Annotated in this window: 113 protein-coding genes and 1 tRNA gene (1 of these 114 only partly in view); 68 read left to right on the top strand and 46 right to left on the bottom strand. The window is 65.9% G+C overall.

The window, feature by feature from the left end; all coding sequences use genetic code 11:
* Positions 1–804, top strand: partial view of a transcription termination factor Rho gene (rho, locus tag ABC969_RS15065; protein ID WP_261293924.1) — the 3' portion only. It extends 453 nt beyond the left edge of the window; only the last 804 of its 1,257 coding nucleotides appear in the window; its start codon lies beyond the left edge, outside the window; its stop codon occupies positions 802–804.
* 190 nt (positions 805–994) lie between these two features.
* Entirely contained in the window at positions 995–1,678 is a 684-nt protein-coding gene (locus tag ABC969_RS15060; RefSeq protein ID WP_345866086.1) for a YjbE family putative metal transport protein, read from the top strand.
* Positions 1,679–1,729: 51 nt separating this feature from the next.
* Here the strand turns inward: ABC969_RS15060 and ABC969_RS15055 are convergent, their stop codons facing one another.
* Positions 1,730–2,419 carry a dienelactone hydrolase family protein gene (locus ABC969_RS15055; protein WP_345866085.1) on the bottom strand — a complete coding sequence of 230 codons (690 nt, stop codon included), beginning with the start codon at positions 2,417–2,419 and terminating at the stop codon, positions 1,730–1,732.
* Between the two features lie 117 nt (positions 2,420–2,536).
* Here ABC969_RS15055 and ABC969_RS15050 point away from each other — a divergent pair, with 117 nt between their 5' ends.
* From ABC969_RS15050 to ABC969_RS15025, 6 genes are read left to right on the top strand one after another with little or no spacing between them, the layout of a single operon-like run.
* Positions 2,537–2,779 carry a DUF6489 family protein gene (locus ABC969_RS15050; RefSeq protein WP_345865975.1) on the top strand — a complete coding sequence of 81 codons (243 nt, stop codon included), beginning with the start codon at positions 2,537–2,539 and terminating at the stop codon, positions 2,777–2,779.
* Positions 2,780–2,783: 4 nt separating this feature from the next.
* Complete coding sequence (gene mnmE / locus ABC969_RS15045) at positions 2,784–4,064, top strand: tRNA uridine-5-carboxymethylaminomethyl(34) synthesis GTPase MnmE (RefSeq protein WP_345865974.1); 1,281 nt, start codon at positions 2,784–2,786, stop codon at positions 4,062–4,064.
* A gap of 54 nt (positions 4,065–4,118) precedes the next feature.
* Complete coding sequence (mnmG, locus tag ABC969_RS15040; RefSeq protein ID WP_345865973.1) at positions 4,119–5,954, top strand: tRNA uridine-5-carboxymethylaminomethyl(34) synthesis enzyme MnmG; 1,836 nt, start codon at positions 4,119–4,121, stop codon at positions 5,952–5,954.
* Positions 5,951–6,562 carry a 16S rRNA (guanine(527)-N(7))-methyltransferase RsmG gene (gene rsmG / locus ABC969_RS15035; protein ID WP_345865972.1) on the top strand — a complete coding sequence of 204 codons (612 nt, stop codon included), beginning with the start codon at positions 5,951–5,953 and terminating at the stop codon, positions 6,560–6,562. The genes mnmG and rsmG overlap by 4 nt, the downstream gene beginning before the upstream one ends.
* Complete coding sequence (locus ABC969_RS15030) at positions 6,559–7,353, top strand: ParA family protein (protein WP_345865971.1); 795 nt, start codon at positions 6,559–6,561, stop codon at positions 7,351–7,353. Before rsmG ends, ABC969_RS15030 begins: the two co-directional genes overlap by 4 nt.
* A complete protein-coding gene (locus tag ABC969_RS15025) occupies positions 7,350–8,264 on the top strand; it encodes a ParB/RepB/Spo0J family partition protein (protein ID WP_380807613.1) in 915 nt (304 codons plus the stop codon). Before ABC969_RS15030 ends, ABC969_RS15025 begins: the two co-directional genes overlap by 4 nt.
* Here ABC969_RS15025 and ABC969_RS15020 read toward each other — a convergent pair.
* Positions 8,261–9,319, bottom strand: coding sequence for a glycosyltransferase family 2 protein (locus tag ABC969_RS15020; RefSeq protein WP_345865970.1), 1,059 nt, complete (start codon positions 9,317–9,319; stop codon positions 8,261–8,263). The two genes, ABC969_RS15025 and ABC969_RS15020, sit on opposite strands and share 4 nt — an antisense overlap.
* Positions 9,320–9,409: 90 nt before the next feature.
* Between ABC969_RS15020 and ABC969_RS15015 the strand changes: the two genes are divergently transcribed.
* The gene (locus tag ABC969_RS15015) at positions 9,410–9,652 is read left to right on the top strand and encodes a type II toxin-antitoxin system Phd/YefM family antitoxin (RefSeq protein ID WP_345865969.1); all 243 of its coding nucleotides are present in this window, start codon (positions 9,410–9,412) and stop codon (positions 9,650–9,652) included.
* Positions 9,649–10,035 carry a type II toxin-antitoxin system VapC family toxin gene (locus ABC969_RS15010; protein WP_345865968.1) on the top strand — a complete coding sequence of 129 codons (387 nt, stop codon included), beginning with the start codon at positions 9,649–9,651 and terminating at the stop codon, positions 10,033–10,035. The genes ABC969_RS15015 and ABC969_RS15010 overlap by 4 nt, the downstream gene beginning before the upstream one ends.
* 3 nt (positions 10,036–10,038) lie before the next feature.
* On the opposite strand, the gene ABC969_RS15005 is transcribed toward ABC969_RS15010, so the two are convergent.
* From ABC969_RS15005 to ABC969_RS14995, 3 genes are all read right to left on the bottom strand, one after another.
* Positions 10,039–11,850 (bottom strand): DUF885 domain-containing protein, encoded by a 1,812-nt coding sequence (locus ABC969_RS15005; protein ID WP_345865967.1) that lies wholly within the window; start codon positions 11,848–11,850, stop codon positions 10,039–10,041.
* Positions 11,851–11,912: 62 nt separating this feature from the next.
* Positions 11,913–14,006: a RelA/SpoT family protein gene (locus ABC969_RS15000; RefSeq protein WP_345865966.1), complete on the bottom strand. Its 2,094-nt coding sequence runs from the start codon at positions 14,004–14,006 to the stop codon at positions 11,913–11,915.
* A gap of 49 nt (positions 14,007–14,055) precedes the next feature.
* Entirely contained in the window at positions 14,056–14,355 is a 300-nt protein-coding gene (locus ABC969_RS14995) for a CC_3452 family protein (protein WP_345865965.1), read from the bottom strand.
* A 127-nt stretch (positions 14,356–14,482) separates the two neighbouring features.
* On the opposite strand from ABC969_RS14995, the gene ABC969_RS14990 reads away from it, so the two are divergent.
* The gene (locus tag ABC969_RS14990; protein WP_345865964.1) at positions 14,483–14,953 is read left to right on the top strand and encodes a winged helix-turn-helix transcriptional regulator; all 471 of its coding nucleotides are present in this window, start codon (positions 14,483–14,485) and stop codon (positions 14,951–14,953) included.
* A gap of 266 nt (positions 14,954–15,219) precedes the next feature.
* Positions 15,220–16,791, top strand: coding sequence for an alpha-N-arabinofuranosidase (locus ABC969_RS14985; protein ID WP_380807610.1), 1,572 nt, complete (start codon positions 15,220–15,222; stop codon positions 16,789–16,791).
* A 13-nt stretch (positions 16,792–16,804) separates the two neighbouring features.
* Here the strand turns inward: ABC969_RS14985 and ABC969_RS14980 are convergent, their stop codons facing one another.
* Positions 16,805–17,557, bottom strand: coding sequence for a FadR/GntR family transcriptional regulator (locus ABC969_RS14980; RefSeq protein WP_345866082.1), 753 nt, complete (start codon positions 17,555–17,557; stop codon positions 16,805–16,807).
* 78 nt (positions 17,558–17,635) lie between these two features.
* Positions 17,636–17,710, bottom strand: a tRNA-Thr gene (locus ABC969_RS14975).
* A gap of 75 nt (positions 17,711–17,785) precedes the next feature.
* On the opposite strand from ABC969_RS14975, the gene ABC969_RS14970 reads away from it, so the two are divergent.
* Positions 17,786–17,944, top strand: a complete 159-nt coding sequence (locus ABC969_RS14970) for a hypothetical protein (protein ID WP_345865963.1) — start codon at positions 17,786–17,788, stop codon at positions 17,942–17,944.
* On the opposite strand, the gene ABC969_RS14965 is transcribed toward ABC969_RS14970, so the two are convergent.
* Complete coding sequence (locus ABC969_RS14965) at positions 17,934–19,730, bottom strand: aminopeptidase P family protein (protein WP_345865962.1); 1,797 nt, start codon at positions 19,728–19,730, stop codon at positions 17,934–17,936. The two genes, ABC969_RS14970 and ABC969_RS14965, sit on opposite strands and share 11 nt — an antisense overlap.
* Positions 19,731–20,057: 327 nt before the next feature.
* On the opposite strand from ABC969_RS14965, the gene ABC969_RS14960 reads away from it, so the two are divergent.
* Positions 20,058–22,154 carry a S9 family peptidase gene (locus ABC969_RS14960; RefSeq protein WP_345865961.1) on the top strand — a complete coding sequence of 699 codons (2,097 nt, stop codon included), beginning with the start codon at positions 20,058–20,060 and terminating at the stop codon, positions 22,152–22,154.
* 121 nt (positions 22,155–22,275) lie between these two features.
* Positions 22,276–22,671, top strand: a complete 396-nt coding sequence (locus tag ABC969_RS14955; RefSeq protein ID WP_345865960.1) for an acyl-CoA thioesterase — start codon at positions 22,276–22,278, stop codon at positions 22,669–22,671.
* 150 nt (positions 22,672–22,821) lie between these two features.
* Here the strand turns inward: ABC969_RS14955 and ppc are convergent, their stop codons facing one another.
* The 3 genes from ppc to ABC969_RS14940 form a co-directional block, all read right to left on the bottom strand.
* On the bottom strand, positions 22,822–25,518 hold the full coding sequence (gene ppc / locus ABC969_RS14950) for a phosphoenolpyruvate carboxylase (RefSeq protein WP_345865959.1): 2,697 nt from the start codon (positions 25,516–25,518) through the stop codon (positions 22,822–22,824).
* Positions 25,519–25,565: 47 nt separating this feature from the next.
* Positions 25,566–25,964, bottom strand: coding sequence for an EF-hand domain-containing protein (locus tag ABC969_RS14945; RefSeq protein ID WP_345865958.1), 399 nt, complete (start codon positions 25,962–25,964; stop codon positions 25,566–25,568).
* Between the two features lie 74 nt (positions 25,965–26,038).
* Complete coding sequence (locus tag ABC969_RS14940; RefSeq protein ID WP_345865957.1) at positions 26,039–26,605, bottom strand: HNH endonuclease; 567 nt, start codon at positions 26,603–26,605, stop codon at positions 26,039–26,041.
* A gap of 77 nt (positions 26,606–26,682) precedes the next feature.
* Here ABC969_RS14940 and gluQRS point away from each other — a divergent pair, with 77 nt between their 5' ends.
* The 6 genes from gluQRS to ABC969_RS14910 are packed head-to-tail and all read left to right on the top strand — an operon-like array spanning position 26,683 to position 31,608.
* Positions 26,683–27,549, top strand: coding sequence for a tRNA glutamyl-Q(34) synthetase GluQRS (gene gluQRS, locus ABC969_RS14935; protein ID WP_345865956.1), 867 nt, complete (start codon positions 26,683–26,685; stop codon positions 27,547–27,549).
* A gap of 9 nt (positions 27,550–27,558) precedes the next feature.
* Entirely contained in the window at positions 27,559–27,798 is a 240-nt protein-coding gene (locus ABC969_RS14930) for a twin transmembrane helix small protein (protein WP_345865955.1), read from the top strand.
* 10 nt (positions 27,799–27,808) lie between these two features.
* Positions 27,809–28,378 carry a cob(I)yrinic acid a,c-diamide adenosyltransferase gene (locus tag ABC969_RS14925; RefSeq protein WP_345865954.1) on the top strand — a complete coding sequence of 190 codons (570 nt, stop codon included), beginning with the start codon at positions 27,809–27,811 and terminating at the stop codon, positions 28,376–28,378.
* A 55-nt stretch (positions 28,379–28,433) separates the two neighbouring features.
* On the top strand, positions 28,434–29,693 hold the full coding sequence (gene egtB, locus ABC969_RS14920; RefSeq protein ID WP_345865953.1) for an ergothioneine biosynthesis protein EgtB: 1,260 nt from the start codon (positions 28,434–28,436) through the stop codon (positions 29,691–29,693).
* A 1-nt stretch (position 29,694) separates the two neighbouring features.
* A complete protein-coding gene (egtD, locus tag ABC969_RS14915; RefSeq protein ID WP_345865952.1) occupies positions 29,695–30,684 on the top strand; it encodes an L-histidine N(alpha)-methyltransferase in 990 nt (329 codons plus the stop codon).
* Positions 30,685–30,738: 54 nt separating this feature from the next.
* Entirely contained in the window at positions 30,739–31,608 is an 870-nt protein-coding gene (locus ABC969_RS14910; protein WP_345865951.1) for a 3-hydroxyacyl-CoA dehydrogenase NAD-binding domain-containing protein, read from the top strand.
* A 40-nt stretch (positions 31,609–31,648) separates the two neighbouring features.
* Here the strand turns inward: ABC969_RS14910 and ABC969_RS14905 are convergent, their stop codons facing one another.
* The gene (locus tag ABC969_RS14905) at positions 31,649–32,866 is read right to left on the bottom strand and encodes a UbiH/UbiF/VisC/COQ6 family ubiquinone biosynthesis hydroxylase (protein WP_345865950.1); all 1,218 of its coding nucleotides are present in this window, start codon (positions 32,864–32,866) and stop codon (positions 31,649–31,651) included.
* A 178-nt stretch (positions 32,867–33,044) separates the two neighbouring features.
* Here ABC969_RS14905 and ABC969_RS14900 point away from each other — a divergent pair, with 178 nt between their 5' ends.
* The 5 genes from ABC969_RS14900 to ABC969_RS14880 all read left to right on the top strand — a co-directional run bounded on the left by ABC969_RS14900 (position 33,045) and on the right by ABC969_RS14880 (position 38,636).
* Positions 33,045–35,342, top strand: coding sequence for a DNA translocase FtsK (locus ABC969_RS14900; protein WP_345865949.1), 2,298 nt, complete (start codon positions 33,045–33,047; stop codon positions 35,340–35,342).
* Positions 35,343–35,409: 67 nt separating this feature from the next.
* Positions 35,410–36,012 carry a LolA family protein gene (locus ABC969_RS14895; RefSeq protein WP_345865948.1) on the top strand — a complete coding sequence of 201 codons (603 nt, stop codon included), beginning with the start codon at positions 35,410–35,412 and terminating at the stop codon, positions 36,010–36,012.
* 238 nt (positions 36,013–36,250) lie between these two features.
* Entirely contained in the window at positions 36,251–37,045 is a 795-nt protein-coding gene (locus ABC969_RS14890; RefSeq protein ID WP_345865947.1) for an exodeoxyribonuclease III, read from the top strand.
* Positions 37,042–38,103, top strand: a complete 1,062-nt coding sequence (gene ribA / locus ABC969_RS14885) for a GTP cyclohydrolase II (protein ID WP_345865946.1) — start codon at positions 37,042–37,044, stop codon at positions 38,101–38,103. Before ABC969_RS14890 ends, ribA begins: the two co-directional genes overlap by 4 nt.
* A gap of 2 nt (positions 38,104–38,105) precedes the next feature.
* Positions 38,106–38,636 (top strand): YdcF family protein, encoded by a 531-nt coding sequence (locus tag ABC969_RS14880; protein WP_345865945.1) that lies wholly within the window; start codon positions 38,106–38,108, stop codon positions 38,634–38,636.
* Here the strand turns inward: ABC969_RS14880 and ABC969_RS14875 are convergent.
* Together ABC969_RS14875 and ABC969_RS14870 are read right to left on the bottom strand one after the other, a co-directional pair.
* Positions 38,633–39,295 carry an HAD family hydrolase gene (locus ABC969_RS14875; protein WP_345865944.1) on the bottom strand — a complete coding sequence of 221 codons (663 nt, stop codon included), beginning with the start codon at positions 39,293–39,295 and terminating at the stop codon, positions 38,633–38,635. The two genes, ABC969_RS14880 and ABC969_RS14875, sit on opposite strands and share 4 nt — an antisense overlap.
* Complete coding sequence (locus ABC969_RS14870; RefSeq protein WP_345865943.1) at positions 39,292–39,960, bottom strand: YggS family pyridoxal phosphate-dependent enzyme; 669 nt, start codon at positions 39,958–39,960, stop codon at positions 39,292–39,294. Before ABC969_RS14870 ends, ABC969_RS14875 begins: the two co-directional genes overlap by 4 nt.
* Between ABC969_RS14870 and ABC969_RS14865 the strand changes: the two genes are divergently transcribed.
* On the top strand, positions 39,953–40,516 hold the full coding sequence (locus ABC969_RS14865) for a thiamine phosphate synthase (RefSeq protein WP_345865942.1): 564 nt from the start codon (positions 39,953–39,955) through the stop codon (positions 40,514–40,516). The two genes, ABC969_RS14870 and ABC969_RS14865, sit on opposite strands and share 8 nt — an antisense overlap.
* Here the strand turns inward: ABC969_RS14865 and ABC969_RS14860 are convergent.
* Positions 40,513–41,178 (bottom strand): hypothetical protein, encoded by a 666-nt coding sequence (locus ABC969_RS14860; RefSeq protein ID WP_427916134.1) that lies wholly within the window; start codon positions 41,176–41,178, stop codon positions 40,513–40,515. The two genes, ABC969_RS14865 and ABC969_RS14860, sit on opposite strands and share 4 nt — an antisense overlap.
* 243 nt (positions 41,179–41,421) lie before the next feature.
* On the opposite strand from ABC969_RS14860, the gene ABC969_RS14855 reads away from it, so the two are divergent.
* The 4 genes from ABC969_RS14855 to holA are packed head-to-tail and all read left to right on the top strand — an operon-like array spanning position 41,422 to position 45,978.
* On the top strand, positions 41,422–41,865 hold the full coding sequence (locus tag ABC969_RS14855; RefSeq protein WP_345865941.1) for a DUF3576 domain-containing protein: 444 nt from the start codon (positions 41,422–41,424) through the stop codon (positions 41,863–41,865).
* A 15-nt stretch (positions 41,866–41,880) separates the two neighbouring features.
* Positions 41,881–44,436, top strand: a complete 2,556-nt coding sequence (gene leuS / locus ABC969_RS14850; RefSeq protein ID WP_345866080.1) for a leucine--tRNA ligase — start codon at positions 41,881–41,883, stop codon at positions 44,434–44,436.
* Entirely contained in the window at positions 44,433–44,957 is a 525-nt protein-coding gene (gene lptE, locus ABC969_RS14845) for an LPS assembly lipoprotein LptE (RefSeq protein ID WP_345865940.1), read from the top strand. Before leuS ends, lptE begins: the two co-directional genes overlap by 4 nt.
* A 7-nt stretch (positions 44,958–44,964) precedes the next feature.
* Positions 44,965–45,978 carry a DNA polymerase III subunit delta gene (gene holA / locus ABC969_RS14840; RefSeq protein WP_345865939.1) on the top strand — a complete coding sequence of 338 codons (1,014 nt, stop codon included), beginning with the start codon at positions 44,965–44,967 and terminating at the stop codon, positions 45,976–45,978.
* A gap of 7 nt (positions 45,979–45,985) precedes the next feature.
* On the opposite strand, the gene ABC969_RS14835 is transcribed toward holA, so the two are convergent.
* Together ABC969_RS14835 and ABC969_RS14830 are read right to left on the bottom strand one after the other, a co-directional pair.
* Positions 45,986–46,717, bottom strand: coding sequence for a class I SAM-dependent methyltransferase (locus tag ABC969_RS14835; RefSeq protein ID WP_345865938.1), 732 nt, complete (start codon positions 46,715–46,717; stop codon positions 45,986–45,988).
* On the bottom strand, positions 46,717–47,115 hold the full coding sequence (locus tag ABC969_RS14830; RefSeq protein WP_345865937.1) for a GtrA family protein: 399 nt from the start codon (positions 47,113–47,115) through the stop codon (positions 46,717–46,719). Before ABC969_RS14830 ends, ABC969_RS14835 begins: the two co-directional genes overlap by 1 nt.
* Positions 47,116–47,204: 89 nt before the next feature.
* On the opposite strand from ABC969_RS14830, the gene ABC969_RS14825 reads away from it, so the two are divergent.
* The gene (locus tag ABC969_RS14825) at positions 47,205–48,992 is read left to right on the top strand and encodes an AcrB/AcrD/AcrF family protein (protein ID WP_345865936.1); all 1,788 of its coding nucleotides are present in this window, start codon (positions 47,205–47,207) and stop codon (positions 48,990–48,992) included.
* Between the two features lie 12 nt (positions 48,993–49,004).
* Here ABC969_RS14825 and ABC969_RS14820 read toward each other — a convergent pair whose 3' ends face one another.
* From ABC969_RS14820 to ABC969_RS14790, 7 genes are all read right to left on the bottom strand, one after another.
* On the bottom strand, positions 49,005–49,625 hold the full coding sequence (locus ABC969_RS14820; RefSeq protein ID WP_345865935.1) for a MarC family protein: 621 nt from the start codon (positions 49,623–49,625) through the stop codon (positions 49,005–49,007).
* Positions 49,622–50,497, bottom strand: coding sequence for a bifunctional methylenetetrahydrofolate dehydrogenase/methenyltetrahydrofolate cyclohydrolase FolD (folD, locus tag ABC969_RS14815; protein ID WP_345865934.1), 876 nt, complete (start codon positions 50,495–50,497; stop codon positions 49,622–49,624). The genes ABC969_RS14820 and folD overlap by 4 nt, the downstream gene beginning before the upstream one ends.
* The gene (locus ABC969_RS14810) at positions 50,494–50,796 is read right to left on the bottom strand and encodes a DUF167 domain-containing protein (RefSeq protein WP_345865933.1); all 303 of its coding nucleotides are present in this window, start codon (positions 50,794–50,796) and stop codon (positions 50,494–50,496) included. Before ABC969_RS14810 ends, folD begins: the two co-directional genes overlap by 4 nt.
* Entirely contained in the window at positions 50,796–51,107 is a 312-nt protein-coding gene (locus ABC969_RS14805) for a YggT family protein (protein WP_345865932.1), read from the bottom strand. Before ABC969_RS14805 ends, ABC969_RS14810 begins: the two co-directional genes overlap by 1 nt.
* Positions 51,108–51,197: 90 nt before the next feature.
* The gene (locus ABC969_RS14800) at positions 51,198–51,557 is read right to left on the bottom strand and encodes an energy transducer TonB family protein (RefSeq protein ID WP_345865931.1); all 360 of its coding nucleotides are present in this window, start codon (positions 51,555–51,557) and stop codon (positions 51,198–51,200) included.
* 122 nt (positions 51,558–51,679) lie between these two features.
* On the bottom strand, positions 51,680–52,579 hold the full coding sequence (gene argB, locus ABC969_RS14795; RefSeq protein WP_345865930.1) for an acetylglutamate kinase: 900 nt from the start codon (positions 52,577–52,579) through the stop codon (positions 51,680–51,682).
* 156 nt (positions 52,580–52,735) lie between these two features.
* A complete protein-coding gene (locus ABC969_RS14790; RefSeq protein ID WP_345866079.1) occupies positions 52,736–53,410 on the bottom strand; it encodes a queuosine precursor transporter in 675 nt (224 codons plus the stop codon).
* 138 nt (positions 53,411–53,548) lie between these two features.
* On the opposite strand from ABC969_RS14790, the gene ABC969_RS14785 reads away from it, so the two are divergent.
* Complete coding sequence (locus tag ABC969_RS14785; protein ID WP_345865929.1) at positions 53,549–54,811, top strand: NupC/NupG family nucleoside CNT transporter; 1,263 nt, start codon at positions 53,549–53,551, stop codon at positions 54,809–54,811.
* Between the two features lie 39 nt (positions 54,812–54,850).
* Here the strand turns inward: ABC969_RS14785 and ABC969_RS14780 are convergent, their stop codons facing one another.
* Both ABC969_RS14780 and ABC969_RS14775 read right to left on the bottom strand, forming a co-directional pair.
* Positions 54,851–57,262 (bottom strand): TonB-dependent receptor, encoded by a 2,412-nt coding sequence (locus ABC969_RS14780; RefSeq protein ID WP_345865928.1) that lies wholly within the window; start codon positions 57,260–57,262, stop codon positions 54,851–54,853.
* Positions 57,263–57,360: 98 nt separating this feature from the next.
* Positions 57,361–58,440: a Gfo/Idh/MocA family protein gene (locus ABC969_RS14775; RefSeq protein ID WP_345865927.1), complete on the bottom strand. Its 1,080-nt coding sequence runs from the start codon at positions 58,438–58,440 to the stop codon at positions 57,361–57,363.
* A 26-nt stretch (positions 58,441–58,466) separates the two neighbouring features.
* Between ABC969_RS14775 and ABC969_RS14770 the strand changes: the two genes are divergently transcribed.
* The 5 genes from ABC969_RS14770 to ABC969_RS14750 all read left to right on the top strand — a co-directional run bounded on the left by ABC969_RS14770 (position 58,467) and on the right by ABC969_RS14750 (position 62,719).
* Positions 58,467–59,375, top strand: coding sequence for an aldo/keto reductase (locus tag ABC969_RS14770; RefSeq protein ID WP_345865926.1), 909 nt, complete (start codon positions 58,467–58,469; stop codon positions 59,373–59,375).
* Positions 59,372–60,442, top strand: coding sequence for an LLM class flavin-dependent oxidoreductase (locus ABC969_RS14765; protein WP_345865925.1), 1,071 nt, complete (start codon positions 59,372–59,374; stop codon positions 60,440–60,442). Before ABC969_RS14770 ends, ABC969_RS14765 begins: the two co-directional genes overlap by 4 nt.
* Positions 60,443–60,532: 90 nt before the next feature.
* Complete coding sequence (locus ABC969_RS14760; protein WP_345865924.1) at positions 60,533–61,123, top strand: NADPH-dependent FMN reductase; 591 nt, start codon at positions 60,533–60,535, stop codon at positions 61,121–61,123.
* Entirely contained in the window at positions 61,116–62,324 is a 1,209-nt protein-coding gene (locus ABC969_RS14755; RefSeq protein ID WP_345865923.1) for a molybdopterin-dependent oxidoreductase, read from the top strand. The genes ABC969_RS14760 and ABC969_RS14755 overlap by 8 nt, the downstream gene beginning before the upstream one ends.
* A complete protein-coding gene (locus tag ABC969_RS14750; RefSeq protein WP_345865922.1) occupies positions 62,321–62,719 on the top strand; it encodes a cytochrome C nitrite reductase in 399 nt (132 codons plus the stop codon). The genes ABC969_RS14755 and ABC969_RS14750 overlap by 4 nt, the downstream gene beginning before the upstream one ends.
* Before the next feature lie 3 nt (positions 62,720–62,722).
* Here the strand turns inward: ABC969_RS14750 and ABC969_RS14745 are convergent, their stop codons facing one another.
* The 9 genes from ABC969_RS14745 to coxB form a co-directional block, all read right to left on the bottom strand.
* On the bottom strand, positions 62,723–63,331 hold the full coding sequence (locus ABC969_RS14745; RefSeq protein ID WP_345865921.1) for an SURF1 family cytochrome oxidase biogenesis protein: 609 nt from the start codon (positions 63,329–63,331) through the stop codon (positions 62,723–62,725).
* A 91-nt stretch (positions 63,332–63,422) separates the two neighbouring features.
* Positions 63,423–64,346: a cytochrome c oxidase subunit 3 gene (locus ABC969_RS14740; RefSeq protein ID WP_345865920.1), complete on the bottom strand. Its 924-nt coding sequence runs from the start codon at positions 64,344–64,346 to the stop codon at positions 63,423–63,425.
* A 33-nt stretch (positions 64,347–64,379) separates the two neighbouring features.
* Positions 64,380–64,937 carry a cytochrome c oxidase assembly protein gene (locus tag ABC969_RS14735; protein WP_345865919.1) on the bottom strand — a complete coding sequence of 186 codons (558 nt, stop codon included), beginning with the start codon at positions 64,935–64,937 and terminating at the stop codon, positions 64,380–64,382.
* On the bottom strand, positions 64,934–65,077 hold the full coding sequence (locus ABC969_RS14730) for a hypothetical protein (RefSeq protein WP_345865918.1): 144 nt from the start codon (positions 65,075–65,077) through the stop codon (positions 64,934–64,936). The genes ABC969_RS14735 and ABC969_RS14730 overlap by 4 nt, the downstream gene beginning before the upstream one ends.
* A 4-nt stretch (positions 65,078–65,081) precedes the next feature.
* Positions 65,082–65,975 carry a heme o synthase gene (locus ABC969_RS14725; protein ID WP_345865917.1) on the bottom strand — a complete coding sequence of 298 codons (894 nt, stop codon included), beginning with the start codon at positions 65,973–65,975 and terminating at the stop codon, positions 65,082–65,084.
* A gap of 168 nt (positions 65,976–66,143) precedes the next feature.
* Positions 66,144–67,451: an amidohydrolase family protein gene (locus ABC969_RS14720; protein WP_345865916.1), complete on the bottom strand. Its 1,308-nt coding sequence runs from the start codon at positions 67,449–67,451 to the stop codon at positions 66,144–66,146.
* Complete coding sequence (locus ABC969_RS14715) at positions 67,448–68,887, bottom strand: amidohydrolase (protein WP_345865915.1); 1,440 nt, start codon at positions 68,885–68,887, stop codon at positions 67,448–67,450. The genes ABC969_RS14720 and ABC969_RS14715 overlap by 4 nt, the downstream gene beginning before the upstream one ends.
* Positions 68,888–69,245: 358 nt before the next feature.
* A complete protein-coding gene (gene ctaD / locus ABC969_RS14710; protein ID WP_345865914.1) occupies positions 69,246–70,907 on the bottom strand; it encodes a cytochrome c oxidase subunit I in 1,662 nt (553 codons plus the stop codon).
* A gap of 3 nt (positions 70,908–70,910) precedes the next feature.
* Entirely contained in the window at positions 70,911–72,017 is a 1,107-nt protein-coding gene (gene coxB, locus ABC969_RS14705) for a cytochrome c oxidase subunit II (RefSeq protein WP_380807587.1), read from the bottom strand.
* Between the two features lie 209 nt (positions 72,018–72,226).
* Here coxB and pyrE point away from each other — a divergent pair, with 209 nt between their 5' ends.
* From pyrE to ABC969_RS14680, 5 genes are read left to right on the top strand one after another with little or no spacing between them, the layout of a single operon-like run.
* Complete coding sequence (pyrE, locus tag ABC969_RS14700) at positions 72,227–72,811, top strand: orotate phosphoribosyltransferase (RefSeq protein ID WP_345865912.1); 585 nt, start codon at positions 72,227–72,229, stop codon at positions 72,809–72,811.
* Entirely contained in the window at positions 72,808–73,536 is a 729-nt protein-coding gene (locus ABC969_RS14695) for a pyridoxine 5'-phosphate synthase (protein WP_345865911.1), read from the top strand. Before pyrE ends, ABC969_RS14695 begins: the two co-directional genes overlap by 4 nt.
* Positions 73,537–73,579: 43 nt before the next feature.
* Positions 73,580–73,993: a holo-ACP synthase gene (acpS, locus tag ABC969_RS14690; RefSeq protein WP_345865910.1), complete on the top strand. Its 414-nt coding sequence runs from the start codon at positions 73,580–73,582 to the stop codon at positions 73,991–73,993.
* Positions 73,990–74,913 (top strand): signal peptidase I, encoded by a 924-nt coding sequence (gene lepB / locus ABC969_RS14685; protein ID WP_345865909.1) that lies wholly within the window; start codon positions 73,990–73,992, stop codon positions 74,911–74,913. The genes acpS and lepB overlap by 4 nt, the downstream gene beginning before the upstream one ends.
* Positions 74,910–76,004 carry an AI-2E family transporter gene (locus tag ABC969_RS14680; RefSeq protein ID WP_345865908.1) on the top strand — a complete coding sequence of 365 codons (1,095 nt, stop codon included), beginning with the start codon at positions 74,910–74,912 and terminating at the stop codon, positions 76,002–76,004. Before lepB ends, ABC969_RS14680 begins: the two co-directional genes overlap by 4 nt.
* A 13-nt stretch (positions 76,005–76,017) precedes the next feature.
* On the opposite strand, the gene ABC969_RS14675 is transcribed toward ABC969_RS14680, so the two are convergent.
* Positions 76,018–77,100 carry a glycosyltransferase gene (locus tag ABC969_RS14675; protein WP_345865907.1) on the bottom strand — a complete coding sequence of 361 codons (1,083 nt, stop codon included), beginning with the start codon at positions 77,098–77,100 and terminating at the stop codon, positions 76,018–76,020.
* 245 nt (positions 77,101–77,345) lie between these two features.
* Here ABC969_RS14675 and ABC969_RS14670 point away from each other — a divergent pair, with 245 nt between their 5' ends.
* The 3 genes from ABC969_RS14670 to ABC969_RS14660 are packed head-to-tail and all read left to right on the top strand — an operon-like array spanning position 77,346 to position 79,973.
* A complete protein-coding gene (locus ABC969_RS14670) occupies positions 77,346–78,263 on the top strand; it encodes a hypothetical protein (RefSeq protein ID WP_345865906.1) in 918 nt (305 codons plus the stop codon).
* Positions 78,260–78,775: a DUF2141 domain-containing protein gene (locus ABC969_RS14665; protein ID WP_345865905.1), complete on the top strand. Its 516-nt coding sequence runs from the start codon at positions 78,260–78,262 to the stop codon at positions 78,773–78,775. Before ABC969_RS14670 ends, ABC969_RS14665 begins: the two co-directional genes overlap by 4 nt.
* 4 nt (positions 78,776–78,779) lie before the next feature.
* Positions 78,780–79,973, top strand: coding sequence for a glycosyltransferase (locus ABC969_RS14660; protein ID WP_345865904.1), 1,194 nt, complete (start codon positions 78,780–78,782; stop codon positions 79,971–79,973).
* On the opposite strand, the gene ABC969_RS14655 is transcribed toward ABC969_RS14660, so the two are convergent.
* Positions 79,970–81,427, bottom strand: a complete 1,458-nt coding sequence (locus tag ABC969_RS14655; RefSeq protein ID WP_345865903.1) for a glycosyltransferase family 39 protein — start codon at positions 81,425–81,427, stop codon at positions 79,970–79,972. The two genes, ABC969_RS14660 and ABC969_RS14655, sit on opposite strands and share 4 nt — an antisense overlap.
* A gap of 128 nt (positions 81,428–81,555) precedes the next feature.
* Here ABC969_RS14655 and ABC969_RS14650 point away from each other — a divergent pair, with 128 nt between their 5' ends.
* A complete protein-coding gene (locus ABC969_RS14650) occupies positions 81,556–83,181 on the top strand; it encodes an alkaline phosphatase D family protein (RefSeq protein WP_345865902.1) in 1,626 nt (541 codons plus the stop codon).
* 32 nt (positions 83,182–83,213) lie between these two features.
* Here ABC969_RS14650 and ubiG read toward each other — a convergent pair whose 3' ends face one another.
* On the bottom strand, positions 83,214–83,987 hold the full coding sequence (ubiG, locus tag ABC969_RS14645; RefSeq protein WP_345865901.1) for a bifunctional 2-polyprenyl-6-hydroxyphenol methylase/3-demethylubiquinol 3-O-methyltransferase UbiG: 774 nt from the start codon (positions 83,985–83,987) through the stop codon (positions 83,214–83,216).
* A 51-nt stretch (positions 83,988–84,038) separates the two neighbouring features.
* Here ubiG and ABC969_RS14640 point away from each other — a divergent pair, with 51 nt between their 5' ends.
* Positions 84,039–85,310: an aspartate kinase gene (locus ABC969_RS14640; RefSeq protein ID WP_345865900.1), complete on the top strand. Its 1,272-nt coding sequence runs from the start codon at positions 84,039–84,041 to the stop codon at positions 85,308–85,310.
* On the opposite strand, the gene ABC969_RS14635 is transcribed toward ABC969_RS14640, so the two are convergent.
* Positions 85,254–85,688, bottom strand: coding sequence for a response regulator (locus ABC969_RS14635; RefSeq protein ID WP_345865899.1), 435 nt, complete (start codon positions 85,686–85,688; stop codon positions 85,254–85,256). The two genes, ABC969_RS14640 and ABC969_RS14635, sit on opposite strands and share 57 nt — an antisense overlap.
* 214 nt (positions 85,689–85,902) lie before the next feature.
* Between ABC969_RS14635 and ABC969_RS14630 the strand changes: the two genes are divergently transcribed.
* The 8 genes from ABC969_RS14630 to ABC969_RS14595 all read left to right on the top strand — a co-directional run bounded on the left by ABC969_RS14630 (position 85,903) and on the right by ABC969_RS14595 (position 92,198).
* Positions 85,903–86,934: an NAD(P)H-dependent flavin oxidoreductase gene (locus tag ABC969_RS14630; protein WP_345865898.1), complete on the top strand. Its 1,032-nt coding sequence runs from the start codon at positions 85,903–85,905 to the stop codon at positions 86,932–86,934.
* Between the two features lie 169 nt (positions 86,935–87,103).
* Positions 87,104–87,568, top strand: coding sequence for a tol-pal system-associated acyl-CoA thioesterase (ybgC, locus tag ABC969_RS14625; RefSeq protein WP_345865897.1), 465 nt, complete (start codon positions 87,104–87,106; stop codon positions 87,566–87,568).
* Positions 87,568–88,266, top strand: coding sequence for a protein TolQ (gene tolQ, locus ABC969_RS14620; protein WP_345865896.1), 699 nt, complete (start codon positions 87,568–87,570; stop codon positions 88,264–88,266). The genes ybgC and tolQ overlap by 1 nt, the downstream gene beginning before the upstream one ends.
* Positions 88,266–88,703 carry a protein TolR gene (tolR, locus tag ABC969_RS14615; protein WP_345865895.1) on the top strand — a complete coding sequence of 146 codons (438 nt, stop codon included), beginning with the start codon at positions 88,266–88,268 and terminating at the stop codon, positions 88,701–88,703. The genes tolQ and tolR overlap by 1 nt, the downstream gene beginning before the upstream one ends.
* Positions 88,704–88,713: 10 nt before the next feature.
* Positions 88,714–89,658, top strand: coding sequence for a cell envelope biogenesis protein TolA (locus ABC969_RS14610; RefSeq protein WP_345865894.1), 945 nt, complete (start codon positions 88,714–88,716; stop codon positions 89,656–89,658).
* Between the two features lie 9 nt (positions 89,659–89,667).
* Positions 89,668–91,059 (top strand): Tol-Pal system beta propeller repeat protein TolB, encoded by a 1,392-nt coding sequence (gene tolB, locus ABC969_RS14605; protein ID WP_345865893.1) that lies wholly within the window; start codon positions 89,668–89,670, stop codon positions 91,057–91,059.
* Between the two features lie 70 nt (positions 91,060–91,129).
* The gene (gene pal, locus ABC969_RS14600; RefSeq protein ID WP_345865892.1) at positions 91,130–91,642 is read left to right on the top strand and encodes a peptidoglycan-associated lipoprotein Pal; all 513 of its coding nucleotides are present in this window, start codon (positions 91,130–91,132) and stop codon (positions 91,640–91,642) included.
* Between the two features lie 283 nt (positions 91,643–91,925).
* The gene (locus ABC969_RS14595) at positions 91,926–92,198 is read left to right on the top strand and encodes a type II toxin-antitoxin system RelE/ParE family toxin (RefSeq protein ID WP_345865891.1); all 273 of its coding nucleotides are present in this window, start codon (positions 91,926–91,928) and stop codon (positions 92,196–92,198) included.
* A 229-nt stretch (positions 92,199–92,427) separates the two neighbouring features.
* On the opposite strand, the gene ABC969_RS14590 is transcribed toward ABC969_RS14595, so the two are convergent.
* The 3 genes from ABC969_RS14590 to ABC969_RS14580 are packed head-to-tail and all read right to left on the bottom strand — an operon-like array spanning position 92,428 to position 95,386.
* Positions 92,428–93,273, bottom strand: a complete 846-nt coding sequence (locus ABC969_RS14590; protein ID WP_345865890.1) for a S1/P1 nuclease — start codon at positions 93,271–93,273, stop codon at positions 92,428–92,430.
* 27 nt (positions 93,274–93,300) lie between these two features.
* The gene (locus ABC969_RS14585; protein WP_345865889.1) at positions 93,301–94,215 is read right to left on the bottom strand and encodes an isoaspartyl peptidase/L-asparaginase family protein; all 915 of its coding nucleotides are present in this window, start codon (positions 94,213–94,215) and stop codon (positions 93,301–93,303) included.
* A 1-nt stretch (position 94,216) separates the two neighbouring features.
* Positions 94,217–95,386 (bottom strand): acyltransferase family protein, encoded by a 1,170-nt coding sequence (locus tag ABC969_RS14580; protein ID WP_345866078.1) that lies wholly within the window; start codon positions 95,384–95,386, stop codon positions 94,217–94,219.
* Between the two features lie 118 nt (positions 95,387–95,504).
* Here ABC969_RS14580 and ispG point away from each other — a divergent pair, with 118 nt between their 5' ends.
* The 5 genes from ispG to ABC969_RS14555 are packed head-to-tail and all read left to right on the top strand — an operon-like array spanning position 95,505 to position 98,683.
* Complete coding sequence (ispG, locus tag ABC969_RS14575) at positions 95,505–96,629, top strand: flavodoxin-dependent (E)-4-hydroxy-3-methylbut-2-enyl-diphosphate synthase (protein WP_345865888.1); 1,125 nt, start codon at positions 95,505–95,507, stop codon at positions 96,627–96,629.
* A 3-nt stretch (positions 96,630–96,632) separates the two neighbouring features.
* Positions 96,633–97,532: a DMT family transporter gene (locus tag ABC969_RS14570; RefSeq protein ID WP_345866077.1), complete on the top strand. Its 900-nt coding sequence runs from the start codon at positions 96,633–96,635 to the stop codon at positions 97,530–97,532.
* Entirely contained in the window at positions 97,529–98,011 is a 483-nt protein-coding gene (locus ABC969_RS14565; RefSeq protein ID WP_345865887.1) for a GNAT family N-acetyltransferase, read from the top strand. Before ABC969_RS14570 ends, ABC969_RS14565 begins: the two co-directional genes overlap by 4 nt.
* Complete coding sequence (locus ABC969_RS14560) at positions 98,011–98,331, top strand: DMT family transporter (RefSeq protein ID WP_345865886.1); 321 nt, start codon at positions 98,011–98,013, stop codon at positions 98,329–98,331. Before ABC969_RS14565 ends, ABC969_RS14560 begins: the two co-directional genes overlap by 1 nt.
* A gap of 1 nt (position 98,332) precedes the next feature.
* Entirely contained in the window at positions 98,333–98,683 is a 351-nt protein-coding gene (locus tag ABC969_RS14555; protein ID WP_345865885.1) for a TfoX/Sxy family protein, read from the top strand.
* 187 nt (positions 98,684–98,870) lie between these two features.
* On the opposite strand, the gene ppa is transcribed toward ABC969_RS14555, so the two are convergent.
* The 3 genes from ppa to ABC969_RS14540 form a co-directional block, all read right to left on the bottom strand.
* On the bottom strand, positions 98,871–99,446 hold the full coding sequence (ppa, locus tag ABC969_RS14550; RefSeq protein ID WP_345865884.1) for an inorganic diphosphatase: 576 nt from the start codon (positions 99,444–99,446) through the stop codon (positions 98,871–98,873).
* 9 nt (positions 99,447–99,455) lie between these two features.
* Positions 99,456–101,363 (bottom strand): M61 family metallopeptidase, encoded by a 1,908-nt coding sequence (locus ABC969_RS14545; RefSeq protein WP_345865883.1) that lies wholly within the window; start codon positions 101,361–101,363, stop codon positions 99,456–99,458.
* Positions 101,364–101,627: 264 nt separating this feature from the next.
* Entirely contained in the window at positions 101,628–102,251 is a 624-nt protein-coding gene (locus ABC969_RS14540; protein ID WP_345865882.1) for a DUF1345 domain-containing protein, read from the bottom strand.
* A gap of 78 nt (positions 102,252–102,329) precedes the next feature.
* On the opposite strand from ABC969_RS14540, the gene hisS reads away from it, so the two are divergent.
* From hisS to ABC969_RS14520, 4 genes are all read left to right on the top strand, one after another.
* A complete protein-coding gene (hisS, locus tag ABC969_RS14535) occupies positions 102,330–103,574 on the top strand; it encodes a histidine--tRNA ligase (protein ID WP_345865881.1) in 1,245 nt (414 codons plus the stop codon).
* Positions 103,575–103,692: 118 nt separating this feature from the next.
* Positions 103,693–104,766 (top strand): peptide chain release factor 1, encoded by a 1,074-nt coding sequence (prfA, locus tag ABC969_RS14530; RefSeq protein ID WP_345865880.1) that lies wholly within the window; start codon positions 103,693–103,695, stop codon positions 104,764–104,766.
* Positions 104,767–104,802: 36 nt separating this feature from the next.
* Positions 104,803–105,618 carry a peptide chain release factor N(5)-glutamine methyltransferase gene (prmC, locus tag ABC969_RS14525; RefSeq protein WP_345865879.1) on the top strand — a complete coding sequence of 272 codons (816 nt, stop codon included), beginning with the start codon at positions 104,803–104,805 and terminating at the stop codon, positions 105,616–105,618.
* A 246-nt stretch (positions 105,619–105,864) separates the two neighbouring features.
* Positions 105,865–106,935 carry a DUF4167 domain-containing protein gene (locus tag ABC969_RS14520; RefSeq protein WP_345865878.1) on the top strand — a complete coding sequence of 357 codons (1,071 nt, stop codon included), beginning with the start codon at positions 105,865–105,867 and terminating at the stop codon, positions 106,933–106,935.
* Positions 106,936–107,088: 153 nt separating this feature from the next.
* Here the strand turns inward: ABC969_RS14520 and ABC969_RS14515 are convergent, their stop codons facing one another.
* Positions 107,089–107,712, bottom strand: a complete 624-nt coding sequence (locus ABC969_RS14515; RefSeq protein WP_345865877.1) for an opacity protein — start codon at positions 107,710–107,712, stop codon at positions 107,089–107,091.
* A 272-nt stretch (positions 107,713–107,984) separates the two neighbouring features.
* Between ABC969_RS14515 and ABC969_RS14510 the strand changes: the two genes are divergently transcribed.
* The 3 genes from ABC969_RS14510 to ABC969_RS14500 all read left to right on the top strand — a co-directional run bounded on the left by ABC969_RS14510 (position 107,985) and on the right by ABC969_RS14500 (position 111,508).
* On the top strand, positions 107,985–109,409 hold the full coding sequence (locus ABC969_RS14510) for a DUF4139 domain-containing protein (protein WP_345865876.1): 1,425 nt from the start codon (positions 107,985–107,987) through the stop codon (positions 109,407–109,409).
* Positions 109,409–110,986 carry a DUF4139 domain-containing protein gene (locus tag ABC969_RS14505; protein ID WP_345865875.1) on the top strand — a complete coding sequence of 526 codons (1,578 nt, stop codon included), beginning with the start codon at positions 109,409–109,411 and terminating at the stop codon, positions 110,984–110,986. Before ABC969_RS14510 ends, ABC969_RS14505 begins: the two co-directional genes overlap by 1 nt.
* 93 nt (positions 110,987–111,079) lie before the next feature.
* A complete protein-coding gene (locus ABC969_RS14500) occupies positions 111,080–111,508 on the top strand; it encodes a CBS domain-containing protein (protein ID WP_345865874.1) in 429 nt (142 codons plus the stop codon).
* The last annotated feature ends 410 nt before the right edge of the window (positions 111,509–111,918 follow it).

Here is a 111,918-nt window from a genome sequence, read left to right as displayed (position 1 = left end):
CCGACGCAGAAGGACAAGTCCGCTCGCGTCATCGATATCGTCAGCCCGCAGGGCAAGGGCCAGCGTACGCTGATCGTCGCGCCACCGCGCGTCGGCAAGACGGTGATGCTGCAGAATATCGCGCGCGCCATTTCCGAAAACCACCCTGAGGTGTTCCTGATCGTTCTGCTGATCGACGAACGCCCCGAAGAAGTCACCGACATGCAGCGCTCGGTCAAGGGCGAGGTGGTCTCCTCGACCTTTGACGAGCCCGCGCAGCGCCACGTGCAGGTCGCGGAAATGGTCATCGAAAAGGCCAAGCGTCTGGTCGAGCACAAAAAGGACGTGGTAATCCTGCTTGATTCGATCACCCGCCTGGGCCGCGCCTACAACACCGTCGTGCCGAGCTCGGGCAAGGTACTGACCGGCGGCGTCGATGCCAATGCCTTGCAGCGGCCGAAGCGCTTCTTCGGCGCCGCGCGTAACATCGAGGAAGGCGGGTCGCTCTCGATCATCGCCACCGCGCTGATCGATACCGGCAGCCGCATGGACGAAGTGATCTTCGAGGAATTCAAGGGCACGGGCAACTCGGAGATCGTGCTCGACCGCAAGGTCGCAGACAAACGTGTCTTCCCGGCGCTCGATGTCGGCAAGTCCGGCACGCGCAAGGACGAATTACTGGTCGACAAGGTCAAGCTCAGCAAGATGTGGGTGCTGCGTCGCATCCTTATGCAGATGGGTACGATCGATGCGATGGAATTCCTGCTCGACAAGATGAAGGATTCCAAGACAAACGAGGACTTTTTCGACAGCATGAATCAATGATCGAACGCGTCCTGATTTAGCAAGGCTTATCAGGGCGCGCGCACCGTCCCTATCGGCGTGGGCTCAGCCCACGCCTTTTTTATGGCAACCACTGCCGATCCCTTACGTTGATCTCGATCATCCCAAATGCGGAGACCTCCTCGTGACCATCTTGGCCCTGCTGGCCGCCGCCCTTCCTGCCGTTGAGCCAATGTCGCTTAGCTGGCTATGGAACCACATCGTCAGCGATTTCGCCAATATTGGCACTGCCTCCGCGATGACCGCGTTCGCCACCGTTGTGCTGCTCGACGTGGCGCTGGCGGGTGACAACGCGATCATCGTCGGCGCGCTTGCGGCTGGCCTGCCGACCGATCAGCGTAAGAAGGTCATTTTGATCGGCATCCTCGCCGCGCTCGTGCTGCGCATCATCTTTGCAGTGGCGGTGCTGTACGGCTTGGAGAGCTTTAAAAGCTACGGCCTGGTGTTGGGTGGCGGTCTGTTGCTGCTGTGGGTGGCGTGGAAGATGTACCGCGAACTGCAGCCGAAAAGCGTGCCTGGCGGTTCGCCCGAGATCGAGGGTGACGAGAATAGCGGGATTCGCCCTGCCAAGAGCTTTCTAGCCGCCGCTTGGGCGGTCGCCGTGGCGGACGTTTCGATGAGCCTTGATAACGTCCTCGCCGTCGCTGGTGCAGCGCGCGAGCATCCCGGCATCATGGTTATCGGGCTGATTCTGTCGGTTGCGTTGATGGGCCTCGCCGCCAACGTTATCGCCAAATATATCGAGCGTTATCGCTGGATTGCCTGGGTCGGGCTGGTCATCATCCTCTATGTCGCTGGCAAGATGATTTTCGAAGGCTTGCACGATGTCCAGCCGATGATCGCAGCGATCGGCTGATCACATCGTCGTCACCCCAGCAGCGCTGGGGTGACGATCATCGAGTGCAGATTACCGCAGATGTTCGGCGAAGAACGCCGCCGTCCGGCGATCCGCCAGTTCCGCTGCGTCAGGCGAGCGTCGGTCGCCAGTTTCCGTGGCGAAGCCATGATCTTCGCCGGGATAATCGTACATCGTCACCTTGGGATGATCGTCCAGCCCGGCATGCATCCGCGCCTGCGCGTTCTTGTCGACGAAATGATCCTCGATCGGCACGTGCAGCAGCACCGGCCGGGCAATGGCGTGTTTTTCGCCCAGCAGCCCATCGATGCCGACGCCATAATACCCAACGCTGGCATCAATATCGGTACGCGCTGCGGTCATGAAGGCAAGCCGCCCCCCCAGGCAATAGCCCACCACGCCCACCTTGCCGCCATCCACGCGCGCCCGCGCGGCACGGATTGTTGCTTCAATATCGGCGATGCCGTGATCCTGATCAAACTGGCCGAACAAGCCGAGCGCCTGTTGCATCTCCTCCGGCACGTCGGGATTAAGCTCGATCCCGGGCTTGATCCGCCAGAATAGATCGGGTGCGATGGCCAGATACCCGGCTTGGGCAAGGGCATCACATTTGGCGCGGATTCCGGCATTCACGCCGAAAATTTCCTGGATGACGATGATGGCAGCGGTGGGCGTCGAGCTCGGCTCGGCGATATACGCTTCGAAGCTGCTGGCATGGTCGAGTGTGTTGATGGTGATCATGGGCAAGAGCGGATCCTTTGCTAAGGTGATGAGCGTTGCGGGGGGAGCGCTGCGGCGCGCATAGCTGCGGTTCAGACTATGCCGCGCACTCAGCCGGCTCAAGCGGAGAAAAGCGTCATGAAATTCAACGTCGAAGTCGATTGCACACCGGAAGAGGCCCGCCGCATGATGGGCTTGCCCGATCTGACGCCGGTGCACGACAAATATATCGCCACGCTGACCGGCGCGATGGACGGCGTGATCGCGCCGGATCTTCTCGAGGGCATGATGCGCAGCTGGGCGCCGATGAATGATGCCGGCATGGGATTCTGGCGCAAGATGTTCGAAGCGTCGAGCGATACGAGCAAGTCGCCGGGCTGATCGCATGAGCACGATCTACGCTGTCTCCAGCGGCGCCCCACCTGCGGCAATCGCCGTGCTGCGCATCAGCGGGCCTGCAGCCTTGTCTGCCGCCGCAACGCTGGCGGGCGACCTGCCCGCGGAACGCCGGGCGACGCTACGCGCGCTGCGCGATCCCGCCGACGGCGGCGTGCTCGATCGCGCGTTGCTGTTGGTGTTTCGCGCGCCCGGCACGGCGACTGGCGAGGATCTCGTCGAACTCCATCTGCATGGCGGCCGGGCGGTCGTGGCGGCAGTGGAACGGGCATTGGCCACGCTGCCGGGGCTGGCGCCAGCGCAACCGGGGGAATTCACGCGGCGCGCGCTGACCAACGGCCGGATCGATCTCACCGAGGCGGAAGGCCTGGGCGACCTGCTCGCGGCGGAAACCGAAAGCCAGCGCCGCGCTGCGATGATGGCGGCGGAGGGCGGGATCCGCCGGCGGGTCGAGCAATGGTCGGCGCGCTTGCTGGCGCTATCGGCGCGGATCGAAGCGGAACTCGATTTCTCCGATGAGGACGATGTCGATGCGGTGCAGCTGGAAAACCTGAAAGCCGAGGCCGGCATATTGGCGTCGGAGATTGCAGCATTGGGCGAGCAACCATCGGTCGAGCGATTGCGCGACGGCGTTCGCGTGGTTTTGGCGGGGCCGCCCAATAGCGGCAAATCAACCTTGCTCAACGCGCTGGTCGACCGTGATGCGGCGATCGTATCGCCCATCGCGGGGACCACGCGTGATCGCATCGATGTTCCGGTGCAGCGTGACGGCATCGCCTATCTGATCACCGATACGGCGGGCCTGGCCAGCGAGAGCGACGATCCGATCGAGCGCATCGGCATCGACCGCGCGCGTGCCGCGATGGCGACGTCGGATATTCTGCTGTGGCTCGGCGCGGAAGCGGCGCCCGCTGGCGCGTTGTGGGTTTACGCGCGGGCCGATCAGCCTGAGCGGCGGGATCCGCCGCGCGGCATTGATCTCGCGGTGTCGGCAACAACGGGGCTTGGCATGAGCGCGCTGTGGCAGGCGATCGGCGAGCGTGCGCGCGCCGCCTTGCCGCGGCTCGATGATATCGCGCTCAACCGGCGGCAGCGCGACCTGGTCGGCGAGGCAGCGGCGGTGTTGCGGACGGTTGGAGACGAAAGTGACCCTTTGCTCGTGGCGGAGCAATTGAGACTCGCGCTGGCGGTGGTGGATCGGATTACCGGGCATAGCGATACGGAAGCGATGTTGGATGCTTTGTTCGGCAAGTTCTGCATCGGGAAATGATGTTCCACGTGGAACGCTTTGACTTGGGCGCGGGCAATGCCTAGCGCAAAGGGCATGTCCACATTCGATGTTATCGTCGTTGGCGGCGGCCATGCCGGTGTCGAGGCGGCGGCGGCGGCAGCGCGCCGCGGCGCCCGCACTGCGCTGGTCAGCTTCGATGCGGCCAAGATTGGCGCGATGTCGTGCAATCCGGCGATCGGCGGGCTCGGCAAAGGCCATCTGGTGCGCGAAGTGGATGCGTTCGACGGGCTGATGGCGCGGGCCACGGACGCCGCCGGCATCCATTATCGCATGCTGAATCGCAGCAAGGGCAGCGCGGTCCAGGGGCCGCGTGTGCAGGCGGATCGGCGCCGCTACGCCGCTGCGATCCAGCGGGCGATTGCCGATCAGGCTGGTTTGACGGTCGTTGCTGGGGAAGCGGCTGAACTGGCGCTTGATGTGCACGGAGCGGTCAAGGGACTGGTTCTCGCGGACGGACAGCAGCTCAAGGCGCCCGCTGTGGTGCTGGCAACGGGCACGTTTCTCGGCGGGCGAATGTTTCGCGGTGAGGAACGGCTAGCGGGCGGACGCATTGGCGAGGCGGCGGCGACCAGGCTGGCGCAGCAATTGCGCGACGCCAGATTGCCGATGACGCGGCTCAAGACGGGCACCCCACCGCGTCTGGATGGACGGACGATCGATTGGGCAGCGCTCGCGGAGCAGCCGAGCGACAGCGATCCCTGGACGATGTCGCCTATGTCGGACGGGCGCCCCCTGCCCCAGACCTTCTGCGCGATCACCCGCACCACGCCGCAGACGCATGATATCATCCGTGCATCGCTCGATCGCTCACCCTTGTTCGGCGGCGCGATCGGCGGGGTCGGCCCGCGCTATTGCCCGTCGATCGAGGACAAGATCCATCGCTTTGGCGACCGTGACGGCCATCAAGTGTTCCTCGAGCCGGAGGGGCTCGACGACAGCACGATCTATCCCAATGGCATATCCACTTCGCTGCCGACCGATGTGCAGGAAGCTATGATCCGCTCGATCCCCGGGCTGGAGCAGACACGGATCGTGATGCCCGGTTATGCCGTGGAATATGATCATATCGATCCTCGCGCGCTGGCGCCGACCCTGGAGGTGCGGGCCATGCCCGGCCTGTTCTGCGCCGGGCAGATCAACGGCACGACCGGCTATGAGGAGGCGTCCGGCCAGGGGCTGATCGCCGGGCTGAACGCCGCAGCCCATGCGCTCGGCGTCTCCCCCGTCGTGCTCGATCGCGCGAGCAGCTATCTCGGCGTGATGATCGACGATCTGGTGCTGCAGGGCGTTACCGAACCATATCGCATGCTGACGGCGCGCGCCGAATATCGGTTGCGCTTGCGCGCCGATAATGCCGAAACCCGCCTCGGCGCGATTGCCGAGCAAGCGGACTGCCTGGGCGCCGAGCGGCGTGCGCGCCTTGCTCGGCGTCGCATCGGGCTCGCGGAAATCGCGCAGCAGCTGGACGCGACCATTGCCGCGAACACCCTGCCCGCTCATATCGCGGGCGCCGACACGCCGCGCACCGGCGCAGAATGGCTGCGCATCGCCGGCTTGACCATAAACGAGATCGCGCCCGATCTGGCGGACCGATACGACGCGGCATTAATTGCCGAGGCCGCCGAGGATGCCCGCTACGCGCCCTATATCGCACGGCAGGACAGCGAGGTGGCGCGGCTGCGCGGCAACGATGCGATCGTGCTCGCGCCCGATCTCGATTTTGCCGGAATCCCCGGTTTGTCCAACGAGATGATCGAACGTCTCTCCACCGCGCGACCCACCACGCTGGGCGCCGCCAGCAGGATCCGGGGAATCACGCCGGCCGCATTGACCGCGATCATGCTCCATGCCCGAAAGCGCGCCGCATGACCGAAGACGATGCCAAGCAATGGATCGCCGATCGCTTTGGCCCCGCCGCAGTTGATACCTTGACCCGATTGGATGCGCTGGTCCGCGAAGAGGCCACGCAACAGAATCTCGTCTCTGCCGCGACGCTGGATCAGATGTGGGCGCGCCATATCGTCGATTCAGCGCAGCTCGTTCCCTTGTCAAAAGGCACACCGGGCACCTGGGCCGATATCGGCAGCGGCGCGGGTTTCCCCGGATTGGTGGTTGCCGCATTGCGCGACGACCCGATGATCCTGATCGAACCCCGCAAAAGGCGCGTGGATTTCCTCCGCCATGCCGCCGAGACGCTGGGGCTGACAAATGTTGTGGTGGAAACCGCCAAATCGCAAAATGTCAGCGCCAAAGCGACGGTTATTTCCGCGCGCGCCGTAGCGTCGGTGACCGCATTGCTCGATGCGGCGCGCGACATTGCCACGCCGGCGACCAAATGGCTGCTGCCCAAGGGGCTCGCGGCACGCGAAGAGGTGGCGCAGGCGCAGCGATCATGGCATGGTACGTTTCACGTGGAACACAGCGTCACTGATCCGAATTCGTTGATCGTGATCGTTCAAGGGGTGTCTCGTCGATGAATGTCATTGCGGTAGCGAACCAAAAGGGCGGTGTCGGCAAGACGACCACGGCAATCAATGTCGGCACTGCGCTTGCCGCTACCGGGCAGCGTGTATTGATCATCGATCTCGATCCGCAGGGCAACGCCTCGACCGGGCTTGGCATCAACCGCGCGGATCGCGAAAAATCGACTTATGATATCCTGCTCGGCGAACTGCCGATCACGGATGCCGCGGTATCGACTTGCGTCCCCAAGCTCGACGTCGTCCCCGCCACGGCGGATCTGTCGGGCGCGGAGATCGAGCTGGTCGAGTATGACGAGCGTACGCACCGCCTGAGCCGCGCGCTTGCCCGCTGCGAGGAGCGCTGGGATGTCGTGCTGATCGATTGTCCGCCCTCGCTCGGGCTGCTGACCCTGAACGCAATGGTCGCGGCGAATTCACTGCTCGTGCCGCTACAATGCGAATTCTTCGCGCTCGAGGGGCTGAGCCAGCTGCTCGGGACGGTCGAGCGCATTCGCGACCGTTTCAATCCCGGGCTCACCATCATCGGCGTGGCGCTAACCATGTATGATCGCCGCAACCGACTGACCGAACAGGTTTCCAACGACGTGCGCGCTGTGCTCGGCCGGGTGGTGTTCGATACGGTGATCCCGCGCAACGTGCGCTTGTCGGAAGCGCCGAGCCACGGTCTGCCCGCCCTGATCTACGATTACCGCTGCTCTGGCTCGGAAGCGTATATCGCGCTGGCGCGTGAGCTGATCGCGCGTCTGCCCAAGCCTGCCGCTCCCAGCTATACGAAGGCCGCATGACCGACACGACGCCAGACGCCGCCGCGTCGCCCACGCCGCGGCCCAAGCCCCGCTCGGGCCTCGGCCGTGGGCTCAACGCCTTGCTCGGCGATATGGCGCGCGAAGAACCGGTGGGCGGTGGCGAAAAGACCACGCCGGGCCTGCGCACGCTGCCGGTCGGCTCGCTCACCCCCCATCCCGGCCAGCCGCGCCGCCATTTCGACGAAGCCGCGCTCGACGAGCTGGCCACGTCGATCGCCGCGCGCGGGCTGATCCAGCCGATCGTCGTGCGCCCGCACGGCAAGGATTATCAGATCGTCGCGGGCGAGCGCCGCTGGCGCGCCGCGCAGCGCGCACGGCTGCACGAAGTCCCGGTGATCATCCGTGACTTCGATGATGCCGAGACGCTGGAAGTGGCGCTGGTGGAGAATATCCAGCGGCAGGATCTCAACGCGATCGAAGAGGCGGAGGCCTATCACCGGCTGATCGACGATTATGGCCATACACAGGAAGCGCTGGGCAAACTGGTCCACAAATCGCGCAGCCATATCGCCAATCTGCTGCGGCTGCTCGATCTGCCGCAGCCGGTGCAGCAGCGCGTCGTCACCGGCGAGCTCAGCATGGGGCATGCGCGCGCGCTGATCGGCGCGCCCGATATCGAGAGCCTGTCGGATCAGATCGTCGCCAAGGGCCTGTCGGTGCGCGAGACCGAGCGCCTCGCGCGCGCCGCCAAGCCCGATGCGCGCGCGCGATCGGGCGGTAATGGCGGGCGTGACGCCGATCTGGCGGCGCTGGAGCATCAATTGGGCGATCTGCTCGGGCTGACAGTGCGCGTGACGCACAGTGCCAAGGGCGGCGCGATGACGCTCAATTACGCCACGCTGGATCAGCTGGACATGATCTGCCAGCGGCTGACCGGCGAACGGATCTAGCGCGGTTCGTGCGCGGCGTGATGCGCTGACGCGGTGACGAGCTGTTCCACCTCACCCGGGGGGACCACCGCCACCGGTGCCGGAGTCTCCGCGCGATAGCCAAGGGTCGCCCTGCCCTGCACCGGTCCGGCAATATCGGCGACGAGATAGAGCGGCCGGCGCTTGGATTCGACATAGAGGCGACCGAGATATTCGCCGATCATGCCCAGTACGAACATCTGTACCGCTCCGAGGAACACGGTGACCAGCATGGTCGAGGTCCAGCCCTGCACCGCGCTGCCCGACAGCCAGCCGATCGCGATATAGACGAACAGCAGCAGTGACACGCCGGTGAGCGCCAGCCCGGCATGGCTGGCGAAACGCAGTGGCGCGGTGGAAAAGCCGGTGACCGCATCGAAGGCCAGCCGGATCATCTTGCCCAAAGGATAATTGGTCTCGCCGGCATGCCGCTCGGCACGATCATAAGCGAAGGGCACCTGGCGGAAGCCGATCCACGCCACCATCCCGCGAATAAACCGTGCCTGTTCGGGCAGGCTCAGAAACGCATCCAGCGCGCGCCGGCTCATCAGGCGAAAATCGCCGGTATCGAGCGGGATCGGCGTGTCGGTCAGCCGATCGAGCATGCGGTAGAAGATCGCGGCGGTGAGCTTCTTGAACACCGTCTCGCCCTCGCGCTTGCGGCGCACGGCATAGACCACATCGGCCTCCTGCGCGGCCATCGTGGCGCGCATCTCGGTGAGCAGTTCGGGCGGATCCTGCAGATCGGCATCGATGATCAGGATCTGCGCGCCGGCGCACAGATCGAGCCCGGCGGTCAGCGCGAGCTGATGCCCGTGATTGCGCGACAGATTGATCGCGACCAGCCGCGGATCGCTTGCCGCCAGCCGCTGCATCGCCGGCCAGCTATCGTCCCTCGAGCCATCATTGATCATGACGATCTCGTAATCATCGCCCACCGCGGCGCGCGCCGCGCCAGTGATGCGCGCGTGCAGCACATCGAGGCACGCCGCCTCGTTATAGCAAGGGACGACGACAGAGAGCGCAGGACGGTTCATGGCACGAGCATAGCGTGGGCATGGCAATGCGTCACCGTGATCTTGCAGTTCGGATGGAGTTAGCTAATATGTCAGCTAAGGAGCAGAGAGATGGCCACGACCGTCAAGATGCATGACGCCAAAACCCACCTCTCTAGCCTGGTCGCGCGGGCCGTGGCTGGTGAGGAAATCATCATCGCACGCGGCGACGCTCCTCAAGTCAAGCTCACGCCGATTGCCCCAGCCACCAAGCCCAACCGTGTGCCCGGCGCATTAAAAGGCAAGATCTCGATCCCGGACGGCTTCTTCGATCCGATGACCGAGGAAGAGCTGGCCTTGTGGGAGGGTAAATGAGATTGCTGCTCGATACCCATGCCTTGGCATGGTGGTTCGAGGATAGCGATCGGCTCGGCGATCAGGCGCGTGCCGCTATCGAGGCGGGGGCCAATGACGTATTGGTCAGCGCCGTTTCGGTGTTCGAGATGTCGCTCAAGCATCGTAGCGGCAAGTGGCCTGAAATGGCATCGTTACTGGACGATTTGAACGGCTATATCCTCAGCGAGCGTTTTGACGTGTTGCCTCTGTCGATGGCCCATGCGCAGCTGGCCGGCAGCCTGCCAATACCGCATCGCGATCCGTTCGATCGCCTGCTGATCGCGCAAGCGCAGATCGAGCAGACGACGCTCGTTTCTAACGAGGCTTTGTTTGATCAGTTCGGCGTCCGCCGTCTCTGGTAGGCGTTACGCCTTCACCGCCGCCCGCGCGCGCTCCTCGACCAACCGCTCCAGAATCGTCAGCGGCACCGCGCCATCGCGCAGCACCTCGTGGAACTGCTTCACGTCATATTTGGCGCCCATGATCTTCTTGGCGTTGTCGCGCGCGCGCAGCCAGCTGATATGGCCGAGCTTATAGCTGCAGGCCTGGCCCGGCATCGTGCAATAGCGCTCGATCTCGCGCTGCGAGCGGCCGCGGGCAAAGCCCACCGTGGCGACGAAATAATCGGTCGCCTGCTCGCGCGTCCAGCGCTTGGTGTGAATGCCGGTATCGACGACCAGCCGCGCGGCGCGGAACAGGAAGCTCTGCAGATAGCCGGCGCGTTCGATCGGCCCGGCATATCCGCCAAGTTCGTCGGCCAGCTGCTCGGCATACAGCGCCCAGCCCTCGACATAGGCGCCGAAGAAGCTGAACTTGCGCAACAAAGGCGTCTTGAGCGACGCGACGAGGCTGAGCTGCAGGTGATGCCCGGGGACGCCTTCGTGATAGGTCAGCGACGGCAAGGTATATTTGGGCCAGTCGCCCACGCTTTTCAGGTTGATCCAGTAGATCGCCGGGCGTGAGCCATCCAGGGCGGCGAGATTGTAATAGCCGTTCGACGCGCCATCCTGAATCTCGGCGGGTACGGCGCGGATTTCGAGCGGTGCGTTGGGCGGATCGATGAATGCCTGCGGCAATTTGGCCTGCATGGCCCTGGCCCCGGCATTGAGCCCGGCGATCAGCTCGGCGCGGCCGGCCGCGCTGTCGGCATAAAGCTGCGCGGGCTGCTTGTTGAGCGCGGTCAGCCGCTCGCCCACCGTGCCTTGTGTCAGGCCCTGGCTTTTGAGGATCGTGTCGAGCTCGGCGGTGAGCTGCGCGACCTGCTCGAGGCCGATCTTGTGCACCTCGTCGGGCGTGAAATCGGTCGTCGTGGCGGCGGCCAATGCGGCGGCATAGATTTCGTCGCCTTTGGGCAGACGCCACAGGCCGGCCTTGTCGCTCGCGGTGGTGCGCAATTGCCGGATCAAGGCGATCTGGCGATCCAGCGCGGGATAGACCTTGGCGGTGACGATCTCGGTCGCGCGCCTCGCCCAGTCGCCGGGGATGCCCGCGGCGGCGGTGCGCGTCGCGACCGAGCGGACCAGACCGCTGTCGGCCGCCGTTGGGGTGCGCAAGGCGGCCATCTGGCCGAGCGCGAGATCGAGCGAGAAATCGGGCGCCAGGATGCCGCGCGCCGCCTCGCTGCGCTGCATCGCGCTATCCTGATCAAGCGCGGTGGCGAACGCGCTCAGGCGCGTGAGATAGGCTTCGGCATCCGCCGCGGTCTTGATCGTGTGCTGCGAATTGAGGAAATCGGGTACGTCGAAATAAGCGCCCTGCTGCTGCGTGATCGTATAGGGGCGCACGGCCGAGCCGAGGCCGAACTTCTCCGGGCCGACTGTCTGGCTGTTGAGCGAATAGAGCACCACTTCGCGGTTGAGCTTGCCGGCGTGCGACAGCGTTTCGGGCCTGATTGCCCCGATCCGCGCGATCGATTTCTTGGTGCGCGCCAGATCGGCGCTGCGTGCTGCGGCGGAACGATCGTCGAGGCGCGATTTGAGCGGCGCCAGTGCGCCCTTGTCGAGCCCCAGACCGGTGGCGGATTCGGGCGCTTCGAGCAGTCCTTCGTCAAAAATCTTGACGAACAGGGCATCCAGCGCGGCATCACCGGCGGTTGCCGTGGCGGCCAGCGCGCGCGCCGGGAGCAAGGAAAGTGCGGTGGCGGCGGTGGTGGAGGCAAGAAAGCTGCGACGATCCAAAGCGATACCTTTCAAATCTGGTGTGAGGTCAGCCTAACACACCGAATCGCGTCGGCAAGCGCTCAAACCCGCTCGACGGCGTTCACCGCATCGGCGGCGCGCAGCGCGGCGATAACGCGCGCGAGATGCTGCACATCATGCACTTCCAGATCGATCGTATTGGTATGGAAGCCGGTATCGCGGTTATCGAGCCGGAGATTGACGATATTGGCTTGTTGCGCGCCGATGATCGTCGCAATCGTGCCCAACGCGCCGGGTTCGTTCTTGACCTCAAGCGAGATCCGCCCCGTAGCGCCCTCGGTCTTGTCGCCCCAGGACAGATCGACCCAATCGGCATCATCGGCGCTGGCCAGCACCGGGCAGTCGATGGTGTGCACTTCGATTCCCGCATCGGGGCGGCGTAGCCCGACGATACGGTCGCCGGGCACCGGGTGGCAGCATTCGGCGAGGTCGAAGGCCACGCCCGGGGTCAGCCCGCGGATCGAGATCGCGCTCGATTGCGGTGGCAAGGCACGCAGGCTGTCGCCCCCGGCCGATCCCGGCATCAACGCCTCCATCACCTGCGCATCGGTCACGCGGCGGCGGGCGATGGCCTCCATCAGCGCGGCGGTGTCGGGCAGTTTGAGCCGCACCAGGGCCGCTTTCTGCGCGTCGCTGGCCATCGTCGCGGGCAGCCGGCTGACGATCTCGTCATAGATCTTGCGCCCCAGCGCCTGCGTCTCATCGCGATCCTTCTGGCGCAGATGACGGCGGATCGCCGCCAGCGCCTTGCCGGTAATGGCGAAATTGAGCCACGCTGGTTGCGGCTCCTGCGCCTTGGAGCGCAGGATCTGCACCTGATCGCCATTTTCGATCGGCGCGCGCAACTGCACCACACGCCCGTTGATCTTGGCGCCCACCGCCTGATCACCCAGATCGGTGTGCACCGCATAAGCGAAATCGATCGGCGTCGCGCCCTTGGGCAGCTGGATCAGCTCGCCCTTGGGGGTGAACGCGAAGATGCGGTCGGCGTACATCGCCATCTTGGTATGTTCGAGCAGTTCTTCGGGCGACTCTGCCGTATCGAGAATCTCCACCAAGTCCCTGATCCAGCTGACTTGTGTCTCCGGTTTCACCTTGTCCTGCTTGTATGCCCAATGCGCCGCGAGACCCATTTCGGCCTCTTCGTGCATACTCTCGGTGCGGATCTGGATCTCCACGCGGCTGTTATCGGCGTGGATCACGGTGGTGTGCAGCGAGCGATAGCCGTTGCGCTTGGGCGTCGAGATATAATCCTTGAACCGCCCCGGCACCATCGGCCAGCGGCGATGGATATGGCCCAAGGCGGCGTAGCAATCCTCCTCGGTCGGCACGATGGCGCGGAACGCCATGATGTCGGACAACTGCTCGAAGCTGATGTGCCGTTCGGCCATCTTCTTCCAGATGCTGTAGGGATGCTTTTCGCGCCCCGAAATGTCGGCATCGACACCGTGGCGGCTGAGCAGCAGCTTCAGCCCCGAGCCGATCTTGGCGATACGGTCCCCGCCCCCGCCGGTCTTGAGCGATTCAAGCCGCCGCGTGATCGATTCATACGCTTCGGGCTCGAGCTGCGCGAAGGCGAGCGTCTGCATCTCCTTCATGAACTCGTACATCCCGATCCGCTCGGCGAGCGGCGCGTAGATATCCATCGTTTCCTTGGCGATGCGGCGACGCTTCTCCGGCTTGGCGATGTGATGCAGCGTGCGCATATTGTGCAGCCGATCGGCCAGTTTCACCAGCAGCACGCGGATATCGCCGGACATGGCGAGCAGGAATTTGCGCAGATTTTCCGCCGCGCGCTCATTCTCGGTCTGCGCCTCGATGCGGCTGAGCTTGGTGACGCCATCAACCAGCCGCGCGACGTTGGCGCCGAACAAGTGCTCGATCTGCTCGATCGTGGCGACGGTATCCTCGACGGTGTCGTGCAGGATGGCGGTGGCGATCGTCTCGTCATCAAGGTGCAACTCGGTCAGGATACCGGCGACCTGGATCGGGTGGCTGAAATAGGGATCGCCCGAGGCGCGCTTCTGCGTGCCATGGGCATTGACCGAAAACACATAGGCACGGTTGAGCAACGCCTCATTGGCGTGGGGATCGTAGCTCAGGACCCGATCGACGAGTTCATATTGTCGCAGCACGCGACCCAGATGGGGCCGCGTGCTGTTGCTTTGCAACAATTTGTTGCGGTTATTTCGCGCGCGTGTTGCACTTCGCCAGCGCCGCCGCGTCAAACGCTGCGCCGTTGGCGGTAAAGGTGCTCACCGCACCCAGGCGCTTGACCACCTGTTCGCAGACGATCGCGTCACGCGAGGTGGATTTTGCGGCGCTGCACACCGCGCCATCGCATTTCCATATCAGATCACCGGCGATCAAATTGGGCTTGGCCGGTGCGGCGACCGGGGTGGCATTGTAATAGCCAGCGCCGGCGGCCGATGCGGTGAGCGCGGCGGCCATAATGGCGGCGGCGACTGAGATCGAACGAATCATGTAAAGTCCTCCCGATGTTGCGCAGCACAATAGGTTGCGATGCGCCACCTACATCCCGGCAATTTAAGTTGCAACTAGAAACTTATAAGACGTTGCTACGCCGTGGGAAAAGGAGTTAGGTGGTGCCATGGCCGGAAAATTACGGGAGCCCCTGCGCGATCTTGCGGAATGCAGCCTCCCTGCAGCGTTGGAGGCGATGGGGGAGCGCTGGTCGTTTTTGATCCTGCGTGCGGCGTTTAACGGGCTGCACCATTTCGAGGAATATCAGTCCGAACTGGGCATTGCGCGCAACATCCTGGCCAACAGACTGTCGCGCCTGGTCAAGCACGGTATCCTCAAGCGTGATGCCCTGCCCGAGGATCGGCGCAAGATCGTGTATCGGCTGACCGAAAAGGGTGAGGCATTGCTGCCCACCATGCTGGCGCTGCGGCAATGGGGCGAGCGCTGGGAGACAGGCATGCCGGCCACCCCGGTGCTGGTCGACAATCGCGACAAACGTGCCATCCGGCCGATCACGGTGACGGCGTGGGATGGCCGCCCCTTGAGCAAAAGCGAACTGCATTGGGCGCTGCCCCAGGATGTCGTGCAGGACGTCTAAGTCGAGGCAATCGACGCGCCGGGCGCCCCCGCGCAACCGTTGACGCGCCGATGATGGCCTTATAGTCCGACAACAGAATGGCGAACGCATGGCCCCACGCAGGGTCTTGCGGCGATATGGGATGGGGAGACGCTGTTTTTGGCTATCCGTTTAAACGTCTTTCCCCGCGGCGCGCGCACGCGCCTGCCGATGGCGTTCGCCCGTTGCAAAAGTCCGTCAATTTCTCGCGCTTTCGCTGCCCCGACCGTCTCTCAAAGGAATGATTCATGATCCAGCGTGCCGGCATCACCTTATCTATCGTGGCGTTTGCCATGACGCCTGTCGCCGCCATGGCGGCGCAGGGCGATGCCCCCGCCCCCCGCGCCAGCGCGACGATCCATGGCGATCGCCCCGGCCCGGTGATGCAGCGGCAGGTGTTCGGGCAATTCGCCGAACATCTCGGGCATGGCATTTATGACGGTATCTGGGTCGGCGAGCGATCGTCCATTCCCAACGATCGCGGCTATCGCCGCGACGTGCTCGAGGCGCTGCGCGCGATCAAGGTGCCGATGGTGCGCTGGCCCGGCGGCTGCTTCGCCGATGAATATCACTGGCGCGATGGCATCGGCCCGCGCGCCAAACGCCCGGTGAAGATCAACACCAATTGGGGCGGGGTGAACGAGGACAATGCGTTCGGCACGGACGAATTCATGGGCTTTGTCGAGCGGCTGGGCGCCGAGGCCTATGTCTCCGCCAATGTCGGCAGCGCGCCGCCCGCGGAGACGGCGCAGTGGCTGGAATATATGACCTCGCCTAATGGCTCGACGCTGGCCAAGGAGCGCGCGGCCAATGGCCATCCGGCACCGTACAAGGTGCAATATGTCGGCATCGGCAACGAATTGTGGGGCTGTGGCGGCAACATGCGCGCCGAATATGCCGCCGATCTGACCAATCGCTATGCGCAGTTCGCGAAATCGGGCGGCGGCAAGATGCTCAAGATCGCCAGCGGCCCGAGCGATGCCAATTACGGATGGACCGAGACGATGATGCGGCTGACGGGCAAGAATATCGACGGCCTGGCGCTGCATTATTACACCCGCCCACGCGACAAGGAGTGGAACGACAAGGGCGCGGCGCTGGGCTTCCCGGTGCGTGAATGGGCCAGCACGATGGCGCATACGCTGCAGATGGAGGAATTCATCACCAAGCATTCGGCGATCATGGACAAATATGATCCGGCCAAGCGCGTGATGCTGGCGGTCGACGAATGGGGCACCTGGTATGATCCCGCGCCGGGCAGCAATCCGGGCTTCCTGGTGCAGCAGAACAGCGTGCGCGATGCGGTGGTCGCCGGGCTCAACCTCAACATCTTCGCGCGGCATGCCGACCGCGTGAAGATGGCGGCGATCGCGCAGATGGTGAACGTGTTGCAGGCGATGCTGCTCACCGATGGCCCTCGTATGGTCAAGACGCCGACCTATTGGGTGTTCGATCTCTACAAGCCGTGGCAGGACGCGACCGTCTTGCCGATCGACGTGCAATCGCCCTGGTATCACCAGGACGAGGTGGCGGTGCCCGCGATCAGCGTGTCGGCGGTGCGCGATCGCGCCGGGCAGGTGCATGTCGCGCTGGTCAATCTCGACCCCAGCCGCGCCATCCCGCTGTCGGTGGCGTTGAACGGGGTCACCGCCAGCACGGTATCGGGCCGGGTGCTGACCGGCGCGACGATGGATGCGCATAACAGCTTCGAGCAGCCCGATGCGGTCAAACCGCAGCCGTTCACCGCGGCTGCGCTTTCGGGCAATACGCTGAGCGCGACGATCCCGCCGATGGCGGTGGTGGTGCTCGAGCTGCGCTGATCGGCGCGCGGGGTTAGCGGCCCATCACGCTTTGCGTATCCGCCAAGGCCAGCGCGACGAGCTGCCGCATCGTCGCGCTGGCGGCCGCCACATCACCGGCGGCGATCGCTTCATAGACAAGGACGTGATCGGGGATGGCATTGCGCGGCAACGCGCGCTGCCGCTGCTTGAACTGCGTTGTCCAGGTAACCGCCGCGCCGATCGATGCGCTGAGCACGACCAGCGCATCATTGCGCGTGGCGCGCAGGATGGCATCGTGAAACTGCCGATCGGCGGCGCGGCCGAGATCGGTGGCGAGCGAATGGCGGCGCATCGCGGCGAGCGCATCCTTCATCGCCTTGAGATCATGCCGATCGCGCGCGGCCGCGGCGATGCCGGCGGCGGCGGGCTCGATGATCAGGCGCAATTCGAACAGGCTGCGCACCAGCTGCGGATCGGGTTCGCCGGCAAAGGCCCAGGCGAGCACATCGGGATCGAGCAGGTTCCAGCGATCCCGCGGCAGCACGCGGGTGCCCGTCTTGGGGCGGCTTTCGACCAGGCCCTTGGCGATCAGCACCTGGATACCCTCACGATAGGCGCTGCGCGACACATCGAGCGATTCGGCGAACACCACTTCGCTCGACAGCGTTTCGCCGGGGGCGAATTCGCCCGACAGGATTGCCACGCCCAATTTGTGCGCGATCGCGCCGCGCAGGCGACGACCCTTGCCGCGGGGCTGGCGCAGGGCCGGTTCGGCATCGGGGGAGGCGCCGGAAACGGGCGCCATTGGCTTGGATATGTCCACCATGACGCTCTAGCAGCCACGCCCCCCGGCGGGGAAGCGTTTGCACGACGATCAGGAAAATGGTGCTGCCGGTGAGGATTGAACTCACGACCTCAGCCTTACCAAGGATGCGCTCTACCACTGAGCTACGGCAGCATTTCGCCAGAGCCTTACGGCCCGGTGCGAAGCGGCCTAAGAGCCGAGGGGGGCGACATTGTCAAGGTAAAGCGCGTGAGCAACGAAAAGAACGACAAGGCGGAGCGGCTGGCGGCGGCGCTGCGCGAGAATCTGAAGCGGCGCAAGGCGCAGAGCCGCAGCGCTGCGGAAACGCCGCCCAAGGACGACGTCCCCGAGGAGGCGCCGCCCCGGGATCGAGCGCCTAGCGAATAGGCGCGCATTTGGCGGCCAGCCAGGCTTGCTCGGCAGGGTCGAGCTGCGGCCCGAGCACCGCCACCACCCTGGCGTGATAGGCATCGAGCCAGGCGGCTTCCGACTCGCTGAGCATCTCGGGCACGATCAGGCTGCGCTCGATCGGGGCGAAGGTGAGCGTTTCGAAGCCGAGCATCCCGGCATCACCGCCCGGCGGCGTGCGCGGCTCGACCAGCACCAGATTCTCGATGCGGATACCGTACTCGCCGGCTTTGTAGTAACCAGGCTCGTTGGAAATGATCATGCCGGCGCGCAAGGGCTCGGACGGGCCGCCGCCGGGATAATTGGGCTGGGCGATGCGCTGCGGCCCTTCATGCACCGAGAGGTAAGCGCCGACGCCGTGCCCGGTGCCGTGCGCGTAATCGAGCCCGGCCTCCCATAATGGTCGGCGGGCAAAGGCATCGATCTGCCCGCCCGTGGTGCCGGGGGGGAAGATCGCGCTGGCGATGGCGATATGGCCCTGCAGCACGCGGGTGAAGCGATCGCGCATTTCCGCGGTGGGCGGACCGACGGGAGCGACGCGTGTCACATCGGTGGTGCCATCGGCATATTGGCCGCCCGAATCGACCAGATAGAGCTGCCCGGCTTCGATCGGGGCGTTCGATTCCTCGGTGACGTGGTAATGCGGCGACGCGCCGTGCGCGCCGGTGGCGGAGATCGTGTCGAACGATGTATCGAGCAGCACGCCGGTCGCCTCGCGCAGTTCCTGCAGCTTGGCGGCGGCGGAGAGCTCGGTCTGGCCACCCCTGGGCAGTTCCGCCTCGCACCAGCGCAGGAAGCGCGTGAGCGCGGCGCCATCGCGCGCCGAGGCGGCGCGGTGGCCGGCAATCTCGGCGGGGTTCTTGAGCGCCTTGGCCAGCACCACAGGATCGCGTGCGGTCATGATCGTTGCGCCGCCGGCGGAGAGCCGATCGAAGATGGCGGCGACGGCGCGGTCGGGATCGGCGGCGATGAGCTTGCCGGCATAGCCGCCGAGCGCCGTGGCGAAGTCGGCACGATCACGCACGCGCACCGCATTGCCGAGATGCTGGCGCACCGCATCGGTCACCTTGTCCGGCGCGACGAACAATTGCGCGGTGCCATCGGCATCGACGATGGCGTAGGCGAGCGCGACGGGCGTGTGCGCGACATCGGCCCCGCGGATGTTGAGCGCCCAGGCGATCGAATCGAGCGCGGTGAGCACGACCGCGTCGGCCGAATGCTCTGCCAGCCAATCGGCGATCGCGCTGCGCTTTTCGGCCGACGAAGCACCGGCGACGGTGTCGTCCTGTACGGTCAGTCTGGCGTCGGACGGCTGCGGGCGATCGGCCCAGATCGCATCGATCGGGTTGTGCGTGACGGCGACGAGCGTGGCGCCCTTCCCCGCCAGCGCGGCACCCGCCTCGCGCACCCAGGCGCTGGTATGCAACCACGGATCATACCCGATGCGGCCCCCGGCGGGCGCATGCTCGGCCAGCCAATCGGCGATGCTGACCGCGGGGACGGGCTGATACGACCAGTCCGCTGCATCGACCTGCTGGCGCACCTGCAGCGTATACCGCCCGTCGGTGAACATCGCCGCCGTCTCCGCCAGCACCGCCGCGGCGCCGGCCGAGCCCTGGAAACCGGTAAGCCAGGCAAGCCGCTGGGCATAGCCGCCGACATATTCGGACATATGCTCGTCGGTGAGCGGCACGACGAAGCCGTCGAGCCCGTCCTGGGCGAGTTGGGCGCGGAGGGCGTGGAGGCGATCGGTATAGGGGGGCATGGGGTCCTGGTCCGAAGGTTAGGCTGAGGTTGGGCCGATGGCGGGGGTTTGCCGTGCAAACGTCACGAAAGCCTCATCCTGACGCACGCGGGGACGCGCGAATGTTGACAATGTTGAGACGCTCGCGCGGTTTTCGTGTGCGCCACGGATAACGGAGAATTGCGGAATCGACATGGCGGGACGGTGGCACGGAATGAGGTTTGTAGGACAGCGGTTCTTTTCAGCGCCGACGTCCGCGCGGCCTGGGCGGGCGGAATCGCTCTCCCGATGGGCGGGATTTAGGGCAAGGGCTTCGACAAGCTCTCCTGCCACGCTAAGACGCTAGGCATGACCGACCTTACCCCGCCCATCGCCGAGACCCGCCCGCACAGCTTCACCGCGCACGGGGTTACGATCGAAGACCCCTATGCCTGGCTCAAGGATCCGAACTATCCTGAGGTCGATGACGCCGACGTGCTGGCGTATCTCGAAGCCGAGAATGCTTATTTCGAGGGGGTGATGGCGCCGCACAAGGCGCTGACCGAGCGGCTGTACGAAGAGATGAAGGCGCGGATCAAGGAGGATGACTCCTCCGTGCCGCAGAAGGATGGCGACTGGCTGTACTGGACCGCGTTCGAGACCGGCGGGCAGTATCGCAAATGGTGGCGCAAGCCGGTCGCCGGCGGGGCGGAGGAACTGATCCTCGACGAGCCGGCGCTGGCCGAGGGCAAGGAATATTTCCGGCTGGGCGCGATCGTGATCAGCGAGGATGGCACGCTGATGGCCTATTCCACCGATGCCGACGGATCGGAGCGCTACACGATCCGCTTCAAGTCGCTGGCCGAAGGCGCGCCGCTGCCTGAGGAAATCAACGGCGTTTCGGGCAAATGGGGCGCGGATTCGATCGAGGGGGCGATCGGCAATATCGTCTTCACCAGCGATGGCAGCGGCGTGCTCTACGGGCTGACCGACGAGCATTGGCGCACGCGGACGATCAAGTTCCACCGTCTCGGCACGCCGGTGACCGACGATGCGGTGATCTATTACGAGGAGGATGCGAGCTTCTCGGTCGGCGTCGACATGACCAGCAACCGGCAGTGGATCGTGCTGGCGACGGGCGGGCATGACACCAGCGAAATCTATCTGCTGCCGGCGAGCAATCCGCTGGCGACGCCATTGCTCGTCTCGCCGCGCAAGACCGGGCGCGAATATGATGTGGATGAGCATGACGGCACATTGTTCATCCACACCAACGACGTGGATCCGAACTTCCGGCTGTGCACCGCGCCGATCACGACGCCGGGCGAATGGAGCGAATTGATCGCGCCATCGGCGCATTTCTACATGACCGGAATCGAGTGCTTCAAAGACTTCTTCATCGTCGATGGGCGCGAGGATGGTTTGGATCAGATCGAGATCCGGCGGTATGACAGCCCGCAAGAGGCGCAGCGCATCGTCTTTCCCGAGGCGAGCTATGACGCCGGCCTTGGCAACAATCCCGAATATGACATGGCAGTCCTGCGCGTCGGCTATGAGTCGATGGTCACGCCAGGGACGGAATATGATTACGATGTGGCGACGGGCACGCTGACCACGCTGAAGGTGCAGGAGATTCCCAGCGGGTACGACGCCGAGAAGTATCGCACCGAGCGGCTCAAGATCGTGGCGCGCGACGGCACCGAAGTGCCGGTATCGATCGTGTACCCGAAGGATTTCCCGCGTGACGGGTCGGCGCCGTTGTCCCTCTATGCGTATGGCGCTTACGGCTACGCCATTCCGCCGGGCTTCTCGACCGGGCGGCTCTCGCTGCTCGATCGCGGTTTCGCTTATGCCATCGCGCATATCCGCGGCGGCGACGATCTCGGGCAGCAATGGTATCTCGACGGCAAGCTCGAGAAACGCGCCAATACATTCAACGATTTCGTCGATGTGGCGAAGGGGTTGATCGCGGATGGCTGGACCAGCGCGGGCAAGATCGCGATCGCCGGGCGATCGGCGGGGGGCGAGCTGATGGGCGCGGTGGTCAATTCCGATCCTGAACTATGGGGCGCGGTGATCGCCGATGTGCCGTTCGTCGATGTGCTGAACACGATGCTGGACGCGGATCTGCCGCTGACGCCGGGCGAATGGCCCGAATGGGGCAATCCGATCGAGGACAAAGCGGCGTTCGAGCTGATCCGGAGCTATTCGCCCTATGACCAGGTGCGCGCGCAGGACTATCCGCCGCTGTTCATCAGCGGCGGGCTCAACGATCCGCGCGTGACCTATTGGGAACCGGCGAAATGGGCGGCGAAGCTGCGCGCCACCAAGACGGACGATAACGTGCTGCTGCTCAAGACCAATATGGGCGCGGGGCATGGCGGGAAGTCGGGACGGTTCGAGAGCCTGCGCGAGGCGGCGGAGGAGCACGCCTTCGTGCTGTGGCAGCTGGGGGTGGAGGGGTGATCGTCATTCCGTCATGCCGGACCTGGTCCGGCATCCAACCCTCCACCCGAGCAACGATAATTGCATTTGCGGCGCGTTGGACCCCGGACCAAGTCCGGGGTGACGGCGATGGTCTTAGGGCGTGACCCGCTTCTCGCAGACGATCACCGCGCAGCCCGAGGACATTGACGAGCTCGGCCATGTCAACAATGCCGTGTGGGTGCGCTGGATCCAGGAGATCGCGGTGGCGCATTGGGCGGCGGTAGCGTCGGCGGTGGATCAGGCGGCCTATGTGTGGGTCGTGACGCGGCACGAGATCGATTATCGCGGCAATGTGCGCGAGGGCGAGACGGTGACGGGGGAGACCTGGGTGCCCGAACCGCCCACGGGCGCGCGGTTCAACCGGCATATCCGGTTTCTCGGCGCCGACGGGAAGGTCAAGGTGCAGGCGGTGACGACCTGGGCGATGCTGGATCGCGCGACGGGGCGGCTGGTGCGCGTGCGGCCGGAGATAGCGGCGCCGTTTCTGGGCGCTTGAAGAAAGTTTGTTCGCGCAGAGGCGCGGAGGACACGGAGAAGAAGAGAGTTAAGGCGATCGAAGATCGCAAGACATCCACTGCCGGGCCCCCGTCGCTGCCGCCGATGCAATCATCTCTGCGTCCTCCGCGGCTCTGCGCGAACCAACCACTTAGCCGCTGTTGCGCAGCGCGGTGGCGATGGCGTTGATCGAGAGGAGGATGCCTTCGCCGATGCGCGCATCTTCGTCGCCGGCGCGGCGGCGCTTGATCAGTTCGATCTGCAGCAGGTTGAGCGGCTCGATATAGGGCAGGCGCAGGCGGATCGAGGCATCGAGCGCGGGATGCTTTTCGAGCAGGCGCGACTGGCCGGTGGCGGCGAGCAGGCCGTCATGCGCCTGATGCCAGCCCGCTTTGATCTGGCCGAAGAGGAGATCGCGGAGCGCCGGATCCTCGACCAGGCCAGCGTAGCGCGCGGCGATGCCCATATCGGATTTGGCGATCACCTGCTCCATATTGGCGAGACTGGCGGCGAAAAACGGCCAGTTTTCGGCCATTTCGCGCAGCAGCGCCTTGTCGGGGAAAGCCGCGAGCGCCTGCCCGACACCGTACCAGCCGGGCAGCATGACGCGCGCCTGCGCCCAGCTGAACACCCAGGGAATGGCGCGCAGATCCTCGATCCGGTCGCTCTTGGTGCGGCTGGCGGGGCGGCTGCCGATGTTGAGCCCGGCGATCTCGGTGAGCGGCGTCATCTGGCGGAAGAAGGTGCGGAAGCCCGCCGCGTGGTCGCCATAGACGAGGCCGCGATAGGCGCGGAACGCGCTGTCGGAGAGCGTGGTCATGGCCGCGCCGAAACGCTTGGTGTCGGCGGGGGAGAGCCGGTCTGGCTCGAGGCTGGCGAGCAGGGTGGCGGACGCCATCGCCTCCAGATTGGTTATCGCGGCATCGCGCGTGCCGTATTTGCCGGCGATCACTTCGCCCTGCTCGGTGATGCGGATGCGGCCCTGCACCGTGCCCGGCGGCTGCGCGCGGATCGCGGCGAAGCTGGAGCCGCCGCCGCGCCCGACCGCGCCGCCGCGGCCGTGGAAGAGCTGCATGCCGATGCCGGCTTCCTCGAACACGGGTTTCAATGCGGTGGAGGCGACGCTCAGCGACCAGGTGGAGGTGAGATAGCCGCCATCCTTGTTGCTGTCGGAATAACCGATCATCACTTCCTGATAGCCGCGTGCCGACGCGATGGCGGCTATTTCGGGTAGCGCGAACCATTCGGCCATGATCGCGGGGGCGGCCTCGAGATCGCCGATCGTTTCGAACAAGGGCACGGCCATGATCGCGGCGCTGGGGCTGTCCCCCTCGGTGGAATGGGGCCGGTAGAGGCCGAATTCCTTGAGCAGCAGGTTGATTTCGAGCAGATCGGAGACCGATTGCGCCATCGAGACGATGTAATTGACGATGCAACCCCGGCCATATTTTGCATGCGCTTCGGCGGCGGCGCGGACGATGGCGAGTTCGCTGGTGGTTTCCTCAGAATAGGTCGCAAAGCTGCTGGTCAGGGGCCGCGCGCTGGACAGTTCGGCGCGGAGCAGACGCACGCGCGCGGGTTCGTCGAGCGCGAGATACGCCGGCTCGACGCCGGCGACCTTGAGCAATTCGGCGACGACGCGTTCGTGCACCGCGCTGTTCTGGCGCAGATCGAGCGTGGCGAGATGGAAGCCGAACGTCTCGACCGCGCGGATCAGCCGGCCGAGCGCGCCGCTCGACGCGAGCGCGCCGCCATCATGGCGCAGCGCGCGCGCGATGATCACGAGATCGTCGCGCAGCGCTTGCGGATCGGGATAGGGCGCGCCTTTAAGCGTCGCGGGGCGCGGCGCGGGCTTGCCGGTGAGCACGACATGCGTGGCGGCGAGGCGGGCATAGACGCCGCTCAGCGCGCGGCGATAGGGCTCGTCGCTGCGGCTGGCGGCGGTGTCGCCGCTCGCTTCGGCCAGCGCGCGGACCTCGGCATCGGCCTCGGCAATATCGGTTGAGATCGACAATTCGGCGCCCAAGGCGTTCACCGCATCGAGATAATAATCGAGCACCGCTTCGCTGGCCTTGGCCAAAGCGGCGCGCAAGGAGTCCGCAGTGACGAAGGGATTGCCATCGCGATCGCCGCCGATCCAGCTGCCGGGCTTGAGGAAGCTTGGCGCGCGCTGCCCCAGCGCGCGATCCCAGCGCTGGTACAATGCGGGTACGGCGGGGAGGAACACGTCGCGCAGATAGCTGAGCGCGGTTTCGACCTCGTCGGCGACGTACAGCCGCTCGCGGCGCAGCACGCGCGTCTGCCACAGCAACGCGATCTGGCGCAGGATCGCTTCGTCGATCTTGTCGCCGTCCGGGGTTTCCTCCAGCCCCTTGTCGCGCAGCGCCATCAGCGCGGCGATATGATTGCGATGATCGATCATCGATTTGCGGCGCACTTCGGTGGGGTGCGCGGTGAGCACCGGGGCGATCAGCGCATGATCGAGCAAGTGCATCACCGCCGCCGTGTCGATGCCTTCGGCGGCGAGCCGTTCGAGCGCGGTTTCCAGCGTCGCGTCATGCTCGACGGCGATGCCCTGGCGATCCTCCGCCAGATTGGCGAGCATCGAGAACAGCATGAAGCCGCGGACGAAATCGAGCGTCTCATCGATATCGAGCCGATCGAGCCCGAGATCGGCGATGCCATTGGCGCCCCCGGTATTGGCGCGGTGGCGATCGACCGAGGCGGCGCGGATATATTCGGTGCGCTCGAACAGTTTGGCGCCGCCATAATCGCGGATCACATCGCCGAGCAATTTGCCCAGGAAGCGGATGTCGGGATTGTTCGTAATCGTGGGAAGATCGGCCATGGCATCATGCTGCGCTGCGGCATGGGGCGGGTCAACCGGCGACATGGTCAGGGACGCGCTTTTCCGCTCTCGGTCGGCGGGGCCAGGGGGCGACCCCAGCCCGCCTTGCGTTCGGCGGTAGTGAGGATCTGATCCTTGTCGGTATCGGCGGCGGCAAAGCGGGCGAGCTCGGCCGCCTCGAATTCCTCGCGCGAGGCGACGCCGTCCTTGTTGGTATCCCAGCGCGCCAGCCGCTCGGGCAGCTTGGGGAAATCGGCAGCGTCCAACGTGCCGCTATGATCGCGATCGATGCGATTGAAGCGCCGGCCGAGCGCCGCGGTATAATCCTTGAGCGATTGCGCGGTGGGAGGGCGGAAATCGAAGTTGCCGGCATCGCCATCCAGCGCGTCCTTTTCCGGTCCCGAACAGGCGGTGAGCGCGAGGGCAAGGATGGGCAACAGACGCATGATGGTTCCTCAGGATACGCGTGACACAACGAAGCGTTGTAGTCGCCCGCCTGCCCGTGCCGCGCAAGCCCTGCTTACGCCTCCAGCTCGACATCCCAATACAGCCAGTCATGCCAGGTATCGTGCAGATAATTGGGCGGGAAGCGCCGGCCGTGTTCGTGCATCTGCCAACTGGTCGGGCGGATCGCGGCGATATGCAGCGGCATGCCGGCCTGTTTGGGGGTGCGCCCGCCCTTCTTGAGATTGCACGGCGCGCAGGCGGTGGCGACGTTTTCCCAGGTGGTGCGGCCGCCCTGCGCGCGGGGAATGATGTGATCGAAGGTCAGATCATGCCCGCTGCCGCAATATTGGCAGCTGAACGTATCGCGCAAAAACACGTTGAAGCGCGTGAAGGCGGGAAAGGCGGAAGGCCGCACATAGGATTTGAGCGCGATCACCGAGGGCAGCTTGATCCGCTGCGTCGGGCTGCGCACCTCGCGCTGATATTCGGCGACGATATCGACACGATCGAGGAACACCGCCTTGATTGCGGTCTGCCACGGCCACACGGACAAGGGGTAATAGCTCAAGGGAGTATAATCGGCGTTCAACACCAGAGCAGGGCAGCCATCGGGATGCCTAATCAGATCGGGATGGTACATAACCCCCTTTCACGCTGCTGTGCTTCCTTGACGGCGCTGTTGCCGATCCGGATGACGCTGTCATGACAGCACGGCAGATGACTCACGGTCAAGGGAAACAGGTGGTGACCCGTTTCGCGCCGAGCCCGACCGGGCGGCTGCACCTGGGCCATGCCTATTCCGCGCTGCAGGCGCAGGATCGCGCGCGCGCCAGCGGCGGCCGGTTTCTGCTGCGCATCGAGGATATCGACGGCACGCGCTCGCGCCCCGAGCATGTCGAAGGAATCGTGGAAGATTTGCGCTGGCTGGGGCTCGATTGGGACGATGACATGCTGATCCAGTCGACCCGGCTCGATGCCTATCAGGCCGCGCTCGATCGGCTGGGCGGGCTGGGGCTGCTCTATCGCTGTTATTGCACGCGCGCGGAAATCGCGCAGAGCCTGTCCGCGCCGCACGGGGCGGTCGCGGTGTATCCCGGGACATGCCGTGGCGCCGCGCCGCGCCCGGATGCGCCGCATGCCTGGCGGATCGACATGGCCAAGGCGGTGGCGCTCGCGGCATTGGACGGGGGGCCGCACGACTGGTGCGACGAGATCGCCGGCGTGCAACGCGCCGATCCGCTCGCGCACGGCGATGTCGTGCTGGCGCGCAAGGATGCGCCGGCAAGCTATCATCTGGCGGTCGTGATCGACGATGCGTTTCAGGGCGTGACGCATATCGTGCGCGGGGAGGATCTGCGCGCGGCGACCGATGTGCATCGGCTGTTGCAGCATCTGCTGGCGTTACCGACGCCGGTGTATCGCCATCATGCGCTGTTGCGGGGCGCGGATGGCGTGCGGCTGGCCAAGCGCAACGACGCGCCGACGCTGGCGTCGCTGCGCGATGCCGGGGTGGACGGAAGGGCGTTGGCCGACGACCTGCGCGCCGGGCGGCTGCCCATTGGCTTTCGCCTGCCGGATGCCTAGATTAGCGGCATGACCACTTTTCTTGCCATCCTGCTTGTCGCCGCGATGATCGCGGTGGTTGTCGTGTTCGTGCGCGGGCTCGTCCTGTTCCTCGCCAATGCGACGGAAGAGGCGAAAAACGGCAGCAGCCTGAGCGGGCCGAGCGCATCGGCGCTCAAATCGAACAAGATGATGCAATATCGCATCTTTTTTCAGGCGATCGCGATCCTGATCGTGGTGCTGATCCTGTTCATGGCCGGCGGCAAATAAGCCGCAGCCGGTGGTCAAGCTTACCAAGATTTACACGCGCACCGGCGATGACGGCACGACCGGGCTGGTCGATGGATCACGCGTGGCAAAGACCGATGCGCGGATGGCGGCGATCGGCGATGTCGACGAGGCCAACAGCGCGATCGGCGTGGCGATCGTCGCGCTGGGCGGCGGTGATCTCGCCGCGGCGCTGACGCGAATCCAGAATGATCTGTTCGATCTGGGCGCCGATCTGGCGACACCGGGCGAGGATTTTGCGCCGTCCGACATGACCTTGCGCGTCGTGCCCCAGCAGGTGGCGCGACTGGAGACGGAAATCGACGCGATGAACGCGCAGATGCCGCCGCTTACCAGCTTCATCCTGCCCGGTGGCACGCCCGGGGCGGCGGCCGTGCATCTGGCGCGCGCGATCGTGCGGCGGGCGGAGCGCGCCGGCGTGGCGGCCGCGGCGGGCGTGGCGGTTAATCCGCTGGCGCTGGCCTATCTCAACCGCCTGTCGGATTATCTGTTCGTTGCCGCGCGATTCGTGAACCAAAAGGCGGGTGGTGACGTTTTGTGGGTGCCCGGCGCGTCCCGCTAAAGGGTACGGACCCGATCGATTGATGCCGCGGCCGTTCTCGATTATGGAGAACATAATGCGAACGATCCCGAACCCCGATCGACCCCAGTCGCCGCTTGCCGAACGTTTCGCGCGGGTGCGCGATTTGAGCGTCGCGCTGGTGGCGCCATTGTCGGATGCCGACGCCACGGTGCAGTCGATGGACGATGCTTCACCGGCCAAATGGCATCTCGCGCACACCACCTGGTTTCTCGAAACGTTTATCCTGCGCGATTTCGTGCATGGTTATGCGTTGCACGACGATCGCTTCCCGTTCCTGTTCAACAGCTATTACGAAGCCGAAGGGCGCCGGCACGCGCGCGGGCGGCGCGGCATGGTCACGCGGCCGACGCTGGACGAGGTGCTGGCCTATCGCCGGCGTGTCGATGCGGCGCTGCTGGCGGCCCTGCCCCGCCTGCCCGAAGCGGCGTTGGACCTGATCACGCTGGGCTGCCATCACGAGGAACAGCATCAGGAATTGCTGATCACTGATATCCTGCATCTGATGTCGGAAAATCCGCTCGAGCCGGCGATCTGGCCGGCGGCGCGCAAGGTGCCGGTGGAGATGCCGGGGCCGATCGGTTGGATCGCGGGCCAGGCGGGGATCGCCGAGATCGGCTTCCAAGGAGAAGGCTTTTCCTTCGATTGCGAGGGGCCGCGGCATCAGACCCTGCTCAGCCCGCATGCCATCGCCGATCGCACGGTGACCAACGGCGAATGGGCCGCGTTTATTGCCGCCGGCGGCTATGCCGAGCCGCGGCACTGGCTGGCGGATGGCTGGGCGTGGGTGCAGACGCAGGGCATTACCGCGCCGCTTTACTGGGAAGAGCGGGACGGCGGCTGGACGCGCTTCGGGCTGGATGGGCGGCGCGCGATCGATCCCGCTGCGCCGGTGACGCATGTCAGCTTCTACGAAGCGGATGCCTATGCCGCCTGGGCGGGCGTACGCTTGCCGACCGAGATGGAATGGGAGGCCGCCGCCGCACCGCATGATGCGGCCGGGGGCAACCAGCTGGACACGGCCGGGCCGATCGAGCCGCGCCCGTCGGCGGGCGGGCCGGCATTTTTCGGCGATGTGTGGGAATGGACCGGCAGCGCCTATCGCCCCTATCCGGGGTTCACCCCGGTGGCCGGCGCGGTGGGCGAATATAACGGCAAGTTCATGTCCGGGCAGTGTGTGCTGCGTGGCGGCTCGTGCGCCACGCCGCGCGGCCATGCCCGGGCGAGCTACCGTAACTTCTTTTATCCGCACCAGCGCTGGCAATTCACCGGCGTGCGCCTGGCGAAAGATCTCTGACATGCTGAAGCAGGAAATCGAAGACGGCGACGCATCGCTGTCCGATCCGGCGTTCCGCGCCGATGTGCTGCGCGGCTTCGGCTTGCGGCCGCGCGCGATCCCGGCGCGGTGGTTCTATGATCGCCGCGGATCGGAACTGTTCGAGGCGATCACCGACCTGCCCGAATATTATCCCACCCGCACCGAGACGGCGATCCTGCGCAGTGCCTGCCCCGAGGTGGCGACACTGGCCGGCGCCGGGCGCGTGGTGGTCGAGTTCGGGTCGGGCTCGTCCACCAAGACGCCGATCCTGCTGAGCGCGGTGGCGCCGGCGGCCTATGTGCCGATCGATATTTCGGGCGATTTCCTGCGCGATTCCTCGGCGCAATTGGCGTCCGCTTTTCCCGGGCTGCCGGTGCTGCCGGTCGAGGCGGATTTCATGCGCCCGATCGCGCTGCCGCCGCAGGTCGCGGATCTGCCCAAGCTGGGTTTCTTCCCCGGCTCGACGATCGGCAACATGATCCCGCATGCGGCGACCGATCTGCTGCGCGCGATGAAGGCGTCGCTGGGCGCCAAAGAATCCGGGGGCGCGATGCTGCTGATCGGGATGGACCGGATCAAGGACGCCGCGGTGCTGACCGCGGCCTATGACGATGCGCAGGGCGTGACCGCGGCGTTCAACCTCAATCTGCTCGAGCGGATCAATCGCGAACTCGACGGGACGATCCCGATCGATAAATTCCGTCATCGTGCGGTGTGGAACGATGATCGCGCGCGGATCGAGATGCATCTCGAAGCGCTGGAGGACGTGTCGTTCACGATCGAGGGGCGCGGCTTTGCCATGGCGGCGGGGGAGACGATCCACACCGAGAACAGCCACAAGTTCGGGCCGCGCGATGCACGCATCCTGCTGCGCGCCGGGGGCTGGACGCCGATCGCCGAATGGACTGACCCGCAAGGTCTGTTCGCGGTGATCCTGGCCGAAGCGCAGGCACCGCGGCTGGCGCCGTAAGCCATGGACTTGCCCGCGCCCGACGCCTTAAGGCGCGCGAATAAGGAGAGTCAGATGCAGAATATTGGGGTGATCGGCGCAGGCCAGATGGGCGCGGGGATCGCGCAGGTATCGGCGCAGGCGGGCTATCATGTGCTGCTCAGCGACGTCTCGCTGGAGCGCGCCGCGGCGGGCAAGGCGGGCATTGCCAAGCAGCTCGATCGGCTGGTGAGCAAGGAGAAGATCACGGCGGACGCGCGCGATGCTGCGCTGGCGGGAATCGAACCGGTCGAAAGCGTCGCGGCGATGGGCGGCTGCGCGCTGGTGATCGAGGCCGCGACCGAGCGCGAGGAGATCAAGCGCAAGATCTTCGCCGATGTCGGGCAGGTGCTGGGCGCGGACGCGGTGCTGGCGTCGAACACCTCGTCGATCCCGATCACGCGCCTCGCCCAGGCGGCGCCCGATGCGGCGCGCTTTGTCGGCGTGCATTTCTTCAATCCGGTGCCGGTGATGGGGCTGATCGAGCTGATCCGCGGGCTGGCGACCTCCGATGCGACGGTGGCGACGGTCGAAGCCTATGCGCAGCAGCTGGGCAAGAAAGTGGTGCGCGCCAACGATGCGCCGGGCTTTATCGTCAATCGCGTGCTGATGCCGATGATCAACGAGGCGTGCTTTGCGCTCGGCGAAGGCGTGGCGACGATGACCGATATCGATCTGGCCTGCCAGCTGGGGCTGAACCACCCGATGGGGCCGCTCACGCTGGCCGATTTCATCGGGCTCGATACGTGCCTGGAGATCACCCGCGTGCTGTTCGAGGGGACGGGCGACCCCAAATTCCGCCCTGCGCCGGTGCTCGTCAAATATGTCGAAGCGGGCTGGTTCGGCCGCAAGAGCGGGCGTGGCTTCTACGATTATTCGGGCGCGGAGCCGGTGCCGACGCGCTAGCGCCGGCGATCCTTGCCCCGGCGCGTGCCGGGGCGGGCGATCACACCGTCATGCCCTGCAGCAGCTTGGGCACCTCGCCGCTTTCGCCGCGCGCCTCGGCCATGAAGCGATCCTTGAGCATCGGCAGCTTCTGCACCGCCGACAGCCCGAAGCGCCGCGCGGCATTGGCCGTCTTGCCGGGAATGCCGAACAGGCGCTGCAGGCCATCGGTGGCGATCGACACCATCAGCGTGTCGAGACTGCGCCAACGCTGGTAGCGCGCGAGCAAGGCCGGATCGCCGAGATCGAGCCCCAGGCGCTTGCCCTCGACCAGCACCTCGACCAGCGTGGCGACATCGCGGAAGCCGGTATTGACACCCTGCCCGGCAATCGGGTGGATGCCATGCGCCGCGTCGCCAACCAGCGCGAGGCGGTTGGAGACGATCTGCGCGGCGTGGTGGAAGCCGAGCGGGTAGCTCGAGCGGCCGCCGAGCGGCCCGAGCTTGCCGAGGAACCCGCCCATCTTCTTTTCCGCTTCGGCCAGGAAACCGCGCTCGGACAGTTTGAGCATGCCCGGTGCCTCGGCGCGGCTGACCGACCAGACGATCGCCGAGCGGTGGCCAGCGGCATCATCGTTGAGCGGCAGGATGGCGAACGGGCCTTGAGGGTAGAAGATCTCGAACGCGATATTCTCATGCGAATGTTCGTGATGCAGCGAGGTGACGATCGCGGCGTGATCATATTGCCAGCGCGCCGTGCGGATGCCGGCGGCGTCGCGCGTCGGCGAATTGCGGCCCTCGGCGGCGATCAGCAACGGCGCGGTGATCGTCGCGCCCGAATCGAGCGTGACGGTGACGCCGTGCTCACCACGCGTGACCGACACGGCGCGGGTCTGCATGCGCAGATCGACGTTGGGCGCGGCCACCGCCGCTTCGTAGAGGGCCCCGCGCAACAGGCGATTCTCGAACATATGGCCGAGTGCGCCGTCATCCGCGCTCGGCTCGAAATCGAGCGCGCCGGGCTCCAGCCCGTCGCTGACGCGGATACCGGCGATCGGGCAGCCCTGCCCGGCCAGCCGATCGACCACGCCGAGCGCGGTCAGCATGCGATAGGGCGCGCTGGCGATGGCCGAGGCGCGACCATCGAATCCCGCCGCCAGGATCACTGCCGGATCGGCGATATCGATGACGATCGCGCTCAGATGATGCGCGTCGAGCGCGACGGCCAGCGCACTGCCGACCAGTCCGCCGCCGATGATGATCACGTCTGCTTTGTCCATGCCGTAACCGTAGCGCCCCGCCCCGCCGCTGCCAATGCGCCGGTCGACAAGAAGATTCGTGCGAGCCCCTCTTCTGGCTTCCGTTAACCGAGCCGCGACGCAGCGACTGCCGATTGCTTGACGCAAGACTCGCGAAGCGCGATTACCAGAACAGACAGCGGACAGACGGGGACGAGACATGGCGAGCCGGGCTCGACCCGCGCTTTGGCGCGAAACGTTGAAGGCCGGGGCGGTGCGCAGCAGCGCGCTGCTCGGCGCGCTCGCCTTGTTCACCGCGACGCTGGCGATGGTCATCGCGCTGGCCAGCTATCATCCGGGCGACCCCTCGCTCAACACCGCCTCGGGCGGGCCGGCGGAGAACTGGCTGGGCACGCCCGGGGCATGGTTCGCCGATCTGGTGTTCGCGGTGTTCGGCCCGGCGGTGATCCTGCTGCTGCCGATCGCGCCGATCCTCGCCACGCGGTTGTGGCGCGATGCACCGGTCGGGCGCTGGGGCCGGATGCTGGTGCTGGCGTGCCTTGGCGCGGTACTGATCGGCACTGCGCTGACCTTTATCTCGGCTTCCTCGGTGCTCGCCTTGCCGGCGGGCTGGGGCGGCGTGCTCGGGCTGGCGCTGGCCGATGGCTTGCGCTGGATCATCGCTTTTATTGGCGACCCCACCGCAGTGACCTGGACCGAGCGCGGTGTCGGCCTCGTGGCGGGCGTTGCCGGCGCGGCGATCTGGGCGCGCGCGCTGCAGATCGGCTTTTCCGCACGCAGTCTGCCGCGGCTGCCGCAATTCCGCGTCGATCGCCCGATTTCCGAGCAGGATGTGCTGGTCGCTGCGCCCGTGCGCAGCAAGGCCGCGCCCGAGCCGCGCGCGGTGGCGCTGCCCGATGCGCGCCCCGGCCCGGTGATCGCCGATCGCTCGCTCGCGCCGTCGCTCGCCAAACCGCGCGTGGCGCAGGAACGGCTCGATCTGCGCGACAATAATTATCAATTGCCCGATCTCGACTTGCTCAAGCCCGCGCCGCCGTCTGCCGGCAATGTCATCGACAAGGCCGCGCTGGAGCGCAACGCGCGGCTGCTCGAATCGGTGCTGGACGATTTTCACGTGAAAGGCTCGATCGTCGAGGTCCGCCCCGGCCCGGTCGTCACGATGTACGAGCTGGAACCGGCCAGCGGCATCAAGGCCAGCCGCGTGATCCAGCTGGCCGACGATATCGCGCGCAACATGAGCGCGATCTCCGCGCGCGTCGCGACCATCCCCGGGCGCACCGTGATCGGCATCGAACTGCCCAACGCGCGGCGCGAGATGGTCGGCCTGCACGAACTGATCGGCTCGCAGAGCTTTGAGGATCAGTCCGCCTCGCTGCCGCTGGTGTTGGGCAAGAACATCGCCGGCGATCCGGTGATCGCCGATCTGGCACCGATGCCGCATCTGCTCGTCGCCGGCACGACCGGCTCGGGCAAATCCGTCGGGCTCAACTGCATGATCCTGTCGCTGCTCTATCGGCTGACGCCGGAGCAGTGCCGCATGATCATGATCGATCCCAAGATGCTCGAACTCAGCATGTACGAAGACATCCCGCATCTGCTCTCCCCCGTCGTCACCGATCCCAACAAGGCGGTGCGCGCGCTCAAATGGGCGGTGGAGCAGATGGAGGACCGCTATCGGCAGATGTCCTCGGTCGGTGTGCGTAGCCTGGCCAGTTTCAACGAGAAGGTGCGCGCGGCCAAGGCCAAGGGCCAGCCGCTCGGGCGCAAGGTGCAGTGCGGCTATTCCGAAACCGGCCAGCCGATCTACGAGGAAGAGCAGCTCGATTATAACCCGCTGCCGCAGATCGTGGTGATCGTCGACGAGCTCGCCGATCTGATGATGACGGCGGGCAAGGAAGTCGAATTCCTCATCCAGCGGCTGGCGCAGAAAGCGCGCGCGGCGGGCATCCACCTGATCATGGCGACGCAGCGCCCGTCGGTCGACGTCATCACCGGCGTGATCAAGGCCAATCTGCCGACGCGGATCAGCTTCCACGTGACCTCCAAGATCGATTCGCGCACCATTCTGGGCGAACAGGGCGCCGAACAGCTGCTCGGCAAGGGCGACATGCTGTACATGCCCGGCGGCCGCGGCGTGGTGCGCGTGCATGGGCCGTTCGTCACCGATGACGAGGTGCGTGCGGTGGCCGATCACTGGCGCGCGCAGGGCCAGCCCGATTACATCCAGTCGGTCACCGAGGAGCCCGAAGAAAGCTTCGCGCTGGATGGCGCGCCGGAAGGCGAGGACACCGCCGAGGACCAGCAATATCGCAGCGCGATTCAGCTGGTGGTGGAAAGCCAGAAGGCGTCCACCTCCTGGCTGCAGCGCCAGCTGCGCGTCGGCTACAATTCCGCCGCGCGGCTGATCGAGCGGATGGAGAAAGACGGCATCGTCGGCAGCCCCGATCATGTCGGCCGCCGCGAGGTGCTGCGCGACCGCGAGGGGAACCCGCTGTAACCCGATCGGTTCACAGCGGGTTCAACGCGCGCACCGCATAGCGCTTGCCAGCTTCCAGGAGAATTTCGTGAACTATCGTTTTCTTACCGCGCTCGCGCTGACTCCGGCGCTGATCGCCGCCGCGCCGGGCGATCTCGGGCTGGTGCAGACACATCTACAGGCGGTGCAGAGCATGACCGCGAATTTCACGCAGACCGATCGCACCGGCAAGGTGCTGACCGGCGTGCTGACACTGAAGAAGCCCGGCAAGATTCGCTTTCAGTATGAAAAGGGCGTGCCGATCCTGATTGTCGGCGACGGCAAGGCGCTGTGGTTCCTCGATTATTCGGTCGGGCAGAAGCAGCGTTGGCCAATCGGCAATTCACCGCTTGGCGTGTTGCTCAATCCCACGCGCGACATCAGCCAGATCGCGCGCGTGATTCCGGGCGGCGATCCGCGGATCATCTCGGTCGAGGCCAATGATCCCAAACATCCCGAATATGGCCGCATCACGCTGATCTTCGCGCGCACCGCCAGCGCGCCGGGCGGGCTGATGCTGCAGGGCTGGGTGGCGCTCGACGCGCAAAACAACCGCACCTCGATCCGGCTCGGCAATCAGCGCTTCAATGCGCCGGTCAGCGACAGTACGTTCCGTTTCAACGATCCACAGCGCAAATCCGCCGCTCGCTGAACATCCATTCATACTGGCGACAGGTTCGTCTCGGTAGAGATGGCCTTGCGGATGTGGGTCGGTCCGGGATTTTTCCCCCTGTTGCTCGGATCGGTTCATTTCCCGCCTGCGTGACGAACGCTAGGTCGGCCCTCGCTCCATGCCCCCGGAGCGGGGGCCTTTTCGTTCTTGCGCCGGTCGGCGCGGGCGGACGGCTGCCGCACTGGCGTTCGCCCGGGTGCGTGGCTACATGCCGGGCATGACGGACACGCTTAAGATCGTTTCGTGGAATATCAATTCGGTGCGCTTTCGGCTCGAGATCGTCGAGCGCTTCCTTCGCGACGCGCAGCCCGATGTGCTCTGCCTGCAGGAAACCAAGGTCGTCGATGGTGACTTCCCCACCGCGGCGTTCCGCGCTTTGGGCTATGATCAGGTCATCCTGCACGGGCAGAAGATGCACCACGGTGTCGCGACCATCTCGCGTATCCCGGTGATCGAGGACGATCGCTACGATTGGCAGGCCAATATGGAAGCGCGGCATGTCGGTGTGCGGCTGCCCAATGGCGTGCGGCTCGACAATGTCTATGTGCCCGCCGGCGGCGACGTGCCCGATCGCGCGGTGAACGCGAAATTCGGCCAGAAGCTCGATTTCGTCGAGCGCATGACGCGCTGGTCGGCCGAGCTTGCCACGCCGACGATCCTGACCGGCGATTTCAACATCGCGCCGCTCGAATCCGACGTGTGGAGCCACAAGCAATTGCTCAATACGGTGAGCCATACCGCAATCGAGATCGAGGCGCTGAACGCGTTGCAGACGTCCAACAGCTGGGTCGATCTGGGGCGGCATTTCCATCCCGCCCCGGCGCGGCTGCATACCTGGTGGAGCTACCGTTCGCCCGATTTCACCGCCAATGATCGCGGGCGCCGGCTTGATCATATGTGGGCCACTGCCGATGTTGCCGCCACCGCCACCGCGCACACCATTTTCGAGGATTGCCGTTCGTGGCTCAAACCCTCCGATCATATCCCGATCATGACCGAGTTCCGGGTGTGAGCGACGCACGCCAGACCGCGCTGGCGATCGATGCGCTGCGCCGCGGCTGGCCGGTGGCGCTGACGGGCGCGGATGGCGCGCTGGCATTGCTGCCGATCGAAACCGCCGATCCGGTGCGGCTCGCCGCATTCGACCCCGCCGGAAGCGCCGCGGTGCTATTATCGGCCGGCCGCGCTTTGACGCTGAAACTGGCCAATCAGCTGGCCGCCGCGGTGCCGGATTCACCCGTGCTGGTCGAGCGCGCGCCGTGGCTCGATTTCGCCGCAGCCACTGCGCTGGCCGATCCGCAGCTCGATCTGCAGACCCCGCTCAAGGGCCCGTTCCGCGCCATCCCGCTTGCCGAAACCGACGCGGGAGCCGCCGCGCTGCGGCTGGCGCGGATCGGCGGCGTGCTGCCCGCTTTCTTCGTCCTTCCTGGTGGCCGCGCCGATCTGACGCTGTCGGTCGGCGATATCGGCGCGCATGAGGATGCCGAGCGGCTGGCCATCGCGACGCGCGCGCGGCTGCCGGTGCACGGCGCCGAGGATGCGGAGATCGTCGCCTTCCGCACGCCGGAAATGCCCGGCGAACATATCGCCTTGCTGATCGGCGCGCCCAACGGCCGGCCGCCTTTGGTCCGGTTGCACAGCGAATGCCTGACCGGCGACGTGCTGGGCAGCCTCAAATGCGATTGCGGGCCGCAGCTGGATGCGGCGATCGCCGCGATCCAGGCGAGCGGCTGGGGCATCCTGCTTTATCTGCGGCAGGAAGGGCGCGGCATCGGGCTGATCAACAAATTGCGCGCTTATGCGCTGCAGGATCAGGGCTTCGATACGGTGGACGCCAATACCAGGCTGGGGTTCGCGGTCGATTCGCGCAATTTCCGCGTTGCTGCGCGGATGCTGATGCTGCTCGCGCAACCCAGGGTGCGGCTGCTGACCAACAATCCCGAAAAGGTCGCGCAGTTGGCGGCGGCGGGGATCGATGTGGTCGAACGCGTGCCGCATTTCCTCCCCGCCAATCCGCATAATGAACGCTATCTCGCCACCAAGCGCGATCGCACCGGGCATCAGCTCTGACCATGGCCGTGCCCAAGCCCAAGCCTGCGCTGCGCCCGCTGATCGTGGTGTTCGGCGCGGCGGTGCGCGCCGACGGCCGGCCCAGCCCCTCGCTGCGTCGCCGGATCGATTATGCCGCCGGCGCCGCGGCGCGTTTTCCCGACGCCGATCTGTTCTGTTCGGGCGCGGCGGGGCGCGAGGGGCCGTCCGAAGCATCGGTGATGGCGGGCATCCTGGCCGAGCATATCGATCCCGCGCGGCTGCATCTCGATGAGGCGAGCACCGACACGCTGACCTCGGTGCGCGCCGCCGCGGCCTATTTTCGCGCGCGGGGCTACGACCAGTGCCTGACCTGCACCGATCGCTATCACCAGGCGCGGATTCGCATGCTGTTCGCCTTTTACGGCATCCATGCCCGACCGATCATGTTCTACCGCGACGAGGTGCGCACCCCATCGTGGTGGCGGATGCGGGTGCGCGAAGGCGCCGCCCTGCCCTATGACTTTGTCGCCGGGCTGGGCGCGCGGGCGCGGGATCTGCTGCGCCGGCGTTAGGCGATCAGCGCGCGGACCTGATCGAAATCGTGCGCGATGGCATCGACGCCGATCGTGCGTAGCCGATCGACATGCGCCGGCGCGCAATGCGTCCCCGCGCACAGCCCGATGACGAACGCGCCCGAGGCGACTGCCCCGGTCGCGCCGACCGCCGAATCCTCCAGGATCACGCAATCGGCAATATCCACGCCGATCGCCTTGGCGGCATGCCAATAGACATCGGGCGCGGGCTTGCCGCGTTCGACATGCTCGTGGCCGCTGAAGATGTGGGGCGCGAAGGCATCGAGCAGCCCGAGATGCGCCAGATGCGTGCGGATCCAGTGCGTCGAGCTCGACGAAGCGATGGCGCGCGGCACATCGGCGGGCAGGTCGCGGACGAACTCGACCGCGCCGATCACGGCATCGATCCCGTCGCGCAGCACGCGGTCATTCTCGATCTGCCGCGCGGCATGGAAATCGTGCGGCAGCGGGCGGCCGATCAAGCGTTCCACCGTCTCGATAAAGGCGCTGCCCGACAGGCCCATGAAATTGGCCATCGATTGTTCCGGCGTGATCGGATGGCCGATTCCGCTGAGATAATCGGCAAGCTGGACATTGCCGACATATTCGCTTTCCAGCAGCACGCCGTCGAAATCGAAGATGATTCCGGCGAACTTCATGCCCGCGCGCCGAACAGGGCGGTGCCGACGCGCACATAAGTCGCGCCGATCGTCACCGCGGTCTCGTAATCGCTCGACATGCCCATGCTGAGCCCGGTCAGATCATGATCGCGCGCCAGCTTGGCGAGCAGCGCGAAATAGGGCGCCGGCTCGGTATCGGCGGGCGGGATCGCCATCAGCCCGGCGACCGGCAGGCCCGCCGCGCGCGCCGCGGCGAGCAATGCGGGCAGATCGGCGATCGCGCAGCCGCCTTTCTGCGGCTCGTTGCCGATATTGACCTGCACGAAGCAGGGCGGGCGCTTGTTCAGCTTGGTCATTGCCGCGCCGAGCGCGGTGACCAGCGAGGGGCGATCGACCACATGGATGACATCGAACAATGCCACCGCATCCTCGGCCTTGTTCGATTGCAGCTGCCCGATCAGATGCAGCACGGTATCGGGATAGGTCTCGCGCAGCGCGGGCCACTTGCCCTGCGCCTCCTGCACGCGATTCTCGCCGAAATGGCGTTGGCCGACCTCCAACAAGGGCAGGATCGCCGCCGGTTCCTGCGTCTTGGAGACGGCGATCAGCGTGACGTCGCCGGGTTCGCGTTGCGCCAGCGTGGCGGCGCGGGCGATCGATTGCTGGACGGCGGCGAGCGGGGTTGCGGCATCGTGTATGGGCATCGGCGCTGCTATAGGCAGCGTCGTGCCGCGCCGCCACCGCAACTTGCCCACGCAGTGGCTGATGACCGACGAGCGGCTCGGCGAGGATCTATGGCGCGCGCTGGACGCGCTGCCGCGCGGGGCCGGGGTGATCTTCCGCCATTATGCGACGCCGCCCGCCGAACGCCGTGCGCTGTTCGCCCAAGTGGCCAAGGTAGCGCGGTGCAACGGGCTGGTGCTGGTGCGCGCGGGGGCGGCGCGGCTGGGGCGAGCCGATGGCGTTCACGGCGCGGGGCGACGGCGCGCAGGCGAGCTACGCACCTGGCCCGCGCATACGCGCCGCGAGACGCTGGCCGGGGTCAAGGCCGGCGCCGATCTGCTGTTCGTGTCACCGCTGTTTGCCACACGCTCGCATCCGGGCGGCAAGACGCTCAGCCGGGCCGCCGCCGCCGCGATGCTGCGCGGACTGCCCGTTCCAGCGATCGCGCTCGGCGGGATGACCGCGCGACGCTTCAGAACCTTACGAGGATTTTACGGCTGGGCGGCAATCGATGCGTGGATCGCGCGCACGGATTAGAAGCGGAACGCCGTGCCCACATAGACGGCCTGGCTATCCAGGCGATCATCCTTGAGCCGCTCGATCCGGTCGCGCTCCGATTTGTAACGCAGCCCGGCAGTGACGTCGAAGTTACGCGTCAGCGAATAGGAGCCGCCAACATCGAGCGCGTAGCTGGGCGCTTCCTCGACCAGCTTGGGCGTGCCGCCCAGCGGACGATCGGCAATCGCCTTCACGCGCGTGCTGAAGCGCTTGCCGGTATAGCTGACCCCGACATCCACCGTCTCGCGGCTGCCCGGCAGGCCGGCAAGATCGACGCGGGCGACATCGCTTGATACGGCAAAGCGCTTCCATCCGACCGCGGCGCCCAGATTATAGGCGATCGGCGCCAGGCTGACCGAAGGTGCGGCGACCAGGCTGCGATCGGCATAGCGCGCGCCTTGAGTCGAGCGCGCGCGCACCGCCACGGTGACGGCGCGATTGCCGCTGCGACGTGATTCGGAGGGCGTGAAACGGAACCCGCTGGTTTCTATCCCGCCGCGTGAGAACAAGGCGGCAAGCCGCGGATCGGCCGAAGCAGGCGTGAAGGAGCCGATGCCGCGAGCGATAAAGCCACGCTTTTCCGCCACATTCGTGGCATCCGGTGCGCCGATCGCGGGCGCGACGAAGATTGCGGCGGCCAACAGCCCCCCCAACCCCAATCCTGCCATCAAGCGACCTGCGATCACGTCCATACCCCTTAGCCGGCACTTTATCGTGCCGACGCCCATAACGCGGCTATAGCGGATATATCCCCACGCTCTACCGCCTGGAATCACTTTATGTCGGAGTGTTGCATCAGACCCACAGGTGGCCAGCCTTGCGGCAGACGCGAGACCATCTATAGATGCGCGTCCATGCATCCCTTCACGCCCAGGAAATCGCCGATGATCCGCCTTCCGGCTCCCAAATTGGCCTTCGCCATGCTGGCGCTCGCGCTGCCGCTCGCCGCTTGCGGTGGGGGCAAGGAACGCCCCAAGGCGGATCTCGCCGCCTCCAAGATCACCACGATCGGCGTGAATTCCTATCTGTGGCGCGCCAGCCTCGATACGCTGAGCTTCATGCCGCTGGTGCAGACCGATTCGAATGGCGGCGTGATCGTCACCGATTGGTATATCAATCCCGCTGCGCCGACCGAGCGTGTCAAGGTGACGGTGATGATCCTCGATCAGGATCTGCGCGCCGATGGCCTGCGCGTCTCGGCGCTGCGTGAAGTCAATCAGGGCGGCCAGTGGGTCGCCGCGCCGGTCAAGGCCGCCACCGTCCAGAAACTCGAAGATGCGATCCTGACCCGTGCGCGCGATCTGCGCCGCGGTTCCGTCGCCGGATAACGAAAGAACACGATGATGGCGTCGCGCTTCAATGCGCTGAAGGCGGACGCAAGCTGGCAGAAGGTGTGGGATGATGCCCGCACGTTCGCCGCGCGCGACGACAGCCCCAAGCCCCGTTCCTATGTGCTCGAGATGTTTCCGTACCCCTCGGGGCGGATCCATATGGGGCACGTGCGCAATTACACGATGGGCGATGTGCTGGCGCGCTATCGCCGCATGATCGGGCACGAAGTGCTCCACCCGATGGGGTGGGATGCGTTCGGCATGCCGGCCGAGAATGCCGCGATGGAAAAAGGCGTCCATCCCGGCGCCTGGACCCGCGCCAACATCGCCACGATGAAGGCGCAGCTCAAGCGGCTGGGCTTCGCGCTCGATTGGACGCGCGAACTGGCGACGTGCGAACCGGACTATTACGGCCACGAACAGGCGCTGTTCCTCGATCTGTTCAAAGCCGGGTTGGTCTATCGCAAGGAATCGGCGGTCAACTGGGATCCGGTCGACATGACCGTGCTGGCCAACGAACAGGTTATCGACGGGCGCGGCTGGCGCTCGGGCGCGCTGGTCGAGCGGCGCAAGCTCAGCCAGTGGTTCCTCAAGATCACCGATTTTGCCGACGAACTGCTCGATGGGCTGGGCGCGCTCGAGCATTGGCCGGACAAGGTCAAGCTGATGCAGGAAAACTGGATCGGCCGCAGCCAGGGGCTGACCTTTTCGTTCAAACTCTCCGATGGCGACAAGGTGGATGTGTTCACCACACGGCCCGACACGATGTTCGGCTCGGCCTTCGTCGCGGTTGCCGCGGATCATCCGATCGCGCGCGCGCTGGCCGAGCGCAACGCCGACGCTGCGGCGTTCATCGACTTGTGCAAGCGCGGCGGCACCACCGCGGCCGAGCTGGAAACGCAGGAGAAGCTCGGCTTCGATACCGGCATCACCGCCACGCATCCGCTCGATCCGGCCTGGCAGCTGCCCGTCTACATCGCCAATTTCGTGCTGATGGAATATGGCACCGGCGCGGTGTTCGGCGTGCCCGCGCACGACCAGCGCGATCTCGATTTCGCACGCAAATATGGCCTGCCGGTCAAGCGCGTCGTGTCGGACGGCGCGATCGAGGACCCGGTGTTCGTCGGCAACGAGGCCTATGGCGGCCCCGGCACGCTGGTCAATTCGCACTTTCTCGACGGCATGGATATCGAGGATGCCAAGCGCACGGTGATCGAACGCGCCGAGGGCGAAGGCTGGGGCACTGGCTCCACCGTGTTCCGGCTGCGCGATTGGGGCGTCAGCCGCCAGCGGTATTGGGGCACGCCGATCCCGATCATCCATTGCGACGCCTGCGGCGTCGTGCCGGTGCCGCGTGAGCAATTGCCGGTCGTGCTGCCCGAGGATGTCAGCTTCGACGTGCCGGGCAACCCGCTCGATCGCCATACCGAATGGAACCAGGTCGCGTGCCCGTCGTGCGGCGGCGCGGCGCGGCGCGAAACCGACACGCTCGACACGTTCGTCAATTCCTCCTGGTATTTCATCCGCTTCGCCAGCCAACCCGAAGACAAGCCGTTCGATCGCGTGGCGGCCGAGCAGTGGCTGCCGGTCGGCCAATATATCGGCGGCGTCGAGCATGCCATTCTGCACTTGCTCTACGCCCGTTTTTGGACGCGGGCGCTGAAGCATATCGGGCAGCTCGACGTGGCCGAGCCGTTCGCCGGGCTGTTCACGCAAGGCATGGTGACGCACGAGACGTACAGCCGGACGATCGAAACGCTCGGCACCGACGGCGTCGATGTGATCCACAAGCCGCTCTGGCTTGGCCCAGACGATATCGAGCGGCGCGGCGGTGGCGTGTTCGAGATCGCCACTGGCGACGCGGTGACGATCGGGCGCGTCGAGAAGATGTCCAAATCCAAGAAGAACACGGTCGATCCCGAACCGATCGTCGATCAATATGGTGCGGACGCGGTGCGCTGGTTCATGCTCTCCGACAGCCCGCCCGAGCGCGATCTGCCGTGGAGCGAGAGCGGCATCGAGGGATCGTGGCGCTTCATCCAGCGCTTGTGGCGCCTGTTCGATGGGGCTTCCGAAGGCGGCGACAGTGACGCGCGCGATACGGCGCTGGACCGCAAGCTGCACCAGACGATCGCCGGCATCGCGCTGGATATCGAGGCGCTCGGCTTCAACAAGGCCGTCGCCAAGCTCTACGCCCTCGTCAACGAGATCGAGCGCGCCAAACCGTCCGCCTCGCGCAGCGCCGCAATCGCCACGCTGATGCGGCTGGTCGCGCCGATGGCGCCGCATATCGCGGAAGAAGCCTGGGCCGCCGCGGGGCATGACGGGCTGATCGCCGACGCGCCCTGGCCCGCGGTCGATCCCGCGCTGCTGGTGGAAGACGAGGTGACGATCGCGCTGCAGGTCAACGGCAAGCTGCGCGATACCGTAACAGTCGCCAAGGGCACGCCCAAGGACGTGATCGAGGCGCTCGCGCTGGCCAACCCCAACGTGCAACGCAGCATTGGCGATACCAGCCCGAAAAAGATCATCGTCGTGCCCGATCGTCTGGTAAACGTCGTCGCATGAAGCCGATCCTCGCCCCTGCCCTCGTCCCCGCCCTCGCCCTTGCCGCTTTTGGTCTGATGCTTGCCGGCTGCGGGCTGCAACCGCTCTATACAGGCGGCGGCGCGGGAGTCGTTGCCACCACGCTGACGCAGGTCGAGGTCGCGCCGATCCAGGGCAAGTCCGGCTGGCTGATGTCGACCGCGCTCAGCGATCGGCTGCAGGCGGGGAAGACCACGCCGCTCTACCGGCTCGAAGTGCGGCTCGATGATCGCATCTCCGGCCTCGGCGTGCGGCGCGACAACAGCGTGGCGCGTGAACGCCGCACGCTGCGCGCGCGTTATCAGCTGATCGATCTCGCCAATGGCACGGTGCTGCTCGATGCGACCGCCGGCTCGGACGCGGGGATCGACGCGGTCGGCTCCGAATATGCCACGATCGCGGCGGAAAATACCGCGCTCGAGCGGCTGTCGGGCATCGTCGCGGATCAGATCGTGTCGCGCGTCGCGCTCTATGTGCGGCGGACCGCGCCCAAGGCGCCATAAAGGCGCGATGAAGGCCAACGCCAATCAGGTCCGCGCGGCGATCGACGCACCGGGCTCTGACATCCGCCTGTTCCTGCTGCACGGCCCCGATGAAGCGGGCGCGCTGGATCTCGCGCTGCGGCTGGCGCGGCGCATGGGCCCGGAGGCTGAGCGCGTCGATCTCGAACCCGCCGCGCTGAAGTCCAATCCCGGCCGGCTGACCGATGAAGCGGCGTCGCTGTCGCTGTTTGGCGGTGCGCGGCATATCCGCATTGCCGGCGCGGGCGAGGAATGCCTGGAGGCGCTGACCCTGCTGCTGAGCATGGAGCGCGCGGGCAACCCTGTGGTGGCGATCGCGCCGTCGCTCAAGGGCACGGCCAAGGTGGTCAAGCTGGCGCAGATGTCGCCCCGCGCGATGGCGCTGGCCTGTTACATGCCTGAGGGCGCGGACGCCGACAAACTCGTCTCGACGATCGCGCGCGAGCACGACATGCGCACCACCGGCGACACCGCGACGCGGCTGGCCGCGGCGACCGGCGGCGATCGTGCGATCATGACCCGCGAGCTGGAAAAGCTCGCTCTATATCTCGATGCCGGCCCCGATCGGCCGCGCGAGATCGACGACGCCGCGCTGGATGCGATCGGCGCGGATATCGGCGATGCCGAAATGAGCCGCGCGATCGATGCAGCGATCGATGGCCGCGCCGATACGCTGGGCATGGAGCTGGCGCGGCTCGATGAAGCGGGCGTCTCGCCGATCCCGGTGCTGCGGCAATTGGCCCGGCGGCTGATGACGCTGGCCGAGCTGCGCGCGCAGGTCGACGCTGGCGCCGGCGTCGCGCAGGTTACCGAAAGCGTCTTCTTTCGCGAGAAGGCCATCACCGCGCGGGCGCTGCGCCATTGGCCGAGCGAGCGGCTCGCCGCGGCGATCGATCGCGTGCGGCAGGCCGAGCGCGCGATGATGGGCGCGGCCACCGCCGGCCCGGTGCTGGCGGCACAGGCGATCGTCGCGGTGGCGCGGATCGCCGCCCGCCAGCGCTGACCCCGCGTTAGCGCTTGGGCGTGGCCAGCGTGATGATCGAGACGCCCGGCGTCATCGGCACGCGGCCGACCATATGCCGCTCCAGCCGGAAGATGCGTTCGAACAAAGCGTTGACCGGCTTGGGCGGCGGCGAATCGTCGCTGTCGTCGCGCCCGGTCATCCGCCCCAGCAGCCGCGCGGCAGCGGCCAGCGGAAAAAGCAGCGAATTGAAATAGCCGAGCTTGTGCGGCTCCAGCCCGGCCTGGCGGAGCGCGGCGGCGAGGCTCTTTTTCGAATATCGCCGGTGATGATGATTGACCACGTCGTGCGCGCTCCACAACCACTGGTGCGCGGGCACGGTGATCAGGATCTTGCCGCCGGGCTTGAGGCACGTTGCCATGGCCTGCAGCGCGGCGATATCGTCCTCGATATGCTCGACCACATCGAGCACGGCGATCAGATCATAGGCCGCGCGCTCTACGCCGGGAAGGATCGGCAACGGCGCATCGCTGACGTCGCGCCCGAGCCGCAGCGCGGCGATATCGCGCGCGGCGGGATCGATCTCGATCGCATCGACGGCACCGAAGCTCGCCAGCATCGGCAGATTGTGCCCGGTGCCGCAGCCGATCTCCAGAATGCGCGCCTCGGCCGGCAGATCGGCCTCGCGCGTCAGATAATCGGCGAGAATATCGCGCCTCGCGCGATACCACCAATGCGTGGAATCATGTGCCGCCATGCGGTCGTAAACGATACGGTCCATTAGCCAAAAACCCATTGCCGGTTGAGCGCGAAAGTGGCGATCGGCGTGATCAGCACGACCGGTATCAGCGGCACCCAATTGGGCTGGTGCAGCAGGCCGGTCAGCACCCAGGTGAAACCCGCGTTGAGAAGCAGCCCGAAGCCCTGCACCGCGATGAATTTGAGATGTTGCCGCCCGCTCGTATCGCGCGTGCCATGCCCCTTGAAGCTCCACGCGCTGTGCAGGAAGAAGCCCGCCGTCACCGCCACCGCAAAGGCGAACGGCACGGCGTAGACGGCGTGGTTGGGCGCAAAGACATGCGCCGACAGCGGCAGATATACCGCCGAATAGATCAGCGTCGAGATCAGCCCGGCAATGCCGAAGCGGATCAGCTGCCCGAGCACGCCGCTTGCCCGCATGCTTTCTATCTGTCTGATGATCGCAGTCACGTGCGCCTTGCCCTTTGTGCGCGCCGCACTAGAGCGCGGGGGCTGGCGAGGGAAGCATTTTGAACGATTTCGCAAAAACCGGGCTGTGGCTGAAAAGCGAACTCGATCGCCACTGGCTGCGCTTCACGCTGATCGCCTGGGCGATCCTGCTGCTGTGGTTCGTATGGGACCGCTGGCACATGATCCAGTGGCTGTCGCTGGGCGATACCGACGATAACATGCGCCTGGCGCAGGTGCGCGCGCTGCTGAGCGGGCAAAGCTGGTACGATCTGCGGCAATATCGCCTGAGCCCGCCCGCCGGATTCGACATTCACTGGAGCCGCATCGTCGATCTGCCGCTCGCCGGCCTCATTCTGCTACTGCGCCCGTTCGTGGGCACCGCCGAGGCGGAGCGGCTGGCCTGCGGCATCGCGCCGCTGCTGCCGCTGTCGATCGCGCTGCTCGGGCTCGCGGCGACCGTGCGGCGGCTGGTCAGCCCGATCGCCTGGCCGCTCGCCATCGTATTGCTGCTGTGCTGCGGCACGACGATCTCGATGTTCATGCCCGATCGGATCGATCATCACGGCTGGCAATTGGCCATGCTCAGCCTGACCGTCGCGGGGCTGGCCGATCCGCAGCAGCGCCGCGGCGGGCTGATCGTCGGCCTGTCGAGCGCGGTATCGCTCAATATCGGGCTCGAATTGCTGCCCTATGCCGCGATGGCCGGTGCGATCATCACCTTGCGCTGGGTGTGGGACCGCGCGGAAGCGGCGCGGCTCTCGGTCTATGGGCTCACGCTTGCCGGCGGCAGCGGGATCGGCTTCGTGCTGTTCGCCTCCAACGCCAATCAGGTGCTGCGCTGTGACGCGCTGACCCCGGTATGGCTCAGCGTCATGGTGGTCGGCGGCGGCTTCCTGTTCCTGCTGGCACGGCTCAATCCTGCCGAGCGCTGGGTGCGGCTGGCGCTGGCGCTCACGGCCGGAGCGATCATCGGCGCCGGCTTCGCCTGGATGTTTCCGCAATGCCTGGGCCGCCCCGAACAGGTTTCGCCCGAACTGGCCAAGAGCTGGCTGAACAACGTGCGCGAGGCGCGACCGATCTACAAACACCCGTTCCGCATGGCCTTTCCGATCGTCGCGCTGCCGGTGGTCGGGCTGATCGGCGCGGGGCTTGCCACCTGGGCCGCGCGCCGGCACCCGAGCATCACCGGCTGGGTGCCGGTGCTGCTATTCTCCGCCTTCGCCGCCTTGATGCTGCTGTGGCAGGCACGCGCCGGGCCGGCGGCGCAGCTACTGGCCGTGCCCGGGATCGTCGCGCTGGCCTGGCTCGGTCTGCCCTGGGTGGTGCGGCATCGCGGCATCGGCGTGAAGATCGCTGGCGGCGTCGTGGCGCTCGCCGCGCTGGCCGCGATCTTCTCCGGCCCGCTGATCCGATATCTGCCGATCGACCGGCCGAGCAAGCGCGTGCAGGTTGTCAACCGTGCCTCCGGCCTGTGCATGACGGTGCCCGCGCTGAAACCGCTCGACCGCTTGCCCAGACAGGTCATCTTCACCTTTGTCGATCTCGGGCCGCGGCTGATCACCGTCACGCATCATGACGCCATCGCCGGCCCCTATCACCGCAACGGCGATGCCATTCTCGATGTGCAGCACGCTTTCTCGCGCTCGCCCGACAATTTCCGCGCCACCGCCAGGAAATATGGCGCGACGTTGCTGCTGGTCTGCCCGAACATGGCGGAATCGACGGTCTATCGCGCGCGCCACCCCGGCGGGTTTTACGACCGGCTGGCGCATAACGAGCTGCCGGCCTGGCTGACCCCGGTGGCGCTGCCCAGGAAATCGCCGTTCCGGTTGTTCCGGATCAGCTGACCGCTCTCCGTCTCAGTGCAGCGCGATGCGGATCCCGTCGATCACGAACTGCACCGCCAGTGCCGCCAGCAGCACGCCCAGCAGTCGCGTGATCACCGCTTCGATCTTGGCGCCCAGCACGCGCATGATCGGCCCGGCGGCGAGCAACGCCAACAGCGTCAGTAGCAGGATCGTCGCCAGCGCGCCCAGCACCACCGCAGAGCGCTCCAGCCCGTCATTGCGCCCCATCAGCAGCATGACGGAGGCGATCGATCCCGGCCCGGCGATCATCGGCATGGCCATCGGGAACACCGAAACGTCCTCCACTTCGGGAGTCTCGATGATCTTTTGCGCGCGATCCTCGCGGCGCTGGGTGCGCTTTTCGAACACCATTTCGAGCGCGATCAGGAACAGCATGATGCCCCCCGCAATGCGGAAGCTGGACAGCGAAATGCCGAGCGCATTGAGCAGATCCTCGCCGAACAACGCGAACACGATGAGGATTGCGCTCGCCACCAGCACCGCGCGCACCGCCATGGCGCGGCGCTCTACCGCGCTGGCGCCCGCGGTCAGCCCGGCATAGATCGGCGCGCAGCCGGGCGGATCGATCACCACGAAAAAGGTGATCAGCGAGGAAATATACAGTTCGATCACAGCGCGCGGTCGTCCTGCGCAAGCCCCGCGCGACGCTGCGCCGAGATCAGCGTGTTGCGCAGCAGGCAGGCAATGGTCATCGGCCCGACCCCGCCCGGAACGGGCGTCACTGCCGCCGCCACGCTCATCGCGCCGGCGAAATCGACATCGCCGACCAGCCCGGTATCGGTGCGATTGATGCCGACATCGATCACGGTCGCGCCGGGCTTGAGCCATTCGCCGCGCACCATCTCGGGCCGCCCGACCGCCGCGACGACGATATCCGCGCGCGCCACCACCGAGGCCAGATCGCGTGTGCGCGAATGCGCCACCGTCACCGTGCAGCTTTCGCCGATCAGCAATTGCGCCATCGGCTTGCCGACGATGTTCGATCGCCCGATCACCACCGCGTCGAGCCCGCTCAGATCACCGAGCGTGTCCTTGAGCAGCATCAGGCAGCCATACGGCGTGCAGGGCACGAAACCCTCGATCCCCGTCGCCAGTCGCCCGGCATTCACCGGGTGGAAGCCATCGACATCCTTGTCGGGGTCGATCCGCGTGGTCACCGCGCGTTCGTCCATCCCCGCCGGCAGCGGCAACTGCACGAGGATGCCATCCACCGCCGGATCGGCGTTGAGCGTATCGATCAGCGCGAGCAGTGGTTCCTGCCCGACATCGGCGGGCAGGCGATGTTCGATGCTTTCCATCCCCGCCTCGCGCGTCGCCTTGCCCTTGGCGCGGACATAGACGGCGCTGGCGGGATCCTCGCCGACCAGCACCACGGCCAGCCCGGGCGCGCGCCCGGCCGTGGCATGGAACGTGGCGACCTGTTCGCCGATGCGCGCGCGCACTTGCGCGGCAAAGGCTTTTCCATCGATGATTTGAGCGCTCATGCCGCCGCCTCATAGAGGCGCTGGGCGATCTGTGCCAGCATCGTAACGTCCCCCCGAATATGCAGCCGCTTTAGCCGTGCGGTATCGCCGGCGATCACCGTCACCGCGCCTTTGGCCACGCCGAACAGCTTGGCCACCAGCAGCACCAGCGCGGCATTGGCCGCGCCCTCGACCGGCGGCGCGGTCAGCCGAGCGACAAAATGATCGGGCGTGCCGGCGGCGATGCTATCGCGCGCCGATCGTGGCGTGACCCTGACGGCGATGGCGATGCCATCGTCGCGCAGGGCCCAGGCCGGCATCAGACCGTAACGGCGGGCGGCGCGTAGAATTGCACCGCAAGATTGGGAATGATGATGTTCATCAGGATGTAGAGGATCAGCAGCACAACGAGCGGCGACAGATCGAGCGCGCCGAAATCGGGCAGGATGCGGCGGATCGGGCGGTACAGCGGCTCGGTCATGCGGCGCAGCGCTTCCCACACCGTGCGCACGGCATGGCTTTGCGTGTTGATGACGTTGAACGCGATCAGCCAGGACAGGATCGCCTGAATGACGATGATCCACCAGATGACGTTGAGGAGCACCTGGACGATCTGCAGGATAACGATCAATTACGGTCTCCGGATAGGCTTGGTCGTTCCCCGATAGCGCATGCCGCTATCAGGGAACAACCGCTTACCCGTCATCACCTCCCCATTGGGTCAGGCGTACACCGGTTCGGCGGTCTTTTCCGGGCGCGCAGCGGGGGCCACGATGCGCTCGGCCACGCCGACCGCCGCGATGTGCGTACGGCGGGCCGCGCCGAGCGGTCCGGCCGGCAACGGATCAGCGCGGCGCAGCTTGGCGATCGCGCGACGGTCGAGCGCCTCGTCTCCCGAGCTGCCAACCAAGCGGATATCGGCGATGTGGCCGTCTGGCTCCACGGTGAAGGCAAGCATCGCCGTGCCGGTGCGGTAGCCAGTTTCCGGCAGCATCGGATCGGGCTGCGTGGCCTGCGCGATGGCGGTGCCGAGATCGGCGATCCAGCGGTCGAGATCGGGCGCGTAGCTGGCGGCGTGCATAAGCGTGCTCCTGCGGAATGCGAGAGCCTCGCTTAGCAACGTGGTGTGACCTCAGCGCGACAGCGCGGTGACGTTCGCGACACGAAAGCGTCATCCGCTTGTCATGCGCCTCGCCGCACTCCTCAGCGATGCACCAGCGTCCCCGCTCCCTCCCGCGTGAAAATCTCCAGCAGCATGGCATGCGGTACGCGCCCGTCGAGAATGACCGCCGCATCCACCCCGGCCGCGACCGCATTGACGCAGGTTTCGAGCTTGGGGATCATCCCGCCGCTTACCGTGCCATCGGCGCGTAGCTCGGCGATCCGCGCCGGATCGAGATCGGTGAGCAACTCTCCCTGCTTGTCGAGCACCCCGACGACGTCGGTCAGCATGAACAGCCGCGATGCGCCAAGCGCCGCGGCGATCGCCCCGGCCATGGTATCGGCGTTGATATTATAGGTATGGCCGTCCGCGCCGATCGCGATCGGCGCAATCACCGGGATGATGTCGGCCGCGGACAACGTATCGATGATGCGCCGGTCGACGCCCACCGGCTCGCCGACAAAGCCCAGATCGACATGCCGCTCGATGCCCTGCAACTTGTCCGGCGTGTTCCGTCCGACCTTCTCGGCCGTGACAAACCCGGCATCCTTGCCCGACAGGCCGACCGCGCGACCGCCGGCCTGGCCGATCCAGCCGACGATTTCCTTATTGATGTTGCCGGCGAGCACCATTTCGGCGATCTGCGCAGTCTCCGCATCGGTGACGCGCAAGCCATCGACGAAGCGCGATTCGACCCCCAGCCGCTTGAGCATCGCGCCGATCTGCGGGCCCCCGCCATGTACCACCACCGGATTGATCCCGACGGCTTTGAGCAACACGACGTCTTCGGCGAAATCGCGCTGCAGCTCCGGGCTGCCCATGGCATGCCCGCCATATTTCACGACGAACGTCGCGCCGGCATAACGCTGCAGATAGGGCAATGCCTCGACGAGCGTTTCGGCCTTGGCAAGCAGGCTAGGCGAAGGAGAGTGATCGGTCATGCGCGCCCTTTAGCTAGAAGGTGCCGCCAGCGAAAGCGCCGGCCCAACCCTTTACCGTCACCCCAGCGAAAGCTGGGGTCTTTCGGAGGCGCGCGGTGTACCCGCCCCATGGAGATCCCAGCTTGCGCTGGGATGACATGGTGGAGCAGGTCGGGATCACACCCGGTCCAGCCGCCGCCCCAGCGCCACCACCAGATAGATCAGCGGCGGCACCAGGATCAGCGACAGCGCGATCTTGGCCAGCATCTGCCCGGCGATCAGCTCGCCGATCGGAAACACGCCGTAAAACGCGATCGTCGCGAACAGCAGGGTATCGACCACCTGGCTCAGCACGCTGGCAATGGCCGCGCGGAACCACAATAACTGCCCGCCCTCGCCCCCTTTGAGCGCCGCGAAGATCGTCACGTTCAGCGTCTGCGAGATGCCATAGGCGATGATCCCGCCAAGCCAGATGCGCCAGGTCGCGCCCAGCACCAGCTGGATCGCATCGCGATTGGCCGGCTGCATATCGGGCGAGGCGGGCAGGAAATGCACGATCCAGGAGAGCAGGATCGACACGATCAGTGGCACGAAGCCGATCCGCACCAAGGTGTTCGCCGCCTTGGGGCCATGCAGCTCGGCGACCGCGCTCGATACGATGACGAGCAGCAGGAAAGCGAAAATTCCCGCCTCCACCGCCAATGGCCCCAGCCCGAACATCGGCCCGATCGCCGAGAGCGGCCCCAACGACACCTGTTTGTTGCCGAGCACGCCGGCGATGCACACCATGCCGCCGTAGAAGATCGAGAAGAAGAAGAGCGAGCGTGGAAATGCCGGTGGCGTCTGGTTCATCGCGGCGACGCTACCGGCTTTCGCCCACGCGTCAATCGCGCCGGCAGCGCCGGATCGTTGCTTCGCCAGCGCAATTTTCTTGCGCATGCCGCAAAAACTGGGTGAAGCTGCCCTAAATTGAAGGGCGACGGGCACGCAATGAACAGGTTTTTGATCGGTATTGCGGGCATCGCAGTGATCCTCGGCATCGCCATCTTATTATCGAACGATCGTCGCGCGATCCGGCTGCGCGTGGTCGGCGCGGCGTTCGCGCTGCAGGCCGGCATCGCCGTGCTGGTGCTCTATTCCAGCGCCGGCAAGATGATCCTCGGCGAAATGTCGGGCGGGGTGGCCAATCTGCTCGGCTATTCGCAAAAGGGCACCGAATTCCTGTTCGGCAAGATGGCGACCCCCGAAATCGGCGGGCAGAGCTTCGCCATCGCCGCCTTGCCGGTGATCATCTTTTTCGCCAGCCTGGTGTCGATCCTCTATTATCTTGGCATCATGCAATTCGTGGTGCGCTGGGTCGGCGGCGCGATCGAATGGGTGATCGGCGTATCGAAGGTCGAATCGCTGTGTGCGGCCGCCAATATCTTCGTCGGGCAGAGCGAATCGCCGCTGGTTATCCGCCCCTATCTCGCCGGGCTGACCGCGCCGCAGCTGTTCACCGTGATGACCAGCGGCATGGCGGGCGTCGCCGGCACGATCCTCGCCGCCTATGCCTCGATGGGCATCCGCATCGATTATCTGCTCGCCGCCAGCTTCATGGCCGCGCCCGGCGGCATCCTGATGGCCAAGATCATGATGCCCGATCGGCTCGGCGCGCCGGAGGGCGAACTGCCGCTCGGCGACGTCCCCGACAATCATGCCGGCGAACCGCTGCCGCAGGCGACGCATGACGAGGAAAAGCCCGCCAATTTGATCATGGCCGCGGCGCAAGGCGCGCAGACCGGCGTCAAGCTGGCAGTGGCGGTCGGCGCGATGGTGCTGGCGTTCGTTGCCTTGGTCGCACTCGCCAACGGGCTGCTCGGCGGCATCGGCGCGTGGTTCGGCTATCCCACGCTCAGCTTCCAGGGCCTGCTCGGCTATATCTTTGCGCCGATCATGTTCCTGTTGAACGTGCCGTGGAACGAGGCGGGGATCGCCGGTGGCCTGTTCGGGCAGAAGATCGTGCTCAACGAATTCGTCGCCTATATCAGCCTGGGCACGCAGACCGGCTTGTCGGCGCGCACCGTGGCGGTGATCACCTTTGCGCTGTGCGGCTTTGCCAATTTCAGCTCGATCGCCATCCAGATGGCGGTGACCGGGAGCCTTGCGCCCAACCAGCGCCCGATGATCGCCAAATTGGGGCTGCGCGCGCTCGCCGCGGGCAGCCTGGCCAATCTGATGTCCGCTGCGCTGGCCGGTTTGTTGATCGGCTGAGCCCGGCCGGCCCGGTGCGCACCGGGCCGGCCGCTCAACTCAGAAGTTCACCCGGCCGGTGATGCCGTAATAACGATCCGCCTCGCGCGGGATCAGGTAGCGATAGCTGCCGCCCGGCCCGCCGCTGGTGATCGCGCTGGCGAAGCTCTGGTCGAACAGGTTCTTGACCTGGAAGCTAACGCGGAAGCGATCGTTGTTATCGACGATCCCCGCGGCGAGATCGACCAGACCGTAACCCCTGATCGTCGTCGCCTCGCGCACCACGGCCGAGGCATCCAGCTGCGAGGTTTGCTTCGATTGATACGAGCCTTGTGCGCCCAGCGTAAAATCGACCACGCCGCCGGTACGGATGCGATAATCCGCCCCCAACGAGCCCTTCCATTTCGGCGCATAGCCAAGCGTCGTGCCGCTCGGGATCACGCCCGTCGTCACGCCGTTGGTCGGCACCTTGAACTGATCGATATGCGCGTCGGTATAGGCAAGGCCGCCGCTGAACGACAGATCGCGCACCGGCTGGAAGACGATGTCGAGCTCGGCGCCGCGCGTCGAGATCTCGCCCGCATTGGTAAAGCGCGTGACCAGAACGCCCGCCACGAAATCCGGATTGTTGGCCTGGAAATTGTGATATTTTGCGTAATAGCCCGCCAGATTGAGCACCAATTTGCCATCGAAGAACGTGTTCTTCAGCCCGATTTCATAGGCATCCGCGGTTTCCGGATCGATCGCGTTGGTGCCGGTAGCGGTCAGATTGTAGAAGACGTTGAACGCCGGGCCCTTATAGCCGCGCGAATAGGTCGCATAGGCGGTCGACTGACGGGCAATGTCATATTGTACGCCGGCCTTGCCCGACCAATTGTCGTTGGTCGTCTTGGCGATGAACGGCACGCCATCAGATGCGGCAACGGCCTGCGTCGCGGCGACCGTTGGCGACACGCCAGCGGCGACCAGGCGGATATATTGATTGTTCACGCCGCGATCGAAATTGCCGTTGATCCCCGGGCCCGTCAGCGCGGTGCGGCGGATATGCGACACATCGAGCTGATCGCTGGTGTAGCGCACGCCAGCAATGACGCGGAATCGGTCGGTGACGTTGAACGTGCCCTGCCCGAAGAACGCGAGATTTTTGAACACCGAGCCGAAATCCGCCGTCCCGGTCGGCCGGGTGACGACCGTACCGGTCGTGGTGCACGGCGTCAGCGCGGTCGGTGCTGGCGCCAGCGTGCAGACCAGATCGTCGCGGCGGAACGTCCGCTCGGTTTCGGCGCGCGAATAGAAGGCGCCCAGCACATAGCTGAAGAACTGATCGGACGGCGAGGTCAGCCGCAATTCCTGCGTGAACGTGTTCGACGTCTGCGGCCCGAAGTCGTGAAGCTGGTTAAAGCCGACGTACGCGCGCGGCAGCCAATCGCCGTCGCGGATCTCCTCGTTATCATATTCACGATAGGAGCCGATATAGGTCACCGTCTGCGTGCCGACCTGCGCATCGGCCTGCAGCGACACGCCCCAGCTTGTCTCGTTGGTCGAGGTCACCAGATCCTGGTTCACCGTGCGCGACCTGTCGCCGCGGATATCGGGCAGCACGCTGGCGGTGGCGTTGGTGGGCGTGGTGCCGATCACTTCGGCGCAGCAATCGTCCTTCGATTTGCGGTAATCGGCGATCAGCGTGAAGGTCAGGTCTGGCGTGGGATCGGCGACGATCATGCCGCGCACGCCATAATGTTCGTAGCCGTTCACCCGGTCGTTATCCTGCGCGATGTTGCGGATATTGCCGTCGTAATTGCCATAGAAACCGGTGAAGCGGCTTTTGACATTCTCGCCCAGAGGCACATCCACCGCGCCGCGCACGCGATACTCATTACCGTTGGTGTAATAGCCGCCTTCCAGAAAGCCGCCAAAGTCGTCGCCTGGTCGCTTGGTGACGATGTTGATCACCCCGGCGCTGGTGTTCTTGCCGAACAACGTGCCCTGCGGCCCGCGCAACACTTCGATCCGGTCGATATCGATCAGGTCACTGAACGCTTCGCCCGCGCGGCTATAGACCACGCCGTCGACCACGGTGGAGATGCTCGGCTCGCCCGCGATCGAGAAGGTCGAGGTGCCCACCCCGCGCAGGAACAGCGACTGGTTGATCGCCGTGCCCGATTTGCGGAAGTTGAGCGTGGGGACGAGATATTGCGCGCCTTCCAGGTTGAGCGCACCCTTGGCGGCCAGCTGGTCGCCCGAAATCACCGAGATCGCCACCGGCACGTCTTGCAAGCGTTCGCTGCGCTTTTGCGCGGTGACGACGATGTCGCCGGGTGTCACGCTGCCGGTGTCGGTCGGCTCGGCGGTTTGCGCGTCCGCGCCGGTTGTCGCGGCGGACACGCCCGCGGTGCCGGCATCCTGCGCCAGCGCCGGGGCAGCGATTAGCGCGAGCAATGCCGCACTCGATAGATACAGTGCCTTGGTCATCATCGTCTCCCAAATTCCCATTCGTTCGATGGGTATTGTTGTTGTCGTCACTCTGTCAGCGCAATCAGGCTTTGCCACGGCAAAGCCCGGCTTCGCCCTCACATGCCCAGTTCATGCATCTCCACCACGCGATGCTCGCGCGCGCTGATCTCCGCCGCGGTGCCGATCGCCACCGCCATCAACCCATCATGCGCGGTGACCTCGACCGGTCCTGCCCCGCGCACCGCGGCGTTGAATTTCTGATGCTGGTAAAAGGTCGAGCCGTGATGGCTGCCGGCGTTGAGCGCGGTCTCGTCAGTATGGACGATGCGGCGCTCGACCTTCTTCTCGTTGCGAAAGCCGACACGCGGCGAATAGACCAAAGCGCCTTCGGGGATCAGCACGTCGAGGCGCGCCTGGTCCCCCACGGCGGCAATCTCTTCCTGATTTTCCGCGCCATCGGCGAACATCGACAGATCAAGCATGGCGCGCACCCCGTTATCAAAATCGACCGTGGTATAGCTGTTGTCGATGATGTCCGGCGTCTCGCCGTCATAACGCTCGTCCAGATGATTCACGTCCATCGCGCCCGAGCAATAGACGCGCACGGCTTCGGCGCCGGTGATCAGCCGCATCAGATCAAAGAAATGGCAGCATTTTTCGACCATCGTGCCGCCGGTGTTACGGCTGAAGCGATTCCAGTCGGCAACTTTTTCGAGAAACGGAAAACGATGCTCACGGATCGACAGCATCTGGAGCCGGCCGATGCGGCCATCCTTGATCTCGCGGATGAACTCGACAGCGGGTGGCATGTAGCGATATTCCATCGCCGTCCAGAACACCTTGTCCGTCGCGGCCGCGCGCTCCGCCACCCAGCGAGCATCATCCATCGTCGTGGCCAGCGGTTTTTCGCACAGGATGTGCAGGCCGGCCTCGAACAGCGGCTCCAGCACCAAGCGGTGCGTGTAATTGGGGCTGGCGACGATCACCGCATCACATAATCCGCTGGCGGCGAGCGCCGCGGCGCTATCGAACGTCGGCACCGATCGCCCCAGCGCGGCCTGGCTATGATTAAGCGAACTCGGCGTCGGATCGGCGAGCGCGGTGACCACCGCGCCGGGCGTGATCGCCAGGTTGGTGATATGCTCGACACCCATCATGCCCGCGCCGACAAGCCCATAACGTACTTGCTCTACCACGCATCCAGCCCCTATGTATGACAACGATGTCTGAAAACGATCATAAGCCCGAAATGCGGTCGCTCGGCAAGAGCGGATTGCTGGTTTCCCCAATAGCCTGGGGGATGTGGCGCTTCGCCGGCGTTTCGCCGACCGAGGGACGCACGCTGATCGAAGCAGCGTTCGATGCCGGGATCAATCTGTTCGACACCGCCGATATTTACGGTTTCGATGGCGCGGGCGGGTTTGGCGATGCCGAATCTCTGCTGGGCGAGGTGTTCGCCGCCACGCCCGGCTTGCGCGGGCGCATGGTGTTGGCGACCAAGGGCGGGATCACCCCGCCGGTGCCGTACGATTCGAGCGCGCGTTATCTGGAGGACGCGCTGGATGCCTCGCTCCGCCGGATGCGCACCGATCGTGTCGAACTGTATCAGATCCATCGCCCGGATATTCTGACGCATCCGCAGGAAGTCGCGCGGACGCTGGAGAAGATGCTTGCAAGCGGCAAGGTCGGCGCGATCGGCGTATCCAATTATACGGTTGCGCAGATCACCGCGTTGGCCAGCTTCCTGACCGTGCCGCTCGCCACCGTACAACCGGAATTCTCGCCGCTAGAACTGGAGCCGATCACCAGTGGGCTGGTCGATCTGGCCATGGCGCGCGATATCACCGTGCTCGCCTGGTCCCCGTTGGGGGGCGGGCGCATTGCTGAGCCGGGCACGGCGCAGGAACGCGCCGCCGCGCACGCCTTGGATGTGAAGGCCGAAGCGGCCGGTGTAAGCCGCGCAACAGCGGCGTATAGCTGGATCATGGCGCATCCCGCGCGGGTGATCCCGATCGTCGGCACGCAGAATGCCACGCGCATTGCCGAGCTTGCCGATGTCCACTCGGTGCGTTGGTCGCGCCAGGAATGGTATGACGTGCTGGTCGCCGCGCGCGGGGAGAAACTGCCGTGACCGCCCGCCCGCCATGCGAAGTCAGCTGGTTTTCCGCGCTATGCGACGATGACTATGAATTTCTCGGGCAGCCCGATGCCAAGCTGAAATCGAGTTGGGAGCATTGCCGCGATATCGTGCTGCAGGCCGAAAGCGGCGGGTTTGACAATATCCTGCTGCCCTCGGGCTATGCGCTGGGCATCGATACCACCGCTTTTGCCGCCGCGATCGCGCCGATGCTCCGGCGCATGGCATTGCTCATGGCCGTGCGCGTGGGCGAAAGCTGGCCGCCGCAGCTGGCGCGGCAGATCGCCACGATCGATCAGCTGCTTGGCGGGCGGCTGACGGTCAACATCATCTCTTCCGATCTGCCCGGCGAGACGCTGGCCAGTGCGCCGCGTTACGCCCGCACGGTGGAGGCGATGCACATCCTCAAGACCTTGCTCAACGGCGAGGCGCTCGATCATGACGGCGACTTCTGGAAGCTCAAGGTCGCGCCGTCAGGCGTGCGCACCGTTTCCGGCAAGGCGCCTCCGCTCTATTTCGGTGGCCTCTCCCCCGATGCGCGCGAGGCTGCGGCCAAGGGCTGTGACGTGTTCCTGATGTGGCCCGACAAGAAGGAAACGATCGCCGCGATCATGGCCGACATGGACGCGCGCGCCGCTGCGCACGGGCGCACGCTGCGCTACGGCTATCGCGCGCACGTCATCGTCCGCGATACCGAAGCGGAGGCGCGTACCGCCGCCGATCGGCTAATCGCCAAGCTCGATGATGCCGAAGGCGCCGCGATCCGCGCCAAATCGCTCGATTCGCAGTCCGCCGGCGTCGCCGCGCAAGCCGCGCTGCGCGAAAACGCTGCCGACGATGGCTATGCGGAGGACAATCTGTGGACCGGGGTGGGGCGCGCGCGCTCCGGCTGCGGTGCGGCGATCGTCGGCGATCCCGATCAGGTGCTGGCCAAGATCAACGGCTATCGCGACATGGGCATCGAGGCGTTCATTCTCTCGGGCTATCCGCATGCTGCCGAGGCCGATCTGTTCGCGCGCCACGTGCTGCCGCAGATCGATCACGCGCCATTGGCCCGCTGATCGGTTTTCGCATCGGCGGCGCCGATCGCGGCTTGTCGCATGGCCGACAAGCGGAGATATGCAGCGCATGCGATGCCGAGGGACGATATGATGGCCGATAGCGAATTCCAGCCCCTGGTCGTCGGCATCGGCGGCACGATCGGCGGCGTCTCCTCGACCGAACGCGCGCTGAAGATCGCGCTCGACGCCGCCGGCCGCCAGGGCTTCCGCACGCGCATGTTCGGCGGCGCGGACATGGGTCGCCTGCCGCTCTACAACCCCAAGGCGACCACGCGCACGCCCGAGGAGCAGGATTTCGTCGAGACGATGCGTGGAGCCTCGGCGCTGATCATCGCCTCGCCGGGCTATCACGGCAGCATTTCCGGCGTGGTCAAGAATGCGCTCGATCTGCTCGAGGAAACCGCGCGCGATGCGGAGCGCCCCTATCTCGCCGACATGCCCGTAGGGCTGATCGCCACTGCCTATGGCTGGCAGGCGACTGGCAGCACGATCGCCGCGCTGCGCTCGATCGTCCACGCGCTGCGCGGCTGGCCGACGCCGTTCGCCGCCGCGATCAACACGCAGCTGACCAAGTTCGATGACGAAGGCGGCGCCAGCGATCAGGCGGTGCTCGATCAACTGTGCATGGTCGGCACGCAGGTCGCGCGGTTCGCACCGCTGCAGATCCATACCAATGGCTGAACTTGGCCGTCGCGAGGCGCTCGGGCTGATCGGCGCCGGCGCCGGCCTGGCCGCCATGCCCGCGTTGGCGCAAGCATTAGTCGATCTCCGACTTCCCGGCGGCAACGGCGCGCGCGCGATGACCGGCGATTTCCCGGAAAAGGGCAGCATGATTTTGCAGCGCGGCCGCGCGCCGTTGCTGGAAACGCCGCTCGACGCACTCGACGGACAGGTCTTCACTCCCAACGACCGCTTTTTCGTGCGCTGGCATTACAGCGATATCCCGACATCGGTGGACGTGCGGACGTTCCGCCTCACCATCGGCGGCGCGGTGCGCCGGCGGCTGTCACTGTCGCTGGCCGACCTGCTGGCCATGCCGCGCGTCGAGCTTGCCGCGGTCAATCAATGTTCGGGCAATTCGCGCGGTCTGTTCAGCCCGCGCGTGCCCGGCGCGCAATGGGGCAATGGCGCGATCGGCAATGCCAAATGGGTCGGCGTGGCCTTGCGTGACGTGCTCGATCGCGCCGGCGTGGCGCCCGGCGCGGTGGCGGTGAAACTCGGCGGGCTGGACAAGCCGCCGCCCGGGGCGCCAGCATTCGAAAAGTCGCTGGCTATCGATCACGCGCGCGATAGCGAGGTGATGATCGCGTTTCAGATGAATGGCGCGCAACTGCCGCTGCTCAACGGCTTTCCCATCCGGCTGATTGTGCCGGGCTGGTATTCCACCTATTGGATCAAGGCGCTCGACCGGATCGAGGTGCTGACCACGCCCGATACCGGCTATTGGATGGACAAGGCCTATCGCATTCCGGCGACCCCCGGCCCCGATGTCATGCCCGGCGCGAAGGATTTCCCTACCGTGCCGATCAACCGCATGCTGCCGCGCGCGTTTTTCACCAATATGGGCGATGACGCGACGGTGACGGCGCGCTCGCCATTCTACATCCGCGGCCTGGCCATGGGGGGCACGCATGGCGTCACGCGCGTCGATCTGTCGATGGATCATGGCCGCAGTTGGCATGCCGCGCCGCTGGGCCCCGATGAAGGCCGCTATGGCTTCCGCTTGTGGGAAGCGACTGTGCCCGGTCTCAGTCCGGGCCGCTATCGTCTGGCGCTGCGCTGCACCAACAGCGCCGGGCAAACCCAAATCGCGCAACCGATCTGGAACCCCGGCGGCTTCATGCGCAATGCGATCGAGAGCATCGCGGTGAACGCAACATGAGTCGCCGGACGATCGCTGTTGCCGTGCTGGCGCTGATGGCGGTGCTGGCGATCGGCTGGATGCTGATCCCCCGGCCCGATGCCAGCGCGCCGCGGGGAGACGATGACACCTCGGTCTCCGGCGGCGGCATCACGCTGACCTCGGCGACGATCGCCCTGCCTGAGGAAAGTGCCGCGCTCCCGGCCGGCAGCGCGCTGATCACCGCCAATTGCACCGCCTGTCATTCGGTCGAGATGCTCACCGCGCAACCACCGCTCAATGCGGAGAAGTGGCAAGCAACGATCGACAAGATGCGCGGCGTGTACAAGGCGCCGATCGCGCCGGGTGACGACCAGGCGTTGATCGGCGCCCTGCTCGCGCTGCCCGCGCAACGGCCTGCGTCGACCGCGAAATAGCGGTTAGCGTGCGCGTACCGCTATTACGTAGATGATCGCGGCGATCGCCGCGAACACGAACCATTGCACGGCATAAGCCAGGTGGTTGTTGGGGATCGACGACAGATCCGGCACCGGATTAGCCGCTAGCCCGGCCGCTGGCGTGGCGGCGATCAGCATCAGCGTCTTGGGGTGCGCAGCACCGATCAGTGACAGTATCAGGGGCTGATCGTCGGGCGCCTGGCTGATATAACCGTGCACCACGCCGCTATTCCACGCCGGCTTGCCGCGCGGCTGGCCGGACAGGCCGAGCTGGACGGCCATGCCCGGGCCTCCGATGCCGGTGCGGCACTGCGCGATCTGGCGCCACCCGGTGGCGCCTTGCGCGGTGCGCCCCGAGCGCTCGATCCAGTTGATGGGCCCGATACAGGTGCCGACAGCCTTGCGAAACAGCAGCGCATCGTTGACCGGAATGGCGGGGAAGGCGATTTCGGGAAGCGCGACGTTCGCGGCATATTGCGCGATCATCGCCTCCTTTTCGGCCTTGCGCTGCAATTGCCATACGCCGAGCGCGATCATCAGCGCGACGGCGAGCGCAACGATGATCGTGGCGACGATGGGCAGACGTTTCATCGTAACACCTTGCGCGGTTCGATCATCACCGCTGTCGTCCTCGAGCCAATCGTGACGGGCGCCAGGCGCGTCGCGATCGGCTCGTGGCAGCTCAACCGCCGTGGACCGGTGCGCCCCAGCCGCCCCAGACATAGACGGTGACGAACAGGAACAGCCACACAACGTCGACGAAATGCCAATACCAGGCCGCCGCTTCGAAGCCGAAATGCTGCTTGGGCGTGAAATCGCCCTTATAGGCGCGGATCAGGCAGACGATCAGGAAGATCGTGCCGATCAGGACGTGGAAGCCGTGGAAGCCGGTCGCCATGAAGAAGGCGGCGCCATAATTGATGCCCTTGAAGGGGAACGGCGCGTGCGCGTATTCGTACGCCTGGATCGAGCTGAACAACAGCCCGAGCACGATCGTGACCCACAGGCCCTTGAGCACGCCATCACGGTTGCCGACGCCGATCGCGCCCCATGCACCGGTCTTGTCGCCGCCGCGCTGGCCGTGGATCAGCGCGTGATGCGCCCAGGTGACAGTGGTGCCCGACAGCAGCAGGATCAGCGTGTTGAGCAAGGGCAGCTCAAACGCGTTGATTACTTCCAGGCCCTTGGGCGGCCAGGTTGCCGCACCGGCGGCGGCATCCGCGATCAGCCCGGGCACGCCCTCGATCAGCTCGACGGGTGCCGGGAACAGCGAGAAATCGAAAAATGCCCAGAACCAGCCGACGAAGAACATCACTTCGGAAGCGATGAACAGGATCATGCCGTACCGCAGGTGAAGCTGCACAACGGGCGTATGATCGCCGCGGTTCGCTTCCTTGATCACATTGCTCCACCAGCAGAACATGGTGACGAGCACGCCGAGCAGACCGAGGAAGAACACGACGCCGCCGCCATTAGGCTTATCGACATGGCCGCCATGCATCCACATGATCCCGCCCGCGGCCATCGCCAGCGCCGAGAACGAGCCGATGATCGGCCAGGGATCGGGGTTAAGAATATGATAATCGTGGTTCTTGGCGCCGGCCATGATCGGTCCCTCTGCTATCTCTTTGCAAACGCTCTAGCTGGCTGCTTTCGCAGAATCCACCGTCTTGGGCCGGTAAAACGTATAGCTGAGCGTGATCGTCTTGATATCGCGCGCGTCCTCATCGGCCAGAATCTTGGGATCGACGAAGAACATCACCGGCATGCGCACCGTCTCGCCGGGCTGCAGCGTCTGCTGCGTGAAGCAGAAGCACTGGATCTTGGTGAAATATTTGCCCGCTTGCGCCGGCGTCACGTTGTACGTCGCCATCCCCGTCACCGGCTTGTCGCTGGTGTTGGTGGCGGTGAAGAACGCCATATCGCGCCCACCGATATCGATCGTTTCGGACGGGTTTTCCGGCGCAAATTTCCACGGCAGCTTGGGATCGACATTGGCATCGAAATCGATGCGGATGCGGTTGTCGGTTGCCCCCGGCGCCACCAGCCCGCGCTGTGTGGTGCCGTTAAGCCCGGTCGCTTCGCAGAACATGCGGTATAGCGGGATGCTGGCCCAGGCGAGCCCGGTCATGAAGCAGATACCCAGCACGGCGAGCAGCGCGGTGCGCCCCGGCCCGGTCAGGCTCCGCCGGATCAATGCGGTATCCCTGCCTTGATCTTGGCGATGCTGATCGCGAACACCAGGATCACGAACGCGCCAAGGATCACCGCCATCACGGTCGCGCGCGAGCGCTGACGGGCGCGGATCAGATCATCATTATTGGTCGGTTCTTGCATGGGATCAGATCCAGCGATCGACGACCAGCGCGCCGAAGATGATGAACAGATAAAGGATCGAATAGGCAAACAGCCGCTTTTCCGGGCGCATCGTATCGCCCGGCTGCGTGCGGCGCGTCGCCACTTGCACGACCATCGCGGCGAACACGCCGGTGGTGATCATCGCCACCCAGCCATACAGCGCGCCCGACAGGCCGAGTGCCCACGGCGCGATCGCCGCGGCGGCCATCGGGATGGTGTACAGCCCGATCTGCGTACGCGTGCTGCGCTCGCCCGCCACGACCGGCAGCATCGGCACGCCGGCGGCGGCGTAATCGGTCTTCATGAACAGCGCGAGCGCCCAGAAATGCGGCGGCGTCCACAGAAAGACGAGCGCGAAGAGCAATACCGGCAGCGTGGCGATATCGCCCGTCGCCGCGGCCCAGCCGATCAGTGGCGGAAACGCCCCGGCCGCGCCGCCGATGACGATATTCTGCGGCGTCCGGCGCTTGAGCCACACGGTATAGACCAACACGTAGAACAGGATCGATACGGCCAGGATGCCGGCGGCGACCAGATTGTTGGCGAGCCCCATCAGGATCACCGAAAAGACGCCCAATCCTACGCCGAAATGCAGCGCCGAGCCACGCTCCATCCGCCCGGCAGGCAGCGGGCGGCCCTGCGTGCGCTTCATCTTGCCGTCGAGATCCGCCTCATACCATTGGTTGAGCGCGCCCGCCGCGCCCGCGCCCAAGGCAATGCACAGGATCGCGGTGAAGCCCAGCACGGGATCGATCGACACCGGCGCAACGAGCATGCCGCACAGGCCGGTGAACACGACGAGCGTCATCACGCGCGGCTTCGTCAGCGCGAGGAAATCGCGCCATTCGGCGGGAAGCGGGAGAGTCGCGGCAGTCATGGCTGGGAGGGCTATAGGGTGTTGGAGGGCGCGGGGAAAGCACTCGTCACCCCGGACTTGGTCCGGGGTCCACCAAGGCTTGGCCATTGCTGTTATGATAGTGCATTAACGCCGGCACAGTGGACCCCGGACCAAGCCCGGGGTGACAGACAGAGAGTGCGGCCCGACTTACCGGCTATATGCCTTGGGCAACACCCCTTCCTGCGGCACGCTGTAGCGATCGCGCAACTCGATCTGGCGCGAGCGCATCGGTTGCGCCAGGCCGTCGATGTAGACGGCGAGCGGAGCGGAGGAAAGTTCGAGCGGATCTCCGTCCCAAATCACCACGTCGGCGCGGCGGCCGGGGCGCAAGGATCCGATCTCGCCATCCATGCCCAGCGCCTGCGCGGGCTTTGACGAGATCGTCGCGAAGGCCTGACCCCAATCGAGTCCGGTGGCGCCGGGCACGCGCGCGATCGCCACGAGATTGCCGGCATATTGTGCCAGGATATGCTCGCCCGGCGCGGTATTGGCGCTGACGGTCGAGATCGCCGTCGTTACTCCCGCCGCCGTCAGCCGGCCGACGTTCGATTCGGTCGCCGCGAGCGATTCGAAGCTCGCCGGCAGATCGGCCAGCGCCGCGGCGATCACCGGCACGCGTGCGGCGGCGATCTCGCGGGCGACCATCCAGCCCTCGCGCACCCCGACCAGCACCAGTTTCAGCGCCGGATATTGCTTCTTGAGCGCCAGCACGGAGCGGATGTCGCTGGCGCGCTCGACATGGACGAGCAACGGCATCGTCCCGTCGAGCACCGGCAGCAGCGCCTGCGCATCGACGCGCTTGACCAAGGATGCCTGTTCGCGCCCGCCGAAGCCTGCCGGATTGCGGCGATAATCCTGCGCCTGCGCCAAGGCATCGTGCAACATGGCATAGGCCGCCGGGCGGCTGCCGCCCGCTTCGCTGGCGCCATCCTCGCCCAGTTCGACATATTGAAAGGCGCGTGCGCGGGTGATCGGGTCGGCATCGGCGCCGAGATCGATCACGGCGCCGCGCCCGGCAAAAATCGATTGGCCGGTGCTGGGCGATACCAAGGCGCGCGTAATGCCACCGGCGCGCTCGTTGCCGATCTGCACAGCTTGCGGGTTGATCGCCGGGGCAATGTCGATCGAGGCGTTGAACGGCGAGGTCCGCGCGCTGCCATCATTGCTCTCCCGCACGCCCTCGGCATCGACGAGGCCGAGATTGGTGAAACCGGCGACCATCCCGGCTGCGACCCATTTGCCGGTGGCGTCGATCACCGTCGCGCCTGCGGGCACGGCGATGCCGGCGCCAGCCGCGACGATGCGGCCGTCCCGCATCACCACGGTGCCGCGCTCGATCGGTTGCGAGCCATCGCCGATCGCGACGGTGCCGCCGGTGATGGCGACGGTCTGCGCCATGGCGGGGGCGGCAAGGACCGCGCCGAGCGCGGTCAGCGAGAGCAGGATGTCCTTCATTTCACGTCTCCCGCGCCCGGCTGGCCAAGTTCGAAATCGGATACCGGACGCATCCGCGGATTGGTCGCATCATAAAGCAAGGCGCCATCGACCCAGACCTTTTCCGGCCGGGTGTAGACGCTCATGGGGTTGCCGTTCCACAGCACGACATCGGCCATCTTGCCGGGCTTCAAGCTGCCGGTGCGATCGGCGATGCCCAGCGCGCGGGCGGGATTGATGCTGAGCCATTCCCATGCCTGCGCATCGGGGATGTCGATCCCGGCGCGGCGCCCGGAGGCCTGCGCCTTGGCCACTTCCTGGTTAAGCCGCTGGATGCCGTTCTCATCGTCCGAATGGATCATGCCGCACGCGCCGGCCTTTTGCAGCAGTGCGAGATTGGCACCGATGCCATCGAAGCTTTCCATCTTGAAGCCGTACCAATCGGCCCACACGGCCGCGCAGCTGCCGTTCGCTTTCAGGATGTCGGCGATCTTGTATGCTTCCACCGCGTGGTGAAATGCCGTCACACGGTAACCGAACTCCTTGGCCATATCCATTACGATGGCCATTTCGTCAGCACGGTAGCAGTGGTTCTGCACGAGTATTTCACCGGCAAGCACGCCGCGCAGCGTGTCCATGGCGATATCGCGATCGGGCGCGTCGCCGCCATCCTGCTCATATTTGTCCCACTTGGCCTTGTAGGCGACCGCCTTGGCCCAGGTCGCCCGATCCACCGCGACATTGCCCATGCGGGTCGCAGGTTTGGTATTGCGGCTGCCATACACGCGCTTGGGATTTTCGCCGCAGGCCATTTTCAACCCGTAAGGCGCGCCGGGGAATTTCATCCCCTGCATGGTGCGCGCATAGACGTTCTTGAGCACCACCGAGCGGCCGCCGAACAGATTGGCCGAGCCGGGCAGGATCTGCAGCGTGGTCACGCCGCCATTGGCCAGCGCGCGGCCAAAGCCCGGATCCTGCGGCCATACGCTATGCTCAGCCCACACATCGGCGGTGACCGGGGCGGTCGCTTCGTTGCCATCGGAATTGGCCTGTACGCCGGGGCTGGGATAATTGCCCAAATGGCTGTGGATATCGATCACGCCGGGCGTGACCCATTTGCCGGTGCCATCGATGACGGTCGCACCGGTGGGCGCCTCAAGCGTCTGGCCGATCTGCACGATCTTGCCGTCGGCAAACAGCACCGCGCCCCTGTCGATCCGCCCGCCTTCGCCGTCGAAGATGGTGACGTTGCGCACCAACGTCGAGGCGCCGGGATAGACGCGATAGGTGCTGGGGAAGGGATCGTGCGCATAGCCTTTGCCGGCGCCGGGGGCGGGCTTGGACGAATCCGTCTTGGAGGACGCGCTCTTGGCAGGGGCGGATTGCCCCGCGCAGGCGGCGAGCACGAGGGCGCTGGCGGCCGCCATCAGGCTGCGGAACTTGGTCTTGTGCTTCATGAGGCCCCCTGTTTTGCCGTATCCTACGGAAAGGGGCTTCGGGTTCAAGCCGTTACTGATGTCTTTCAGCCATTTGTGGCAGCGTCTTGGGCAAAACGCACACCGTCATCCCAGCGCAGGCTGGGATCTCACGCGGCAGAAGCTGGGCAGAAGCCGCACGAGACCCCAGCCTGCGCTGGGCTGAGGACGGATCGGCCGCCACAAAAAACGCCCCGGCTTTCACCGGGGCGTCCTTTCTTATCGCCAGATGCGGGGGTGAACCCCGCATCGTCAGTCCTGACTGCGTCAGGCTGGCCGGCCGTTCGCGTGGGCCTTTGGCCCACCGGCATGTTGCTGTCGCTACATGCCTCGCTCCGGGTCAATCGATCCGCGGCAGCGTTTCGAACTGGTGATATGGCGGCGGCGAGGAGAGCGTCCATTCCAGCGTGGTGGCGCCTTCGCCCCAAGGATTATCGGCGGCCTTCTTGCCCGCAAACAACGACCAGAACAGGTTGACGAAGAAGATCGCCATGCCGGCGGCCATGATCATGTAGCCGACCGTCGCGACATAGTTCCAATACGCAAGCCCATCGGCATAATCGGGCATGCGGCGCGGCTGGCTCTGCAGCCCCAGGAAATGCATCGGGAAGAACATCACGTTCACGCCGATGAAGAACACCCAGAAATGCGCCTGGCCGAGGAACTCGTTATACATCTTACCGGTCATTTTCGGGAACCAGTAATAGAAGCCGGCGAACAGCGAGAACACCGCGCCGAGGCTCAGCACATAGTGGAAATGCGCCACCACATAATAGGTGTCCTGCATGTAATCGTCGACGCCGCCATTGGCCAGTACCACGCCCGTCACGCCACCGACCGTGAACATGAAGATGAAGCCGATCGCCCATACCATCGGGGTTTTGAAGCTGATCGAGCCGCCCCACATCGTTGCGATCCACGAGAAGATCTTGATGCCCGTGGGCACCGCGATGACCATCGTCGCCGCGGTGAAATACATCTTGGTGTTCACGCTGAGCCCGGTGGTGAACATGTGGTGTGCCCACACCACGAAACCGACCACGCCGATCGCGACCATGGCATAGGCCATGCCGAGATAGCCGAACACCGGCTTCTTGGAGAAGGTCGAGATGATCTGGCTGACGATGCCGAAGCCCGGCAAGATCATGATATACACTTCGGGGTGGCCGAAGAACCAGAACAGATGCTGGTACAGCACCGGATCGCCGCCCCCCGCAGGATCGAAGAAGGCGGTGCCGAAGTTACGATCGGTCAGCAGCATGGTGATGGCGGCGGCGAGCACCGGCAGCGACAGCAGCAGCAGGAACGCGGTAACCAGCACAGACCAGACGAACAGCGGCATCTTGTGCAGCGTCATGCCCGGTGCGCGCATGTTGAAGATGGTGGTGATGAAGTTAATCGCGCCGAGAATCGACGACGCGCCGGCCAAATGCAGCGACAGGATCGCCATATCGACGCTCGGCCCGGGCTCACCATAAGTGGAGAGCGGCGCATACAGCGTCCAGCCGGTGCCGGCGCCACCAAAGAACGGCGAGGCCAGCAGCAGCATGAAGGCCGGGACGAGCAGCCAGAACGAAATATTGTTCATCCGCGGGAAGGCCATGTCCGGCGCGCCGATCATCAGCGGCACGAACCAGTTGCCGAACGCGCCGATCATCGCCGGCATGACCATGAAGAACACCATGATCAGGCCGTGCGCCGTGACCAGCACGTTCCAAAGATGCATCGCTTCGTCGAACGTGCCGGGGCCGTGTAGCATGGCCAGCCAGGTCGGCAGATATTGAATGCCCGGATTTGCCAATTCGGCGCGCATGAGGCCGGAAATGGCACCACCGATGATCCCCGCGACAATCGCGAAGATCAGATACAGCGTGCCGATATCCTTGTGGTTGGTCGACATGAACCAGCGCGCGAAGAACGCCGGTTTGTGGTCCGCGTCATGCGCGTGGTCGTCATGACCATGCGCTTGAAAGTGCAGGGGGCTGAGGGCGGTATCGGTCATGTCTTACTGTCCGGTGCCGGCGCCGGCGGGGTTGCCCGTTGCGCCCTGAGTGATTTGGGGAGCGGCGTCGGTCGCGTTCTGGACCGGGCCGGTGGTGGTGTCGGCAGGCGCGGCCGCCGCCGTCGGGGTCAGCGCGGCGGGGGCCAGCGAGGGCTTGGCGCCCTTCACGCTGCCACCCTTGGCGACGACCCAGGCGTTGAACTGTGCGAGCGGCACGGCCTCGACCGCGATCGGCATGAAATTATGCCGTGCGCCGCACAATTCGGAGCATTGGCCGAAATAGACGCCTGGCTTGTCGATCGTGAAGCTCGTTTCGTTGAGCCGTCCGGGGACGGCATCGAGCTTCATCCAGAAAGCCGGCACCGCCCAGCTGTGGATCACGTCTTGCGCGGTGGTGATCAGGCGGATCGGCACGCCGACCGGCAGCACCACGCGATTGTCGGTGGCGAGCAGGCGGGGGCCGTCAGCATCGGTGCGCGAACGCTCACCGGCACCGACCTGATCCTTTTCCTTGAGCATGTTGGCGGTGATCTCGAAGCCGCCATTGTCGGGATATTGATACGACCAATACCATTGGTTGCCGATTGCCTTGAGCGTGATGGCATTTTCGGGCGCTGGCTTGAACTGCGCCTGGAGCAAACCGATCGACGGCACGGCGAGCAACACGAGAATCACCACCGGGGCCAGCGTCCACACGATTTCGATCGCCGTGTTGTGGCTGGTCTTGGAGGCCACCAGATTGCTGCGGCGGTTGAAGCGGAACATCACCCAGAACAGCAAGAGCAGCACGAGAATGCACACCCCGGTGATCACCGGAATCAGGATATTGTCATGAAAGCCGCGCCCGCGCTCACCATTCTTGGTGACCTGCGGCTGAATGCCGATGCGACCGTCAACCGGCATGCCGATCCCGGCGACCGGCGCCACGGCGGGGGCGCCATCCTGCGCCAGCAATGGATCGTTGGTGGCGGGGGCTGCGGCGGGGGCCGCCGCCGGGTCCGTTGCTGCCGGGGCAGCGATAGCGGCCGGAGCAGCGGGCGGTGCCGCGGCATGGCCCGCCCCGGCCATCATCAGGCCGGCCGCGATGGCGATCGTGTGGAACCCGGTCATGCGCATCGTCGTCGTTACCCCTAACAGTCGCGCTGATTTCTGGACGTACAGCGCTTGGCATAATTCGCCGGTTTGACCGGGGCCTATACCCGGCAGCCCGCTAACCCTCAAGCACAACGGGCAGTTTTTTCGCACGCGCCGTTGCGCACGCCGTTGCGCTTAAGGGGCATGCAGCCCTATTTGGCGCGCTGAAAGGGGTGCGCCCGCTGATGACCGAAGACGAAGTTCTGGCCGAATTCCGTGCTGCCGAGGCGCTGCTCGAAGGGCATTTCATCCTGTCGTCGGGGTTACGCTCGGCGCGCTATCTGCAATGCGCGCGCGTATTGATGAATCCGGCGCGGGGCGCCCGGCTGGCCGAGGCGCTGGTCGCGCGGCTGCCGGCGGCGCTGCGCGGATCGATTCAGGCGGTGGTGTCGCCGGCCATGGGCGGCGTGATTGCGGGGCACGAAATGGGCCGCGCGTTGGGCGTCGAGGCGATGTTCCTCGAACGGCCCGAGGGCGTGTTCGAATTGCGCCGTGGTTTCCGCTTAGCGCCCGGCACGCGCGTGTTCATGATGGAGGATGTGGTCACCACGGGTCTTAGCTCGCGCGAGGCGATTGCGGCGATCGGCCGTGCCGGCGGCGAGACGGTCGCGGCGGGCGCCCTGGTCGATCGCTCGTCGGGGAAAGCGGATCTCGGCGTGCCGTTCTTCCCGCTGATCCGGCTCGACGTGCCGACCTATGCGGCCGACGCGTTGCCACCCGAACTACAGGCGATCCCGGCGATCAAGCCCGGCAGCCGGGCCGCCGCATGAGCGATATTCTCCGCCTCGGCGTCAACATCGATCACGTCGCCACGGTGCGCAACGCGCGTGGCGCGGGCTATCCCGATCCGGTGCGCGCGGCGCTGGTCGCCGCCGCGGCGGGCGCGAACGGCATCACCGCGCATCTGCGCGAGGATCGCCGCCACATCACCGACGACGATATCGCGCGACTCTCGGAGCAGCTTGCTATCCCGCTCAATCTGGAAATGGCGGCGACCGAGGAGATGCTCGGCATCGCGCTGCGGCACCGCCCGCATGCCGCGTGCATCGTGCCGGAAAAACGCGAGGAGCTGACCACCGAGGGCGGGCTGGATGCCGCCGGGCAGTTCGACCGGCTGGTGCCGCTGGTGTCGGCGTTGCGCGAGGCGGGCATCCGCGTGTCGCTGTTCGTCGAGCCGGACGCGCGGCAGATCGACGCGGCGCTGCGCCTGGGTGCGCCAGTCGTCGAACTACATACCGGCCGCTATGCCGAGCTGGGCGGCGAGTCGCGCACCGCCGAACTGCGTCGGCTGGCCGACGCCGCCGCGCTGGCGGCGAAGAACGGCATCGAAGTGCATGCCGGGCACGGTCTTACCTATGACAATGTTGCCGCGATCGCCGCGATCCCGCAGGTGCGCGAACTGAACATCGGGCATTTCCTGATCGGTGAGGCCATGTTCGTCGGGCTGGGCGATGCGGTGCGGCTGATGCGGGCCGCGATGGACGAGGCACGGTGATCTTTACTGCTAGTTGCCCCGCCCGGTTGCGGGGAGGGATTGGGTGATCATCGGGCTGGGCTCCGACCTATGCAATATCGAGCGGATCCAGGCGTCGCTCGAGCGTTTCGGCGAGCGCTTCGAGCGCCGCGTGTTTACCGATGTCGAGCGCGCCAAGGCTGCGCGCCGCCCCTTCACCAAGGCGGGCACGCTGGCCAAGCGCTTTGCCGCCAAGGAGGCGTTCAGCAAGGCGGTGGGCACCGGTTTCAACGCCGGCGTGTTCATGAAGGATATCGGCGTGGTCAACGCGCCCTCCGGCGCGCCGACGCTGTTGCTGACCGGTGGGGCCAAGGCGCGGCTTGACGCGTTGACGCCACACGGCCACGGCGCCCGGGTACATTTGACGATGACCGACGATCATCCCTGGGCGCAGGCTTTTGTGATCATCGAGGCCATCCCAACGCAGGATCTCCCATGACGGTCGACACCACGCTTCGCGCCGACCAATCGCGCCCCGCCCGCCCCACCGCGAAATCGGGCCTGTGGGAGGAAGTGAAGGGTATCTTCTGGCTGATCATGGCCGTGCTCGGCTTTCACAGCTTCATCGCCAAGCCCTTCTACATCCCGTCCGAATCGATGCTGCCGGTGTTGATGAAGGGCGATCGGCTGGTGGTGACCAAATATCCCTATGGCTGGTCGTTCATTTCGCCCACCCTGCCCAATCCGGCGGCAATCTTCCGCGGGCTGGTATTGCATCAGCCCGAGGAAAGCTGGGGCGTGCAATTGCCGTTCACCAGCGGCCGCCTGTTCGGGCGGATGCCCGAGCGTGGCGATATCGTCATCGTCACCCCGCCGGGGCGCAACACCGATTACATCAAGCGGCTGATCGGCCTGCCCGGCGATCGGCTGCAGGTGCGCGGCGGCGTGCTGTATCTCAATGATCAGGCGGTGAAGCGCGGGCCGCTCCATTATAAAGACGTGCCGGTCGATGCCAATGCGACGTGCGACGATTATCCCGGTGCGCTGATCGAAGGCCCCAACGGCCAGATGACCTGCCATTTGCCGTTGATCACCGAAACACTGCCCAATGGCCGCCGCTACGACACGGTCGAGTTGGGCTACAGCCAGGGCGACAATTACGGCCCGATCACGATCCCGGCCAACCATGTCTTCCTGATGGGCGACAATCGCGATCGCAGCTCGGACAGCCGCTTCTCGCTCGCCCCGCCCGAGCTCGGCCTGGGCGGCGCGGTGCCCTGGGAATATGTCGGCGGGCGCGCCGAATTCATCACCTTCTCGCTCGATGGCAATGCCACCTGGAACCCGCTGAGCTGGTGGGCGTCGCTGCGCGGCGGCCGCGCCGGCGGTTCGCTCCATCCCAAGGACACGACACGATGAGCGACGATACGATGGAGCTCGTCCAGGGCCCGAGCCCGAACGAATTGCGCGATCCGCTGGTGCGGCGCGAGCTGAAAAAGGCCAGCGTGTGGATCGGGCTGATCTGCGCGGTGGCACTGGTTGTATTGCTGATCCAGCCGCTGCTGATCATCTTCGCCGGGCTGGTGTTTGCCGCGATGCTGGATGGCGGGGTGCGCTTGCTCGGGCGCGTGCTGAAGATCGGGCGCAGCTGGCGGCTGCTGATCGTCGTCGTCGGCGTGCTCGTGTTTCTCGTCGGCACCTTTTATCTCACCGGCGTGCAGGTGATCGAACAGGTCACCCAGCTGCAATCGACGCTGACCGACCAGTTCAACCGCGTCACCGAATGGCTGTCGCGGATGGGCGTGATGCCCGGCCGCTCGGATCTCAATTCGATCCTCCAGCAGGCGATGGGCTCGGTCGGGCGGCTGACCTCGTGGGTCGGCACCGCGGCGGGCGCGCTGACCAGCCTGTTCATGATCATGGTCATCGGGCTGTTCCTGGCGATGGATCCCACCATCTATCAGCGCGGCGTGCAATGGATGGTGCCGACCACCAACCGGCCCGAATTCGCCATCACGCTGGATCGCATGGGGCAAACGATGCGCCGCCTGCTCGCCGGGCGGCTGCTCGGCATGGCGGCGGAAGGCGTGCTGACCTGGATCGCGCTGGCCATCGGCGGGGTGCCGATGGCGTTGCTGCTCGGCATCATCACCGGCGTGCTCGCCTTCATCCCCAATATCGGCGCGTTCGTCTCGGGCGTGCTGATGGTCGCGGTGGGCTTTTCCGGCGGGTATGAAACCGGCATCTGGGCGATCGCGACCTATTTCATCGTGCAGACCTTCGATGGCTATGTGCTGATCCCGATGGTGGCCAAGCGCACCGTCGATCTGCCCCCGGCGCTGACGCTGGGCGCGCAGATCCTGGCGAGCGCGTTGTTTGGCGTGATGGGGCTGGCGCTGGCCGATCCAATGACCGCTATGATCAAGGTCGCGCTGGAGCGCAGTTCGGAACGGACCGAGGAAGACGATGCCGAGGGCGCCGAGGGCGCGGCGGCGGCGGCGGGGATCTGAACGCGTCCGGCGCTTACCCGCCGGGCGCGCACGCCGCGTCGAATAACGCGAGATAATCCGCGGCGGCGGTAGCGCCAGGCATCGGCACGGGTACGGGCCGGGCGCGGCCGGGTGCCAGCCAATGATCGAGCGCGGCGATCACCGCATGGTCGTCGCCCCGCGGCACGACCGAGCCCAGCGCGGGCGAGGTAACGATCTCGCGCACCGCCACGCTCGATTCGGTGGCGATCACCGGGATACCCAGCGACAGCGCTTCGCGCAGCACGCCCGGCACACCCTCGAAATCGGACACCAGCGCCAGCGCGGCAGCGCGCGCGATCACCGGCAGCGGATCATCGGCATGGCCGGGCAGAAATACGCGCCCGTTCAGCCCCAGGGTGGCGATCTGCGCTTCCAATGCGGCGCGCGCCGCACCCTCGCCGAGAATGACCAGCGTGATCCGAGGATCGGCCAGCCGCGGCAGCGCGGCGATCAGCCGGTCCCAGCGTTTCTGCGGGACCAACCGCCCCACGCCGAGCAGAAAGCGTCCTGGCGGTAGCGCCGGCAGCGTGGCACCCGGGATCGGCCGCGCGGGCGGATTGGCGATCACCGCGATGTCGCCGCGCGGCAGCTGCATCGTGCGCGCCGCCTCGTCGGCCATGGCCGGCGTCATCGCCACGATTCGCGCCAGGAAGCGCGGGTGCCGCCGCAGCCACGCGCGATAGCCAGCGGCGATCGGGATAGCATGATCCGGTCGCTCGAGCGCGTTGGACACCTTCGCGACGATCGGCGGGCAGGCCGCGCCCAAGCGCCAGCGCAGCCAGGCGGCGGCGCCGGTATAATGATTGCCGGGGCAGAAGACGATGTCGGGCGCGTGCGCCCGGACGATCGCAGGCAGGGCCGCGCTCAACCTGGCCATACCGCGCCCGCCCAGCACGATGATGTCGGCGCCCGCCGGCACTTCGCGCGCCAATGGCCCGCGGTCATCACCCACCACCAGCGTCACGCGCCGCCCGGCGGCAATCCAGCCGCGCGCCAGCCGCAGTTGCGCGCGCTCCACGCCCCCGCCGCGCCAGCTTTCGGCATAGCTCAGGATATGATGGGCGGCGGCGTCCATCATCCCGCCCTACAGCGGCATCGGCCCAAGGGAAGCCCTTCTGATCGGCTGGCCGACGCCGGCGCGCGCTGCGCTGTCATCCGCTAGAAATATTTGGGCGCCATGGACGATTAACACGCCATGCGGTATAAATATGCGGCGACCCAGGGGCTTTATAGGCGCGCGCGGTGCGGGGCATGCACCGGCACAATAGCGGATGTCGTTCATTGCATAGCTATCAGCCCCGTGGCGTGATTGATACCAGCATGGCCGACGCGCCACTGCCGCGCGGCCCCGATCTCGCCGGGCTCAAACCGCTCAAGACGATCAAGAATCGCTGGCCGATGATCATCGGCGGATTGCTCACGCTGGCCATGGTCGTCGGGCTGGGGCGCGAATTGCTTGGTTCGGGGCTTGCCGGGCTGCACCGCGCGGTGCCGAACAGCGGCTGGTTCTACGTCGCGTTCACCCTGCTCTATTTCTCCCCGCCGACCGGCGACTGGATCATCTTCCGGCGCTTATGGGGCATTCCCGCGTTTGGTGGGATGATTGCCTTGCTCAAGAAGCGCATCGCTAACGAAGTGGTGTTTGGCTATTCCGGCGAGGCTTATTTCTATGCCTGGGCGCGGGCGCGGGCCAAGATGGTGGCGGCGCCGTTCGGCGCCGTAAAAGATGTCAGCATCCTCTCCGCGATCGCCGGCAACGCGATCACGCTGGCGATGATCGCAGTGGCGCTGCCGCTCGGCTATGCGCTGATCCGCGCCTCGGGCTATTTGCCCGAAGTCGCCGGCTCGGTCGGCATCGTGCTGGCCACCTCGCTGCCGTTCCTGATCTTCTCGCGCCGCGTGTTTTCGCTGCCGCGTGGCACCCTGTGGTGGGTGTTCATGGTGCATTGCCTGCGGCTGATCGCCGGATCGACGCTGATCGCGATCGCCTGGCATTTCGCGCTGCCCAGCGTGCCGGTTGGCATGTGGCTGTTCCTGGCAGCGGCGCGCCTGCTCGTGTCGCGTCTGCCGCTCATCCCCAACAAGGATCTGCTGTTCGCCAATTTCGCCATCCTGGTGATCGGGCAGGATCAGGCCTTATCCGAACTGATCGCGTTCACCGCCGCGCTGATTCTGCTGTATCACGTCGTGCTGATCGCGCTGTTCGGATTGGACGGCCTGCTGCGGAAAACAACATGATCGGCCGCCTGGGGGTGATGCTGGCGCTGGCCGGCACCGTCGCGGCGTTGCCGGCATCGGGCGAGACGCTGGGTGATTCGGCGTGTCGCAATGGCGGCCCGGCGATCCGCGTCGATGTCGCCGGGCTCAAGGATCGCTCGGGCGGGCTCAAGCTCGAACTCTATCCGGCAGCCGAGGCGGATTTCCTCAAGGATGATCGCGATCTGATCAAACAAGGAAAGTTCTTCCGCCGGCTGCGCGTCGCGACCCCGCCTGCCGGTCCGATCTCGCTATGCATCGGCGTGCCGCAGCCGGGGCGCTATGCCTTGCTGTTCACGCATGATCGCGACGGCCGGAACAAGTTCAATTTCTGGGCCGATGGCGCGGGCTTCCCCAGCAATACCAAGCTTGGCCGCTCCAAGCCCACGCTGGCGCAGGCGCTGATCGAGGTGCCGCACGGCGTGGTGACGACGGAGATACGCGTGCAATATCTGCACGGGCTGGGTGGCTTTGCGCCGCTCAAGAACGGCTGACGCCGTGCGCATCGTCGACGTCAACGAATTCTATTCGCCGACCGGCGGCGGCGTGCGCACCTATATCGATCGCAAGATGGGCCTGATGGCCGATCTGGGCCACGAGCTGATCGTCATCGCCGCCGGGCGCGAGGATAGTATCGAGGAGCGGCCGGGCGGCGGGCGGATCATTTATGTCAAAGCGTCGCGGCTGCCGTTCGACAAGAATTACGGGCTGTTCTGGGATGCCGAGCCGATCGTGAGGCTGCTCGACGATCTGCGCCCCGATCTGGTCGAAACCTCGTCGCCGTGGCGCCCGGCGTGGATCGTCGGGCAATGGCAGCCCAAACCCGGGCATGCGGTGGCGCGCGTGTTCTTCATGCATAACGACAATGTCGCGGCTTATGCGCTGCGCTGGTTCGAGGGGCTGGCGCCGCAGCAGCGGATCGAGCGCGCGTTCGCCTGGTACAGCCGCTATATGAGCCGCTTCCTCAACAATTTCGATGCGGTGGTCACCAACGGCCCGGCGCTGGAGAAACGCCTGCGCGCGCGCGGCGTGCGCATCGATGTGGCGATGCCATTGGGGATCGAGCGGGGGCATTTCTCGCCCGATCTTCGCGACGAGAAATTGCGTGCGTCGCTGCTCGCGCAGTGCGATCTGCCGCCCGAGGGGCATCTGCTGCTTGGCCTCGGCCGGCATCACCCCGAGAAACGCTGGGATCTGGTCGCCGATGCGGTGACGCAGGCGGGCACCACCATTCCGGTCGGGCTGATCCTGCTCGGCACCGGCGTGGACAGCCGACGGATCGAGAAGCGCATCGCCGGATCGCCGCATATCCGCATGTTCGCGCCGGTTTACGATCGCGAACGGCTGGCGCGGATCATGGCCAGTTGCGATGCGCTGATCCATGGCAGCGAGGCGGAGCCGTTTGGGCTGGCCGCATCGGAAGCGATGGCGGCGGGGCTGCCGCTGATCGCGCCGGATACGGGCGGTTGCGCCGAGATCGTCGATCCGCTGTCGTCCGAAGTGTATGCGGCGCGCGATACCGCGGCGTGCGCGGCGGCGATCCAGCGGCTGTTCGCGCGCGACCAAACATTGCTGCGCCGCGCTGCGCGGGTGGCGGCGGACCGGGTGCGCAGCGATCGCGAACATACCGAGGATCTGATGGCCTATTATGCCGGGCTGGTGGCGGCGAAGAAGGCCGGGCGCGCCGCCTAGCGCGGCGGGACGTACAAACGGAACCGCGCACCCGCCACTGGCACGGGCCGCCAGCCGTGGCGCGTCGCCCACCGCTCCAGCGCCCGCTCCAGTGCCGCATCGCCACTGGTCCATCGTCCCTCGCCGCCGGTCAGGATCGCGGCCGGCGGTCGCGCGAACTGCGCGTTCAGCGTGGCGCGCGATACCAGGTGCGTGATCCGCTCGTCATCCAGCCCCAGCAGCCCGTGGCTGCGAAAGTAGAACGGCCCGGTGGCGAAACGCGCATCGGGCAAGCGGCCCGTGGCGGGCAGGAATTGGGGCGACAGCGTCGCCACCGGGCCGGTGACGCGCGCCGTGTCCAGCGCGGCGCGGATCGCGCGCCCCTGTCGCAGCGCCTCGATCATCGGCACGCCGGGGGCGGCCCGCATCACCGCTTCGACCGAAGGCGCCAGCCCGGCACAAGCAAACACGGCCAGCGCGAGGCGCGTGCGGCGCCCCGGCGGCGCCACGTGCCAGCCGATCGCCAGCCGCACGAACAGCAGCGGCAGCACGGGCAGCAGATATTGTCGCCAGGTCGGCGAGGGCAGCAACGCGGCGGCCAGCGCCCCCCACAGCATCCAGTCGATCGCCCGCCCGCCGTGCGCGCGCCAGCGGAAGCGGCTGGCCAGCGCAAGGCACAACAGGGCCGGGCCGAGCGCCAGAAATTTCACCGTGTCGAGCGGCTTGGCCCACCAGCTGAGCTTCCACGGCTTGCCGATCGCGCGGTAATATTGATCGGGCGCGCGCGCCGGAAAATCGAGCGTGCCAAAGACGAAGCCGAGCGGCGCAATGACGTAAAAGGCCAGAACCAGCGCCGCGATCGGCATCGCGCCGGCGATGATCCATAGCGGGCGGTGCCGTCGATCGCGCAGCGCGTACAGGCCGTAGGCGAGCGCGGGCAGCGCATAGGACACCTTGGCGGCGGCGGCGGCGGCGAGCAGCAAGCCGGCGAGCATCGCGCTCCAGCGGGTGGCGCGATCATTGCCGGCGCGGATCACCAGCGGTAAGGCTGCGGCTAGCAGGGCCACGGGCAAGGCATCGTTGCGTGCCGTGGCCACGCTGAACAACAGGATATCGCAGCACGCGAGCATCGCTGCGGCCAGCAACGCCGGTCGCTGCCCCGCCCCGCCACGGCGCGCGGCGCGGTATACGCAGGCCACGGCGAGTGCACCGAGCAGCGCATTGAGCAGGCGTAGCGCGGGCCACGCAACGCTGCCGGTGAGCAGCGTGACCGGCGCGAACAGCAGCGGCTGGAGCGGCGTCTGCAGATAAGCGAAATCGCGGTAGGGGAACTGGCCGTGCGCGGTCAGCACCGCGGCGGCGACATATTGGCTCTCGTCATGGTCGAGCGGCCGGATCAGCGCCAGCGCGACGAAGGCCAGCGTGAGCAGGGCCAGCAAGAGGGGCAGCAGCAGGGCAGGGCGGGTACGATCCATGCCGCCCCTTTCCGGATCATGCGGCGCCAAGTCGAGGACTTTGTGACGGTGGTTCCAGCGCGCCGCCATAGTGTCATGCGCATGCCACACAAGCGGCGCAGTCGGCAGCGACAAGAGGGAGAAAAATCGTGGAATTCACCGTCGACCGCCGTTCGCTGTTGCTTACCGGCACGCTGGGGCTGGGCGCGTTCGCCGTGCCCGGTTTCGCGCAAAGCCTAACCGTCGCCGGCGCACGCGGCTTCACGCATTCGGTGGCGAGCGGCGAGCCCGCGAGCGATTCGATGCTGTTGTGGACGCGCTACGTTCCCGGCGCGGGCGGCGCCGTCGAACTGAAGGTCGAACTGTCCGAACAGCCCGATTTCGCGCGCATCGCGGGCGGCGGCGTGCAGATCACCGGGCCATGGCGCGATCATACCGCCAAGATCACCGTGGCCGGCTTGAAGCCCGGCACCGCCTATCATTTCCGCTTCATCGCGCCCGATGGCACGATCTCGCCGGTCGGCCGCACCAAGACGCTGCCCGAAGGCCGCACCGATCGCTTCCGCGCGGCGATCTTCTCCTGCTCTAATCTCGCCTTTGGCTATTTCAACGCTTATGCCCATGCCGTGGCGCGCGACGATCTCGATCTCGCCATTCATCTTGGCGATTATTTCTACGAATATACAGCCGGCGGCTATCCCTCGCTGGCCGATACGGTCGGCGGGCGGCTGCCGCTGCCGGCGAGCGAGACGCTGCATCTCGCCGATTATCGCCTGCGCTACGGCAGCTATCGCGCCGATCCCGATCTGCAGGCGCTGCACGCCAAGCTGCCGATGATCGCGCAATGGGACGATCACGAATCCGCCAATGACAGCTGGGATGGCGGCGCGCAGAACCACCAGGCCGACGAAGGCGATTGGGATGCGCGCAAGGCCGCCGCGATTCAGGCGTTTCGCGAATGGATGCCGGTCTCCGACGAGCCATGGAAAGCCTATGATATCGGCGGCCTGGCGACCTTGTATCGCACCGAGACGCGCTTGCTGGCGCGCACCGAACAGCCCGATATCGCGCCGCTGTTCAAGGAAAAGGATCCAGTCGCCGCGCTCACCGCGTTTCGCGATGGCGCGTGGATGGATCCCGGCGCGACGATGATGGGATCGCAGCAGGAAGTGTGGCTTGATCACGCGCTGCGCGCCTCGGTCAAGGCGGGGCAGCAATGGCAAGTGGTCGGCTTCGGCACGATCATGGGCCGGACCAGCACGCCGGCCGAGGCGGCGGGGTGGATCGCGCCCGATGCCCCCGCGCGGGTCAAGCAATATGTCACCAGCGGGCTGGCCGCGTCCAAGGCCGGCCTGCCCAACAATCTCGATGGCTGGGGCGGCTATCCTGCCGCGCGCGCGCGCTTCCTGAAAGGCGCGCAAGCGGCGAATGCCAATCTCGTCGTCATCTCGGGCGACAGCCATAATGCCTGGGCCTATGATCTGGGGCAGGACGGGCGCGCCGCCGGGGTAGAATTTGCCGGCCATGCGGTGACTTCGGGCGGCTACGAAAGCGCGCTGGTGGCAGATCCGAAGCTGGTCGCGGCGGGGCTGGTGCGCGCCAATCCGGAGCTCAAATGGTGCGACATGTCACGCCGCGGCTACATGGCGCTGACGCTGACGCCGGAGCGCGTGACCAATGACTGGATCATGGTCGACAGCGTAAAGGCGAAATCGGCGCGGGGCACCGTGGGGCATACGGCGACCGTGCTGCGCGGCCGCAACGTGATGGCCTGATCAATTCCTCCCCCAGCACCTGGGGGAGGAATTTACGCGCGCACCGCGGTGAGGAAATAATCCAGCCTGGTATCGTCGCTGAGCACGAAGCCTTGCGCCACCGAAAAGCCCAGGCCGCACGTGTCGATGACGCGGAGGCCGGCCGCCTCCAGCAATGCGGTCAGTTCGTCAGGGGTGAGGAAGCGGTGCCAATCATGCGTGCCGCGCGGAATGCCACCCAAGCGCTCGCCCACACCGATCAGCGCCAGCCGCGACAGCGCGGTGCGGTTGGGCGTGGAGAGCACCAGCAGCCCGCCCTCGGCCAGCGCGCCGGCCAGCCCGCGCACGAACCGGGCGGGATCGCTGACATGCTCGATCACCTCGAGCGAGGTGACCAGATCGAACGTTTCGCCGCGCAGATCCTCGACGCTGCCCGCGCGATATGCGATCGAAAGCCCGCTCTGCGCGGCATGCGCCTGCGCCACGGCGATATTCTCCGGCGCCGCATCGAGCCCGGTAACGCCAGCGCCCAACCGCGCCAGCGGTTCGCATAACAGCCCTGCGCCGCACCCGACATCCAGCACGGTCTTGCCCGCGAGTGGCGTGAAGCCCGCCGCGTCGGCATGCCAGTGCGCGTCGATCCGCTCGCGCAGATAGCGCAGCCGGGCCGGATTCAGCTTGTGCAGCATGGCAGAGGAACCCTTGGGATCCCACCAGTCGGCTGCCATCGTGCCGAAATGCGCCGCTTCGCGCGCATCGATCGTGCTGGAATGCGCGGCGGGGCTTGCCGGGACGATCGTCGTTACGGGGTCGCTTGCACTTATCATGCTGCGTTTCTATCAGCACCGCCTCCAAGCCCAAAGGACTTAAAGGCAGCCATGGCGCGTATCGTGATGAAATTCGGCGGCACCTCGATGGCGGGCACCGAGCGTATCCGAATCGTCGCGGCGCGCGTGAAGCGTGAAGTGGAGGCGGGGAACCAGGTCGCGGTGGTCGTCTCGGCAATGGCCGGCGAGACCGACCGGCTGGTCAATTTCTGCCGCGAGGCAAGCTCGCTTTATGACCGCCGAGAATATGACGTGGTCGTCTCCGCCGGCGAACAGATCACCAGCGGGCTGCTGGCGATCGCGCTGCAGGCTGTGGGATTGAAGGCGCGCAGCTGGATGGGCTGGCAGTTGCCGATCCGCACTTCGGATGGCCATGCCTCGGCGCGGATCGGCGAGATCGACACGACCGGGCTGCTCGCCTCGCTCGAGCGCGGCGAAGTCGCGGTCATTCCCGGCTTCCAGGGCGTGGCCTCGGGCGAACGCGTGACGACCCTGGGCCGCGGCGGATCGGATACCTCGGCGGTGGCGATGGCGGCGGCGATGAAGGCCGATCGCTGCGATATCTATACCGATGTCGACGGGGTCTACACGACCGATCCGCGCATCGTGCCGCGCGCACGCAAATTGAAGCGCGTGACGTATGAGGAAATGCTGGAACTGGCGAGCGTCGGCGCGAAGGTGCTGCAGACGCGCTCGGTGGGGCTGGCGATGAAGGAAAATGTCCGCGTGCAGGTGCTGTCGTCGTTTGTTGATGACGATGCCCCGCTGGGCGCGGCGGAACCAGGCACGTTGATCGTGAGCGAAGAGGAATTGGGTACCATGGAACGGCAATTGATCACCGGCATCGCGCACGACAAGAACGAGGCGAAGATCACGCTGACCAACGTGCCCGACAAGCCCGGCGCGGTGGCGGCGATCTTCGAGCCGCTGGCGACCGCGAACATCAACGTCGACATGATTATCCAGAATATCGCGCATCTGAGCGGCAAGAGCTCGGCCTCGACCGACGTGACCTTCACCGTGCCCGGCGCCGATCTGGCGCGCTCGCTCGACGTGCTGGGCAATGCCCAAGCCGAGATCGGCTATCAGGAACTGGTGCACGATACGCGCGTCGCCAAGATCTCGGTGGTCGGCGTGGGCATGAAAAGCCATGCCGGCGTCGCCTCCACCATGTTCAAGACGCTGGGTGAGCGCGGCATCAATATCCTCGCCATCACCACCAGCGAGATCAAGGTGAGCGTGCTGATCGAGGAGGATTATACCGAACTAGCCGTTCGCGTGCTGCACACCGCCTACGGGCTGGACGCCGAAGATGCCGCCTAGCGTGCCCATTGTGGGGGCCGCGGCATTTCGGCTGGCAAACGCTGCGCGGATCGTGTGCAGCAGCACGTCAGGCGATACCGGCTTGGTCAGCATTCTGCCCTGTTCGACGTAGCGGTCGCAGCGTTCGGGATAGCCGGTGATAATGATCACGGGGATCTCACCATGATCGGCAAGGATCGCATCGATTGCGGCCAGGCCCGAGCCCTGCGACAGCTTCAGATCGGACAGGATCAAATCGGGTGCCTTGCCCCGCGCCGATGCCACCGCATCGTCCTGCGTGCTTGCCAAGGCGACCGATCCGGCGCCGGCAAGCGTGGCGATATCGCTGAGATATTGCCGAAACAGAAACATATCTTCGATAATCAGAACGTGCGGCAAGATCGTATCCCAAATAGATCCTCCTCCACGACAGCGAATATTGTCCCGGGTGCCCAGCCTTTTGGCGGGTCCAAACCTCGATCAACTCGGGGTGCCCTGTAGTCGATCACTGCCGCGATTGTCTTGATGCAGATCAGCGGGGCAGCGTGGAAGGAAGGCGGGCATATGCCGCATGGCTTGCCCTGTGCCGCTCTGCCCGGCTAGGCCCGCAGCAATGAACCAAGCAACTTCCATCGGCGCCGAGCGCCTGCAGCGGCGCATGGCGCGCGGCGTCGACTTCCTGGGCTCGGAGGCCGCCATCCTCTGCGGCGCGATGTCCTGGGTCAGCGAACGCCATCTCGTCGCGGCCATGTCCAACGCGGGCGGGTTTGGCCTGATCGCGTGCGGCGCGATGACGCCAGAACTGCTCGATCGCGAGATCGCCGCCACCAAGGCGCTGACCAGCAAGCCGTTCGGCGTGAACCTGATCACCATGCACCCCGCATTGTTCGAGCTGATCGAGGTCTGCAACAAGCACGCCGTCAGCCATGTCGTGCTCGCCGGCGGGCTGCCGCCGACGGGCAGCATTGATGCGATCAAGCAGAATGGCGCCAAGCTGATCTGCTTCGCCCCCGCGCTCAGCCTGGCCAAGAAGCTGATCCGTTCGGGCGTCGATGCGCTGGTGGTCGAAGGCATGGAAGCGGGCGGGCATATCGGCCCCGTCTCAACCTCGGTGCTGGCGCAGGAAATCCTGCCCGACGTGGCCGATAAGGTGCCGGTGTTCGTGGCCGGCGGAATCGGCCGCGGCGAAGCGATCGCTGCCTATCTCGATATGGGGGCCGCGGGCGTCCAGCTCGGCACGCGCTTCGTCTGCGCAACCGAGAGCATCGCCCATGCCAATTTCAAGAAAGCCTTTATCCGCGCCTCGGCGCGTGACGCGACCGCCAGCGTGCAGATCGATCCGCGGCTGCCGGTGATCCCGGTGCGCGCGCTGAAGAATGCCGGCGGCGATCTGTTCACCGCCAAGCAGCGCGAGGTCGCGCAACTGCTCGACGAGGGCAAGCTGGCAATGGCGGAGGCGCAATTGCAGATCGAACATTATTGGGCCGGCGCACTGCGCCGCGCGGTGATCGATGGGGATGTCGAGCATGGCAGCCTGATGGCCGGCCAGTCGGTCGGCATGGTCACCAAGGAAGAGCCGCTGGCCGACATCCTCGCCACACTGATGATCGAAGCGGCGCACGCGCTGGAGAAACGCGCGGTGTGACCGTATTGGCGGCGGGCCCGTTTGCGCTCGCCGCCTACCTGCCGTTAGGCCGATCGCGACATGAATCGAGCTTGGTGGCGCGGGGCGCCGCTGCTGGATCGCCCCGATCGGTCGCATCGGCTGGTTAACGGGGTTCCTTCGCCGTCTTGGCTTCGCTAGGGCAGGGGCAATGGCCGCATCGTCCCAAGATCTGCCCGTCGGAGGCCGTTTCGATGGTGCCGCGCATCGTTTCCCGGTGCGCGTCTATTTCGAAGATACCGATCTGTCGGGCGTGGTCTATCACGCCAATTATCTGCGCTACATGGAACGCGCCCGCTCAGACATGCTGCGGCTGGTGGGAATCGATCAGCGCGGTTTCCACGATGCGGGCGAGGGGGCGTATGCGGTCAGCGCGCTGGCGATCCGCTATCGTGCGCCCGCCAGGCTCGACGACGCTTTGGTGGTGATCAGCGCCGTGCTGAAAGTGCGCGGGGCTTCGGTCGATATTCATCAGCGAGTCATGCGCGGCGAGACGATACTCAGCGATGCCGACGTGACGGCGGCCTTGGTGGCGGCATCGGGTCGCCCGCGCCGGCAACCGCGCACATGGATCGAGGCGTTCGAGCGCCTCCTGGTACCGGGAACGAGCATATAATGGACGTCATTCTGAATACCGATGCCGCGACGATGTCGCCGATCGCGCTGTTTCTGCAGGCCGATTGGGTGGTCAAGTTCGTCATGATCGGGCTGTTGCTGGCGAGCATCTGGACCTGGGCGATCATCGTCGGCTTCGCCACCAAGCTTGGCCGCACGCGCAAGAAGGTCGAGCGGTTCGAACGCGATTTCTGGAAAGCGGAGGATATCGACGCTTTCTACCGCATCGAGGGCGAGAACGATCTGCCGATCGCGCGCGTGTTCGCCGCCGGCGTGTCCGAATGGCGCCGTTCGACCGCCAGCGGCGCGGTCGATCGCGATGGCACGCGCGAGCGGCTGGCGACGTCGATGGGCGCGGCGGTGGCGAGTGAGATCGATCGCATGTCCGATCGGCTCAATATTCTCGCCACGGTCGGTTCGGTCGCGCCGTTCGTCGGGCTGTTCGGCACCGTATGGGGCATCATGCGCAGCTTCACCGCGATCGCCAGCGCGCAGAATACCTCGCTGTCGGTGGTCGCACCGGGCATTGCCGAGGCCTTGTTCGCCACCGCCATCGGGCTGTTTGCGGCGATCCCCGCGGTGATTGCGTACAACCGCTTCAGCCACGGCATCAACCGCATCGAGGCGCGGCTCAACCGCTTCGCCGATGGCTTCCACGCCACCCTGAGCCGCCAGCTCGAAAGCGAGACGCGGCGCTGATGTCGATGAACCTCCCCTCGCAGCGCGGCCGCGGGCGGCGTGCGCCGATGGCGGATATCAACGTCACGCCGTTGGTCGATGTGATGCTGGTGCTGCTGATCATTTTCATGGTCACCGCGCCGTTGCTGACGGCGGGTGTGCCGGTGAACCTGCCCGACAGCCGCGCCAAGGCGCTCGATCAGGATCAGGCGCCGGTGCAGATTTCGCTCGACGCCAGCGGCAAGATGTATGTCGAGGATCAGGAAGTGACCGACGCGATCCTGCCCGATGTGCTGCAGCAGATCGCCGCCAAGACCGAGGCCGGCAAGCCGCCGCAAGTGTTCCTGCGCGCCGATCGCACGCTCGATTATGGCCGCGTGATGCGCGTGATGGGCGAGCTCAATCTCGCCGGGCTCAACCGCGTGTCGCTGATCACCGTGGGCGACGAGCGCAAGTGACGAGCGGCTGATGGATCGCAGCGAAAAGATCGGCCTCGGCGTCGCGCTGGCGGGGCATGTGGTGCTGTTCGGGTTGCTCTCGGCGGGATTCCTGTCGGGGCCCGAGCCCGATCTGCCCAAGCCGATCCCGGTCGATATCTCGCTGGTCGACACCGTCGCGCTGGAGCAGACCGCGCCGCCCGCGCCCGAGCCGCCGGCGCAATCCACCGCGCCCGAAATCGCCCCGCCCGAGGATGCCGCGCCCCCCGCCCCGGCCGAGGCGGAGCCCGAACCCGCGCCCGCGCCCGCGCCGCCGGTCAAGCAGCCCGCTCCCGCGCCGGCGCCAAAGCCGGTGCCCAAGGCGCCGCCCAAGCCGCCGCAAAAGCCGGTTGCCGCCCCGGCCAAAGCGCCGCCCAAGGCCAGGCCCGCGCCGGCCAAGGTCGCCGCCAAGCCCGCCAAGGCGCCGAGCAAACCCGCCGCCGCGCCCGCCAAGGTGGCCAGCGCCAAACCGTCGACCGGCACCAAGCCCGGCGCGCCGACGCGCAAGCCGGGCGGGTTCACGCTGTCCGATGCGACGCTTAAGGGCGTGTCGGCCACGCCGTCACGATCCAAAGCGCCCCCCAACCCGCCCGGCGCGACGATGAACGCCAGCGCAGCGGCCGATATCGGCTCGGCGATCAAGCGGCAGGTCCAGCCCTGCGCCGATCGCCAAGTCAATCCCGGCCCCGGCGCGTCGCGCATCGTCGTCACGATCCGGCTGCGGCTCAACCGCGACGGCACGATGATCGGCCGCCCCAGCGTGGATGCGGCGCATGGCGGCGTCGATGACGAGAATCGCCGCTATGTCGATGCGGTGGATCGCAACGCCATCGCCACCTTCATGGGCTGCGCGCCGTTGCGCGGCCTGCCCCCCGAATTGTACGATGTACCGCGCGGCTGGAAGTCGTTCACCCTGCGTTACAAGTTACCCGGCTGAGGATCGCTGATGATGCTGAACCCGAAACTTTTCGCCGTCGTTCTGCTGCTCGCCGGCACCGCCGCGCACGCGCAGGAAGCGCCGCCCGCCCCGGCCGCGCCCGCCCCGGCCGCGCCCGCCGCTGCGCCCGCGCCGGGGCAGAGCGACGAACTGGTCGTCGATGTCGAAGGCGGCATTTCCGCGCCGCTCGGCATCGCCATTCCGCCGATGCCCACCGCCGCCGTCGCCAGCACCGCCGCCGGGCGCACCGACGAGCTTGGCCGCCAGCTGGCGCAGATCGTCACCAGCGATTTACGCAATTCCGGCCTGTTCAAGCCGACCAACCAGCTCAAGGACGTAGCGTTCGGCGAGGTCACCGCGCCTGCCTTCGATTATTGGTCCGGCGCCAGTGCCTCGGCGCTGGTCCAGGGCTTCATCCGCGCCAATGGCGATGGCACGCTGACCGTCGGCTGCTATCTCTACGACGTTTCCTCGCGCGCCGAGCTGGCGCGGCAGGGCTTCGTCGTGCCGCCGTCCGACTGGCGCCGCGCCGGGCATAAATGCGCCGACATGGTCTATGCCAAATTGACCGGCGAGGGCCCATATTTCGATAGCCGCATGATCTATGTCTCGGAGACCGGGCCCAAGGCCAAGCGCATCAAGCGGCTGGCGATCATGGATCAGGATGGCGCCAATCACCGCTTCCTGACCAATGGCCAGTCGATCGTGCTGACGCCGCGCTTTGCGCCCAATCAGCAGACCATCGTCTATATGAGCTATGTCGGTGATAAGCCGGCGCTCTACGTCTACGATATCGGCAGCGGCAAGCAGCGCTTGCTGGTCAACAATCCCAACCTGACCTTCGCGCCGCGCGTCTCGCCCGATGGCCGCTGGGTGTTGTTCTCGATGGCGGTGGCGGGGAATACCGATCTGTACCGCGTGTCGATGTCGGGCGGTTCGCCGCAGCGGCTGACCGAGGCGCCCGGCATCGATACCGGCGGCAGCTATTCGCCCGATGGCAGCCGCATCGTGTTCGAAAGCGATCGCTCGGGCGGGCAGCAGATCTACACGATGAACGCCGATGGCTCGAATCAGCAGCGCATCTCGTTCGGCGGCGGGCGTTATGCCACGCCGGTGTGGAGCCCGCGCGGCGATCTCATCGCCTTCACGCGCCTCTCGGGCAATTTCCGCATCGGCATCATGACCCCGTCGGGCGGCAACGAGAAGCTGCTGACCGACGATTGGCAGGATGAAGGCCCCAGCTGGTCGCCCAACGGCCGCGTGCTGACCTTCTATCGCCAGGGGCGCGGCGGCGGCGGCAAGGCCGATCTGTGGTCGGTCGATCTCACCGGGGTCAACGAACGCCGCATCACCACGCCGCTGGATGGATCCGATCCGGGCTGGGGACCGTTGCGTCCGTAACCCCAAGTTTCACATGCGTCGCGATGCCGGGTGATCCGGCCGGCGGCGCACTCACCGAAGGAGACGCCTCATGGCCCGACTGACCACCACGATCCTGCTCGGCACCGCCTTGCTCGCCACCGCCGCCTGCTCGAAGAAGCGCCCCGAAGTGCTGCCCCCGGCGCCCGGCAGCGAGACCGGCACGGGCAGTGACACGGGTCAGTCGGCGGATGGCGCCGCGCCGGGCTCGCGCGGCGATTTCGAACGCTCGGTGACCAGCACGACGGTCAATTTCGCGCTCGACAGCTATGATATCGATGCCCGCGCGCGCGAAATCCTCGATACGCAGGCAACCTGGCTGGCGCGCTATCCCAACGTGCCGATCAGCCTGGAGGGCCATGCCGATGAACGCGGCACGCGCGAATATAATCTCGCGCTGGGCGATCGCCGCGCCAATGCCGCGAAGAATTATCTCGCCGGCCGCGGCATCAATCCCGCGCGCATTTCGACCATCAGCTACGGCAAGGAACGCCCGATCGCTTTGGGCTCGGACGATGCCAGCTGGGCACAGAACCGCCGCGCGGTGACCATCGTCCTCAACTGATCTGCCGTCTTGCACGGTAAGGGGCGGTGCGCACGCAGGTGCGCGCCGCCTTTTTTCCTGGTTTACGAGCCGGATGTTTGCCTAACATCCAACCAATAGTATCAGCGTCTGTGGAGGCCGACATGGCGACGATACGGAAAACCATCACGCTGACCGAGCAATAGAATGCTTGGCTCGCTGCGCAAATTGACGCCGGCCATTACACGAATGACAGCGAGGCGATCCGCGATCTCATCCGCGCCGAACAGGAGGGGGCGGCGAGGCCGACGCTATAGGGCAGACGTTGATCGAGGGCGAGCAGAGCGGCGCGGCGGAACGCTTCGACATGGCGGCATTCAGGCAGCGAAAGCCGCGCAATATGGCTGAATACCGGCTCAGTCCGGGGGCGCAACGCGACCTGGACGAGTTGTTTGATTACACCATGAAGCATTGGGGTCTGCCCCAGGCGATGCGTTACGCAGATGATATCCAAGCGGCCTGCACCCATCTGGCCGAGGCGCCACAGCAAGCGCAAAGCTGCCCTCAATCAGGGCCGGTTACCGACGGCGCAGCGTAGGGCAGCACGTCGTTTATTTTCAACCGACCAGCGATGGCATCGCGATCGTTCGCATCCTGCGTCAGCGCAGGGATATCTGGCGCCCGCTATAGTCACTCGCAATGTGCGTACGAAGCCACGAAGCCACGAAGGAGGTCGGCATTGCGCGGGGTTTGAGCTGCTAGGTCATCGTCCGGCGGCGAGATTTTGCAACTTCGTGGCTTCGTGGCTTTGTGCGAAACTCACCGCCTCAGCCCAGCGCTTCATCCAGCAACCGCGCCAGCCGCAGCCCGCCGCGCTCCACTTCGAGCCTGGCCACCGGCACGAGCTTCTCGATCGTCGCTTGATCGAGCGCCGCCCGCGTTCCCGCCGGCGCGCAGGCATCGCCGCCATGCGCCACGGCGTAGACCGAATCGTGCGCCACCTGCCAGCTTTCACGGCTCCAATCCTCGATGGTCCCGGCCTGCAGCTCCGCCTTCTCCGCTGCGGCATAGACGCGCACCGGCGAGGGCGGGGTGGAGATGGCGCGCTCGGCCAGATAGCCGTCCCAGATCGAATGCAGGTTGAGCTTCTCCGGGGCATAGGCGCCATAGGCCGCCAGCGCCTGATTGCCGCCCAGATCGCTGCGATCGCCGGCATGCAGCGGCTGATGCAGATCGCCGACGAAATGGACCAGGAAGGCGAGCGCGATGACGCGTTCGCGCACCGGCACCTTGCCGTCCTTGAGCAATTTTACATCGCGTTCGATCTGCGCGGAAACGCAATTGCCGTCCTTGCACGCGGGTTTCAGCGCGAAAGGCCGGCACACATCGACATTCTGATAATGCCACGAATAGGCATAGCTGAAGCGCGGCCCCAATTGCTTGATGCAATCCGCCCACACGCTGGCCTGCTCGATCGTGCGCGCCGGGCAGGTCGGGGTTTCGAGCAATTGCTGTTGCCGCAGCAGCGCATCGATCTTGCCGCGCGTCGCCGGCGTCACGTTGCGATAAGCGATGCTGGCCACCGTTTCGTGGCCATATTCCCAATAGGCCGACGCCGGGGTGGAGAGCGCCAGGGTGAGCGAAGCGGCAAGCGCGGAAAGCAAACGAATCATGCGGCAGGCCTCTACCCGCTCAGCCGCTCATTCGTCGCCGTAAATCGCCACGCTGCGCTCGCCCGCCGCGGTGGCGCGCGCGCGGTTCATCCCGGCGGTGGTGAAGCCCCAGGCCAGATCGCCGCCCGGCCCCGCCACGATCACCCCGCCGGTGCCGCCCAGCGCCTGCACCTCGGCCAGCACGGCGTCCGCTGCCTGCTGCAACGATGCGCCGGTCAGCCGCACGCGCGCGGCGATTTCATGCCCCACGCCGGCGCGGATAAAGAATTCGCCCGCGCCGGTCGCGGAAACCGCGCAGCCGCGATCATCGGCGTAGGTGCCAGCCCCAATCAGCGGCGAATCGCCGATCCGGCCCCAGCGCTTGCCCGTCACGCCACCGGTCGAGGTGGCGGCAGCGACATGGCCGTGCGCGTCGCATGCCACCGCGCCCACCGTGCCGTATTTCATCTCGACATCGAAGGTGCCGCCGCCCGCTTTCATCTCGGCCAGCTGCCGCGCGCGTTCGGGCAGCACGAACCAGTCCGCCTCCGCCTGCGGCAGGCCATGCGCTACCGAAAAGGCGTTGGCGCCGGCGCCGGCGAGCAGCACATGCGCGCCATCGTCGAGCACGGCGCGGGCCAGATCGATCGGATGGCGCGTCGTCGTCACCCCGGCCACCGCGCCGGCGCGGCGATCGCGCCCGTCCATGATCGCCGCATCCAGCTCGGCCATGCCGTCCCAGGTCAGCGCGGCACCGCGCCCCGAATTGAAATGCGGATCGTCTTCCAGCACGCGGATCGCCGCTGCCACCGCGTCGAGCGCCGCGCCGCCGGCGGCCAGCACCGCCGCTCCCGCATCGAGCGCGGCGTTCAGCCCGGCGCGCGTGCCGGCCTCCTGCCCGGCGCTCAGCGTGTCGCGCGTCATCTGGCCCGCGCCGCCATGGATCATCAGCGTCCAGCTCATCTTATGCTTCCTCTGTCGCCAATGTCGCGCGCATGGGGGGATGGATCGGGCCGCGCTGGCGCAGCCCGATCAACGGGCGCAGCCAGCGTATCTCGCGCCCGATCAGGTAGAAGGCCCAGCACGCCGCCACCGTGCTCACCACCAAGATGGCGAATTCGGCGGCCGGATGCAGCCCGTAGGGCAGCAACGCGCCCTCGACACCGACGATCACCGTCTGGTGGATCAGATAGAAGGGAAACACCGCTTCGGTCAGCGTGGCATGCCACGGGTGATTGTGGTTCCAGTGCCGATCGGCGAACCCGATCAGCGCGATGATCGCGCTCCAACCCTGCGCGCCGCGCGCCGCGGAAAAGATATGGCCGTACGGGAAAGGCGTGGGCACGTTCACCGGCCAGGCATATTCGATCCCCACGACCAGCGCGTAGGACAGCAGCGCGACTACCGCCGCCCAGCGCCACCACCGCGCCGTTGCGGCAAAGCCGGTCTGCGATCCGGCAAAGCCGAATCCGAACAGGAACGCGGGCAGATAGGTGGCATGCGCGACCCAGTCGCCCCACAGCGCATGCGTTTCGCGCGCGCCAACGAACAGCCAGGCGGATACCAGCACCAGCCACAGCATCGGGAGGAGCCACAGCCGGATACCGCCAAACACCGCATCGAATGCCCGTTGCAGGCTGCGTCCGCCGAGCAGCACGGCGGTGATCGCCAGCAGCATCGTGTACAGCCACAGATAGAGGACGAACCACAGATGCTGCGTCGCCGGCAGCAGGAGGCCCGATACCTTGGCGAAGCCGAAATAATCGTGCGCCAGAAAGCGCCAGAAGCTGCCGGTATAGCCGCGCTGCGTGGTCAGTTCGATCCACGGTTGCAGCGGCACCACGACGATCATGCCGAACAGCAACGGCACGAGCAGCCGCGCCGAGCGCGACCGCGCGAACGCGCCCAATCCCGTGCCTTTGTCGAGCAGCGCGCGGCTGGCATAGCCCGAGACGACGAACAGCAGGGCCAGCCGCCACGGGTTGATCGCCATCATCGGGATCGCCACCCAGTCGATCGGGTGCGCGGTCTGCGCGTGGAAACCCCACGGCACGAAGACCATGCCGATGTGATACAGGATCAGCAACGCGAACGCGCCGATGCGAAGCCAATCGAGACCGTAATGCCGTGCCATGCTGCATGGCCCTTTACCCCATCGCCGCCGCGTGGCCAGCGCGGTGACGTCAGGCGGCGGAGCGGCCGGCGCAAGCAGCGCTTGGCGCGGCGCGCCGGCAGGCGTATAGGCTCGGCCCATGTCCATTCGTCCGTGGCGCGATATCACGCGTCGTCAGAGCCGCCAGATCATGGTCGGCAATGTCCCCGTCGGCGGCGATGCGCCGGTCACCGTGCAGACGATGACCAACACGCCGACCAGCGATCCGCGCGCGACGATCGATCAGATCCGTCGCTGCGAGGATGCCGGCGTCGACATCATCCGCGTCTCCTGCCCCGATGTCGAAAGCACGGCGGCATTGAAGCAGATCGTCCGCGCGAGCCGCGTGCCGATCGTCGCCGATATCCATTTTCATTATAAGCGCGCGCTAGAGGCGGCGGATGCGGGGGCGGCGTGCTTGCGCATCAATCCCGGCAATATCGGCTCGTCCGATCGCGTGCGCGAAGTGGTCAATGCCGCCAAGGCCAATGGCTGCGCGATCCGCATCGGTGTGAATGGCGGCAGCCTTGAGAAACATCTGCTCGAAAAATATGGCGAGCCGTGCCCCGAGGCGCTGGTCGAATCCGCGCTCGATCATATCAAGCTGCTGCAGGATCACGATTTCCACGAATTCAAGGTGGCGGTGAAGGCCAGCGACCTGTTCCTCGCGGTCGCCGCCTATCAGCAGCTCGCCGAAGTGGTGGATTGCCCGCTGCATCTCGGCATCACCGAGGCGGGCGGCTTTGTCGGCGGCACGGTGAAAAGCGCGATCGGCATGGGCAGCCTGCTCTGGTACGGCATCGGCGACACGATCCGCGTCTCCTTGTCGGCCGAGCCGGAAGAGGAAGTCCGCGTCGGCTTCGAGATCCTGAAGGCCTTGGGCATCCGCAACCGCGGCGTCCGCGTCGTCTCCTGCCCCAGTTGCGCGCGCCAGGGCTTCGATGTGATCCGCACCGTCCAGGCGTTGGAAGAGCGCCTGCAGCATATCCGCACGCCGCTGTCGCTCAGCGTGTTGGGGTGCGTCGTCAACGGACCCGGCGAAGCGCGCGAGACCGATATCGGGCTCACTGGCGGCGGCAACGGAAAGCATATGGTGTATCTGTCAGGCGTCACCGATCACACGGTGAACAGCGAGGATATGCTCGAGCATATCGTCAAGCTGGTCGAAGCCAAGGCGGCCGAGATCGAGGCGCATGGGGAATTGCAGGCGGTCGCGGCGGAATAGGCCCTGACCCGCCGCGCCCCCACCAACGCGACCGCCTTTGCCGTCGCTGCGATCGGCATCGCCAGTTATTCGGTGATGGATGCGGTGATGAAGGGCCTGTCGATCGCGCATGGCGCGTATAGCGCGGTGCTGTGGCGCTCGATCGCCGGCGTGGTGTTGCTCGGGCCGATCTTCCTGCTGACGCGGCGGCCATGGCCGGGCCACGCGGCGCTCACGCTGCATATCGCGCGCGGCGCTGTCGCTGGGGCCTCCGTCCTGCTGTTCTTCTGGGGGCTGGTGCGCGTGTCGATGGCGCAGGGCGTGGCGCTGACCTTCCTCGCGCCGCTGATTGCCTTGTTCCTGGCCGCAGCGACGCTGGGCGAGACGATCCGGCGCAACGCGATCGGCGGCTCGCTCGTCGCCAGCCTCGGCGTGCTGGCGATCGCCGCGGGGCAATGGCAGGCGCAGGCGTCGACCGATGTCGTGCTCGGCTCGCTAGCGATTGTGCTGGCCTCGATCCTCTATGCCGGCAGCCTGATCCTGCTGCGTCGCCAGGCCCAGATCGCCGATCCGCTGGAGGTCGCCTTGTTCACCAGCATCGTGCTGGCCGGTCTTTTGTTGCTTGGCAGCCCATGGTTTTCGTCTGTCCCCGCGCTCGCCTCATGGCCCGGCATCTTCGGCGCCGCCGTCTTGGGCTCGCTTTCCGCCGTGCTGCTCGCCTGGGCTTATCGGCATGCGGAGGCGCAAATCCTCGCGCCCGTCGAATATACCGCGTTCCTTTGGTCGGCACTGCTCGGCTATGGCGTGTTCGGCGAGCATGTCACCGCGTGGACGGTGGCCGGCGCGCTGCTCATCATTGCCGGATGCCTGGTCGCGGTGCGCGGCAAATCGGGCCCCGCCCCCCAGACCGAGGCCGCTGCATGACCATCACGATCCGCCCCGCCACCTCCGATGATGTCGGCACGATCCTGGGCTTCGTGCGCGAACTGGCCACGTTCGAGCGCGAACCCGAGGCGGTCACCGCCACCGAGGCGATGATGCACGACGCCCTGTTCGGCGCGCATCCTGCCGCCGAGGCGCTGATCGCCGAGCAGCACGGCACGCGCATCGGCATGGCGGTGTTCTACCATAATTTCTCCACCTGGACCGGGCAGCGCGGCATCTGGCTCGATGATCTGTATGTCACGCCGGCCGCGCGCGGATCGGGCGCCGGGCGCGCCTTGCTCACGCATCTCGCCGGCATCGCGGTGGATCGGGATTGCGCGCGGTTCGAATGGTGGGTGCTCGATTGGAATACGCGCGCGATCGAATTCTATCAAAAGGTCGGCGCCGAGCCGATGGGCGACTGGACCACGCAGCGCGTCAGCGGCGATGCCTTGCGTCGGCTGGCCGGGCGCGGCTGATGGCCTGGATCCTGCTCCTCATCGGCGGCCTGTTCGAAATCGGCTTCACCACCTGCCTGCGCTATGTCGATGGCTTCCGCAATATCGGCTGGACGGCGGGCTTCCTCGCCTCCGTCACCTGCTCGATGGCGTTATTGGAGGTCGCCTCGCGCTCGATCCCGATGGGCACCGCCTATGCCGTCTGGGGCGGGATCGGCGCGCTCGGTACGGTGATCGTCGGCATCTTCTGGTTCGGTGAGCCCGCCAGCCTGCCGCGCTTGCTGCTGATCCTCGGCGTCGTGCTGTGCATCGCCGGGCTCAAGCTGACCTCCGGGCACTGATATGGCGGTCGACCAGGCGCTGATCGATTGGGTGGCCGAGGCGCTCGCGCCGATCGGCAGCGTCACCAAGCGCGCCATGATGGGCGGCGCGACGCTTTATCTCGATGGCACGATCTTCGCGATCGTCGGGCTGGATGCCCTGTGGTTCAAAGCCGATGCGCTGAGCGATGCGCAGTGGGACGCGGCAGGATGCCCGCGCTTCACCTATGAGATGGGCGAGGGGCGCACCGGGCAGATGAATTATCGCCGCGCGCCTGACGAGGTTTATGACGATGCGGAGGCGATGCAGCGGTGGGCGGCGCTGGGGATCGCCGCCGGGCAGCGCGCGCCGGTGAAGAAGCGGGCTAAGTAAGTGCGGTCGTCGCTGCGGCGCAAGCGAGGCCTTACGCAATAAGTGCAGCCATACGCGTCATCGTCTCCCCGGACTAGTTCCGGGTCTGCCGTGCCGCACATCAATTGCTTGTGAGAATGCGGCACGGTGGACCCGGAACTAGTCCGGGGTGACGGATAGATAGGGCGCTGCACGCCGCCCCAAGCGATCAGTCCTGCTGCGCTACCTCGCCGGGCGCCTTATCGCCTGCGGCCTTGGCATCCTCGTAGCGCTGAACTGCCTCATGCACGATCTTGCGCGCCTCGTCGCGGTCACCCCAGGTGCCGACGCGGACCCACTTCTTCTTCTCCAGATCCTTGTAGTGCGTGAAGAAGTGCTCGATCTGCTCGAACACGATTTCAGGCATGTCGCCGCGCTCGTTGACGTTGGAATAATAAGGAAAGGTCGAATCAACCGGCACGCACACGAGCTTCTCGTCGCCGCCGGCTTCGTCTTCCAGGTTCAGCACGGCGATCGGCCGCGCCCGCACCACGCAGCCCGGAATGAACGGCGAGCGCGCGATCACCAGCGCGTCGAGCGGGTCGCCATCGGGCGACAAGGTGTGCGGCACGAAACCGTAATTCGCCGGATAGCGCATTGGCGTGTGCAGGATTCGATCGACGAACAGGGCGCCACTGGCCTTGTCGAACTCATATTTGACGGGCTCGCCACCGGTCGGGACTTCGATGATCACGTTTAGGTCGTCCGGCGGGCTCTTGCCGGCAGGTATCATGTCGATGCGCATTCAGGCTTCCTATTTGGCTGCAAGAAGACGGTCGAGACCGGCCTCTCCAGGGGCGATTTTCTCGAGACGCGGATACCGCGCGCCACCGTGATAGTCGATGGTTACGTTAGCGATCTTTTCACCGTTTTTTACAAGCAACTGGATCGGCTGCTTCGAAGTCTTGGCCGAGACGATCGCTGCCTTGATCGCGGTATCGCTATAGGCGGTGCCGTTTACCGCGACGATCTTGGTGCTGATATCCAGCGACGCATCATACGCCGGGCTGTTCCAGCCTACCGCGGTGATCTCGCCATCCTTGTCGATCACTACGCCCAACGAATAGGTCAGATCGGTGCGCTTCGACGCGGTTTCGGCGCTTTTGAACGCCCCCGTCGGCGTGTCGGTATAGACCAGCTTATAGCCATTGGCGACGAACCCGGCGAGCGGCGCGGGCGCCCCCGTCTCGGTCAGTCGCTTGGTCAGCATGCCTGCCCAATCATAGGGTTGCACCGCGTTGAGCGTCGCGACGACATCGTCGAACGTATAAGTCACCTGACCCCAATCGCCGTCGTTGAGGCCAAAGAAGGCACGCGCGAAATCGTCAATCGACTTGGCCCCGCCGGATTGGCGACGGAGGATCGAATCGACCTCCATCCACACCAGCAGACCCTCGTTGTAATAGTCTTCCGAGCGCTGATAGCTGGTCCAGCCTTTGGGCTTGCGCGCCGAGATCACTGGATCGTTGGTCGTATCGACCAGATTGCGCCACTCGCGCGCCGGGCGATTGTCGAGGCTGGCGAGAATCGACGCATACATGTCCAGCGTATCCTGCTTGGAAACGATGCCCGAGCGCGCCTGCAGCACATAGCCCCAGAATTGCGTCTGCCCTTCATACACCCATAGCAGCGAGCCACGCATCGGCGTGCGATAATCCGGCGTCCACAGATCCGCGCCGCGGCGGAACTTGCCATCCCAGCTATGCGCATATTCGTGGGGCAGCAGGTTGCGACGGCCCGGGCCATCGACCCATTTGGTGAAGTAACCGGGCGTCACGCCGTTTTCGGAGCTGCGATGATGCTCCAGCCCGATCCCGCCCAGCTGATCGGTGATCGACAGCAGGAATTCGTACGTATCGTAATGCTGCGCGCCGAAATTCTTCACTGCCTGGGTCACCAGCCGCTTGTGCGCGTCGATCTGCTCGGGCGTGGCGACCAGTTCCTCGGGCGTGTCGGCAAACACGTTCAGATTGACCCGCGGGGAAAGCGCCCATTTCTTGTAATAGCGCCCGGCCAGCACCGGCGAATCGACCAGCACTTCGTAATTGGTCGTCTCGTACGTGTAGGTCGATCCCGCCGCCCTGGACGGCAGGCCGGAGGCCGCGCTCCAGCCGTCGGGATATTTCACCGTCGCCTTCACCGGGATCTGGCGCGTGAAATGGCCTGCCGGATACAGGCTCATCGAATTGAACTGCAGGCTCAGCATCTCGGGCGTCATTACCACGCGGCCCTGATCCGCCTTGGTCGCCGAGAGGAATTTGAGATCGACCGTCAGCGTCCTGGCGCCCTGCGGCACGTCGATATGGAAGGCGAACACATCGACCGGATCGCGCGTCCACGGCACCGGCTTGCCATTGGCGGTGATCACCAGCGCGGCGAGCTTTTCGATTTCGCCCCGCGGGGAATGCGCGCCGGGCAGCCATTTCGGATACAGCAAGGTCATCGGACCGGCGGCCGCGACGGGAATGGTCTGCTTGACCGTGAAGATGCCGCGCTTGGTATCGGTCGCGTCCACCGCGAGGGTCATCGTGCCGGGATAGGGCAGATCGCGCGCGGCGGGGATCGTATCGACAAACGGCACGGGCTGCGGCTTGGAATTTTCGGCAAAAGCAGGGGCGGCGATCGTGGCGAGCAGGCTCGCGGTCAGGGCAAAGCGGGACATGAAGGCCTTTCGGCGAGAGGAAAGATATGCGGGGATAACGCCCGGAAGGCCGGAAGGTCCAGTGCGGCGTTTGCCCGTTCCTTCATCGTCATCCCGAACTGGCCCGGGATCCAACGTGCGGCAGGCGCAGCGCTCAAGGTTCCCACCACAGCGCGGGCGGCTTGTTGGACCCCGGACCAAGTCGGCGATTGACCCCTTGGAACACGTATTCGTCATCCCCGCGCAGGCGGGGATCCGCCAGGTCCGGGATGACGGGTAGGGCGCTTATCCCCCCAGCACGTTGATGGTAAACGCCAGCACGCCAATATTGAACACGAACGCGGCCAGGCACTGCCCGATCGTCGTGCGCCGGATATGCGGCGAGGTGATCTCCACGTCCGAGGTCTGGAACGTCATCCCCAGCGTGAAGCTGAAATAGACGAAATCCCAATAATCCGGCTCGTCGGTCTTGGGCACCTCGATCCCGCCTCGGTCTTCGCCATTGTCGCTGGAGTAGAACAGATGCGCATAATGCAGCGCATAGACCATGTTGGAGAACAGCCAGGCCAATGCCAGCGTGCCGACGATCAGCGCGGTCCCCAGCGCATCGCTCTTCCCATCAAGCATCTCGCTATCCACCGAGATCAGGATCACCGCCATCACCGTGCCGGTCAGCCCGAGCAGCAGCACGCGATTGGCGTCATTATCCTTGGCGTGCTTGCGCATGTCGTCGGCGCGCGCAGCGAGCAACGGCGCGACGATGAGGAGAAACAGCAAGGCGGCGATATCGAACGCGGCCATCGTGCCGCGCCCCTTGCCGAGCAGCGGGATCAGCAAGCCAAGGCCGATACCGAACGTGATGGTAAAGGCGAGGAAGCGGGGCGGCGCGATTTTGTTGCCGAGTTGCATCTGCTGATCCTGCGCTGTCGCCTGCTTGCGCCGAAGGCCTAGCGCTTGCCGCCCCCCTCGCATAGATACGCGCGCATCATGGCCCGTATCGAAACCCCCAAACGCATCCGCGGCACGCAGGACATTTTCGGCGACGAACAACGGCGCTTCGCGCGCGTGATCGACGCGTTCGAGAAAGTGCGGCGGCTTTACTGTTTTCAGCGTGTCGAGATTCCGGTGCTCGAAAGCACTGCGGTGTTCGCGCGCTCGCTCGGTGAAACCACCGACGTCGTCTCGAAGGAGATGTACACGTTCGAGGATCGCGGCGGCGATTCGATCACGCTGCGCCCCGAATTCACGGCCGGCATCGCGCGCGCCTATCTCACCGAAGGCTGGCAGCAATATGCGCCGCTGAAGCTTGCCACGCACGGCCCCGTGTTCCGCTACGAACGCCCGCAAAAGGGCCGCTTCCGCCAGTTCCACCAGATCGATGCCGAGGTGATCGGCGCGGCCGAGCCGGCGGCGGACGTCGAATTGCTCGTGCTGGCGGATCAATTGCTGCACGAACTCGGCATTGCTGATGGTGTGACGCTGCAGCTCAACACGCTGGGCGATGCGGCAACGCGCGACGCCTGGCGCGCAGCCTTGGTGGCGCATTTCGAGGCACATCGCGCGGAATTGTCCGATGACAGCGTGGCGCGGCTGGAGAAGAACCCCTTACGTATCCTCGATTCGAAAGACCCGCGCGATCGCCCGATCGCTGACAGCGCGCCCGACATCGACGCCTATCTCACGCCGGAGGCGCGTGCCTTCTTCAACGCGGTGACCGCCGGGCTGGATGCCGCCGGTGTCGCCTGGACGCGCAACGCGCGGCTGGTGCGCGGGTTGGATTATTACCGCCACACCGCGTTCGAATTCGTCACCGATCGCTTGGGCGCGCAGGGCACGGTGCTGGCCGGCGGGCGCTATGACGGGCTGATCGAGAGCCTTGGCGGGCCGGCGACGGCGGGGGTCGGCTGGGCGGCGGGGATCGAGCGGCTGGCGATGTTGATCGCGGCGCCGGCGGTCGATCCGGTCGATGTCATGATCGCGGTCGAAGACGATGCCGCGCTGGCGACCGCATTTCGCGCGCTGCGAGTGTTCAGGGATAATGGCTTCTCCGCCGATATGGTCGCCAGCGGATCGCCCCGGAAGCGTTTCGACAAGGCAGCCAAGATGGGTGCCAAAGTGCTCGTCGGCATCAAGCTTGACGGTGGGGCTGCAGTCATCAGCACGCGCGCGGCACCGGATGTTGCCGAGCATGATGTGGTGAGGGAGCTCGTGCTGGAGTTGACCGGCGCATGATCGTCCGCCCGTTCCGTCATCCCAGCACAGGCTGGGGTGCTCCGATTGGCGCGCGCAGCGCCTGCTTCATGAAGATCGCAGCTTGCGCTGGAATGACGGTTGAGGGGGTAGCCGCGCAATGACCAGCATCTCCCCCGAACGAATCGCGCAGATCGAGGCGCGGCGTGACGAATTGCAGGCGCTGATGGCGACCGGTGAACTCGCGTCCGAGCGCTTCGTCGCCGTGTCCAAGGAATATGCCGAGCTTGAGCCGGTCGCGCGTGCTGCGGGCGAGGTGCGGCGGTTGCGCGCCGAGGGCGTCTCGCTGCAGCACATGACGCACGATGCGGATGACGAGCTGCGCCAGATGGCGTCCGAGGAATTGTCCGAGAATCTGGCTGCGCTCACCGCCGCCGATCGCGCACTGGCGCTGTCGCTGCTGCCGCGCGATGCCGCCGATGAGCGCGCTGCGATGCTCGAGATCCGCCCCGGCACCGGCGGCGACGAGGCGGCGCTGTTCGCCGGCGATCTGTTCCGCATGTATCAGCGCTATGCCGAGCGGCGCGGCTGGCGCGTCGAGCTGATCTCGGCCAGCGCGTCGGAAGCGGGCGGCTACAAGGATATCGTCGCCAGCGTGACCGGTTCGGGCGTGTTCGCGCGGCTGAAGTTCGAAGCCGGCGTGCACCGCGTGCAGCGCGTGCCCGCCACCGAGGCGCAGGGCCGCATCCACACCTCCGCCGCCACCGTCGCCGTGCTGCCCGAGGCGGAGGAGGTCGACGTCAAGATCGACGACAAGGATCTGCGCATCGATGTGTACCGCTCGTCCGGCCCCGGCGGGCAGTCGGTCAACACCACCGACAGCGCGGTGCGCATCACGCATATCCCTTCGGGCCTGGTGGTGATCCAGCAGGATGAAAAGTCGCAGCACAAGAACAAGGCCAAGGCGCTCAAAGTCCTGCGCACGCGGTTGTACGAGGCGGAGCGCGAGCGGCTGCATAACGAGCGTGCCGGCGCGCGCAAATCGATGGTCGGCTCGGGTGATCGCAGCGAGCGCATCCGTACCTACAATTTCCCGCAAGGGCGCGTCACCGATCACCGCATCAATCTGACGCTGCACCGCCTGCCCGAAATCCTCGAGGGCGACATGGACGAGCTGATCGGCGCGCTGATCGCCGAGGACGAAGCGGAGCGGCTGGCGAGCCTCAGTGAGTAAAATACCGCCGTCATCCCGGACTTGGTTGATGGCCGCGTGACCATTCGCCACGCCCTCAACCAGGCCGCCGCCGCACTTTCCTCCATCAGCGATACGCCGCGGCTCGACGCCGAACTGCTCATGGCGCACGCGCTCGGCGTCACCCGCGAGCAGCTCCTGTTCCAACATCTCGATGCCGCCGAGCCGCCCGCCTTCGCCGCGCTGCTCGCGCGCCGCGTCGTCCATGAGCCGATCGCCTATATCACCGGCAGTCGTGCGTTCTGGACGATCGAGCTGCTGGTCGGCCCCGCCGTACTCATCCCCCGCCCCGACAGCGAAACGCTGATCGAGGCGGCGCTCGCGCATTTCACCGCCCGGCCGCCCGCCACGATTCTCGATCTCGGCACCGGCCCGGGCACGTTGCTGCTCGCCGCGCTGAGCGAATGGCCCGACGCGCACGGCCTGGGCATCGATGCGTCGGATCAAGCGCTGGACTTCGCCCGCCGCAATGCCGCCGCGCTCGGCCTGACCGATCGAGCGCGCTTTCAGCTTGGCGATTGGGCGAGCGGGCTCGAGGCCCGGTTCGATCTGATTCTCGCCAATCCCCCCTATATCGGCACCGCTGAATCGCTCCCCCGTGACGTCGCCGAGCACGAACCCGCCGCTGCGCTGTATGCGGGCGCCGACGGGCTCGATGATTACCGCATCCTCATCCCCCAGCTCCGCGCGCGGCTGGCGCCGGACGGCGTCGCGATCCTCGAGATCGGCGCGACCCAGGCCGGCGCCGTCACGGCATTGCTCGAGGCCGAGGGCTTCGCTGTCGCGCTCGCCCGCGATCTCGCCGGTCATCCGCGCGCCATGATCGCAACATGATCGCCCGCGGGGCATATTCCGCTTGGAGATTGCCCCGCCGGTCGCTACTAAGCGTATAGGGGCACCACGTTTTCATCGTAACCAGCTGAAAACGGGCTGTTGCCCACTCCTTTAGTCATGCCGTCGCTGTCGTCCGGTGACCGTGGCAGGCCTGTTCCACCGATGGTCGGTGGCCACGGGCCGGGGAGCATTGCACCACATCGCTTGCGGAGCACGGTTGGTTACTACGGACAGGGATAGATACAGTTGATCAACAACAATCGTCAGGCCGGTCGCCGTCGCGGCCGCGGCGGGCAGCAACAGCGCCCGCAGGGTAATTCGGGTCGTCAGGATACCGGCAATCGCATCGATAACCGGTCGCGCGGCAATGCCGCGCAGCTGCTCGAGAAATACAAGGCGCTAGCGCGCGATGCGCAAATGTCCGGCGATCGTGTGAACACCGAATATTACCTGCAATTTGCTGATCACTATTTCCGTGTGCTGGCCGAGACGCGTTCGCGGCTCGAGGAAAACAATCGTCCGCCGATCCAGGGGGGGGCCAACACCTTCCAGGATGACGAGCAAGAATATGACGACGAGGGCGAACCCGTCGCCCGCGTCGAACAGCCGCGCCCGCAGCATGACGGCAATCGCCAGAATGGTAATCGCCAGGATGGCAATCGCGCCGACAGCAACCGTTCCGATACGCGGCCTGAGCGGCAGGATCGCCAAGACGGCAATCGCGCCGAACGCCAGAACGGTTATCAGGGCGAGCGCCAGAGCGAAGGCACGCGCGGCGTGCAGAATGATCGCCCCGAGCGTCAGGACCGTCCGGATCGTGCTCCCGCGGGCGAGCGCGCCGAGCGCGGCCAGCCTGATGAGCGTCCGCGCCGCCATACCGCCGATCGCGATAGCAGCGCTGCCACCGTCGAGACGGCGGGCAACGATCAAGCGGCGGATCGCTATGTTCGCGAAGAGCGCGGCAATCGTAATCGCCCCGAGCGTGCCGAGCGGTATCAGGCCGATGAGCGCGCGCCCACGCAGCAAGACGTGTTGCCGCTGGACGAAACGCCTCGCGCCGAAACGCTCCCCGCTGAGTCGCCACGGGACGAGCAGGAAGCCCCGCGTCGCCGCGGCCGCCCGCGCCGTGAACCGGTCGTAGCTGCGGAAACGCCCGCGTTCGAAGCAGATCGTCTGCCGCCCTCGCTCAATATCTCGGCGGTGACCACAGTCGCCGATGCATCGAACGATGCCCCCGCGGCGTCGGGCGATGAGGTGGAGGAAAAGCCTCGCCGCCGTCGCGGTCGTCCGCCGGCCGCTGAAGTGACCAGCGCCTAACGCCTGTCGCGACGCAAAAAGGGCCCCGAACCGCTAGGTTCGGGGCCCTTTTTGTTTGCCCGCTCCGCTGGTTGTCGCGCGACGGTGCCGCCGCTACGGTTCAACGCAGGCGGACGAAACAGGCCGATCGCTCGGCCTGCCCCGTCACGCAGCTTAGAAGTGCGTGACGATGCCGAGCGACGGACGCAGCGAGTGTGCGTTGCCGAACGTGCTGACTTCGCCGCGCAGACGCACACCCGAATTGCCGGTGATGCCGCCGAGGCCGATTTCCTTCGGGCCGACTTCGAAGCCGATGCCATAGGTCATCGCGTCGAAATCAGGGCTGTTCTTGCCGAAGCGGTCGAAATTGACCCACTGATAGCCGACCTTGCCGTAGATCATGCCGCTCTCGCCCGCACGCACGCCGAAACGGCCCGCTGCGCCATATTCCCAATCGATGTCGCCCGACACGCCCTTGGCAACATTGCCTTCTGCGCCGATAAACACTGGCCCGAGCGGAACGTTGAAGCCAGCAACGCCGGTCACTTCCCAGCCCTTAAGGCGCTCACCATTGGCAAGACGCGGCACGCCGGCGCCATAAGCCTCGTTGTCGAACGACTGCCACGTGCCCATCACGCCGACATAAGGCTCGATGCCGAATGCGCGGGTGCCGTCCGGAGCGGTCGGCTCGGTCGTCACGGTCGTCGTGGTGGTGTCGGTGGTCGACATGTCCTGCGCGAACGCGGGGACGGCGAGGGTCGCAGCCGCAACAGCGGCAGCGAGGGGGAACATACGCATGAAAAGCCTTTCGAGTGATGGTCGTGCACGCCCTGTGGGCCGGCAACCGAGGCTCGTATAACCATAGCGGACCGCTATGGTTTCAAAAATGCGTAACGGCAGCGCCGCTTTTCCCGTCGTGTTGCAATGCAGCAACGGTTTCTTTCTCGCAGATGAACGACTTTCGAGCGCTTCCTGTGGCGCGGCAGCGGCGATCCCGCGCGCCGGGCGCCCGCCATTGTCCTTGCATGCCGGCTATATTAGGCTGGCGGAATGACAGGGGGAGAGCGGTGATGAGGCGTTTGATGCTGGCTACGGCGCTCGCGCTTCTGCCTGCCGTGCTCGGGGCGCAAACCACGTCACCCGCCGACAGCGCCAACCCGGTCGGCCCCAGCGCACAGGGCGATGTCGCGCTGACCATCTATCAGAACGGCCAGTCGCTCGTGCAGGACGTGCGCCAGCTCAACCTTGCCAATGGGCGCACGCGGCAAGACTTCCCCGACGTCTCGGCGCAAATCCGCCCCGAGACGGTCACTTTGTCCGGCCCGGGCATCGGCATCGTCGAGCAGAATTTCGATTTCGATCTGCTCTCGCCCGACAAATTGATGGAAAAAGCGGTCGGCTCGGTCGTCACCATCGTACGCACCAATCCCGCCACCGGCGCCGAGACGCGCGAACAGGCGCGCGTGCTGGCCGCCAATGGCGGCATCGTGCTGCAGATCGGCAATCGTATCGAGGTACTGCGCGACGATGGTCTGCCGGTGCGCGTGATCTTCGATAAGGTGCCGGAGAATCTCCGGGCCCGCCCGACCTTGTCGGTTACGCTGCAAAGCGCCAGCGCCGGTCGCGTCCCCGCCACGCTGACCTATCTCACGCCCGGGCTCGGCTGGACCAGCGATTATGTCATGCTGTTCGATGCCGCGAAGGGCGCGATCGACGTACAGGGCTGGGTGACGCTCACCAACGCCACCGGCACCACGTACCGCGATGCTGATATCCTGCTCGTCGCCGGCAATCCCAATGCCAACAATAGCAATGGCGCGTTCGCGCGCCTGTCGCGTGCCGCGCTCATCGAAGCCGGCACCGAAGCCGGCACCGAGACGGGCACGCGCCAACGGCTCGGCGATTATATCCTCTATCCATTGCCCGCGCGCACCACCGTCGCCAATGCGCAGCAAAAGCAGGTCAGTTTCCTGGATGTGAAGGGCGCGCCCGCGCGTAACAGCTATGAGTGGGTCAATGGCTGGCTGGCCACCACGAGCGAACCGCGCTCGGCCGCCAGCGTGCTCAAATTCTCCACCGCCAAAAGCGGCGGTCTTGGCGATCAGCTCCCCGCCGGCACGATCCGCGTCTATCTGCGCGATGCGCGCGGCGATCCGCAGTTCATCGGCGAGAGCCGCATCGGCGGCACACCGATGGGCTCGCAAATGTCGATCCGCACCGGCGACGCGTTCGACGTAAAGGGCATGGCCGTGGTGGTGGAGCGCAAGCGGCTGTCATCGGCACGCTGGCGCACTACGATGCGCTATGATTTCAGCAATGCCCGGGCCGAGCTGGTGACAGTCGATCTCGCGCAGGAAGGATTGTACGGCGATGTCCGGCTGATCGACCAGAGCATCGCCGGGAATCGCGTCTCGGCCGATCGGATGGAATGGCAGGTGCCCGTCCCCGCTAATGGAAAGACGTCGCTGAGCGTGGTCTTCGATACGCGCTACTGATGCGCCGGCTGCTCCTTCTCCTCGCCATGCTCGCGGCCCCGCCGGCCACGGCGCAAAGCGTCATCAAGTCGGATCGGATCGAGGCGATCGGGGTCACGCTGTACCGTGATCCCTATCGCGGCCCACAGCCGATCCCGGCGCAGGGCTGGCCCGGCGGCTATGCCCTCATCACCGAAACGCGCACGCTGTCCGTCCCCGCCGGCCCCGCTACGATCCGCTTCGAAGGCGTGTCGGAAGGCATGATGCCCGAAACCGCGATTCTCACCGGCCTGCCGCAGCGCATTGGCGAGAAGAATCGCGATGCGCGGCTGATCTCCCCTGCCGCCTTGATCGATGCCTATCTCAAACGCCGCGTCTCGATCCATCGCACCAACCGCGCGACCGGCAAGGTTACGCAAGGCGAGGCGATCATCCAGTCCGGCCCGGCGGGTGGCGTGCTGCTCACCACGGCCGACGGGGTCGAGGCGTTGGGCTGTTCCGGCCTGCCGGAGGGTGTCCGCTATGCCGGCGTGCCGGACGATCTCGCTGCCAAGCCCACCTTGTCGGTTACCACCGACAGCGCGCGCGCCGCCACCGTCACGGTGCAATTGTCCTATCTCGCGCAAGGCTTCGATTGGTCGGCCAATTATGTCGCGCGCGTGGCGCCCGGTGGCGCCACGCTGGATCTGTTCGCCTGGCTTACCGTCGCCAATGGCGGCAGCCAGGGTTTCGCGCAGGCCAGCACGCAGGCGGTGGCCGGCGCGCCCAACAAGGAAGCCAATGCGCGCTTGCCGCGCGGGCCCGCACCGCGGCTCGTGCTGCGCTGCTGGCCGATGGATATCACCAGCACGTATCCTAAATGGCAGGTCGCGCGCTCGCCCTGGCCCGAGCCGGAAAGCGAATCGGAAAGCTACGATATCGTCGTCACTGGCAGCCTCCGCGCTTCGGCGATGATGCCGCCCCCGCCCCCGCCCCCCGCGCCCCCGCCACTCGCGATGATGGCGCAGCAGGAGGAACTGGGCGATCTCAAGCTATACCGTATCCCTGAGCGCGTGACCGTCGCCGCGCGCAGCCGCAAGCACGTGGCGATGATCGATCGCAAGGGGGTCAAGTTCGAGCGCGTCTATTCGGGCGGCCGGTTCGCAGCGTTCGACTATGATGCGCGTGCGGCAGGCGAGAGCCGCCCCGCGGCGTTGACCCTGCGGTTGCGCAATAGGAAGGAGGATGGCCTCGGGCTGCCGCTTCCCGCCGGTGGCGTCGCCGTGTTCGAGCGTGCGCGCGACGCCGATCTGCTGGTCGGCGAGAGCCGGCTCGCCGATCGCGCGGTGGACGAGGAGGTCGAACTCGGCGCCGGGCAGAGCACCGAGCTGCGCTACCAGGTCACCGCCCTGCGCTTATCCGGCAAGAAGCGGCCCTATCGCGTTCGCGTCACCAACGCGCGAGACAGCGCGGCGACGTTCGAGATCGGTATTCCCTACACGCCATCCCGCACCAGTGCTGCGCTGATCGAGCGCAAGGGCGTGCCGACTTGGCGAACGATCGTCCCCGCCAATGGTGCGGCGGTGCTGGATTTCACGCTCACGCCGGACAAGCGATAGGGACTCCCGCCTTGCGCTTTCTCGCGCAAAGGAGGACCCTCCAGCCGGCGAGCGGACTCGGCGCACCGGGCAGTGGAGCAACAGGAGAGCGGCATGACGATTGCGACCATCCTCGGCGGCAACAGGCGCGAACTGATATCGACCCATGCAGCGATCAGCGTCCGCGATGCGATCACCCTGCTCGCGCAGCAGCGCATCGGCGCCGTGCCGGTGATGGATGGGGACGAGGTCGTCGGCGTATTTTCCGAACGCGATGTGATCCATACGCTAGAGGCGCATGGCGCGGCGGCGCTGGATCTGGCGGTCGGCGATGTGATGACCGCGCCGGCCATCACCGTCGCCCCGGAGCACGCGGTGATCGGCGCCTTGTCGCTGATGACGCAACGGCGCATCCGTCATCTGCCCGTGCTCGATCAGGGGCGGGTGGTGGGCATCGTCTCGATTGGCGATCTGGTCAAATACCGTATCGATCGCATCGAGGCGGATGCCGAGGCGTTGCGTAGCTATATCCAGCAAGCGTGATCATCAGGCCGATAGCGGTCCTTTGCGTTGGATATTGATCGCATCGGGCATCACGCCGCACGCAACAGCATCAGCCTAACACGATAGCGAGCGCAGACTTCGCGAGTAGGGGGTGATCCTGCCGTTCGGGTCGGCGGATCACTGAGAAGAGTGTCGCCCTGCCCTGTTTCGCGACGATCTGGCGGCGATGGCGCCATGACACGGCAGTGGGCGCCCGATTCTCCAACGATTTCAGCAGTTGATTCGGCGATCCGGCGGATTGTTCCGTTGCTACGGGCGATGGTCAGCGGGTCTCGACCACCCCAAAACCCGCGGAATTCTGGGATTTTCGGAAAAAGTGTAGGAAAAATGCAAGAAAGGGTTTGACGGTATTGGAGGTCGGGCCTAGAGGGGTGTCACCGCAGCGGTGG

The organism is Sphingomonas qilianensis (assembly GCF_039614825.1).
Classification (GTDB): domain Bacteria; phylum Pseudomonadota; class Alphaproteobacteria; order Sphingomonadales; family Sphingomonadaceae; genus Sphingomonas; species Sphingomonas qilianensis.
This window is presented reverse-complemented; position numbering and strand designations above follow the sequence as displayed.

What these genes read in the sequence shown, in the direction of transcription:
- ABC969_RS15060 (WP_345866086.1), top strand. Translation starts at nt 995, where the DNA reads ATGTCGCTTAGCTGGCTATGGAACCACATCGTCAGCGATTTCGCCAAT.
- ABC969_RS15055 (WP_345866085.1), bottom strand. Translation starts at nt 2,419, where the DNA reads ATGATCACCATCAACACACTCGACCATGCCAGCAGCTTCGAAGCGTAT.
- ABC969_RS15050 (WP_345865975.1), top strand. Translation starts at nt 2,537, where the DNA reads ATGAAATTCAACGTCGAAGTCGATTGCACACCGGAAGAGGCCCGCCGC.
- mnmE (WP_345865974.1), top strand. Translation starts at nt 2,784, where the DNA reads ATGAGCACGATCTACGCTGTCTCCAGCGGCGCCCCACCTGCGGCAATC.
- mnmG (WP_345865973.1), top strand. Translation starts at nt 4,119, where the DNA reads ATGTCCACATTCGATGTTATCGTCGTTGGCGGCGGCCATGCCGGTGTC.
- rsmG (WP_345865972.1), top strand. Translation starts at nt 5,951, where the DNA reads ATGACCGAAGACGATGCCAAGCAATGGATCGCCGATCGCTTTGGCCCC.
- ABC969_RS15030 (WP_345865971.1), top strand. Translation starts at nt 6,559, where the DNA reads ATGAATGTCATTGCGGTAGCGAACCAAAAGGGCGGTGTCGGCAAGACG.
- ABC969_RS15025 (WP_380807613.1), top strand. Translation starts at nt 7,350, where the DNA reads ATGACCGACACGACGCCAGACGCCGCCGCGTCGCCCACGCCGCGGCCC.
- ABC969_RS15020 (WP_345865970.1), bottom strand. Translation starts at nt 9,319, where the DNA reads ATGAACCGTCCTGCGCTCTCTGTCGTCGTCCCTTGCTATAACGAGGCG.
- ABC969_RS15015 (WP_345865969.1), top strand. Translation starts at nt 9,410, where the DNA reads ATGGCCACGACCGTCAAGATGCATGACGCCAAAACCCACCTCTCTAGC.
- ABC969_RS15010 (WP_345865968.1), top strand. Translation starts at nt 9,649, where the DNA reads ATGAGATTGCTGCTCGATACCCATGCCTTGGCATGGTGGTTCGAGGAT.
- ABC969_RS14995 (WP_345865965.1), bottom strand. Translation starts at nt 14,355, where the DNA reads ATGATTCGTTCGATCTCAGTCGCCGCCGCCATTATGGCCGCCGCGCTC.
- ABC969_RS14990 (WP_345865964.1), top strand. Translation starts at nt 14,483, where the DNA reads ATGGCCGGAAAATTACGGGAGCCCCTGCGCGATCTTGCGGAATGCAGC.
- ABC969_RS14985 (WP_380807610.1), top strand. Translation starts at nt 15,220, where the DNA reads ATGATCCAGCGTGCCGGCATCACCTTATCTATCGTGGCGTTTGCCATG.
- ABC969_RS14980 (WP_345866082.1), bottom strand. Translation starts at nt 17,557, where the DNA reads ATGGCGCCCGTTTCCGGCGCCTCCCCCGATGCCGAACCGGCCCTGCGC.
- ABC969_RS14965 (WP_345865962.1), bottom strand. Translation starts at nt 19,730, where the DNA reads ATGCCCCCCTATACCGATCGCCTCCACGCCCTCCGCGCCCAACTCGCC.
- ABC969_RS14960 (WP_345865961.1), top strand. Translation starts at nt 20,058, where the DNA reads ATGACCGACCTTACCCCGCCCATCGCCGAGACCCGCCCGCACAGCTTC.
- ppc (WP_345865959.1), bottom strand. Translation starts at nt 25,518, where the DNA reads ATGGCCGATCTTCCCACGATTACGAACAATCCCGACATCCGCTTCCTG.
- ABC969_RS14945 (WP_345865958.1), bottom strand. Translation starts at nt 25,964, where the DNA reads ATGCGTCTGTTGCCCATCCTTGCCCTCGCGCTCACCGCCTGTTCGGGA.
- ABC969_RS14940 (WP_345865957.1), bottom strand. Translation starts at nt 26,605, where the DNA reads ATGTACCATCCCGATCTGATTAGGCATCCCGATGGCTGCCCTGCTCTG.
- gluQRS (WP_345865956.1), top strand. Translation starts at nt 26,683, where the DNA reads ATGACTCACGGTCAAGGGAAACAGGTGGTGACCCGTTTCGCGCCGAGC.
- ABC969_RS14930 (WP_345865955.1), top strand. Translation starts at nt 27,559, where the DNA reads ATGACCACTTTTCTTGCCATCCTGCTTGTCGCCGCGATGATCGCGGTG.
- egtB (WP_345865953.1), top strand. Translation starts at nt 28,434, where the DNA reads ATGCGAACGATCCCGAACCCCGATCGACCCCAGTCGCCGCTTGCCGAA.
- egtD (WP_345865952.1), top strand. Translation starts at nt 29,695, where the DNA reads ATGCTGAAGCAGGAAATCGAAGACGGCGACGCATCGCTGTCCGATCCG.
- ABC969_RS14910 (WP_345865951.1), top strand. Translation starts at nt 30,739, where the DNA reads ATGCAGAATATTGGGGTGATCGGCGCAGGCCAGATGGGCGCGGGGATC.
- ABC969_RS14905 (WP_345865950.1), bottom strand. Translation starts at nt 32,866, where the DNA reads ATGGACAAAGCAGACGTGATCATCATCGGCGGCGGACTGGTCGGCAGT.
- ABC969_RS14900 (WP_345865949.1), top strand. Translation starts at nt 33,045, where the DNA reads ATGGCGAGCCGGGCTCGACCCGCGCTTTGGCGCGAAACGTTGAAGGCC.
- ABC969_RS14890 (WP_345865947.1), top strand. Translation starts at nt 36,251, where the DNA reads ATGACGGACACGCTTAAGATCGTTTCGTGGAATATCAATTCGGTGCGC.
- ABC969_RS14880 (WP_345865945.1), top strand. Translation starts at nt 38,106, where the DNA reads ATGGCCGTGCCCAAGCCCAAGCCTGCGCTGCGCCCGCTGATCGTGGTG.
- ABC969_RS14875 (WP_345865944.1), bottom strand. Translation starts at nt 39,295, where the DNA reads ATGAAGTTCGCCGGAATCATCTTCGATTTCGACGGCGTGCTGCTGGAA.
- ABC969_RS14865 (WP_345865942.1), top strand. Translation starts at nt 39,953, where the DNA reads ATGGGCATCGGCGCTGCTATAGGCAGCGTCGTGCCGCGCCGCCACCGC.
- ABC969_RS14870 (WP_345865943.1), bottom strand. Translation starts at nt 39,960, where the DNA reads ATGCCCATACACGATGCCGCAACCCCGCTCGCCGCCGTCCAGCAATCG.
- ABC969_RS14855 (WP_345865941.1), top strand. Translation starts at nt 41,422, where the DNA reads ATGATCCGCCTTCCGGCTCCCAAATTGGCCTTCGCCATGCTGGCGCTC.
- leuS (WP_345866080.1), top strand. Translation starts at nt 41,881, where the DNA reads ATGGCGTCGCGCTTCAATGCGCTGAAGGCGGACGCAAGCTGGCAGAAG.
- lptE (WP_345865940.1), top strand. Translation starts at nt 44,433, where the DNA reads ATGAAGCCGATCCTCGCCCCTGCCCTCGTCCCCGCCCTCGCCCTTGCC.
- holA (WP_345865939.1), top strand. Translation starts at nt 44,965, where the DNA reads ATGAAGGCCAACGCCAATCAGGTCCGCGCGGCGATCGACGCACCGGGC.
- ABC969_RS14835 (WP_345865938.1), bottom strand. Translation starts at nt 46,717, where the DNA reads ATGGACCGTATCGTTTACGACCGCATGGCGGCACATGATTCCACGCAT.
- ABC969_RS14830 (WP_345865937.1), bottom strand. Translation starts at nt 47,115, where the DNA reads ATGCGGGCAAGCGGCGTGCTCGGGCAGCTGATCCGCTTCGGCATTGCC.
- folD (WP_345865934.1), bottom strand. Translation starts at nt 50,497, where the DNA reads ATGAGCGCTCAAATCATCGATGGAAAAGCCTTTGCCGCGCAAGTGCGC.
- ABC969_RS14810 (WP_345865933.1), bottom strand. Translation starts at nt 50,796, where the DNA reads ATGCCGGCCTGGGCCCTGCGCGACGATGGCATCGCCATCGCCGTCAGG.
- ABC969_RS14800 (WP_345865931.1), bottom strand. Translation starts at nt 51,557, where the DNA reads ATGCACGCCGCCAGCTACGCGCCCGATCTCGACCGCTGGATCGCCGAT.
- argB (WP_345865930.1), bottom strand. Translation starts at nt 52,579, where the DNA reads ATGACCGATCACTCTCCTTCGCCTAGCCTGCTTGCCAAGGCCGAAACG.
- ABC969_RS14790 (WP_345866079.1), bottom strand. Translation starts at nt 53,410, where the DNA reads ATGAACCAGACGCCACCGGCATTTCCACGCTCGCTCTTCTTCTTCTCG.
- ABC969_RS14785 (WP_345865929.1), top strand. Translation starts at nt 53,549, where the DNA reads ATGAACAGGTTTTTGATCGGTATTGCGGGCATCGCAGTGATCCTCGGC.
- ABC969_RS14780 (WP_345865928.1), bottom strand. Translation starts at nt 57,262, where the DNA reads ATGACCAAGGCACTGTATCTATCGAGTGCGGCATTGCTCGCGCTAATC.
- ABC969_RS14770 (WP_345865926.1), top strand. Translation starts at nt 58,467, where the DNA reads ATGTCTGAAAACGATCATAAGCCCGAAATGCGGTCGCTCGGCAAGAGC.
- ABC969_RS14760 (WP_345865924.1), top strand. Translation starts at nt 60,533, where the DNA reads ATGGCCGATAGCGAATTCCAGCCCCTGGTCGTCGGCATCGGCGGCACG.
- ABC969_RS14755 (WP_345865923.1), top strand. Translation starts at nt 61,116, where the DNA reads ATGGCTGAACTTGGCCGTCGCGAGGCGCTCGGGCTGATCGGCGCCGGC.
- ABC969_RS14750 (WP_345865922.1), top strand. Translation starts at nt 62,321, where the DNA reads ATGAGTCGCCGGACGATCGCTGTTGCCGTGCTGGCGCTGATGGCGGTG.
- ABC969_RS14745 (WP_345865921.1), bottom strand. Translation starts at nt 63,331, where the DNA reads ATGAAACGTCTGCCCATCGTCGCCACGATCATCGTTGCGCTCGCCGTC.
- ABC969_RS14740 (WP_345865920.1), bottom strand. Translation starts at nt 64,346, where the DNA reads ATGGCCGGCGCCAAGAACCACGATTATCATATTCTTAACCCCGATCCC.
- ABC969_RS14730 (WP_345865918.1), bottom strand. Translation starts at nt 65,077, where the DNA reads ATGCAAGAACCGACCAATAATGATGATCTGATCCGCGCCCGTCAGCGC.
- ABC969_RS14725 (WP_345865917.1), bottom strand. Translation starts at nt 65,975, where the DNA reads ATGACTGCCGCGACTCTCCCGCTTCCCGCCGAATGGCGCGATTTCCTC.
- ABC969_RS14720 (WP_345865916.1), bottom strand. Translation starts at nt 67,451, where the DNA reads ATGAAGGACATCCTGCTCTCGCTGACCGCGCTCGGCGCGGTCCTTGCC.
- ABC969_RS14715 (WP_345865915.1), bottom strand. Translation starts at nt 68,887, where the DNA reads ATGAAGCACAAGACCAAGTTCCGCAGCCTGATGGCGGCCGCCAGCGCC.
- ctaD (WP_345865914.1), bottom strand. Translation starts at nt 70,907, where the DNA reads ATGACCGATACCGCCCTCAGCCCCCTGCACTTTCAAGCGCATGGTCAT.
- coxB (WP_380807587.1), bottom strand. Translation starts at nt 72,017, where the DNA reads ATGACCGGGTTCCACACGATCGCCATCGCGGCCGGCCTGATGATGGCC.
- pyrE (WP_345865912.1), top strand. Translation starts at nt 72,227, where the DNA reads ATGACCGAAGACGAAGTTCTGGCCGAATTCCGTGCTGCCGAGGCGCTG.
- ABC969_RS14695 (WP_345865911.1), top strand. Translation starts at nt 72,808, where the DNA reads ATGAGCGATATTCTCCGCCTCGGCGTCAACATCGATCACGTCGCCACG.
- lepB (WP_345865909.1), top strand. Translation starts at nt 73,990, where the DNA reads ATGACGGTCGACACCACGCTTCGCGCCGACCAATCGCGCCCCGCCCGC.
- ABC969_RS14680 (WP_345865908.1), top strand. Translation starts at nt 74,910, where the DNA reads ATGAGCGACGATACGATGGAGCTCGTCCAGGGCCCGAGCCCGAACGAA.
- ABC969_RS14675 (WP_345865907.1), bottom strand. Translation starts at nt 77,100, where the DNA reads ATGGACGCCGCCGCCCATCATATCCTGAGCTATGCCGAAAGCTGGCGC.
- ABC969_RS14670 (WP_345865906.1), top strand. Translation starts at nt 77,346, where the DNA reads ATGGCCGACGCGCCACTGCCGCGCGGCCCCGATCTCGCCGGGCTCAAA.
- ABC969_RS14665 (WP_345865905.1), top strand. Translation starts at nt 78,260, where the DNA reads ATGATCGGCCGCCTGGGGGTGATGCTGGCGCTGGCCGGCACCGTCGCG.
- ABC969_RS14655 (WP_345865903.1), bottom strand. Translation starts at nt 81,427, where the DNA reads ATGGATCGTACCCGCCCTGCCCTGCTGCTGCCCCTCTTGCTGGCCCTG.
- ubiG (WP_345865901.1), bottom strand. Translation starts at nt 83,987, where the DNA reads ATGATAAGTGCAAGCGACCCCGTAACGACGATCGTCCCGGCAAGCCCC.
- ABC969_RS14640 (WP_345865900.1), top strand. Translation starts at nt 84,039, where the DNA reads ATGGCGCGTATCGTGATGAAATTCGGCGGCACCTCGATGGCGGGCACC.
- ABC969_RS14630 (WP_345865898.1), top strand. Translation starts at nt 85,903, where the DNA reads ATGAACCAAGCAACTTCCATCGGCGCCGAGCGCCTGCAGCGGCGCATG.
- ybgC (WP_345865897.1), top strand. Translation starts at nt 87,104, where the DNA reads ATGGCCGCATCGTCCCAAGATCTGCCCGTCGGAGGCCGTTTCGATGGT.
- tolQ (WP_345865896.1), top strand. Translation starts at nt 87,568, where the DNA reads ATGGACGTCATTCTGAATACCGATGCCGCGACGATGTCGCCGATCGCG.
- tolR (WP_345865895.1), top strand. Translation starts at nt 88,266, where the DNA reads ATGTCGATGAACCTCCCCTCGCAGCGCGGCCGCGGGCGGCGTGCGCCG.
- ABC969_RS14610 (WP_345865894.1), top strand. Translation starts at nt 88,714, where the DNA reads ATGGATCGCAGCGAAAAGATCGGCCTCGGCGTCGCGCTGGCGGGGCAT.
- tolB (WP_345865893.1), top strand. Translation starts at nt 89,668, where the DNA reads ATGATGCTGAACCCGAAACTTTTCGCCGTCGTTCTGCTGCTCGCCGGC.
- pal (WP_345865892.1), top strand. Translation starts at nt 91,130, where the DNA reads ATGGCCCGACTGACCACCACGATCCTGCTCGGCACCGCCTTGCTCGCC.
- ABC969_RS14590 (WP_345865890.1), bottom strand. Translation starts at nt 93,273, where the DNA reads ATGATTCGTTTGCTTTCCGCGCTTGCCGCTTCGCTCACCCTGGCGCTC.
- ABC969_RS14585 (WP_345865889.1), bottom strand. Translation starts at nt 94,215, where the DNA reads ATGAGCTGGACGCTGATGATCCATGGCGGCGCGGGCCAGATGACGCGC.
- ABC969_RS14580 (WP_345866078.1), bottom strand. Translation starts at nt 95,386, where the DNA reads ATGGCACGGCATTACGGTCTCGATTGGCTTCGCATCGGCGCGTTCGCG.
- ispG (WP_345865888.1), top strand. Translation starts at nt 95,505, where the DNA reads ATGTCCATTCGTCCGTGGCGCGATATCACGCGTCGTCAGAGCCGCCAG.
- ABC969_RS14565 (WP_345865887.1), top strand. Translation starts at nt 97,529, where the DNA reads ATGACCATCACGATCCGCCCCGCCACCTCCGATGATGTCGGCACGATC.
- ABC969_RS14560 (WP_345865886.1), top strand. Translation starts at nt 98,011, where the DNA reads ATGGCCTGGATCCTGCTCCTCATCGGCGGCCTGTTCGAAATCGGCTTC.
- ABC969_RS14555 (WP_345865885.1), top strand. Translation starts at nt 98,333, where the DNA reads ATGGCGGTCGACCAGGCGCTGATCGATTGGGTGGCCGAGGCGCTCGCG.
- ppa (WP_345865884.1), bottom strand. Translation starts at nt 99,446, where the DNA reads ATGCGCATCGACATGATACCTGCCGGCAAGAGCCCGCCGGACGACCTA.
- ABC969_RS14545 (WP_345865883.1), bottom strand. Translation starts at nt 101,363, where the DNA reads ATGTCCCGCTTTGCCCTGACCGCGAGCCTGCTCGCCACGATCGCCGCC.
- ABC969_RS14540 (WP_345865882.1), bottom strand. Translation starts at nt 102,251, where the DNA reads ATGCAACTCGGCAACAAAATCGCGCCGCCCCGCTTCCTCGCCTTTACC.
- hisS (WP_345865881.1), top strand. Translation starts at nt 102,330, where the DNA reads ATGGCCCGTATCGAAACCCCCAAACGCATCCGCGGCACGCAGGACATT.
- prfA (WP_345865880.1), top strand. Translation starts at nt 103,693, where the DNA reads ATGACCAGCATCTCCCCCGAACGAATCGCGCAGATCGAGGCGCGGCGT.
- ABC969_RS14515 (WP_345865877.1), bottom strand. Translation starts at nt 107,712, where the DNA reads ATGCGTATGTTCCCCCTCGCTGCCGCTGTTGCGGCTGCGACCCTCGCC.
- ABC969_RS14510 (WP_345865876.1), top strand. Translation starts at nt 107,985, where the DNA reads ATGAGGCGTTTGATGCTGGCTACGGCGCTCGCGCTTCTGCCTGCCGTG.
- ABC969_RS14505 (WP_345865875.1), top strand. Translation starts at nt 109,409, where the DNA reads ATGCGCCGGCTGCTCCTTCTCCTCGCCATGCTCGCGGCCCCGCCGGCC.
- ABC969_RS14500 (WP_345865874.1), top strand. Translation starts at nt 111,080, where the DNA reads ATGACGATTGCGACCATCCTCGGCGGCAACAGGCGCGAACTGATATCG.